The organism is Acinetobacter sp. BZX-2 (assembly GCF_055179795.1).
The window spans coordinates 3,401,422-3,516,764 of the sequence record NZ_CM143686.1; the positions used below are offsets into that span (position 1 = coordinate 3,401,422).

The 115,343-nt window shown below is 38.1% G+C and carries 102 protein-coding genes and 11 tRNA genes (2 of these 113 only partly in view); 26 read left to right on the top strand and 87 right to left on the bottom strand.

Annotation, left to right across the window (positions count from 1 at the left end; genetic code table 11):
- The 6 genes from ACY45D_RS15970 to ispH form a co-directional block, all read right to left on the bottom strand.
- Positions 1–2,528, bottom strand: partial view of a PilC/PilY family type IV pilus protein gene (locus ACY45D_RS15970; protein WP_463109501.1) — the 5' portion only. 1,246 nt of this gene lie to the left of the window's left edge; the window shows 2,528 of its 3,774 coding nt (coding positions 1–2,528); the start codon lies at positions 2,526–2,528; the stop codon falls past the left edge of the window.
- Positions 2,529–2,562: 34 nt separating this feature from the next.
- Positions 2,563–3,342, bottom strand: a complete 780-nt coding sequence (locus ACY45D_RS15975) for a pilus assembly PilX family protein (RefSeq protein WP_463107600.1) — start codon at positions 3,340–3,342, stop codon at positions 2,563–2,565.
- Positions 3,326–4,246: a PilW family protein gene (locus ACY45D_RS15980; RefSeq protein WP_463107601.1), complete on the bottom strand. Its 921-nt coding sequence runs from the start codon at positions 4,244–4,246 to the stop codon at positions 3,326–3,328. Before ACY45D_RS15980 ends, ACY45D_RS15975 begins: the two co-directional genes overlap by 17 nt.
- Complete coding sequence (gene pilV, locus ACY45D_RS15985; RefSeq protein WP_463107602.1) at positions 4,247–4,768, bottom strand: type IV pilus modification protein PilV; 522 nt, start codon at positions 4,766–4,768, stop codon at positions 4,247–4,249.
- Positions 4,765–5,271 carry a pilus assembly FimT family protein gene (locus ACY45D_RS15990; protein WP_463107603.1) on the bottom strand — a complete coding sequence of 169 codons (507 nt, stop codon included), beginning with the start codon at positions 5,269–5,271 and terminating at the stop codon, positions 4,765–4,767. The genes pilV and ACY45D_RS15990 overlap by 4 nt, the downstream gene beginning before the upstream one ends.
- A 140-nt stretch (positions 5,272–5,411) precedes the next feature.
- Positions 5,412–6,362 carry a 4-hydroxy-3-methylbut-2-enyl diphosphate reductase gene (gene ispH, locus ACY45D_RS15995; protein WP_463107604.1) on the bottom strand — a complete coding sequence of 317 codons (951 nt, stop codon included), beginning with the start codon at positions 6,360–6,362 and terminating at the stop codon, positions 5,412–5,414.
- 144 nt (positions 6,363–6,506) lie between these two features.
- Here ispH and gmk point away from each other — a divergent pair, with 144 nt between their 5' ends.
- The 6 genes from gmk to bfr all read left to right on the top strand — a co-directional run bounded on the left by gmk (position 6,507) and on the right by bfr (position 11,404).
- Positions 6,507–7,127: a guanylate kinase gene (gene gmk / locus ACY45D_RS16000; RefSeq protein ID WP_463107605.1), complete on the top strand. Its 621-nt coding sequence runs from the start codon at positions 6,507–6,509 to the stop codon at positions 7,125–7,127.
- A 90-nt stretch (positions 7,128–7,217) separates the two neighbouring features.
- Positions 7,218–7,499, top strand: a complete 282-nt coding sequence (gene rpoZ, locus ACY45D_RS16005; RefSeq protein WP_004718302.1) for a DNA-directed RNA polymerase subunit omega — start codon at positions 7,218–7,220, stop codon at positions 7,497–7,499.
- Positions 7,500–7,711: 212 nt separating this feature from the next.
- The gene (locus ACY45D_RS16010; RefSeq protein WP_463107606.1) at positions 7,712–9,823 is read left to right on the top strand and encodes a RelA/SpoT family protein; all 2,112 of its coding nucleotides are present in this window, start codon (positions 7,712–7,714) and stop codon (positions 9,821–9,823) included.
- Positions 9,824–9,912: 89 nt separating this feature from the next.
- Positions 9,913–10,296, top strand: coding sequence for a RidA family protein (locus ACY45D_RS16015; protein WP_120383964.1), 384 nt, complete (start codon positions 9,913–9,915; stop codon positions 10,294–10,296).
- A 195-nt stretch (positions 10,297–10,491) separates the two neighbouring features.
- A complete protein-coding gene (locus ACY45D_RS16020; RefSeq protein WP_089605897.1) occupies positions 10,492–10,686 on the top strand; it encodes a bacterioferritin-associated ferredoxin in 195 nt (64 codons plus the stop codon).
- Positions 10,687–10,939: 253 nt separating this feature from the next.
- Positions 10,940–11,404 carry a heteropolymeric bacterioferritin subunit Bfr gene (gene bfr / locus ACY45D_RS16025; protein ID WP_010113450.1) on the top strand — a complete coding sequence of 155 codons (465 nt, stop codon included), beginning with the start codon at positions 10,940–10,942 and terminating at the stop codon, positions 11,402–11,404.
- Positions 11,405–11,531: 127 nt separating this feature from the next.
- On the opposite strand, the gene ACY45D_RS16030 is transcribed toward bfr, so the two are convergent.
- The 17 genes from ACY45D_RS16030 to tpiA form a co-directional block, all read right to left on the bottom strand.
- Positions 11,532–13,178, bottom strand: a complete 1,647-nt coding sequence (locus ACY45D_RS16030) for a PglL family O-oligosaccharyltransferase (RefSeq protein ID WP_463107607.1) — start codon at positions 13,176–13,178, stop codon at positions 11,532–11,534.
- A 56-nt stretch (positions 13,179–13,234) separates the two neighbouring features.
- Positions 13,235–13,591: a pilin gene (locus ACY45D_RS16035; RefSeq protein WP_463107608.1), complete on the bottom strand. Its 357-nt coding sequence runs from the start codon at positions 13,589–13,591 to the stop codon at positions 13,235–13,237.
- A gap of 71 nt (positions 13,592–13,662) precedes the next feature.
- Positions 13,663–14,004, bottom strand: coding sequence for a prepilin-type N-terminal cleavage/methylation domain-containing protein (locus tag ACY45D_RS16040; protein WP_463107609.1), 342 nt, complete (start codon positions 14,002–14,004; stop codon positions 13,663–13,665).
- A gap of 202 nt (positions 14,005–14,206) precedes the next feature.
- Positions 14,207–14,779, bottom strand: a complete 573-nt coding sequence (locus ACY45D_RS16045; RefSeq protein WP_463107610.1) for a TPM domain-containing protein — start codon at positions 14,777–14,779, stop codon at positions 14,207–14,209.
- On the bottom strand, positions 14,773–15,891 hold the full coding sequence (locus ACY45D_RS16050; RefSeq protein WP_463107611.1) for a TPM domain-containing protein: 1,119 nt from the start codon (positions 15,889–15,891) through the stop codon (positions 14,773–14,775). The genes ACY45D_RS16045 and ACY45D_RS16050 overlap by 7 nt, the downstream gene beginning before the upstream one ends.
- A 78-nt stretch (positions 15,892–15,969) precedes the next feature.
- A complete protein-coding gene (locus tag ACY45D_RS16055) occupies positions 15,970–16,551 on the bottom strand; it encodes a LemA family protein (protein WP_463109502.1) in 582 nt (193 codons plus the stop codon).
- Positions 16,552–16,941: 390 nt separating this feature from the next.
- Positions 16,942–17,349, bottom strand: a complete 408-nt coding sequence (locus ACY45D_RS16060) for a ribosome-binding factor A (protein ID WP_463107612.1) — start codon at positions 17,347–17,349, stop codon at positions 16,942–16,944.
- Positions 17,349–20,060: a translation initiation factor IF-2 gene (gene infB, locus ACY45D_RS16065; RefSeq protein WP_463107613.1), complete on the bottom strand. Its 2,712-nt coding sequence runs from the start codon at positions 20,058–20,060 to the stop codon at positions 17,349–17,351. The genes ACY45D_RS16060 and infB overlap by 1 nt, the downstream gene beginning before the upstream one ends.
- Positions 20,061–20,070: 10 nt before the next feature.
- The gene (gene nusA, locus ACY45D_RS16070) at positions 20,071–21,555 is read right to left on the bottom strand and encodes a transcription termination factor NusA (protein WP_463107614.1); all 1,485 of its coding nucleotides are present in this window, start codon (positions 21,553–21,555) and stop codon (positions 20,071–20,073) included.
- Positions 21,556–21,589: 34 nt separating this feature from the next.
- Positions 21,590–22,111, bottom strand: coding sequence for a ribosome maturation factor RimP (rimP, locus tag ACY45D_RS16075; protein ID WP_463107615.1), 522 nt, complete (start codon positions 22,109–22,111; stop codon positions 21,590–21,592).
- 203 nt (positions 22,112–22,314) lie between these two features.
- Positions 22,315–22,391: transfer RNA gene (locus tag ACY45D_RS16080), tRNA-Met, on the bottom strand.
- Between the two features lie 101 nt (positions 22,392–22,492).
- Positions 22,493–22,569 (bottom strand) — tRNA-Met (locus ACY45D_RS16085).
- Between the two features lie 72 nt (positions 22,570–22,641).
- Positions 22,642–22,718 (bottom strand) — tRNA-Met (locus tag ACY45D_RS16090).
- Positions 22,719–22,793: 75 nt separating this feature from the next.
- Positions 22,794–22,870, bottom strand: a tRNA-Met gene (locus ACY45D_RS16095).
- Between the two features lie 42 nt (positions 22,871–22,912).
- Positions 22,913–22,997, bottom strand: a tRNA-Leu gene (locus ACY45D_RS16100).
- A 61-nt stretch (positions 22,998–23,058) separates the two neighbouring features.
- Positions 23,059–23,391: a preprotein translocase subunit SecG gene (gene secG, locus ACY45D_RS16105; RefSeq protein WP_010114136.1), complete on the bottom strand. Its 333-nt coding sequence runs from the start codon at positions 23,389–23,391 to the stop codon at positions 23,059–23,061.
- Between the two features lie 12 nt (positions 23,392–23,403).
- Entirely contained in the window at positions 23,404–24,192 is a 789-nt protein-coding gene (tpiA, locus tag ACY45D_RS16110; RefSeq protein WP_463107616.1) for a triose-phosphate isomerase, read from the bottom strand.
- A gap of 276 nt (positions 24,193–24,468) precedes the next feature.
- Between tpiA and pilB the strand changes: the two genes are divergently transcribed.
- Genes pilB through coaE form a run of 4 tightly spaced genes read left to right on the top strand, consistent with a single transcriptional unit; the run spans position 24,469 to position 28,986 of the window.
- Entirely contained in the window at positions 24,469–26,187 is a 1,719-nt protein-coding gene (pilB, locus tag ACY45D_RS16115) for a type IV-A pilus assembly ATPase PilB (RefSeq protein WP_463107617.1), read from the top strand.
- 27 nt (positions 26,188–26,214) lie between these two features.
- Positions 26,215–27,447, top strand: coding sequence for a type II secretion system F family protein (locus ACY45D_RS16120; RefSeq protein ID WP_463107618.1), 1,233 nt, complete (start codon positions 26,215–26,217; stop codon positions 27,445–27,447).
- Positions 27,448–27,475: 28 nt separating this feature from the next.
- The gene (locus ACY45D_RS16125) at positions 27,476–28,339 is read left to right on the top strand and encodes a prepilin peptidase (RefSeq protein WP_463107619.1); all 864 of its coding nucleotides are present in this window, start codon (positions 27,476–27,478) and stop codon (positions 28,337–28,339) included.
- Positions 28,340–28,386: 47 nt separating this feature from the next.
- On the top strand, positions 28,387–28,986 hold the full coding sequence (gene coaE, locus ACY45D_RS16130) for a dephospho-CoA kinase (RefSeq protein WP_463107620.1): 600 nt from the start codon (positions 28,387–28,389) through the stop codon (positions 28,984–28,986).
- Positions 28,987–29,005: 19 nt separating this feature from the next.
- On the opposite strand, the gene ACY45D_RS16135 is transcribed toward coaE, so the two are convergent.
- From ACY45D_RS16135 to ACY45D_RS16150, 4 genes are all read right to left on the bottom strand, one after another.
- Entirely contained in the window at positions 29,006–29,926 is a 921-nt protein-coding gene (locus tag ACY45D_RS16135; protein WP_463107621.1) for a DMT family transporter, read from the bottom strand.
- Positions 29,927–30,012: 86 nt separating this feature from the next.
- Positions 30,013–30,765 (bottom strand): 23S rRNA (guanosine(2251)-2'-O)-methyltransferase RlmB, encoded by a 753-nt coding sequence (rlmB, locus tag ACY45D_RS16140; protein ID WP_463107622.1) that lies wholly within the window; start codon positions 30,763–30,765, stop codon positions 30,013–30,015.
- Between the two features lie 200 nt (positions 30,766–30,965).
- Positions 30,966–31,289 (bottom strand): pyrimidine/purine nucleoside phosphorylase, encoded by a 324-nt coding sequence (ppnP, locus tag ACY45D_RS16145; protein ID WP_010114126.1) that lies wholly within the window; start codon positions 31,287–31,289, stop codon positions 30,966–30,968.
- A gap of 71 nt (positions 31,290–31,360) precedes the next feature.
- Positions 31,361–32,665: a tetratricopeptide repeat protein gene (locus tag ACY45D_RS16150; protein ID WP_463107623.1), complete on the bottom strand. Its 1,305-nt coding sequence runs from the start codon at positions 32,663–32,665 to the stop codon at positions 31,361–31,363.
- Between the two features lie 114 nt (positions 32,666–32,779).
- Here ACY45D_RS16150 and recN point away from each other — a divergent pair, with 114 nt between their 5' ends.
- The 3 genes from recN to ruvX all read left to right on the top strand — a co-directional run bounded on the left by recN (position 32,780) and on the right by ruvX (position 35,580).
- On the top strand, positions 32,780–34,435 hold the full coding sequence (gene recN / locus ACY45D_RS16155; RefSeq protein WP_463107624.1) for a DNA repair protein RecN: 1,656 nt from the start codon (positions 32,780–32,782) through the stop codon (positions 34,433–34,435).
- 154 nt (positions 34,436–34,589) lie between these two features.
- Positions 34,590–35,144 carry a YqgE/AlgH family protein gene (locus ACY45D_RS16160; protein WP_463107625.1) on the top strand — a complete coding sequence of 185 codons (555 nt, stop codon included), beginning with the start codon at positions 34,590–34,592 and terminating at the stop codon, positions 35,142–35,144.
- Entirely contained in the window at positions 35,137–35,580 is a 444-nt protein-coding gene (ruvX, locus tag ACY45D_RS16165) for a Holliday junction resolvase RuvX (protein WP_463107626.1), read from the top strand. The genes ACY45D_RS16160 and ruvX overlap by 8 nt, the downstream gene beginning before the upstream one ends.
- A gap of 125 nt (positions 35,581–35,705) precedes the next feature.
- Here the strand turns inward: ruvX and ACY45D_RS16170 are convergent, their stop codons facing one another.
- From ACY45D_RS16170 to ACY45D_RS16180, 3 genes are read right to left on the bottom strand one after another with little or no spacing between them, the layout of a single operon-like run.
- A complete protein-coding gene (locus tag ACY45D_RS16170; protein WP_463107627.1) occupies positions 35,706–36,716 on the bottom strand; it encodes an HlyD family secretion protein in 1,011 nt (336 codons plus the stop codon).
- A gap of 37 nt (positions 36,717–36,753) precedes the next feature.
- The gene (locus ACY45D_RS16175) at positions 36,754–36,960 is read right to left on the bottom strand and encodes a DUF1656 domain-containing protein (RefSeq protein ID WP_463107628.1); all 207 of its coding nucleotides are present in this window, start codon (positions 36,958–36,960) and stop codon (positions 36,754–36,756) included.
- Between the two features lies 1 nt (position 36,961).
- On the bottom strand, positions 36,962–39,040 hold the full coding sequence (locus ACY45D_RS16180) for an FUSC family protein (RefSeq protein ID WP_463107629.1): 2,079 nt from the start codon (positions 39,038–39,040) through the stop codon (positions 36,962–36,964).
- Between the two features lie 561 nt (positions 39,041–39,601).
- Here ACY45D_RS16180 and ACY45D_RS16185 point away from each other — a divergent pair.
- Positions 39,602–40,405 carry an IclR family transcriptional regulator gene (locus ACY45D_RS16185; protein WP_463107630.1) on the top strand — a complete coding sequence of 268 codons (804 nt, stop codon included), beginning with the start codon at positions 39,602–39,604 and terminating at the stop codon, positions 40,403–40,405.
- A gap of 243 nt (positions 40,406–40,648) precedes the next feature.
- Here the strand turns inward: ACY45D_RS16185 and ACY45D_RS16190 are convergent, their stop codons facing one another.
- The 9 genes from ACY45D_RS16190 to lpxO all read right to left on the bottom strand — a co-directional run bounded on the left by ACY45D_RS16190 (position 40,649) and on the right by lpxO (position 49,017).
- A complete protein-coding gene (locus ACY45D_RS16190; protein ID WP_463107631.1) occupies positions 40,649–41,269 on the bottom strand; it encodes an alpha-ketoglutarate-dependent dioxygenase AlkB family protein in 621 nt (206 codons plus the stop codon).
- Between the two features lie 153 nt (positions 41,270–41,422).
- On the bottom strand, positions 41,423–42,583 hold the full coding sequence (locus tag ACY45D_RS16195; RefSeq protein WP_463107632.1) for a hypothetical protein: 1,161 nt from the start codon (positions 42,581–42,583) through the stop codon (positions 41,423–41,425).
- Positions 42,584–42,791: 208 nt separating this feature from the next.
- Complete coding sequence (pgsA, locus tag ACY45D_RS16200) at positions 42,792–43,379, bottom strand: CDP-diacylglycerol--glycerol-3-phosphate 3-phosphatidyltransferase (protein WP_463107633.1); 588 nt, start codon at positions 43,377–43,379, stop codon at positions 42,792–42,794.
- 104 nt (positions 43,380–43,483) lie between these two features.
- Positions 43,484–44,278, bottom strand: coding sequence for a thioesterase family protein (locus ACY45D_RS16205; RefSeq protein ID WP_463107634.1), 795 nt, complete (start codon positions 44,276–44,278; stop codon positions 43,484–43,486).
- Positions 44,279–44,393: 115 nt separating this feature from the next.
- Positions 44,394–44,714, bottom strand: coding sequence for a DOPA 4,5-dioxygenase family protein (locus tag ACY45D_RS16210; protein WP_463107635.1), 321 nt, complete (start codon positions 44,712–44,714; stop codon positions 44,394–44,396).
- Between the two features lie 112 nt (positions 44,715–44,826).
- The gene (gene uvrC, locus ACY45D_RS16215; protein ID WP_463107636.1) at positions 44,827–46,626 is read right to left on the bottom strand and encodes an excinuclease ABC subunit UvrC; all 1,800 of its coding nucleotides are present in this window, start codon (positions 46,624–46,626) and stop codon (positions 44,827–44,829) included.
- A 158-nt stretch (positions 46,627–46,784) separates the two neighbouring features.
- The gene (locus tag ACY45D_RS16220) at positions 46,785–47,204 is read right to left on the bottom strand and encodes a PH domain-containing protein (RefSeq protein ID WP_463107637.1); all 420 of its coding nucleotides are present in this window, start codon (positions 47,202–47,204) and stop codon (positions 46,785–46,787) included.
- Between the two features lie 126 nt (positions 47,205–47,330).
- On the bottom strand, positions 47,331–47,954 hold the full coding sequence (locus ACY45D_RS16225) for a PH domain-containing protein (RefSeq protein ID WP_463107638.1): 624 nt from the start codon (positions 47,952–47,954) through the stop codon (positions 47,331–47,333).
- A 118-nt stretch (positions 47,955–48,072) separates the two neighbouring features.
- Positions 48,073–49,017 (bottom strand): lipid A hydroxylase LpxO, encoded by a 945-nt coding sequence (gene lpxO / locus ACY45D_RS16230; protein ID WP_463107639.1) that lies wholly within the window; start codon positions 49,015–49,017, stop codon positions 48,073–48,075.
- A 529-nt stretch (positions 49,018–49,546) separates the two neighbouring features.
- Between lpxO and fadB the strand changes: the two genes are divergently transcribed.
- Together fadB and fadA are read left to right on the top strand one after the other, a co-directional pair.
- Positions 49,547–51,700, top strand: a complete 2,154-nt coding sequence (gene fadB / locus ACY45D_RS16235) for a fatty acid oxidation complex subunit alpha FadB (protein WP_463107640.1) — start codon at positions 49,547–49,549, stop codon at positions 51,698–51,700.
- Between the two features lie 12 nt (positions 51,701–51,712).
- The gene (gene fadA, locus ACY45D_RS16240; protein WP_463107641.1) at positions 51,713–52,885 is read left to right on the top strand and encodes an acetyl-CoA C-acyltransferase FadA; all 1,173 of its coding nucleotides are present in this window, start codon (positions 51,713–51,715) and stop codon (positions 52,883–52,885) included.
- 190 nt (positions 52,886–53,075) lie between these two features.
- Here the strand turns inward: fadA and ACY45D_RS16245 are convergent, their stop codons facing one another.
- From ACY45D_RS16245 to ACY45D_RS16255, 3 genes are all read right to left on the bottom strand, one after another.
- The gene (locus ACY45D_RS16245; RefSeq protein ID WP_463107642.1) at positions 53,076–53,669 is read right to left on the bottom strand and encodes a DsbA family protein; all 594 of its coding nucleotides are present in this window, start codon (positions 53,667–53,669) and stop codon (positions 53,076–53,078) included.
- Between the two features lie 348 nt (positions 53,670–54,017).
- Positions 54,018–54,509, bottom strand: a complete 492-nt coding sequence (locus ACY45D_RS16250; protein WP_463107643.1) for a hypothetical protein — start codon at positions 54,507–54,509, stop codon at positions 54,018–54,020.
- Positions 54,510–54,696: 187 nt separating this feature from the next.
- Positions 54,697–55,446 carry a hypothetical protein gene (locus ACY45D_RS16255; protein WP_463107644.1) on the bottom strand — a complete coding sequence of 250 codons (750 nt, stop codon included), beginning with the start codon at positions 55,444–55,446 and terminating at the stop codon, positions 54,697–54,699.
- Positions 55,447–55,645: 199 nt separating this feature from the next.
- On the opposite strand from ACY45D_RS16255, the gene ACY45D_RS16260 reads away from it, so the two are divergent.
- The gene (locus tag ACY45D_RS16260) at positions 55,646–56,365 is read left to right on the top strand and encodes a DsbA family oxidoreductase (RefSeq protein WP_463107645.1); all 720 of its coding nucleotides are present in this window, start codon (positions 55,646–55,648) and stop codon (positions 56,363–56,365) included.
- Positions 56,366–56,458: 93 nt separating this feature from the next.
- On the opposite strand, the gene ACY45D_RS16265 is transcribed toward ACY45D_RS16260, so the two are convergent.
- Both ACY45D_RS16265 and ACY45D_RS16270 read right to left on the bottom strand, forming a co-directional pair.
- Entirely contained in the window at positions 56,459–56,659 is a 201-nt protein-coding gene (locus ACY45D_RS16265; RefSeq protein ID WP_010114083.1) for a dodecin family protein, read from the bottom strand.
- A 180-nt stretch (positions 56,660–56,839) separates the two neighbouring features.
- On the bottom strand, positions 56,840–57,745 hold the full coding sequence (locus ACY45D_RS16270) for a hypothetical protein (protein WP_463107646.1): 906 nt from the start codon (positions 57,743–57,745) through the stop codon (positions 56,840–56,842).
- Positions 57,746–58,094: 349 nt separating this feature from the next.
- On the opposite strand from ACY45D_RS16270, the gene ACY45D_RS16275 reads away from it, so the two are divergent.
- Positions 58,095–59,243, top strand: a complete 1,149-nt coding sequence (locus ACY45D_RS16275; protein WP_463107647.1) for a hypothetical protein — start codon at positions 58,095–58,097, stop codon at positions 59,241–59,243.
- Positions 59,244–59,371: 128 nt separating this feature from the next.
- Here ACY45D_RS16275 and htpG read toward each other — a convergent pair whose 3' ends face one another.
- The 5 genes from htpG to ACY45D_RS16300 all read right to left on the bottom strand — a co-directional run bounded on the left by htpG (position 59,372) and on the right by ACY45D_RS16300 (position 65,569).
- Positions 59,372–61,315 carry a molecular chaperone HtpG gene (htpG, locus tag ACY45D_RS16280; RefSeq protein WP_463107648.1) on the bottom strand — a complete coding sequence of 648 codons (1,944 nt, stop codon included), beginning with the start codon at positions 61,313–61,315 and terminating at the stop codon, positions 59,372–59,374.
- 172 nt (positions 61,316–61,487) lie between these two features.
- Entirely contained in the window at positions 61,488–61,829 is a 342-nt protein-coding gene (locus ACY45D_RS16285) for a lysozyme inhibitor LprI family protein (RefSeq protein ID WP_463107649.1), read from the bottom strand.
- 225 nt (positions 61,830–62,054) lie between these two features.
- A complete protein-coding gene (locus ACY45D_RS16290) occupies positions 62,055–62,657 on the bottom strand; it encodes an OmpW/AlkL family protein (RefSeq protein ID WP_463107650.1) in 603 nt (200 codons plus the stop codon).
- Positions 62,658–63,121: 464 nt separating this feature from the next.
- Positions 63,122–64,537, bottom strand: a complete 1,416-nt coding sequence (locus ACY45D_RS16295) for a Na+/H+ antiporter family protein (RefSeq protein ID WP_463107651.1) — start codon at positions 64,535–64,537, stop codon at positions 63,122–63,124.
- 162 nt (positions 64,538–64,699) lie between these two features.
- A complete protein-coding gene (locus tag ACY45D_RS16300; protein WP_463107652.1) occupies positions 64,700–65,569 on the bottom strand; it encodes an alpha/beta fold hydrolase in 870 nt (289 codons plus the stop codon).
- Between the two features lie 120 nt (positions 65,570–65,689).
- Between ACY45D_RS16300 and ACY45D_RS16305 the strand changes: the two genes are divergently transcribed.
- On the top strand, positions 65,690–66,178 hold the full coding sequence (locus tag ACY45D_RS16305) for a DUF4442 domain-containing protein (protein WP_463107653.1): 489 nt from the start codon (positions 65,690–65,692) through the stop codon (positions 66,176–66,178).
- A 113-nt stretch (positions 66,179–66,291) separates the two neighbouring features.
- Here the strand turns inward: ACY45D_RS16305 and ACY45D_RS16310 are convergent, their stop codons facing one another.
- The 29 genes from ACY45D_RS16310 to ACY45D_RS16450 all read right to left on the bottom strand — a co-directional run bounded on the left by ACY45D_RS16310 (position 66,292) and on the right by ACY45D_RS16450 (position 95,263).
- Positions 66,292–66,648 (bottom strand): DNA transfer protein p32, encoded by a 357-nt coding sequence (locus ACY45D_RS16310; RefSeq protein WP_463107654.1) that lies wholly within the window; start codon positions 66,646–66,648, stop codon positions 66,292–66,294.
- Between the two features lie 333 nt (positions 66,649–66,981).
- Positions 66,982–71,175 carry a DNA-directed RNA polymerase subunit beta' gene (gene rpoC / locus ACY45D_RS16315; RefSeq protein ID WP_463107655.1) on the bottom strand — a complete coding sequence of 1,398 codons (4,194 nt, stop codon included), beginning with the start codon at positions 71,173–71,175 and terminating at the stop codon, positions 66,982–66,984.
- Between the two features lie 158 nt (positions 71,176–71,333).
- The gene (gene rpoB, locus ACY45D_RS16320) at positions 71,334–75,422 is read right to left on the bottom strand and encodes a DNA-directed RNA polymerase subunit beta (RefSeq protein ID WP_463107656.1); all 4,089 of its coding nucleotides are present in this window, start codon (positions 75,420–75,422) and stop codon (positions 71,334–71,336) included.
- Between the two features lie 304 nt (positions 75,423–75,726).
- Positions 75,727–76,092, bottom strand: coding sequence for a 50S ribosomal protein L7/L12 (gene rplL, locus ACY45D_RS16325; RefSeq protein ID WP_010114065.1), 366 nt, complete (start codon positions 76,090–76,092; stop codon positions 75,727–75,729).
- A gap of 48 nt (positions 76,093–76,140) precedes the next feature.
- Entirely contained in the window at positions 76,141–76,647 is a 507-nt protein-coding gene (gene rplJ / locus ACY45D_RS16330; RefSeq protein ID WP_010114063.1) for a 50S ribosomal protein L10, read from the bottom strand.
- 278 nt (positions 76,648–76,925) lie between these two features.
- Positions 76,926–77,621 carry a 50S ribosomal protein L1 gene (gene rplA, locus ACY45D_RS16335; RefSeq protein WP_120384905.1) on the bottom strand — a complete coding sequence of 232 codons (696 nt, stop codon included), beginning with the start codon at positions 77,619–77,621 and terminating at the stop codon, positions 76,926–76,928.
- Between the two features lie 3 nt (positions 77,622–77,624).
- Complete coding sequence (rplK, locus tag ACY45D_RS16340) at positions 77,625–78,053, bottom strand: 50S ribosomal protein L11 (RefSeq protein ID WP_120384906.1); 429 nt, start codon at positions 78,051–78,053, stop codon at positions 77,625–77,627.
- Positions 78,054–78,171: 118 nt separating this feature from the next.
- Entirely contained in the window at positions 78,172–78,705 is a 534-nt protein-coding gene (gene nusG, locus ACY45D_RS16345) for a transcription termination/antitermination protein NusG (protein ID WP_120384907.1), read from the bottom strand.
- A 7-nt stretch (positions 78,706–78,712) separates the two neighbouring features.
- Positions 78,713–79,153 (bottom strand): preprotein translocase subunit SecE, encoded by a 441-nt coding sequence (secE, locus tag ACY45D_RS16350; protein WP_463107657.1) that lies wholly within the window; start codon positions 79,151–79,153, stop codon positions 78,713–78,715.
- A 75-nt stretch (positions 79,154–79,228) separates the two neighbouring features.
- Positions 79,229–79,304: transfer RNA gene (locus ACY45D_RS16355), tRNA-Trp, on the bottom strand.
- Positions 79,305–79,355: 51 nt separating this feature from the next.
- Positions 79,356–80,546: an elongation factor Tu gene (tuf, locus tag ACY45D_RS16360; RefSeq protein WP_004723653.1), complete on the bottom strand. Its 1,191-nt coding sequence runs from the start codon at positions 80,544–80,546 to the stop codon at positions 79,356–79,358.
- A gap of 144 nt (positions 80,547–80,690) precedes the next feature.
- Positions 80,691–80,765, bottom strand: a tRNA-Thr gene (locus ACY45D_RS16365).
- A 12-nt stretch (positions 80,766–80,777) separates the two neighbouring features.
- A tRNA-Gly gene (locus ACY45D_RS16370) sits at positions 80,778–80,853 on the bottom strand.
- 34 nt (positions 80,854–80,887) lie between these two features.
- Positions 80,888–80,971: transfer RNA gene (locus ACY45D_RS16375), tRNA-Tyr, on the bottom strand.
- 54 nt (positions 80,972–81,025) lie between these two features.
- Positions 81,026–81,101: transfer RNA gene (locus ACY45D_RS16380), tRNA-Thr, on the bottom strand.
- Between the two features lie 98 nt (positions 81,102–81,199).
- The gene (gene trpE, locus ACY45D_RS16385) at positions 81,200–82,693 is read right to left on the bottom strand and encodes an anthranilate synthase component I (RefSeq protein WP_463107658.1); all 1,494 of its coding nucleotides are present in this window, start codon (positions 82,691–82,693) and stop codon (positions 81,200–81,202) included.
- Between the two features lie 133 nt (positions 82,694–82,826).
- Positions 82,827–83,495, bottom strand: coding sequence for an HAD-IA family hydrolase (locus ACY45D_RS16390; protein ID WP_463107659.1), 669 nt, complete (start codon positions 83,493–83,495; stop codon positions 82,827–82,829).
- A 90-nt stretch (positions 83,496–83,585) separates the two neighbouring features.
- The gene (locus ACY45D_RS16395) at positions 83,586–84,305 is read right to left on the bottom strand and encodes an FHA domain-containing protein (protein ID WP_463107660.1); all 720 of its coding nucleotides are present in this window, start codon (positions 84,303–84,305) and stop codon (positions 83,586–83,588) included.
- A 156-nt stretch (positions 84,306–84,461) separates the two neighbouring features.
- Positions 84,462–86,678, bottom strand: coding sequence for a type II secretion system secretin GspD (gene gspD / locus ACY45D_RS16400; RefSeq protein WP_463107661.1), 2,217 nt, complete (start codon positions 86,676–86,678; stop codon positions 84,462–84,464).
- 41 nt (positions 86,679–86,719) lie between these two features.
- The gene (locus tag ACY45D_RS16405; protein ID WP_463109503.1) at positions 86,720–87,577 is read right to left on the bottom strand and encodes a type II secretion system protein N; all 858 of its coding nucleotides are present in this window, start codon (positions 87,575–87,577) and stop codon (positions 86,720–86,722) included.
- Positions 87,578–87,579: 2 nt separating this feature from the next.
- Complete coding sequence (gene gspN, locus ACY45D_RS16410) at positions 87,580–88,323, bottom strand: type II secretion system protein N (protein ID WP_463107662.1); 744 nt, start codon at positions 88,321–88,323, stop codon at positions 87,580–87,582.
- Between the two features lie 163 nt (positions 88,324–88,486).
- Positions 88,487–88,813 (bottom strand): H-NS histone family protein, encoded by a 327-nt coding sequence (locus tag ACY45D_RS16415; protein ID WP_029574557.1) that lies wholly within the window; start codon positions 88,811–88,813, stop codon positions 88,487–88,489.
- Between the two features lie 228 nt (positions 88,814–89,041).
- Positions 89,042–89,479 (bottom strand): acyl-CoA thioesterase, encoded by a 438-nt coding sequence (locus ACY45D_RS16420; protein ID WP_463107663.1) that lies wholly within the window; start codon positions 89,477–89,479, stop codon positions 89,042–89,044.
- A 9-nt stretch (positions 89,480–89,488) separates the two neighbouring features.
- Positions 89,489–90,682: a heme biosynthesis protein HemY gene (locus ACY45D_RS16425; protein WP_463107664.1), complete on the bottom strand. Its 1,194-nt coding sequence runs from the start codon at positions 90,680–90,682 to the stop codon at positions 89,489–89,491.
- Positions 90,683–90,686: 4 nt separating this feature from the next.
- Positions 90,687–91,517, bottom strand: a complete 831-nt coding sequence (locus tag ACY45D_RS16430; protein ID WP_463107665.1) for a hypothetical protein — start codon at positions 91,515–91,517, stop codon at positions 90,687–90,689.
- A complete protein-coding gene (locus ACY45D_RS16435) occupies positions 91,514–92,296 on the bottom strand; it encodes a uroporphyrinogen-III synthase (protein ID WP_463107666.1) in 783 nt (260 codons plus the stop codon). Before ACY45D_RS16435 ends, ACY45D_RS16430 begins: the two co-directional genes overlap by 4 nt.
- On the bottom strand, positions 92,297–93,223 hold the full coding sequence (gene hemC / locus ACY45D_RS16440; protein ID WP_463107667.1) for a hydroxymethylbilane synthase: 927 nt from the start codon (positions 93,221–93,223) through the stop codon (positions 92,297–92,299).
- 92 nt (positions 93,224–93,315) lie between these two features.
- A complete protein-coding gene (locus ACY45D_RS16445; protein ID WP_463107668.1) occupies positions 93,316–94,053 on the bottom strand; it encodes a LytR/AlgR family response regulator transcription factor in 738 nt (245 codons plus the stop codon).
- Between the two features lie 49 nt (positions 94,054–94,102).
- Positions 94,103–95,263, bottom strand: coding sequence for a sensor histidine kinase (locus ACY45D_RS16450; protein WP_463107669.1), 1,161 nt, complete (start codon positions 95,261–95,263; stop codon positions 94,103–94,105).
- Here ACY45D_RS16450 and argH point away from each other — a divergent pair.
- Complete coding sequence (argH, locus tag ACY45D_RS16455; RefSeq protein ID WP_463107670.1) at positions 95,254–96,684, top strand: argininosuccinate lyase; 1,431 nt, start codon at positions 95,254–95,256, stop codon at positions 96,682–96,684. The genes ACY45D_RS16450 and argH overlap by 10 nt on opposite strands.
- Before the next feature lie 11 nt (positions 96,685–96,695).
- Positions 96,696–96,965, top strand: coding sequence for an oxidative damage protection protein (locus tag ACY45D_RS16460; RefSeq protein WP_463107671.1), 270 nt, complete (start codon positions 96,696–96,698; stop codon positions 96,963–96,965).
- Positions 96,966–97,576: 611 nt separating this feature from the next.
- On the opposite strand, the gene ACY45D_RS16465 is transcribed toward ACY45D_RS16460, so the two are convergent.
- Complete coding sequence (locus ACY45D_RS16465) at positions 97,577–98,215, bottom strand: sterol desaturase family protein (RefSeq protein WP_463107672.1); 639 nt, start codon at positions 98,213–98,215, stop codon at positions 97,577–97,579.
- A gap of 220 nt (positions 98,216–98,435) precedes the next feature.
- On the opposite strand from ACY45D_RS16465, the gene ACY45D_RS16470 reads away from it, so the two are divergent.
- Together ACY45D_RS16470 and aqpZ are read left to right on the top strand one after the other, a co-directional pair.
- Positions 98,436–99,446 carry an AraC family transcriptional regulator gene (locus ACY45D_RS16470; protein WP_463107673.1) on the top strand — a complete coding sequence of 337 codons (1,011 nt, stop codon included), beginning with the start codon at positions 98,436–98,438 and terminating at the stop codon, positions 99,444–99,446.
- A gap of 290 nt (positions 99,447–99,736) precedes the next feature.
- A complete protein-coding gene (gene aqpZ / locus ACY45D_RS16475) occupies positions 99,737–100,429 on the top strand; it encodes an aquaporin Z (protein WP_463107674.1) in 693 nt (230 codons plus the stop codon).
- A gap of 70 nt (positions 100,430–100,499) precedes the next feature.
- Here the strand turns inward: aqpZ and ACY45D_RS16480 are convergent, their stop codons facing one another.
- The 3 genes from ACY45D_RS16480 to ACY45D_RS16490 form a co-directional block, all read right to left on the bottom strand.
- Positions 100,500–100,745, bottom strand: a complete 246-nt coding sequence (locus ACY45D_RS16480) for a hypothetical protein (protein ID WP_463107675.1) — start codon at positions 100,743–100,745, stop codon at positions 100,500–100,502.
- A gap of 73 nt (positions 100,746–100,818) precedes the next feature.
- Entirely contained in the window at positions 100,819–101,838 is a 1,020-nt protein-coding gene (locus tag ACY45D_RS16485) for a DNA/RNA non-specific endonuclease (protein WP_463109504.1), read from the bottom strand.
- A 461-nt stretch (positions 101,839–102,299) separates the two neighbouring features.
- Entirely contained in the window at positions 102,300–104,180 is a 1,881-nt protein-coding gene (locus tag ACY45D_RS16490) for a potassium transporter Kup (protein WP_463107676.1), read from the bottom strand.
- Positions 104,181–104,302: 122 nt separating this feature from the next.
- Between ACY45D_RS16490 and ACY45D_RS16495 the strand changes: the two genes are divergently transcribed.
- Both ACY45D_RS16495 and ACY45D_RS16500 read left to right on the top strand, forming a co-directional pair.
- Positions 104,303–104,392 (top strand) — tRNA-Ser (locus tag ACY45D_RS16495).
- 182 nt (positions 104,393–104,574) lie between these two features.
- Positions 104,575–105,735 (top strand): tyrosine-type recombinase/integrase, encoded by a 1,161-nt coding sequence (locus ACY45D_RS16500; RefSeq protein ID WP_463107677.1) that lies wholly within the window; start codon positions 104,575–104,577, stop codon positions 105,733–105,735.
- Positions 105,736–105,828: 93 nt separating this feature from the next.
- Here ACY45D_RS16500 and ACY45D_RS16505 read toward each other — a convergent pair whose 3' ends face one another.
- The 3 genes from ACY45D_RS16505 to ACY45D_RS16515 are packed head-to-tail and all read right to left on the bottom strand — an operon-like array spanning position 105,829 to position 111,027.
- The gene (locus tag ACY45D_RS16505) at positions 105,829–108,384 is read right to left on the bottom strand and encodes a DEAD/DEAH box helicase (RefSeq protein WP_463107678.1); all 2,556 of its coding nucleotides are present in this window, start codon (positions 108,382–108,384) and stop codon (positions 105,829–105,831) included.
- Positions 108,381–109,952, bottom strand: coding sequence for a Hachiman antiphage defense system protein HamA (locus ACY45D_RS16510; RefSeq protein WP_463107679.1), 1,572 nt, complete (start codon positions 109,950–109,952; stop codon positions 108,381–108,383). The genes ACY45D_RS16505 and ACY45D_RS16510 overlap by 4 nt, the downstream gene beginning before the upstream one ends.
- Positions 109,930–111,027, bottom strand: coding sequence for a ComEC/Rec2 family competence protein (locus tag ACY45D_RS16515; protein WP_463107680.1), 1,098 nt, complete (start codon positions 111,025–111,027; stop codon positions 109,930–109,932). The genes ACY45D_RS16510 and ACY45D_RS16515 overlap by 23 nt, the downstream gene beginning before the upstream one ends.
- Positions 111,028–111,302: 275 nt before the next feature.
- On the opposite strand from ACY45D_RS16515, the gene ACY45D_RS16520 reads away from it, so the two are divergent.
- Positions 111,303–112,511, top strand: coding sequence for an IS256-like element ISAba26 family transposase (locus ACY45D_RS16520; RefSeq protein WP_005202188.1), 1,209 nt, complete (start codon positions 111,303–111,305; stop codon positions 112,509–112,511).
- A 69-nt stretch (positions 112,512–112,580) separates the two neighbouring features.
- Here ACY45D_RS16520 and ACY45D_RS16525 read toward each other — a convergent pair whose 3' ends face one another.
- Together ACY45D_RS16525 and ACY45D_RS16530 are read right to left on the bottom strand one after the other, a co-directional pair.
- Entirely contained in the window at positions 112,581–113,759 is a 1,179-nt protein-coding gene (locus ACY45D_RS16525; protein ID WP_463107681.1) for a DUF4268 domain-containing protein, read from the bottom strand.
- A 72-nt stretch (positions 113,760–113,831) separates the two neighbouring features.
- Positions 113,832–115,343 carry the 3' portion of a type I restriction endonuclease subunit R gene (locus tag ACY45D_RS16530; RefSeq protein WP_463107682.1) on the bottom strand. 1,398 nt of this gene lie beyond the right edge of the window, so the window shows 1,512 of its 2,910 coding nt (coding positions 1,399–2,910); the start codon falls outside the window, past its right edge; its stop codon occupies positions 113,832–113,834.

Here is a 115,343-nt window from a genome sequence, read left to right on the forward strand (position 1 = left end):
TGATCATAACCACCACCAACAATCATGACTCTGGTAATTTTATTATCATAACGAATATTCGCTAATACTGGTTTAGACCATGTCTGCCCCATATTTGCATAATCACCTTGTCCCCCAATTACCCTAAATAGTAATTTCGGCGAGGTTGGGTTAAGTACATCTAAACCATAATAGCTTTTCCCTCCCATACGCATACCACCATAAACATTCATTTTGTTAGCTTTCACAGAGGTTTCTGTATCACTCTCGCTTACCACAGTATAATCAGAGTCTGATACCCAAGGACCATTAATACCTTGTGCAACCCCCTTCGTACTTGATTCCCCTTTCCTAAGTGCTTTTGATGCTTCTCCATCTTGTAAAATTTCCGTCGGAACAAATGTCATTTGTTCTTCGCCAGTCGTTGTATCCACAATACGTAATGCGCCTTCCATACTGCCATAGAGTACTGATTGATCACGCGTAGGCTTCAAATTCCCATCAGCATCTAGTGTTCCCTTATAAGTCATTTGTACAGGGAAAGAATGAATACTCGCGCCCATTGAAGTAAATAATTCTTTAGGAGCACTTAAACTATCTGGAAGTTTTATTGCACTTAAACTTAAGTCATATCCCAAATAATTCAATAATTTTAATTGGATATTCAAAGGTAAATTTTTCAGTCTATCGTCCGTTTTAAATTTATCTAATAGCTGATCGCCAGTCGTTGCAGATTGGGTAATTGAAAATAAATCTGAATTTTTATCTGTAGTCGTAATTGCTCCATCCGATGCTACAGTTTTAATATCTGAAAATAATGATCTAAATCCATTTGGACTTGTAATAGTTGGCAACTTAAGTTTGGAATATACTCCTCCAACTGTAATTCCTTCACCATCATTAAGAGATGTTTTATTCCAAAGGTCTTGAGAAACAGGATTAAGCTTACCATCTGTTTGGAAAACAAAATTATTGCCAGATTTTAATGCACCACCTAAAATGTCATATTTTTTTAAGTTTCCAGTCCACGTAATATTCTGCGTACCAGGTTTTGGCTCCAATGCCCTTAAATAACCATATGACTGAAATGTTTGTGGACTTAATGCATCAACTGGAACAGAAATAGCCCCCGTCGATAGCGGACTAATCGGATTTTTCGCTAAATTATCAATAAATTGTATTACACTACTGGTAATTTCTGTTGATTCTTTCGCAATAAAGAAGCCACCATTACCATATCCTGGTTTCGGCGTTTTATAGCTTGGGGCTGTCGGTGAACATTGGTCATCTGAAGTTCGATCATCTTGTGTACGAGAACTTAATCTACAAGCATTCTCAACATATCCATTCTTTAGATCATTCATTTCATTACCAAAACCAACAAAAGCAGTTTGGATAGACACACCTGTTGGATTCTTTGTTTTATCAAATAATTTTTTAGCAAATTCTCCCATACACCGCCAACCGCCAGGACTACCATTATCATTGGCTTCATCAAGACCACTGCTACTACAACTAAAACCACTACCGTATGCCCCTAGTGCGACTGACATTAAATCTCCGGCCTTAGTCTCAGTTGTAGAATTCGCAGCACCATCCGAAAGAACATAAACACCTTGCCCATCACAACTCTGTCTATCTTCGACGGCAGGTAAAGGTGATTCATATCTAGTCTTATCACTGATTTTAGTAGTATCAGCGGATTTACTAAATCCACTATCAGCATTTGAAAACAATATTGTGCCTGTTTTTTTATAGCATGTACCACTTATTCCATCTATTGTGCACGCTTGGGATGTTAAACCACTTATATCTGGACTTCTTACCTCTTTCCAAGAAACACAATCAGTTGCAGCTCCATTCCATTGATTACACTGATAATAGTAAGTGGATGGCCTCCAACCACCCGTTGTATATGTAAAAATCATTGGCGCATTATTTAAATACAAAGAAGATAATGTTCGCGTACCCATGAGATATGCTGCCGCCTCAGCATAAGCATGTGCAGTAGGTGTGCCAGCGTCTGCTGTCAAACCTTTAATAGCATTCTTTAAAGCTTTTCTTTGGTCAGAATCGACTACCCCTAATTCTTTTGCTGGTACTAAAATTTGACCACTTCGACCATCCCCACCAGCAGAATAATTTCCTAAACCAACACGAACTAATCTTAATGAAGCATCCTCACTGTTTAAAAATGCAAACATCCCATCTTTTAATCGAGTCAACCGATCATATGCAGCAATTTTTTTCCCTAACAAATTTTGACAATATCTTCTTTTATATGGAATATCGGAAGTAACACTCTCTTGTCCAGAACCATTAAGATATCCATACTGGTCATAACATCTGCTATCATCAAAATATGCCATAGACCCCGAAGTGTCCAACATCATTACAATCGTTTTTTTCCCAGCTGTAGGCGCAGCATAAATCTGCAAATCTGTCGCCTGCGCTATTGAAGAGACGACCATCCATGTGCTCAAGAAAGCTGTGAGTCCAATTAGATTTTTATTAGGATATTTGAGTTTGCCGTCATAATTTGAGGCCATTAACTTTTTAGATTTCATTTAACATTCCTCTTAATCATGTTGGCGCTATAACCATTTTTAAAAACGTTTGTAGGTTAAACTCTTGTACTTGGCTATTTACAGGAATACCAAGATTCACTAAACATTGCGCGGTAGTTTGTTTCGCACTAACTTCAGTATCAGCATTATCATTGAGATTGTTTTTAAGACAAGCCTGTGCTGCCGTTAGACTTTTAGCATATATTGGCATCACAGCCACCGTTGTCATTCGAATACGTTTTTGTTCGGTTACTCCTTGAGGAATATTCTGCCCACCACTGACATTAATATTCCTTGCCAATAACGCCAAAGGAGGCAAATCAGAACTATCTGTCGGAATTTTAATAGCAACTTGTGTAACTACGCCTTTCCTTGCACTCCCAAAATCACTGGTTAAGTTACAAAAATTATCTGTACTTCCCTCAACCAACTCCACGCTACCACCTGTACTTCTCAGTACCGCTACTGATGTTATTGAACCAAAACGAGTGCTTCCTTTAGGCTTATAACAAAAGACATATTCCTTACCTGGTTCTGTATCTACGTCTTTTAATGCTTTTCCAACCACACTTGAAAGGTTCACTTGTTTATTCAAGTCCTCTAAAAAGATTTGATTAATTGGTGTATCTGCTGTTTGACTGGCAAGCTGACTCACCTGTGCATTTGTGGCTATATTCAATGTTGTCATAGAAGTACGAATCGCCATGACTCCTACAACTGTTAATAGTAACAACATCATCATCACAACGATGATCGTCGAACCTTTTTGTTGGCTTAAGTTAATTTGATGTTTCATAAATCTTTTCTCCCAAACCATTTCGCAAAGCTATATTTGTAGTATATAAACGACGTAAATATTTGGTGTCCTTATCTTTTAACGTCACCTTGCCATCTGGGAAGTTAAAACTTTCTTTCGATGGATCAATATTTTTATTTGTAATCGGATCTTTAGAACGAACTAAAACCATCATTCGAATAGACACCACTCTTGGAATGTCCGGAGAAGTGGCGCTATTTACAGCTGTTTTAAACTGCTCAATTGTGTAATAACTAAAGTTATTACCAACCTTTGCTCCTACATAAAATTTCAATAAATCAACTCTTGGCATAATAACTTCGCCATTATTAGAGTCGCTTAAACCAATAATTGTAGGATCAGCACTTCCTGGCGTATTCGCATCACAAGCTAATGCTAATTCACCACTATTTCCTCTAAGAAAATATCGTTGAATAACATATTCATTTGCCTGTACTTCTTTACCCTCACAATTCATCATTTTATTTGGTGCTTGAAACTGAATCGTCAATTGATCACTACTTAAATTCGTATCAGACACATCACCTGATTTTGTCAGCAAACCTGAACTCACATCTTTTAACTGCAAATTTGCTTTACCTGCAGCAGCTTCACCACTTGTAAATACTATCCCTCCTTTAGGGGTAGTAGTATCTAATACGGGATTATTAATATTTCCAAAATTAGCCAACCGAATATCTCGTGCAACATATTCAACACCAAAAACACCACTATCTTGTAGTTCAGCACTCGCTTCTTGCATTTTTGTAGTAATTAGACCACCCGTAAACAATTGCAAAGCAGCAGCACTCACAATAAGACCAATAGTAAGAGCAACTATTAGTTCTATTAAGGTAAAACCCTTCTGATAATCCATTCTTTCATTACTTAATTGGCATTTCATTTAATATGCCTCCATCATTAAGCATTTAGCAGCAAACTCGTATATCCCATTGTTTTTCATACAAGCACTATAATCATTCTCTTTTAATTTTGCTGCTGTATCATCCCAAGCAGCAAACAAACATTGTCTTTTTATTGTATTACCTACTCCTGGGCAATCAGCCATTGTTATACTGATACCAAGCTTGGAGGCTGCATCAGCAGCCAAATATGCATCATATGCAGCCATTTCTGCAGGAGTACACACTGAATTAAAACATTTTTTTGAAGGAGTCTTATCTCCTACCCCTATATAGCTTTTTACAGCAGCAGGGTAACTTGACTGCCCACTTGAGTTTGCACGAATACTCTCTGTTAACCCTCTTAAAATTAGCGTCGCTTGAGACTTTGTTAGAGCCTCACCAGTAGCATCAACAGCTTTTAGCTGTAAAGCAGTAAAACCTAGCACGCCTATTGCAAGTAAAACCAAAGCAACCAAAACTTCCACTAGGCCTATGCCTAATTGATTATTCTTATTATTCATGAGCATGTTCCCTTTTTTTCAGAAGTTACTACTCCTAAAATAGATATTGTTATTTCAGATAACTCTTTATTTCCACATAATGCTATTTTTTTAGCTTTTGGACTTATACTAGTTGCGCTATCCAATGATGAACCTATCGCACTAAAAACAACATTCATATCACCACTAACACCTACCACTTTATCTATAGTTGCCAAAACAACCCGATTATCACCATACTTTGAAACATCTGAGCTACTAACACCTGATTTTGTCAAACAAATGGTTTTGGTAATCGGCTGATTAGCTCCATCCTTATTAGGACAAACCATAACTGAAGCTTTAAGTGCAGCTGCACGACTCCGCCCTTCCTTTAAAGCTTTCATCATTTGCTCTTTACTTTGATTGGATCTATAAGTTTGTATCGAATCCGAAAAAGAAGGTATAGCAATTGAAACTATAATCGCCAAAATGGCTATCGTCACCATCAACTCAATTAAGGTGAATCCTCGATTATTTCGCATCGCAACTCCATAGCAACAAAACTTTACCCTATTTAAAATCATAGACCAATTCATTACAAAACCAATACAAGTTGGATAAGTGGCATAAAAAAGCAGATAACTGAAAAATTCAGCTATCTGCCTAAAAAATTAGATTAAATTTAAGCTTGCGTGACTTGTATGCGTAACTCTTTTGGCAAGCTAAATGTAATGTTTTCTTCACGCCCATTGAGTTCATGCGGCGCTGTTGCACCCCAGTCTTGTAAGCGTTGAATGACTTGTTTAATCAAAATCTCAGGCGCAGATGCGCCCGCTGTAACACCGATTTTATCTGTCGTTTTAAACCACACTTGTTGAAGCTCATCAGCATTATCTACAAGGTATGCATGTTTCCCCATACGCTCAGCGAGTTCACGCAAACGATTTGAGTTAGATGAGTTTGGAGAACCCACAACTAAAACCACATCACACTGTTCAGCCAAATCTCGAACTGCATCTTGACGATTTTGTGTTGCATAACAAATATCATCTTTACGTGGCCCTTGGATTTGTGGAAATTTTGCACGTAAAGCATCAATAACTTTTGCTGTATCATCTATAGACAGTGTCGTCTGTGTTACAAAAGCCACTTTTTCTGGGTGATTCACAGTTAAAGAAGCCACATCTTCTTCATCTTCAACTAAATAAATTTCACCACCACTTTTTTTATCATATTGACCCATTGTCCCTTCGACTTCTGGGTGTCCTTCATGACCGATCAGAATTGCTTCCGTTCCCTCTCGCGCATATTTAGTCACTTCGATATGAACTTTAGTGACCAAAGGACATGTTGCATCAAAAACTTTTAAGCCACGGCGTTCTGCTTCTTGTTGTACCGCTTTTGAAACACCATGTGCGCTAAAAATAACAATATTATCGTCAGGCACTTCATCAAGTTCATCGACAAAAATCGCACCACGTTGACGTAAGTCATCCACCACAAATTTGTTATGTACCACTTCATGGCGGACATAAATAGGCGGATTAAAACATTCAAGTGCACGATTGACGATGGCAATTGCACGATCTACACCTGCACAAAATCCACGTGGATTGGCCAATACAATTTCCATAGAACCCTCAATACTCACTTAAATGCTTGGATAATTTTAATCGATAAGACACAAACAAATCATAAAAACCGTTAAAAACTGTTTTGTTTGTGTGCCGTCTACTCTAAAATAGAGAAGATATTTTATCATATCAGGAAAAATATCATGTCGGGTCTATTGTTTGTCGTTTCTGCGGCATCGGGAACAGGCAAAACATCTCTCGTTAAAGCGCTACTTGAACGTGTTAGTAATTTGCATGTTTCAGTTTCTCATACGACTCGTGGTCAACGACCTGGCGAACTCGACGGCGTTCATTATCATTTTACCTCAAAAGAAAACTTTCTTGATCAAGTGAATCAAGGCGGTTTTATTGAATATGCTGAAGTATTTGGTAATTATTACGGTACTGCTCAAGCCACAGTAAAAGATCAGTTAGCAAAAGGCCATGACGTACTTTTAGAAATTGATTGGCAAGGGGCTGAACAAGTTCGTAAGATTTTTCCTGAATCCAAACAAATCTTTATTCTCCCTCCGACACAGTTTGACTTACGACAGCGTTTGTCTAATCGTGGTACAGATTCTGTTGAAGTAATTGAACATCGCTTAAGCTGTGCGGTTGCTGATATGCAACAATATGTTAATTTTGAATACATTATTATCAATGATGATTTTAATAAAGCTTTGCACGATTTAGAGTCTGTAATTAATGCGAATCGTTTGAAAATTCAGCAACAGACAAATCGTCATCAAGCATTGATTGAAAAGTTAATCACGCCACAATCTTGAGTTAGCTGTCGATTAAAACTTGAGTCTATCGTGAAAGCATTTTATACTTCACAGTCTATTTAAAAAATTTGTATTCAAACGAGAATTCTTATGGCACGCGTAACCGTTGAAGATTGTTTAGACCATGTAGACAACCGCTTTGAGCTTGTACTAGTGGCAAGCAAACGCGCGCGTCAATTGGCACGTCAAGGTATCGAACCTACTGTTGAGTGGGACAATGACAAGCCAACTGTTGTTGCATTACGTGAAATTGCGATTGGTCATGTGACTAAAGATATCTTGAAACAGCGTGATCAAGATTATCAAACGTCTAGTCTTGATCTTGCTCTTTCTGCAAACAATCTCAATCTTGAAGGTTTTTCTTTCCAATAAGTTAAATTTTCTTAAAAAGCCTAGTTTTTATACTAGGCTTTTTTATTGCAAATTTATCGCAAATAATTTTGCCAACACATCGACAAAATCCTAAATATTTGTTAAAAAAAATAGATATTTTTTATTTCTAGAAATTGACAAGTGACTCAATATGCTTTTCATTAAAGAATTGGGAAAAATCGTTCAAATTCGCAATTAATGATAGGTGTTTTATGCCAGGCCAAGAGGTCAGCCAAGCCAAGCAGCAGCTCAATGTAATTATCGACGCTTACTTAAAACCAAGCGATGTCGAGCGGGTTCTTGCAGCTTGTGATTATGCTGATATTGCGCATGATGGCATTACCCGTAAAAGTGGTGAGCCTTATATTCTCCATCCAATCGCGGTGAGTTGTATTTTAGCCCATATGCGTATGGACCCTGAAACGCTGATGGCCGCCCTATTACATGATGTAATTGAAGATACTGATTTCACCAAAGAAGATATTGTTGAAAAATTTGGGCGAACCGTCGCTGAGTTAGTGGATGGTGTCACTAAACTCAGCCATTCAAGCGATAAAGAATATAATAAAGCAGCATCATTTCGTAAAATCTTACAAGCAACACTTCAAGACCCGCGCGTAATCATTATCAAACTCGCCGATCGTTATCATAATATGACGACTCTTGGTGCGTTACGTCCAGATAAACGTGCTCGCATTGCTCAAGAAACTTTTGATATTTTCGTTCCAATGGCCCGCTTGGTCGGTATGAACGAAATGGCGGATAATCTAGAACATCTTTGCTATCAAAATCTTGATCTCGATATGTATAACGATGTTCAAGAATCTTTACTTAAAACAAAACCTGAACGATGCAAATATCAGTCGATATGGGAACAGAATCTCGTTGATTTATTGAATAATTATAATATCTTGGGTCGTATTAAGAAAAAAAATAACAATATTGAGTTACTACGTCACTTTGTCAAAAATGAAATTGATCTGCAAGAGCTCACACATAGTCATGCTTTTGAAATTATTTTACAAAGTATTGCCGATTGTGATCGTTTTGTAGATGCTTTACGCGAAAATTTCCAAGTATTGTCTTATGAAGATCATATTCGTCGCCCACTACCTGGTGGCAATCAATCGTTAATGATTAAGCTTAAAGGTGAGCGCACAACGTTATCGTTAACCATTCAAACCGAGCTGATGCGCAAAGCTGCTCGCTTTGGTGTGGTTTTAGGTGAAAATGCACCTCAAGCTTGTCGTTCTGCAATTCAAGCATCCATGAAGAATTTAGATATTCTAGTTGGTGGTGAATGTGCAAAAACCACATTTAATGATTTGCTTGATTATTTACATCAAGAAAAGATTTGGGTTTATACCCCGCATGGTCAACTACATGAACTTCCTCAAGGTGCAACAGCTGTTGATTTTGCCTATTCAGCCAGTTTATTTCTAGGTAACCATGCTGTAGGGGCTAAGATTAATAATGAAATTAAACCGCTTTCCACACCATTAGCCAGCGGTCAAGTGATTGAAATTATTACCGATGTATTAGCAACACCAAATCCTGATTGGTTAAGTTTTATTAATACTCAAAAAGCTCGTCGTGCAATTCAAAATATTCTGAGAGAACAAGATTTAGAGGAACAACGTTTAGTTGGACAACAAGCTTTAAATCGTGCGCTCAAACTTTTTAATCGCTCTGTCAAAGATTTATCAGAAGCAGATTGGATTGATTTATTGCAATGGCGACATATTCAAGACAAAAATGCTTTATTTGAACAAATTGCTGTTGGTGACTTATTACCTCAACTGGTCGCCAATCATTTATTTGCGCAATCACAACCTAGCGACCACACCGTTTCTGAACGCTTAATTCAAGGCACTGAAGGGGTTGATGTTAAGTATGCGCATTGTTGTAATCCTGTGTTTGGTGATCAAATTCAAGGGCATTTATCGCGTCGAGGCTTAATTGTGCATCGCGCACGTTGCCACAACCTGATCCACGAACAACACTTACATCCTGAAAATATCATGTCTTTACAATGGACATCAGAACAAGAAGAAGATGTGAACTTTAATGCGTATTTAAGCATTGACCTCGTGTTGAACGATGAACAAATCTCAGAACTGATTTATTTATGTCGTAAAGCGAAAACAGGGGTTGAGTCTGTACGCTCCCATGAAGATAAAACCTATGTCAATGTTGTGGTGAATAACCGTAAACAGATTGCTCAGATCATTCGTGAGTTGCGCATGCAATTTGGCTTCCCTCGCATTGAGCGCTTATCTATGCCGATTGTCATCAATGACAACATTAAAGCCAAAGCGTGTTAATTAAACAAACTCATCAGTTTAATCAATGTCGCTTTCAAGTATCCCCTTCATCCATTATGATGAAATGAGTTGAAATCAAGGAGAAATCAATGTCCCGTCAAGTGATCCACACTGAGAATGCCCCTGCTGCTATTGGCACTTATTCACAAGCTATTTTAGTAGATAACACTTTATATCTTTCAGGGCAAATTGGCTTAGATCCTTATAGCATGGAACTTGTAGAAGGCATTGAAGCACAAATCCGTCGTGTTTTTGACAATATCAAAGCAGTTTGTGAAGCTGCTGGTGGCTCATTGGCAGATATTGCGAAATTGAATATTTTCCTTACAGACCTTTCACACTTCCAACTTGTTAATCAAATTATGGGTGAATATTTCGCACAGCCTTATCCAGCTCGCGCAGCTTTGGGTGTTGCAGCCTTACCTAAAAATGCACTGGTTGAAATGGACGGTATTGTCATCATTAGCCAATAATGCTTTTGAGCAAAATAAAGTAAGTTAATGATTTTTAATATGTTTAAAAATTAATCAAAAATACTACCGATCAGGTAGTATTTTTTTATTCAAAAACCCAATCAAGATAAATCCTTTTTTAAATGAATTTTATTGACAAATGGTAATAATTATCAATAATACTAGTTATCGCATTTAACTTTGTGGTTTACTCTCATGTACGTTTGTTTGTGTCGTGGTATTACAGATCAAGATATTAAAGATGCTGTGGCTAATGGTGCAGAAAGCTATCGTGAAATTCGTGACCTTTTAGATTTAGGTACTTGCTGTGGGCGTTGTGCACCAGAGGCAAAAAGTATTATCAATGAAGAATTGGCAGAAATTGCTGCACGCATTTCCATTGCCGCTTAACCTTTATCAATTCCCCTAAATAATCATAATAAGTTTTACATGATCTTCGGATCATATTCCTCCCCCGCTTCGACTCAAAGCGGGTTTATTTTTAGTTATAATTGAGCATTATTAAAAATATACCGATTGTTTTTGATTGCGATTTTCATTTGCTGTTCCATAAATCACTCGAAACTATTGATAAAGTTGATTAAGATAACAACATGGATTGCCTTAAGCTTTTTAAGGCACACAACTGAATGGAGCTTTGACCATGAAAGGCAATCGAGACGTTATTAACCAACTCAATCAAGTGCTTTATCATCACTTGACTGCAATCAATCAATATTTCCTTCATTCACGCATGTTTAATGATTGGGGAATTGAACAGCTCGGTTCAGCTGAATATAAAGAATCAATCCGTCAAATGAAGCATGCCGATAAAATTATCGAACGTATTCTGTTCTTAGAAGGCTTACCCAACCTACAACATTTAGGCAAACTCTACATCGGTCAACATACCGTTGAAGTTTTAAACTGTGATGTACGTAAAGTGAAAGAGAATATTGAAGCACTCAAAGCTGCTGTTGATTTGGCTGAAAAAAGTTTAGATTACGTCACTCGCGATTTAGTTCAAGAAATTCTTGAAAAAGAAGAAGAATATTGGGATTGGACAACCACTCAACTTGACCTAACTGAAAGTGTTGGGATTGAAAATTACATTCAAAGCCAATTGTAATTTTAGACTCCTTGCGCAGCAGTGCTGCTCATCCCTCCTTTATCAAAGGAGGGTTGGGGAGGATTTAAAAAGGCTTAACTAATCAGCATTATCCATAAATTAGGGGATTTTTATGACCAATTTGCAATTATTTTACTGCTGGTACAGCCAATAAATCCTGATAAGAACTTTCTTGACCATGTAATGTTTTAAGAATCCACAACTGATGTTCAGCTTCTGCTTTTTTACCGTTAAATGCTAAAACTTGAGCATACTTGTAAATATCATATTTAGACGCGAGATTTGCCACCATTCGCCCGATATGTTCAAGCTGCTGATCAGATACTTTGCTATGTGGATTAAAACCAATCCACCACACGCGCTCTTTAAACTGTGTGAGCAAGAAAATATCCTGATTCATCACTTGTTGTTGCGCTTCAGTTAACGGTGTTTTCTTATTGATAAAGACACTTTGTTGGCGATATAAGACATAATCACGATAAATAACCCCAATCAAAACAAAGCCGATTACCACAATACTGACTGTCACTGCTGGCTTAAGTTTAATTGCTGGTAAATATGAATATTGCGCTTGAACAATACCGAGAATAAAGCCAAGTGGGAGCAAGAAATAAGCATAATGAATTGGGTATTCCAATAAAGCGTGAATCAGGATGGCACACACCATCAGACTTGCAGCAATTGAAACAGGTTCTTTAACACCACGATTCAGCCAAAACAACCAACACACCACATAAAGAATGATCATGGTACCGATTGGAATACCGTTCCAAATCAGTAAATCTAGAACGACATTGTGTGCTGTCTTATACCACTCATGTGAAGGATATAAATCAAATGCAGCGATTTGCGCCATTCCTGTTTGATTCCACCCATAACCGAACCACGGCTGCTGTGTAATTGCGACAAGCGCTTGATTCCACATATCTAAACGCAGATAACCCGATGAAGCCCTTTGCACCACTGTCGCCGTTTGTGTAATGTCCTGTGCAGTGAATGATGCAAGCCACTGGTTAAACATAGGTAGGCAGGCAATTAATGCAATAAACACACCCACCCAAGCCAATAACTTCGCAAAGCCAAAGCGTTTGTTTTGTCCAAATTGTTTAATCGTTAAATAAACAAGCGTAAATATACATACCACCCAAGCTGTACGTGATTGGGTCAATGCGATCGTCAATAGAAAGATAAATGCTGCAGGGACTAAAACAATATTGGGTAATATTTTCTTTTCATAGAAATATAAGCAAGCAAACAGTCCCATACAGATAAAGGTGGCTAGATTATTCGGCTGTCCAAAATTTGCATATACACGATTTTCACGCAAACGATTCATGAATAAACTAAAATAATCACTAAATCCTAACCACTGACAAAGTGCTATAGCACTTGAAAGGCTCGCCCCAAAAAACACCACAAGGCAAAATATTTTAAAGACTTGCTCTCTTTGCCCTTTCTCACCAATTGCTAAGTTATAGCCCACCATGACCATTAACCAAAACATGGTGATATAAGCTGTACACAGCAATGCATTACTAAAATACAAAATCTCGCCAAATCCCCATTGAATCAAGGGAATGGCTAAAATGGGCATAGCTAACAATTGTGGTTTTGGTATTCTAATATCTTTATTGATAAACGTTGAAAGTAATACCAAAGCTGAAAGAAAAGTCAGTACTTCACTACCAAAAGTTGTCCATGGCATTTTATGGATCGGGAGAAGCCATGCGAGTAATAAAAGTAAGGCTGAAAGGATGTATGGGATGGCTTTCATAAAAAAGAAAGAATTAGAGAATTTGCGATATTATACCGCTTTCATTTTTTTATTACTCAAGGAATAACTGTACAATTTGCGCCTTTGCTTAAGTCACACTGAATATTTGCAGTAGGCGAATTTTTACTTTTTGCTTCAATCACAATATCTGTTGTCGCCTCATCCCATGCTGAAGCATCAGTTAAAGTTTGGCATGAGGAAAATTTAGGCGCTGATGGGTGAGTATTACTATCTACATCATTTAACATATAATAAGTTATATTTGCATAAGCTTTAGCTTCTGAAAGACATGACTTTACATAAGCATTTTGAGTATAAGCACTATAAATAGGAACACTAATAGCCACCAATATTCCAATAATAGCTACAGTTATCATTAATTCAATTAAAGTAAACCCATTTATTATTTTCATATTTTGATCTCATCAATTATTAATTATGTTAAAAAAGGAGGCCGAAGCCCCCATTTTATAGATCGTTTAGATTAATTTAATGTACAAGTTGCAGAATCATCACAAGTAACATCTTTATCACCAGGTGACTTTTTAACCGCAGTCACACCAGTAAATGTAGCTAAAGTAGGGTTAGCTGGTGCAGCAGTAATAGATGTACAAGCCTTAGCTGTTGCAGCACCTGGTGTTTTACCCAAGTTTAAATCTGCAAGTACTTTATTCGCATAAGCTTTTGCTTCACCTAAACACGCATTATTTGCAGATTGAATTGTATAATCACGATACTGTGGGATCGCAATCGCAGCAAGAATACCGATAATCGCAACAACGATCATTAATTCAATAAGTGTAAAACCTTTTTGAACTGATTTCATAACATTTCTCCAATGTTTTAAAAATTTTTATAGCTTTAACAAGCAAATTTATTTGACTGCATCGTGTGGAAAAAACAAGCAATCGTTTGGTAACAATTTCATTCTAATTGGAATGTAACGCTTTACAAGATTTTTTTTAATTCTTATTTTTTTACGTAATTTCTCGTAAAAAAGTGACATTTCTTGTCACTTTTTTAGTGATCTAGTTCAAAATTATTGGAGTATTTGTCAATTCATTCATTGTATCAGCTTTATTTTGCCCTTGCTGATGATTATAAAATAAATTCAACACTTTACCGATTTCTATCACCCCATTTTCGAGTGCAGATCGGTATTGTTTACTTTTAAGCTCAATAATGATTTGATCGCAAATCTGCTGCCATATCTGCTGTGTCGTTGCTTGATTAATCCCACGATCTATCACAATTTCAACAGTTTGCTCACATAAGTTTAGATATAACAACACCCCACTATTATATTCGGTATCCCACACACCCAATTCTGCAAAAAGCTGTTGCGCTCTTAAACGTGTATTTTGTCGGTAGGCTTGGTGACTCGGAATATGCCCTTCAATGACTACCTGTATCTCACCAACATGCCCCTGCTCAGCTTGTTTAACTGCTTGAGCAATGGCTTGCTGGTCTTGTTTCGAAAAATAGCGTTTAGACGCCGGCATATAAAGAAAGTGCTTTAACCAGCGTTGAAAACTTGGTTGCATCTGCTCCTGTAATTTAGGTTCAGTCAAAATTTCTGTTGTTTCAGTTTTCGTTACCATGAGCCTGATGCACCTCCACCGCCAAAACCTCCGCCACCACCACTATAGCCACCACCGCCTCCAAAACCACCACCACTGCTTCCACCTCCACGCCCACCACCAGATAAAAACATTTGAAAAATCAGTTGTGCAAATGAGGTGATGAGTAAGAAGAATATTCCAAAACCTAAAACCAAGCTCATTCCAATACCAGAACCATAGATGAGTCCTGCTGAAAAAGCCGTCACACCCGCCACAGAAGCACTTAAACGATTTCCAATGATAAATGACGCAAATGTTCCAATAATCAGAATAATCATCGCTGTGGTTAATGTTCGGTCTTTGGCTTCTTGCTCATGAATCGCTTGAGCTTGTCGTTCTTTTAGCTCATCTGCTACTTGTTTAGCAATCTCAGGATCTAGATTGAGAATACGCTCAATCTCATTCACCCCTGCCTGCAACCCTTGTGTATATTGACCTTGTTTAAAATATGGTGTGATTTGATTACGGATAATCCGACTAACAACAATATCGGGTAATACCCCTTCTAATCCATAGCCTGTTGCAATATGAATTTTATGATCATTTATCGCAACTGCGATTAATAAACCATTGTCTTGTTTGGCAGAACCCAATTTCCATTGCTCAGCAACACGCATGGCAAAATCAAAAATATCTTCTTGTCCAGTCGTTGGTACAATGATAATGCCGACTTGCGCTTTACCTTGACGGTAAATATCTCGAATTTGCTGATCTAAATTTTGTTTTTCTGCTGCCGAAAGTATATTGGCTTGATCTACAACAGGTTGATTTAAAGTTGGAATATTTCGAGTTGTTTGCCCATCTGCCATGTCATTACTGACTTGAGGTAGATTCTGAACATTTGTTGATTGATTACTATGATTTGCAGTCTGTTGTGATGTTGGATTAACTGCATTCGGGGTAAGTACATTGGGTAAGTTTGTATTTGGAGCAACTTTCCCCAAGACCACAACATCTTGTGCATCTTGATCATCTGTTGCCGTTGCTGTTTCAGCCCAAGCAATCGATTGAACAGAAAAAATCAGTCCAAAGAGTACAAATAAGGATGTACCAAGCTTTTTAAGTCCTGATTTTTTTTGCCATTCAATCATACTTTATCCTTATTTTAATGATTCACAATCATTAACGTTCTACCTATACAGCAGAACGTCATAAAAGTTTAAGCACTATTAATTAAAATTAACTGTTGGTGCTTTTGATGCACCTGCCTCTGCACTAAAGTTTGGTTTTGCTTTCATACCAATCACTTTAGCGGTCATTACCTGAGGGAACTGACGTACATAAGTATTATAATCTTGCACGGATTCTACATAACGCGTACGCGCAGTACTAATACGGTTTTCTGTCCCTTCCAATTGCACTTGTAAATCACGGAACTGTTCATTGGCTTTTAAATCAGGGTAATTTTCGGTAACAGCTAATAAGCGAGACAAGGCTCCTGTCATTTGTGACTGAGCTTCTTGGTATTTTTTAAATAATTCAGGATCATTTAATACTTCTTTATCGACTTTTAAGCCCGCAACATTAGCACGTGCTTCAGTCACTTCTGTTAATACTTTTTCTTCATGGGTTGCATAACCTTTGACTACATTAACAAGATTAGGTACCAAGTCAGCACGACGTTGATATTGGTTTTCAACTTCTGACCATGCAGCAGTCACAGATTCATCTTTGGCTTGCAGTGTATTGTATCCACAACCTGAAAATACCAAAGTACTTGCCAATGTAAGTGCCAGTAAGCCTTTTTTCATTGAATTGATCATTTATTTATTCCTTCAAAGATATTTATTTGTATTTGTTGATTTATCAGCATTCTATACAGTTTTATTCAAAGTTTTGTTTAATTTCTGCTATTTCAGTCACAAATTTGTCTTTAAAATCCAATCATCAATATAAAAGTATGTGTCAAATCTGCATTTTACTTAATGACTATCATTAGCCATTAAGGAATATATTTTATAAATCAATAGACTAAATCTTTATTTAAATATCTATTCCAAATTAATTTAAGCGCTAGTCGTTATTCGATGCAGCCTTTAGTTTTATTGCTGTTTTAATAAAAATTAAGCTTAAAGATTGAAAAAATGAAATTTTAGATACAAAAAAGCCACCCTCAGGTGGCTCATTTTTAGATCAAGAGATCATTCTTCATCTTTTTTTGCTTCATCAGCTTCGGGTAAATCCTTCACTGCTTCTGCAATAAGACCAAACATATAGTTACCGTATGCATTGGTTTTATCATAATGGAAACGCAAACGTGGCGTTACACGTGTTTTAATGCGACGACCAAGTTCATGGCGCAAGAATCCTGATGCTTTATTCAAAACATCTAAAGTTTCTTTATTCGCAGCCTCACTTTGTTCATCACCTAATTCACGCCCCATGACAGTGACATAAACTTCAGCATAACCTAAGTCTGGACTAACTTTTACCGCAGAGATGGTCACTAGACCACCTAAGCGTGGATCTTTCAGCTCTTGACGAATCAACTCAGACAACTCACGTTGTACTGTATCCGCCATACGCTTAAGACGTTGACTACCCGCCATTAAAGACTCCGTTTAATCAACTGAACATCATAAACTTCGATTTTATCAAGTGCTTTGATGTCTTTGTAGCCTTTAACCGCAAGACCACATTCCATACCTGCACGAACTTCTTCAACCACTTCTTTGTAGCGACGAAGAGATTCAAGCTCGCCTTGGAATACAACCACATCATCACGAAGTACACGAATTGGTTTGTTACGATGTAATACACCTTCAAGTACCATACAACCTGCAGCTGCACCAAATTTACTTGAATGGAATACTTCACGTACTTGTGCAACACCCAGAATCGTTTCACGGTGTTCAGGTGCAAGTTTACCGCTCATCGCTGCTTTAACATCATCAATCAATTGATAAATAATGCTGTAGTAACGAATGTCGATACCATCTGCATCTGCTTTTTGACGCGCAGCACTATCAGCACGTACGTTAAAGCCTAGAAGTACAGCTTCAGAAGATTCTGCAAGTGTCACGTCAGATTCAGTGATTGCGCCTACACCTGAACCAATCACACGTACTTTAACTTCATCAGTTGCAAGTTCAGCAAGTGCCACATGTAATGCTTCTAGAGTACCGCGTACATCTGTCTTCAATACAACATTTACGATAGGCACATCTTTCTTGCCCATAGACGCCATAATATTTTCAAGACGCATTGCACTTTGACGCTCAAGACGCTTTTGACGTTCACGATCCATACGCGCATCGGCAACTTCACGTGCTTTTTTCTCATCATTGACAACAAGAACTTCGTCACCTGCCATTGGCGCTTCTGGAAGACCTAAAATTTCCACTGGAATTGAAGGACCTGCAGATTTAATACGATTACCATTTTCATCAACCATCGCACGTACGCGACCGTAAGATGCACCAGCAAGGACTAAATCACCAACATTTAATGTACCGTTTTGTACAAGAATAGAAGTTACCGCACCACGGCTGTTATCTACACGTGCTTCAATAACAACACCTTGCGCAGCACCTTCTTCAGACGCTTTCAATTCTAACAATTCAGCTTGAATTGAAATAAGGTCAAGAAGTTCATCAATACCTTGACCAGAGTGTGCTGAAACCATTGCAACTGGTACATCACCGCCCCATTGTTCAGGTACGATTTCTTTGGTTGTTAATTCATTCAATACACGATCTGGATCAGCAGATTCTTTATCCATCTTGTTAATAGCAACAATGATTGGCGTACCTGCAGCACGCGCATGATCAATTGCTTCAGCAGTTTGTGGCATTACACCATCATCTGCTGCAACAACAAGGACAACGATATCGGTTGCTTTAGCACCACGAGAACGCATAGCAGTAAATGCCGCATGTCCTGGCGTATCTAAGAAAGTAATAATACCTTTCTCAGTCTCAACGTGATAAGCACCAATATGCTGAGTAATACCACCCGCTTCGCCTTGCGCCACTTTAGCACGACGAATACGATCAAGAAGTGAAGTTTTACCATGGTCAACGTGACCCATGATTGTAACCACTGGAGCACGTGTTGTTTGTGCACCACGCGCTTCTTCAGCTGCTTCAAGTAAGTTATCTTCAGCTTGAGTATCAGATACACGAACTGGATTATGCCCCATTTCTTCAACAACAAGCGCTGCAATATCTTGCTCAATTGCTTGGTTTTGAGTAACCAACTCACCCATTTTCATGAGTGATTTAATCACTTCACGAACTTTAACCGCCATTTTCGCAGCGAGATCAGCAACAACAATGGTCTCACCAATTTCAACATCATAAACTTGTTTCTTAACTGGTTTTTCAAAGCCATGCTTGTTCGCTTGGCTGGTTTTTAAACCACGTTTATGATGATTTGAGCTAAAGCTTTGCTCTTCTTGACCGCGACGACCGCCTTTCTTCACTGGACGTGTATTGGCAGTATTGGTACCACGTTTGATTTCACGGTCTTCTTTGGCAAATGAGTCTTCATAAGCTTGACCAACAAGACCAGCAGCCAATGGAGAGTCATCTACTACACGAATCGTCGTCGTTGAATCATCAGAAGAATACTTAGACGCCATTTGACGCATTTGCTCAAGTGTACGTTGCTGAGCTTCTTCTGCCGATTTACGACGTGCTGCTTCTTCAGTTGCCTTCAATTGAGCAGCTTGAGCTTCACGCGCACGCTTCTGTTCAGGCGTTTCAACAGCTTTCACTGTTGCTTTGGTAATTGGCTTATTTGTCGATTTGCGTTTTACCACAACCGCTGCTTTTGGTGTTTCTTTTGCAGCGGTTTGTTGTTTCGCAGCCGCACGCATTTTCTCTAAATTCGCTTTTGCTGAGCTTTCAGCTTTTTCGCTATCTTTAGAGCTAGTTTCTGCGACTGGTGCTTTTTGTGTTGCTTTTACTTGAGCATCTGCTTGTGCTTTTGCTAAAGCTTCAGCTTTAATTTGCTCAGGATCAGGCTTAGTAAACGTATGCTTCTTACGAACTTCCACGTTAATTGTTTTAGCCTTACCCGAAGTACTGGCTACTTTAGCAGTACTGGTTGTTTTACGTTTCAACGTGATTTGTCCTGCATGCCCTGTGTCTTGACCATGTGATTTTTTCAAATGGTTGACCAGAACACCTTGCTGTTCAGTAGAAATTTTATCTTCAGCCTTTTTTTGCGGCAATCCAGCTTCACGCACCTGATCAAGGAGCTTTGAAACAGGAAGTCCTACGCTGACCGCTAACTCTTGAATTGACTTATCCGTCATGTATTACCTCCTAGTTAAACCATGATTCACGTGCTTTCATAATCAATTGACCTGCTTTTTCAGCACCTAAGCCTTCGATATCTGCAATATCATCAGTTGCTTGGTCAGCTAAGTCATCGATTGTGACCACACCACGAGCCGCTAAAGCATGAGCAATTTCAGAAGTCATTCCTTCCATTGCAACAAGTTCTGGACTTGGGTCCTGAATATCTTCTTGCTCTTTTAATGCATCAGCTAAAGCTGCTTCTTTTGCACGACTTTGTAGTAATTCAACAATATCTGCATCCAACTCGATTTCATCGAAAGTTTCTGCAGGTACATAAGCAATCTCTTCAAGTGAAGTGAAGCCCATTTCTACCAAAGCCATTGCAAGATCTTCTTCAATATCAAGACGTGTTACAAACATATCTAAATATTGTTGAGCTTCATTTTGTTGACGAGCACGATACTCATCTTCAAGCATCATATCTAACTTATAACCTGTTAGTTCTGACGCTAAACGAACATTTTGACCTTGTGAACCAATTGCACGTGCAAGCTGATCACTGGTTGCGAAAATAATATCTGCGGTATGTGCATCTTCATCAATCACAATACCCGATACATCCGCAGGCTCTAAAGCACTTGCGATATACTGAGCAGGATCATCAGACCATACAACCACATCAATACGTTCGCCATTTAACTCTGATTGTACCGCTTGGATACGTGTACCACGCATACCAATACAAGCACCCACAGGATCAATACGATGGTCATTGGTTTTTACAGCAATTTTTGCACGAACACCTGGTTGACGCGCAGCTGCTTTAATTTCAATGATTTCTTCAGAAATTTCTGGAATTTCCTTCTTCATTAAAGCAATCAGCATTTCAGGTTTTGCACGTGACAATAATAATTGTGCACCACGACCTTCACGATTTACATTGTAAAGGATTGCATTCATACGCTGTTTTGGGCGAAGAATTTCCTTTGGAATCATCTCTTCACGTGCTAAATACGCTTCAGCATTGTCACCTAAGTCGATAATAAAGCCATCTTTGGTTTGTTTTTTCACTTCACCGTAGATTAACTCACCCACTTTAGACTCATAAGCATCTGCAACCAAAGCACGCTCTGCTTCACGGATCTTTTGCACAATTACTTGTTTTGCAATTTGAGCCGCAATACGACCGAAATCAATTGAAGGCACTTCGAGTTCACGAATATCACCAATTGACCATTTTGCAGGATCAACATCAGAAATCGCATCTTGACATGCAGGCATTTCATGATCTTCATCAGCAACCACTTCCCATTGACGGAAAGTACTGTAATCGCCTGTTTTACGATCAATTTCTACACGTAACTGAGCTTCTTCCGAATTCGTTCCTTCGTAGAATTTCTTTTTAGTCGCCGCAACCAAAGCCTGTTCTAGCGCTTCAAAAATTGCTTCACGACTCACACCTTTCTCATTACTAACCGTTTCAACGACGGTGAGAATTTCACGTGCCATAAGTCACCTATATATTCAGATTTCTATTTCTGGATTAATCCTGAAAGACCAAATTTGCCTTATCTATATTATTACTATCAATCTCAAGTACTTGTTGTTCAACTTCGACTTGGATGAATTCATTTTCTAAATCTACAGCAACCAATTTTGCTTGGAACTTACGACGATTCTCAACCGCAGCGATCAAACGGAATGCAACTTGTTGACCGATATAATTCTGTAATTGAGCCAATTGGAAAAATGGACGATCCCAACCAGGTGATGAAACTTCTAAAGCATATTCACCTGAAATTGGATCATGTACATCCAAAATTGCACCAACTTGTTGAGTCACACGTACACAATCCTGTACACCAATACCACGACCCAACTCAACCTCACCATCTTCATTCATGACAGGTTCAGCATTTTCTGGAACGTCTTTATCAATATAAATACGCAATAAAGACTTTTTACCTTGAGGAATAAATTCAATTCCCCAAAGTTCCACATCACAAGCTTGCACTGCAGGAGTAATTAAATCTTGGAGTGCTTGAGTTTTATTTGATAGCTTCATTTACTCTCGTCATATTTGTGCGATTCAATCGCTCATCGGACCAATTCAAACTTACTATAGTGAAGCATGTCTTTTTGACCAATTGATGTCCACACTACACGATAAGCCAATAAAAAAGGGCGTAATCGCCCCTATTATCGCACAGAAAACCATAGGCTCACTATGCAAAAAGACCCACCTATATGTGAGCCCTTTAAGAAACTTGGTAGCGGGAGCTGGATTTGAACCAACGACCTTCGGGTTATGAGCCCGACGAGCTACCAGACTGCTCCATCCCGCATCAACGTTGCAAAATTATACACAAGAATTTAAAAAAATTCAATCAAACTTAATGTATTGAAAATCAGTTTCTTGCTTGATTAAGTTGCACCTTAATCAAAATGGTAGCGGGAGCTGGATTTGAACCAACGACCTTCGGGTTATGAGCCCGACGAGCTACCAGACTGCTCCATCCCGCACCGACACTGCATTTTGTATACAAATAAATCCTTCAATCTAAATGTTTTAATTAAGTTGCATCTTAATTAAATTGGTAGCGGGAGCTGGATTTGAACCAACGACCTTCGGGTTATGAGCCCGACGAGCTACCAGACTGCTCCATCCCGCACCGATACTGCAAATTCACACACAAAATAAACTTTTCAATTTAAATGTCTTTAATTAAGTTGCATCTTAATTAAATTGGTAGCGGGAGCTGGATTTGAACCAACGACCTTCGGGTTATGAGCCCGACGAGCTACCAGACTGCTCCATCCCGCATCAATGTTTTTTAGCTGTACCACCAACAATCTGGTTCATTGTTGGTGCGGAAGGGGGGACTTGAACCCCCACGCCCGAAAGCACTACCACCTCAAGGTAGCGTGTCTACCAATTCCACCACCACCGCAGCTGTGACGCATTCTAGTAGCTTGTGCGCCAAATTGAAAGGTTTAATTTCAAAAAGCTATTTATTTTGGTGCATTTGGCGAAGTTTCGTTCGTATTTGGTTGAACTGGTGTCGCCGGCTGAGTCGTCGTTTGTACAGTTTTTAAACCATAAGCATCCGAAGTTAGCTTTTTTGCAAACACAGCTAAAGTTAAACTCGTTACAAAAAACAAAGCCGTTAAAATGGCAGTTAATCGCGTCAAGAAACTTGCTGATCCTGATGCACCAAATACAGTTGCAGCACCACCGCCACCAAAAGATGCACCTGCATCAGCACCTTTACCATGCTGTACAAGGATAAGTACAATCATTAATACAGCCAAGATGATGTGTACAACCAGCACAAAACTATGCATGCTGAACTCCTATTATTTTGTTTTAGCAAATGCTTGAGCAATTTTATAAAATGACTCAGCATTAAGTGATGCACCACCAACAAGTGCACCGTTGATATCTGGACAAGCGGCTAACTCTACTGCATTTTCAGGTTTAACACTACCGCCATATAAAATAGCTGTACGTTGACCTTCAGTTGTAATTTGAGTTAAACCCTCTCGAATTTTAGCATGCATTGCTTGAGCATCCTGTGGAGAAGCCGTTTTACCTGTTCCTATCGCCCATATCGGCTCATAAGCAATCACAATATTGTGCCATTGTTCAGGTTTTACAACTGCAGCTAAATCACAAATTTGTTGCAATACGATCTGCTCAGCTTGTCCCGCTTCGCGTTGTTCTAAGCTTTCACCAACACAATAGATGATGTGAAGATTAGCATTTAAAGCATTACCGATTTTTGCTTTAATTTTAGCAACATCATCACCAAAGATTTCACGGCGCTCTGAATGACCAATCAACACATAGTCAATCTGGCTATCTTTGAGTAGTTCTGCACTCACCTCGCCCGTATATGCACCTGTGCCAGCCATTTGCGAAACATCTTGTGCAACGACTTTTACAGTCGATACATTTTGAAGTGATTGTTTTATTGACAATAAAGCAAGAGAAATAGGTGCGACACCAATATGACATTGTTGTTCTGTAATTGGTGCATCTTGTAAAAGCTGTTTTAAATCTTGAATAAGTTGCTGTGAATCAGCCTGCATTGGGTTCATTTTCCAATTGCCGACAACCCAAGGAATAATGTTCGAACCCGACATACATCTAACCTTTTATCGAAAATGTGCACATTCTACACGGAATTTTCAATTTTAAAGCATTTTTTCTTTATCAATTTAAGCTTCTCATTTAAAGTCGTGGTGTGGAAAATTATAGGAAATATAAATCATTTCATGGATAATGATTAAAATTCTAATTGGCTCAAGTTATCATGCAAATATCTTTGTAGAATAATGCGTTTAATTCTAGATATTTTTGCCGATAATCGTATAATTTTCGTATTCCAATTATAAAATGAAATTTAAGGTGTTTTGGGGATGTCTATACAGAATGGTTCACTTAGGTTTTCAGGATATATCCGCCGCATAGTCGATGAAGGTTTTTTATCTGCACAGCAAATGAAAGATGCGCTGGAGAGTGCTCAAAAAATTAAAATGAGCACTGTTGAGTACCTGATTGAAAAATCAAACCTTAAACCCTTACTCATTGCAGAAATGATTTCTTCTGAGTTTGGGGAACCTATTTTTGATTTGGACAGTTTTAATCCAGATATGTTTCCAAAAGAGGTTGCTGATAACAATTTATTCGCTAAACATCAGCTTGTACCGCTTGTCCAACGTGGCAAGATTCTGTATGTCGCAACCAGTGATCCTACCAATATAGAAGCACTTGATGCCATCCGCTTTAACTGTGGTTTGAGTATTGAGCCTATTATTGTGGAATACGATAAATTAGAAAAAGTTTTAGCCAAACATTTTACTATAGAAGAAAATTTTAACTTCGGTGATGAAGATTTCGATGTTGATATTATTGCAACGAGTGATCAAGAACCCTCAGAAGATGAAGATCATGAAGAAACATCAGAAGATGAAGCACCAATTGTAAAGTATGTGAATAAGTTATTGGTCGATGCCATTCGTATGGGCGCATCTGATTTACATTTTGAACCTTATGAAAAATCATATCGTGTACGTTATCGAGTGGATGGTGTACTCCGAACGATTACCAACCCACCCTTACAACTTGCAACACGCCTTGCTTCTCGTTTGAAAGTGATGTCAAAAATGGACATTTCCGAGAAACGCATACCACAAGATGGTCGTATAAAACTCAAACTCTCAAAAACTAAGGCAATTGATTTCCGTGTCAACTCACTGCCAACTTTATTTGGGGAAAAGCTAGTATTACGTATTCTAGATCCTTCAAGCGCTATGTTAGGTATCGATGCTTTAGGATACGAGGAAGCTCAAAAAGCCTTATTTATGGAGGCTTTGGAAAAACCGCAAGGGATGTTATTGATTACAGGTCCAACAGGTTCTGGTAAAACAGTGTCTTTATATACTGGCTTAAACATCCTCAATACCGAAACATCCAACATTTCAACAGCCGAAGATCCTGTTGAAATCAACCTAGAAGGCATTAATCAGGTCAATGTCAATCTAAAAGCTGGACTAACCTTCTCTGTTGCACTGAAATCATTTCTTCGTCAAGACCCAGACATTATCATGGTCGGCGAGATTCGTGATTTAGAAACGGCTGAAATTGCAATTAAGGCAGCACAAACAGGTCACATGGTCATGTCAACATTACATACCAACAGCGCGCCAGAAACGCTCACCCGTTTACGCAATATGGGAGTCCCTTCATTTAATATTGCCACATCAGTAAACTTAGTGATCGCACAACGACTTGCAAGACGTTTATGTAGCCATTGTAAAGCACCTATAGAAATACCAAAACAGAGTCTGTTGGAACTGGGGTTCACAGAACAAGATTTAAGCAATCCTGATTTACAAATTTTTCAGCCTATTGGCTGCTCAGAATGTCGTGAGGGTTATAAAGGCCGAGTAGGGATTTATGAGGTAATGAAAGTAACACCTGAAATCTCAAAGATTATCATGGAAGATGGCAATGCACTGCAAATTGCAGCTGCATCAGCCAAATTGGGGTTTGATAATCTCAGACGCTCAGGATTAGTAAAGGTCATGAATGGACTAACTTCTTTACAAGAAATTAACCGCGTGACAAGTGAATAAATATAATCAATATTCAAGGAAAATCTTATGGCAGCGAAAAAAGCTCAAATGATGCCTACATTTGCTTATGACGGGGTAGATCGTAAAGGGGTCAAAATCAAAGGGGAACTTCCTGCTCGAAATATGGCACTTGCAAAAGTGACTTTGAGAAAGCAAGGCATCACCATCAAGACCATTCGAGAGAAAAAGAAAAACTTTCTCGAAGGCTTAATGAAAAAAGGAATTTCAACACTCGATATCACCATTTTTACTCGTCAGTTGGCAACCATGATGAAAGCTGGTGTGCCTTTAGTACAAAGCTTTGAAATCGTCGCTGAAGGTTTAGAGAATCCTTCCATGCGAGAAGTAGTACTGGGTATTAAAGGTGAAGTTGAAGGGGGCAATACTTTTGCTGGTGCGTTAAGAAAATACCCGCGCTATTTTGATAATCTATTTTGTTCACTGGTTGAATCTGGTGAACAATCTGGCGCCTTAGAAACCATGCTGGATCGCGTTGCAATTTATAAAGAAAAAAGCGAACTTCTCAAACAAAAAATTAAAAAAGCCATGAAATACCCAATTGCGGTTATTGTAGTCGCAGTCATTGTCACCATTATTCTCATGGTCAAAGTTGTTCCTGTATTTCAAGATTTATTTAGCTCTTTTGGTGCGGACCTACCAGCATTTACTCAAATGGTGGTCAATATGTCAAACTGGATGCAAAAATATTGGTTTATCTTCTTACTTATCGTTGGCATTATAATCGCTTCTTTTCTAGAAACTAAAAAACGCAGTAAAAAATTTCGAGATTTCCTTGATAAAACTGCATTAAAATTGCCTATTTTTGGAGATTTAGTTTATAAGGCGATTATTGCACGCTATAGTCGTACACTAGCAACGACCTTTGCTGCAGGTGTGCCTTTGATTGAAGCACTAGAATCGACAGCTGGTGCAACCAATAATGTGGTTTATGAACAAGCCGTCATGAAAATTCGTGAAGATGTTGCAACAGGCCAACAACTCAACTTTGCAATGCGTGTCACTAATCGATTTCCATCTATGGCGGTACAAATGGTTGCAATCGGCGAAGAATCAGGCGCACTGGATGCGATGCTCGATAAAGTCGCAACACATTTTGAAAATGAAGTAGATAATGCTGTCGATGGCCTAACCTCGATGATGGAACCATTGATTATGGCAGTATTGGGGGTGCTCGTAGGAGGACTTGTAATCGCAATGTATCTACCTATTTTCAAAATGGGTGCAGTTGTCGGTGGATAAACCACAGCTTAAATGAATGGTTCTAAATATGCTTAATGATCTTTTGAGTTTACTTATCCAATCCCCAACAGTACTCTATTTAACTGTTGGGATTTTAAGTCTGTGCATTGGCAGTTTTCTAAATGTTGTGATTTTTAGAACACCAAAAATGATGGAGCAAGAATGGCAACAAGAATGCCAAATGTTACTGCATCCTGAACAAGCGATTATTGATGAATCAAAGCTCAGCTTAAGTCAACCGGCATCAACTTGTCCTAAATGTAAAACCCCGATTCGCTGGTATCAAAACATACCCGTCATCAGTTGGTTGGTTTTAAGAGGAAAATGCGGTTCTTGCCAAAACCCGATTAGTTTCCGCTATCCATTCATTGAAATACTGACAGTGATTTGCTCTTTAATCGTTGTAGCCGTGTATGGGCCAACCTTACAAATGATCTTTGGTATCTTGCTGACATGGGTTCTCATCACCTTAACCTTTATCGATTTTGATACGCAATTATTGCCTGATCGTTTCACATTAACTTTGGCAGGAATTGGTCTAGCTGCAAATGCATTTCACCTTTACACCTCTCCTACGTCAGCAATTTGGGGCTATATCATTGGTTTCTTGTGTTTATGGGTGGTTTACTATGTATTTAAAATAGTCACAGGTAAAGAAGGAATGGGCTATGGTGACTTTAAGTTACTCGCTGCACTAGGTGCCTGGATGGGACCACTTATGCTACCCTTGATCATTTTACTTTCTTCTTTAGTCGGCTCTATTATCGGTATTATTTTGCTCAAGACACGTAAAGAGAATCAACCCTTTGCTTTTGGGCCTTATATTGCAATTGCAGGCTGGATTGCATTCTTATGGGGCGAACAGATTATGAAAGTGTATTTAGGTCAATAATTTAACAATCTAAATGACGCATCAAATCGTGCTTTAAAGGATCTAATATGACATTTATCTTGGGTTTAACAGGTGGAATTGGGAGCGGAAAGTCTGCTGCAAGCCAATGGTTTGAAACCCAAGGTATTCAAGTGGTAGATGCGGATATCGTAGCACGAGAAATTGTCGAAAAAGGTCAACCTGCTTTAACACAAATTAAAGATACTTTTGGTGATTGGGTTTTACTTGAAAATGGAGAACTCAATCGTCGTGCATTACGTGAATATATTTTTAAAGTACCTGAAGCTCGCCAGCAACTTGAGCAAATCACCCACCCTGCGATTCGTAGTGCGATTATTCAGCAATTAGCAGATGCAACGAGCCCATATGTGGTCTTGGTTTCGCCCCTGTTGTTTGAAACCAATCAGCATCAATTAACTGACCATACTTTATTGATTGATGCCGGTGAGGATTTACAAATTTTACGTGCATCGCAACGTGATGATCAAACGATTGATCAAATTCAAAAAATCATTGCCGCTCAAATGCCTCGTGCAGAAAAGCAAAAAATAGCCAATGATATCGTGCTCAATGATGGTCATATTGAGCATTTATATGCCAAGCTTGCAGTATTACATCAACAATATCTAACCCATTCAAAGCAATAACTTATTTGTTCGGCTTATTTTATTGTCGTTGTTTTTGTTGATCTAAACCCTGTTGTAAACTGTCTTGATGAGTAAACCATCGCCAAGGCTGTAATGCCCCTATTCCCATACCAATCAAACCACAAATAATCGCAGCACTTAATGGTTCATTGAGTAAAGGAACAGCAATAATTGCGGCGATAAAAGGTGCCAATGTAACAATACTTCCCGTCTTAAATGCGCCTAAACGCTTAATTGCTTCAACATAAGCCAAGGTTGCAATGATGACAACAAATATGCCATGAAACAGCGTTTGCATAATCAAATGTGGCATTGCAACTTGATCAAGTTGTTTTGGTAAAAATAATAAATAGATGGGTACGTAAACAATTGCTGACCAAATTGCCACACCCGCCATAGAGTGCCAAGCCGATAATTTCCATTGACGGAGTAAAACAGTAAAAATACCCCACCAAATCGCACTGATAAAAAACAGTAAATCTCCAAAACCAAATGCAACGCCAGTTTCTTGATACATCAAAAAACTCATCCCTGAAATTGCAGCCAACATAATCACTAAACTAAGCCATGTGTGCTTATCAAAAGGTTGTTTAAACAATAGAAATGCTGCAATTGCGGTGCATAAAGGGATACAACCATTTAAAAAGATCGCCGCATGTGCTGCAGGAACATAATGAAAGGCGCTATAAGAGGTTAAACAATAAACAACACCACCAATCATAGCCAAAATAAATGGCTGTTTTTTAAATAAAAAAGCTGTGTCTTTCTTATAAATTAAAATAGGCATAAGAATACAAAATGCCAATGAAAAGCGTAATGCTGCAATATCCCAAGCGCTGATATGCCAAAGTGCATTGAGTCGTGATGTGATGGTAAATCCTCCCCAAATACACATCGTGATTGCGACATATATATAGCCTTGCGTACGGGAGGTCATCATGATTTTCTCGAATTAAAGAAAGGTCGATTGGTCATTCACAATAAATGAATAATCAATCCACCATTACAACATATTGATGATAAGAATTAATATGATTGACGTTGACGACAAGCTTCATAAAGCGCCATACCCGTTGCCACACTGACATTTAAACTTTGCAAATTACCTGACATTGGGATAAATACCGTTTGATCACATTGTGACTGGGTAATTGGTCGAAGTCCTGTATCTTCTGCCCCCATGACCACACAGATCGGTGTGCCTGTAAAATCAAATTGTTGAATAGGTAAAGCCTTTTCATCCAACATCGTTCCAACCACACGTACATTAAAATTGTCTTTGATATGCCCCAGTGTTCTTGCCAAATTTGTCACTTGAATAAATTTAACCTTTTCCGCCCCGCCTGCAGCAACTTTGCGTGCTGTTGGTGTTAAGGTCGCTGCTCGATCACGTGGAACAATCACAGCTTCAATACCCATCGCTGCTGCAGTACGAATACATGCACCCAGATTATGCGGATCGGTAATATGATCCAAAGCCAACAATAAAGGATGATCTGTCGATTCTAAAATTTGATCTAGATCTTTTTCATTTAATGTCGGAAGTGCTCTCACAGCAGCAACCACGCCCTGATGAAAAGGTTGACCTGCCAATTTTTCCAAACTGTCACGACTGGCTTTTTGCACACTGATACCAAACGGTTCAGCCAACTGTAAAATACGTTGTAAACGTTGGTCATCACGACCTTTTAGGGTAAACAAAGTTAAAACTCGTTCTGGTTCCAACTCCAATAATGACTCCACAGAATGAACGCCATAATAATATTCGGGCTTCGCCATGAACGACCTCTATTCGTAATACAATGATAGAAATGAAAAATCCTGCAAAGCCAACTTTACAGGATTTTATTTGATGCTCTAGTTTAACCGATTTGCACTAAAATTTGTTTGTCTTATTTCTAAACGTGCTAATTTCAAAATACGTTAATTTCAAGACACTTTGTTTCACACCAAAGATAACAATATTTTAAATAAAACCATTAACCTTCTAAATGACAGACATAGTCCAATACATCATCTGTTTCAATTTTAAAGCGGCTATTGCCTGGTACATAAAAGGATTGACCCGCACGGAACAACTCGCTTTCCTCACTGTCAGCAATTTTCACACGACATTCACCTGAAATAATTTCCATACGTTCAGGCACGTGCGTTTCAAACGTCAATGCTTCTTCAGTTGGAAGAATAACCCCTAAAGTCTTTTTAGTTCCGTCTTCAAATTGCACTGTATGACTAATGCACAAGCCACCAAAATATACATTTGATTTTTTTACCACTGATACATGATCGTACTGAGTTGACATGCGTATTCTCCAGATAATGCGCATTTATATAAATTATGATCAAGCTAGTTTAATGTTGCGATTCAAACTAATCAATCTATGTTTTCAACTGGATGTACTTCTACTTTCCAATTCTGTTTTTCAATCTGTTTGGCATAAAATCTTGGCATATCTAATTCTAATTTACCAGCAGATGCTTGGGCCAAATAGCGACAAATCTGCTGTTTCTCTTGATTATAAATCGCCCAGCAAAGCTGCTCATCCTTAAGATCATGGATCACAACTTTAGACGAACCTTCATTCATTCCAACATGAAACTGCGCTTCTGCTTCATAGTCTTTAAACTGCTGAGCATGTGGAAAATCCACACTGTTTTCATCAAAATGATAACGATCGTGATTCATTACACTCTGCTTGACGATTGGCCAAATACAAAACCGCAGAAAATGCTGGTCTGCCACACGACTATTTAAATAATTTCCAGTATTCAAAAATTGTAGAATGTGTCTTTCCAAATCACGCACACCACCCTGACATCCACCCCACATACCCGCTAAAATCAATTCTGTATGTGAATAATAGTCATGCATAATATGAAACCACCGATCGCTTTTTAACCACTCATTGACAGCCGCTTGCTCACGATAAGACACCAATGAGTCTGCATCACGGATTAAGAAACGTTTTACGGTTGGATCATCCATCACAAAAAAGCGCCAAAACAACCCTGAAATTTGTCGCTGTTGTTCATTAACAACAATGACTTGCGCACCTTTTGCAAGCAAGCGCTGTACAACATCTTGAGGGACACTATTGTCTATATAAAAGCGACAAACCCAATCGGGATAAATTTCTTTAGCTAAGTCCACATTCATTACAGAAGTTTCACAATAACGTGGATTTGAGCCAAATAGAGAAAATGCAATAATATTTTCAGATGGGTTTTCAGTATTAAACGGCGGTGGCGACGCAGCGAACAATGCTATAGCTGCCTGATCTTTGACTTGTTTTTTCTTACTGTCGATTGCTAATCGGCCATATTTGGTTAACTCTTCTGATTTATTTAAAAAATAACAAACTTCAGCCAAGCCATCATAAATATTGGTGTCTATTGTATTTGGACTGAGTTTTATCGCTTGTTGATAATGCACATGTGCATCTTCATAACGCTTTAAACGTAATTCAGTAAAAGCTAAATCCATCATGATGACCACATGATCTGGCATTCGTTGTGCGACCTCAGAAACCGCTTTATAGGCTTCTAAATAGTTTCCTTGTGCAGTTGCACGTTTAAACTGTGCTGACAATTGATCCAGCTTTTGGTTTAACTGTGCAATATTATTTTTATTGATGTGCTGTTTAATCGGCGCCTTGGGCAAAGGGAGTTTCATTTTCATATTAAAATTATTTAGAATACTTAGAATTGCTTTATATTAGAATATTTTCTGACTTGTGACAAAAACAAAACTTCACTATCTTAGAACCTCATCGTTCGCAGCTTGGATGCGTTTATGCTGACACACTTAAATTTAATGAATTTTGCCTTGGCTGATAATCTTGCAATCGATATAGAGCACGGTTTTAACGTCCTGACTGGGGAAACAGGCGCTGGTAAATCATTACTCTTAGATGCTTTATCGGCATGCTTAGGCGAGCGTACAGATACCAATTATGTCCGCTATAATGCCGAAAAAGCAGATGTGACTGCTGTTTTTAGCTATCAGGTCAATAGTCCTGAAGCCGAATGGCTCAAAACCCATGAGTTGGATGATGAATCAGGTGAAATTCATTTACGACGTGTCATTTTTGCCACTGGTCGTAGTAAAGCTTGGATCAATGGTCGACCAAGCAGCCTTGCTGAATTAAAAGAAATTGGACGTTTACTGGTTCAACTCTATAGCCAGCATAGCCAACAACAATTACTCGAACCACCCTACCCAAAGCATTGGTTAGATCGTTATAGTAATTTCTATCAACCTGCGCAAGAAGTGCGTGAAAGCTTTAATATTTGGCAAAAAAATATCCGAACTCATCAAGCCGCTATTGATGCTCAAGCCAATCGTTTACAACGTATTGCGACTTTAGAGTTACAACTTGAAGAACTCGAAGATGTGATTCGTATTGATTATAAAGAAATTGAACAAGAATTTGACCGCTTAAGCCACCATGAGCACATCATGCAGGATTGCGGATATAGTCTGAATGTATTAGATGAATCGGAACAAAACATCAGCCAAGAAATATCTTCGGTCATTCGTCGCTTAGAATCACATGCAGGACGTAGTGAACAACTCACTGAAATATATAATTCACTGATCAATGCACAAAGTGAAATTGAAGATGCTGCCGCAAATTTACGTCAATTTATTGATCGTCAAAGTTTTGACCCAGAACGTATGGATGAATTGAATACTCAATTAGAAATTTTCCATCGTTTAGCACGTAAATATCGTATTCAACCCGATGAACTCAAACAACAGTTTGAAACTTGGCAAGCTGAATTGGCTCAACTGCATCAATTGCAAGATCCTGAAACTTTGGCTGAGCAAGTTGAAATTTCACATCAAACCTTTTTAGAAAAAGCACAGTATCTCGATCAAATTCGTCGTGAAGCTGCGCTCCCTTTGGCCAAACACCTAACCGAGCAAGTCAAACAACTTGCACTTCCTGAAGCACATTTTGAATTTAGGTTTGAACCTTTAGAACAAGTCTCTGGTGAAGGACTCAGTTTTATTCAACTGCTCTTCACAGCAAACAAAGGGATTCCTGCACAGCCCTTAGCTCGTGTCGCTTCGGGTGGTGAACTATCTCGAATCGCCTTAGTCATGCAGGTGATGAATGCCGAAAAAACTGAAGCCGAAGTTTTAGTCTTTGATGAAATTGATGTGGGTATTAGTGGTGGTACAGCTGAAATCGTCGGTCGTTTATTGGCAGGCTTAGGGCAGCATGTTCAAATTCTGTGTATTACCCATCAAGCTCAAGTTGCAGCACAATCAGATCAACATCTTTTAGTCAAGAAACAACAAACAGATCCTGCAAGTAGTACCATTATTGAATTAGAAGAAGATGCACGCATTCAAGAATTAGCGAGAATGACCGGTGGTGTTGAAATTAGTGAGACTACCTTGCAACATGCAAAACAACTTCGCCAATTGAAATTTCAGTAAAAAACTTGATGATGACGATATTCACCTTGAAATATTTCCCTAAAAACCATTTGGTGAATATCGATTTGTCTAGTATGTTGAAATTTAAACAAGACAATCTACATAGCATTAGCACTCAAATACTAAATATATGAACAGCAGGAGCAGTCCATAGGTGACCAAACAATATCTTTCACATCGCTGCTTGATTGCCCCACCTGATTTAGCAGATGATTTTTTTGCAAATACCGTGATTTATATTGCTCGGCATGATGAAGACGGCGCTCAAGGCATTATTATTAATCGTCCTGCAGGAATTCAGGTCAAAGAATTACTCAATGATTTGGAAATAGCAGCAGATCATGTACGCCCACATGAAGTCTTACAGGGTGGGCCACTGCGCCCAGAAGCTGGTTTTGTACTACACACAGGACAGCCGACGTGGCATTCTTCAATTGCTGTCGGTGAGAACCTATGTATTACCACCAGTAAAGATATTTTAGATGCGATTGCACATAATGAAGGCGTAGATCGTTATCAAATCGCTTTAGGTTATGCGAGCTGGTCAAAGAACCAACTTGAAGAAGAAATTGCCAAAGGTGATTGGTTAATTTGTGATTCTGATATGGATCTAGTGTTTAATTTACCCTATACCGACCGTTGGGATGCTGCATATCGTAAAATAGGCATTGACCGTACTTGGTTATCTTCTGAGATTGGACATGCCTGATTTAACAATGCCACAACTGATTATGGCTTTTGATTTTGGAACACAAAAAATGGGGATGGCAGTAGGCTCATCCCTCATACACAGCGCAACACCGTTAGCACTTTTTCCAATGAAAGATGGAATCCCAAATTGGGACAACTTATTGAAAATTGTTAAACAACATCAACCCAGTTTATTTTTAGTGGGTTTGCCCCTGAATATGGATGATTCAGAATCTGAATTATCAACCCGAGCAAGAAAGTTTGCACGGCGCTTACGTCATCAAACCAATATTGAAACCTTGATGGTCGATGAACGTTTAACAACCCGTGAAGCACGTGATGAGCTAGAACATTATCAAACTCAAGGCCGTGCTAAAAACTTAGCAGCAGATAGTATTGCCGCAGCGTTATTCATTGAAAGTTGGTATCGAGATCCTGTAGGTATTACACCTTAGTGAATAAGTAATAAAACTGAAAAACTCAATCGTTAAGATTTTGATAAAAAACCCATCTTTGGATGGGTTAAAATTTGATGAACTCATTGGTCAAAAAACAATGATTGATACACAACCAATAAACTCTAATTATTTTTACGCTCTAAGATATGAACGGTTGCTGTACGTCCAGCGACAAAAGCCAACGAATGGTGTGGTACTTCATCCAAAACGATTTTAACAGGTACACGCTGCGCCAAACGTACCCAACTAAAGGTTGGATTTACATTTGCCAATAATCCTGAAGATGTCGTCCGCTCACGATCTTCAATCCCAGATGCAATTCCCTGAACATGACCTTGATATTGAAGTGAATCACCCATTAATTGAATGGTTGCAGGGTCATTTAAATGAATCTTATTCAGCTTGGTTTCCTCAAAATAACCAACCACATAAAGCTGCTTTCGATCTAATAATGCAGCAACAGCTTGCCCAACTTTGACATAGTTCCCTACGCGCATATCAAAATTTGAGAGTGTTCCATCGGCAGGTGCAACCACCTCTGCCCGATTTAAATTCAACTGTGCTAAATGCACATTACTGTTTGCTGCTTCGATTAAGGCTTTCTGCTGTTTAATATTGGCTTCTGACTGTTGGATTGCCGCTTCAAGTTGTTGATGCTCTGCATGTGATTGATCACGCTGAGCAAACACTTGATCTTGCTCTTGTTTTGAAATCGCACCATCCATCAAATCCGAATAGCGTTTTGCATTTTTATCTGCCAAATTTATATTGGCTTGTGACTTAATCACATTGGCTTTGGCCTGTGCCAAGCCTGCTTCGGCTTCAGCAAGACCTGATTTTGCTTTGGCTAAATCTGACTTTGCTTGCTCAACATCTAAAGCCTGACGTGCTAAATCAATTTTAAAAAGAACCTGCCCCTTTTTCACCGTTTGGTTATCCTGAACCAAAACTTCAGTTACTAAACCTGAAATATCAGAAGAAACTTGAATCACATCGCCACGGATCCGACCATCTCGTGTCCAAGGTTCAGCATTATAATAATTCCAAACATGAACAATACAGAGTATGGCGATCAATAGCACAACAACAAAACCAAATGGTCGTATTGCTTTCCGCATATCAAATGTTTTCATGATTTACCTATTCATTCATCAAATTTTAAAATCGAACTTACAGCCCTAAGCCAATAAATAACCCATGCATAGCACACAATAAAATCAAATACACACACAAATTAAAAATCGCAGGAAAAACAATCCAGTCTTTCTCAGCCAAGCGATCTAGACCAATCACAATGATTTTAAAGAGGATGTAGGCCAAAACTGCTTGAATTAAAAATGCAGGAACATAAACACCATAAATATTGAACTCACCCATTTTACGCTCCAACGACAGCTGCTGAATCAAATCCAACTTTTTGGTGGCAAATACTATTTCGAATATTATTGATTGAAATTTCTACACGCTGACGAATATCCTCATCGCCAAGCGATTGAACATCGGCAAGCACTTGATCAAACATATAACCCAGCGAAGCAGATAATTTTTCATTGCGCTGATTGAGTTCACATTGAACCAACCATTGATTTAATAATCTTTGTAATTCCACAAGAGTCTGTCTGACAGTGGAATCTGGAGAGAGTTTTTTAACAAGTTCTTGTAATCGGGTTAAATCAATCGCTGCACTCGATTCAATCAAGGCATTATTAATTTCAATCTTTAATAATTCCGATTGCACAGGCTTGGTATTGAGTACCCCGATACGATCTAACATACTACGTAAGTGAATTTTAAAACCGACACCATAGGGCATGTCTATGGTTTCTCGCATCGCTTTATAGTGCCTTGCCAAGATACGTTGTACCGTCATATCAGGAGACATAGAGCGAACCACATGTACGACAAAGACCGAAATGATTGGTCCAAAAATCGTACTGATAGAAAAATCGAAAAAAGCAACTTGATCTAAGACATAACGATTTTGTAGCCCCAAGCCCATCACGGTACTCATAATTAAAGGCAGTCCAAGCACGTTTAAAGGTGGATGTGAATACAACATGACGCAAAAGAAAACAAAAGGTGCTAAAACCACCATCAATTCCCAAAAAGAAGTGACATGCGGAAAGATGCCATATGCATAAATAAAGACTAAAACTGTCCCGTAAATACTGGCACGAATAAATATTTTAAGTGCAGGTACAGGATCATCGAGAAAAGTCAAAATACACACTGTGATTGCGGCCATTTCAGCCAGCATGAAACCTGTTTTCCAACCACTATAAATCCAAATCATACAAGCGATAATGATTGTTAAAAATGCCGATAATCCACCCCGTACGGCTACCCCATAATCACGGTGTAAACTTGGATAAGTTGTGGTTAAGGGTGCAATCATGCTCGGTAAAGTATTGTCTCCAGCTTGTATTCGTTGCCAAATCAACTTCACAGCACGGGTATTTTGAATAAAATGGCGGATATCCATTTTCAAACTACCTAAAATCACTTGCTGCTCAGAAGTTGCATGCTGAGTGATGACATGAAAGTTCTGATCAAATTGTTCAGGCAAATGCCTAAGCTCACTTTCATCTATTACATTTTTATCGTCTAGAAAATCATCTACGTCACCATGCAATTGCTGAAGGTACTGTCGATAATTCAAATCAATTTGATCTAGTTGTTTAATTCTTTCTGACATGGCAACCAAGTTCGCCACCAACATGGTCACTTGATGCAGTAACTCCTGAAGCGGTTTGGTCATGCCTTTAAATTTAGACTTTTCATAACTCAAATGCACAGCCATGGTGTGAATATCAGAAGTATCTCGGGTAATACCTGCCAACAATTGAGTGTAATTTTCCAAATGCTGGGGATCAGATAAAATTGAATCAAAAACCTGTTTGGTATCTTGCAATGTTTTGGTCACCCGTACTTGCACGACAGGCCCTAAATGCATTGGAAAAATAGTTGCTGTGACTACAGCACTACAAACAACGCCTATGGAAATTTCTAGAAAACGTCCTAAGGCCATGTCAAAAATAGAAATGGTATCTATATAATAAATTGAATTAAAACAAATAATAACAGCAGTATAGCCCGCCAGCATGACTACATAACTTCGTGGTGAACGATCAATTAAGGAAAGATAGAGACATACACCAACCCATGATGCCAATACAAAAGTAAATAATAATGGGGTATTGATTAAAAAAGGCATGATTGCGACCGCAAAAACCGCACCAAATAAGGTTCCCAACAAACGATAAATACTTTTTGAAGCTGTCATCCCCGAATAAGGATTGGCAATCACAAAAACCGTGCCTATCGCCCAAATGGGATAGCTCAAATTCAGTTCAAATGCCACATATAGCGCCAACATGCCTGCGATAAAAGTTTTCGTCGCAAAAATCCAATCCAATTTATTGGGTCTAAAAGCCAATAGTGGTTTGATTAATAACATGAATACGACTCGCTATAACCTGAATGATGTGTGTCTCTTCCGCTTATGTACCTGTTCGGCTTAAAACAATTCTGATGTTCGCAGCATGCTTTACCGTGAATAGCCCACCAAATGCCACAAACCTATGCTTTCCACACGACCAAAAAAACCGCACCATTTAACATATAAACAGTGAAGTTAATCTTCAAAAACAATGAAGTATGAATTTGAGAAAACGATAAAACTGAGTTCTGAGTACAACTTTGAGAAGAGAATAAATCCAATTTATCGTGAAATTTAAAATTACTTATAAGTAGAAATTTCACTATTGAATATTCTTGATAGTAATTCTGGCAATAAAAACAATATCAGTCAACATAAATATCTTAATTTGATAATTTATTAATTTCCATATCAGCAATATAGCTTAATTTATATGAATTTCTCGAACATTGAGTTAAGTTGCTCATTTTCAAACTATCTGTAATTAGAATACAAATTACGCTGATTTTTCTTGAACAATTTGTTATAACGTAACATTAGCTTTTATTTTTTGATTCTCACTTATTGAGTAGGTCATTCATGGCTCTTTCTAGTTTTGGCAAAATTCTCACTGTACTAGATTTATTTTCAGTATCTCGCCCTGTCATCAATGTTGATGTTATTTGTGAAGAGTTAGGGTTATCTAAACCCACCAGTTATCGCTATTTAAAAGAATTGGTCTCAGCTGATATTTTACAACGCCTAAGTGGTACTTCAGGTGATTACACACTAGGCCCCAAAATTGCGGTGATGGATTATATTTCTAGAACCACAGATCCTTTGGTACAGATCAGCAAACCTTTCATGCAAGAAATTTCAGAACGGACTGAGCTTTGTTGTTTATTGACCCATCTAAATGATGATTATTGTATTGATATTCATCATGAAGTATATCGTGATGAAACATTGCTCAGTTATGGTCGTGGTTGTCCACGCCCTGTTTATATGGGCTCATCACCTAAAGCGATCATGGCACATTTGTCCAAACAGAATATTCATCATTATTACACTCGTTTTCAAACGCAATTGGCAGAAGTAGGTTTTGCTGAAGATGAAGAAACTTTTGTCAATAAAATGAAGAAAATCAAAAAACAAGGGTATTACTTTTCTCAAGGTGAACTTGACCCGAATGTTTCTGGTTTATCTATTCCTGTAAAATTTTCGAGTAAAGAAGCACCTCTGGCTCTGACAGTGGTCGCCTCTAAAAACCGCTTTGAATATGTTAATTTGCAAAAACTGATTGAAACATTAGAAGATTCAGCAGCGCAAATTGAAAAACGCTATCAAGCACTTTCTGAAAATCATCAGCTTGCCGAAATCAATACAAATGCCAAGATCTTTTGATCATGCCGATAATTTAAACAAAAGTTTACAATGAGTATTCTTGTATATTTCAATAAATTCTCATATTATGATTTTGTTCTTCAGTAGTACATGATATATCACTGTTATTTTTCCGAAAATAATAGCGACTCAGAGTAATGCCAATCAGCTTTATTGCTGACTGGCATTTTTTATGGCTTCTCGGTTCTGCAATTAGCCTGAATTGTGGATCAAGCATCCGAATGATTGACTGACATCAACCAATTAATCCGAATAAAAATGACGAAAGGTCAAATTCACTCGTGGTTGAACTACACGTAAGGACTTTGCCAGACAATGTTTCCAATAACGTTGGGTCTGCCCTTGCATGACAATCAATTGCCCACTTTGTAACAATAAATCGACTTTTTCAGCTTTCCATTTATGTTTAAAACTAAATTTGCGCGTTGCGCCTAAACTCAATGAGGCAATCACAACATCTTGATTGGGAGAAATCAGTGAAGGTTCATCATCACTATGCCAACCCACAGCTTGGGTACCATTTTCATATAAATTGGCAAGGCATGAGTTATAGGTTTGCCCTGTTAAATGCTCGATATGTTGTTTGAGTCGAAATAGCGCTGGATTCCAAACATGCGCTTGTTTGGCCATACCTGAATAATGATATTGATAATTTTCATCACCATACCAAACCACTTTACGTTCAGTTTTGTAGTATTGACCATGCAAGAAAACTTCATCTTGTTGCCATGCCAAATGTTGTAAGAAGTATTTTAGGTATAAGTCACTTTGCGCTGCATCTAAAATTAAGCCATAGTCCGTTACTCGCCCATCACAAGGCAGCAAGTTGTCTACGGCTTCGGGTTCAAATAATTCAAGATTCATCGCACAAAATTAAATAGAGATTTAGCAAAACAATGGATGAATTTTTTATGAGAAACAAGTGATTTTCTTTGTCAAATTTTATCTAAAAAAGCAAAAATAAATGTATAAGCTACAAACATATCTTTGCTTTAAAGACGATTGATAAAACATCACTCAGCAAATAATCTTAGAAATTAACTTTGCCTCAACCAAGAGCTTTTCATTCTGATCTGCTGTGATTTCAACTAAGTATTTACCATTAGAGTAGAAAATAGAGCCATCCTTTAAAGCAAAACTCATCACCCCCTTTTTTAAAGTGCTCATATCGCCTGAAGGGGTCATTTTGATCAACTCCCAAGAGTTTGGAATCATACCTGGATATTTTTCACCTGCATTTTTATTACGCTCTAAATTCTGTTGAGCCTTGATCAAATTTCCTTCGACGAATAGTTCTTCTTCAGATTTTTGTTGCGCCTTAGCAGGATTATTGCCCGAAGTGGTTTTTAATGATTCGCCAGTATAACGTTGCGTAAAGAAGTCCAACCAACCCACAATTGCTCGGATAATTTTAAATGGCGCAAAAATAATATCTTTCAAAGATGTAATCGGTGAATGACTCTGCCCATCTCGAGAATATGGACGCTTGAGGAAATATAAGTTTCCAAGCTGATCCATTTTGGGTTTAAAGAAATCAAATTTAGCATCTGCGGCCACAGTGATTAAATCTCCTGTCCCCATATCTAAATGACAAATTTCTCGAGGGCCATAAGCGATACGATGTTCACCATAAGCCAAACCGCAAGAATCATAATACAACTGCATAGAATCTCGAGGATCAAACATTGGATTGGAATCCTGACAATCACCTTCCGTCAAATACTGAGTTCGATTGGCATCCAAAGGTAAAATACAGATATGACGTTCCAAACCTTGGGTATTGACTGAAAGTGCTAAACGGCGTTTAGACTCATCATAGGCAATATCTTGAACCACAAAATCATTTTTACGCAGCACTAAACCTTCAACTTCTTGCAAATCGGTTAGTGACTTAATATTAATTGCCGTACCTTCTTGTAAGCAGGCGCTATAAATAATTTTTTGGTCTGAAGTTATCACTGCGTCGGTTGGAAAAATATAACGTAAATCTGCTTCATCCTGTTGTGCGTACGCCCCCATAAACTGAGCACCTGTGCCTTTAGACTTCCATTCTTTACGCTGTTGGATTTCGACCAAGTTCTTTTTATATTGCTCCACAGATTGGCATGGAACAGTAATATTTTTATTCCCTTCTAATAAGCATAAGTTTTCATTGGATAAATAAAGTAATGACGGCATGTATAATCCTTCTCTTAACGAACAACGGGTACTATTTCTAAATTTTCCCGCTTCAATTCATTTTTATGGTCTTCATTCAAGCGCAATATAGCACAGTCTATCCATGAAACATGAGTGCTATGCTCGAACACATTATTTAAGTTTTGAGCTTTCCAAAACCAACAAAGCCTTTCTCTAAGGAAAGGCTTTGTAAAAAAAATGATCAGCATCAAGGTTGTTTTAAATAAGGCCATGCTGCTTTTAAATAAATAAACATCGACCACAATGTTAAAATAACGGCTGTATACAACAAAGCATAAGCAAGTAATTCAAGTGGTTGCCAGTTCAATAAAAATACCGTAATTGCAATCATTTGAAATGCCGTTTTGTATTTTCCAACAGTAGACACTGCAACATTGGTACGCGCGCCTAATTCTGCCATCCATTCACGTAAGGCAGAAACGGTTATCTCTCGTGAAATAATCACAATTGCAGCAAATGCCATTGCGATACTCGGTTGCCATTGAACCAAGACGATTAAGGCAGCAGCAACCATGAGTTTATCTGCAACAGGGTCTAAAAAGCGCCCAAATGCAGAGCTTTGATTTAATGTCCGTGCAAGATAGCCATCAAACCAATCTGTGATTGCTGCAATAACAAAAATTGCTGTCAAAATAATATGACGTGTCATACTGCCCTCATGTCCACCTACACCAATCGCAGGTGGCCAATAAGCAATCACTAAAAAAACTGGAATTAACGCAATACGAGCCAGCGTCAAGATATTTGGAATATTCAGGATACGACCTGTAGTCATAGACACCGCCAGTGAGTCCCCTTCTACCTGAATTCAGGCAAAATATAATTTAGAGTAATGCTCTATTTCGTCAATACTTTATACGATTCACAAGAAACTGTCGACTAGGCAAACACAGTAACGGTCTGTCTTGCAATTGCAATCAGTCGATTTTGTGCATCCCACAAATAAGCATGCTCAGTTGCATAACCATGCGCAGCATGATCAGTCATCACTTTATACTTAAACCAATCATTTAAATCATTCTCTAAGGGATGAATAAATGTCATATGCCATGTCAAGGTACTGGCAGGCGCAGGTTTACGAAACATCGACAACACACCCGGTGGCCAAACATCCATCAAGGTTAATAGATCCGCTGTATTCATTTTTCGATGGGCATGTTCCGCTGGGTCAAAACGGCACCAGCCTGCAAAATCAGGTTGTTTACTGGCTGACATTGGATAATTGCCTTCTGTCCATGCCAATTGAAAGTTTTTAACGCACTCAGGAAAAGGCAAATATTTAGGAACAATATTGGCTTGCTCAATAGGTGGAAAATCAGGTGCTTGTGGTTCCAATGCCACCTGAATATTAGATTCACGCTGCTTACCAAAACTTGCAATAAGAATACTTTGTACAGCATCATTTTGCCAAAGACGTACTTCAATCGTTGTAACTGACTTACCTTGTCTAAGGATCTCAGCCGTCAAGCGAGCTTTGCTTTGTTCAACTGGTCCAGCAAGTGTCACACTACAGCTCAGTAGTTTTTTCTCTACATCCGCAATCGTGACAATCGCCTTTTGTATCAGCATACCTGCAACCAGACCGCCAAAGATTGTTCTGCCTTGTAGCCATCCTTGCGGTATATCGACCCATTCGCTGTGTTCAATTTGCTGAAATAATTGTTCTAATGACATCCTTTTGCTCTAAATTCCTATCCTTCGAGCTACTGTTTCATATTTTTAATGTGATGAAAATGATCTGTGACTCAAGCGTCAGTGAGCACTTCGGCTAATGACCTTCGTTAAGATATTATAAATGTTCAAGATTCAAAGTTAATGGTGTACCAGTCCACTCTGCATATTCTGTATGTGCAAGATATTCATTCTCAAGTAAAGGATGAATTAAAATCGAAAACCCATGAAAAATTTGAGTTAAAACTTGTTTTACTTGCGCTAATTCAGCCTGTTCAAACTCTATTTGAAACATGGGTTTGGGTAAAGGTCCTACAGCTTTATATAACAATCTGCCGACAGTAATTGAATCAGATAATACTTTCTGAAGTCTCAAGTGTAATTCCTGAACTTGAGCTGTCTGATCAAGTTCAAAAAATACATGTGCATGGTAGTTCATCTTTCAACGCTCCACTCCCGTCAGAAAAATTGGATCTCTATTCAGCATTTCAATTTAAAATTTTTAGAAATACGGCACATTACTGAATAAATATTTCAAAAAAGGATTCATCTTACTCATGCAATACTTTATAAATCATTCTTGCCATTACATCACCCAAACCCGGAACTAGCTTTAAATCATTTTCAGAAGCTTTTAACACGCCTTGAATGCCACCAAAATGTGTGAGTAAATCACGACGACGTTTTGGTCCTAATCCGGGAATGGCTTCTAATACAGACCCACCACGGCGTTTATCACGTTTGGCACGATGTTTGGTAATCGCAAACCGATGCGCTTCATCACGTACCTGTTGAATCAAATGTAAGGCTTTATGGTCTTCAGGTAGTTGAATCTTGATACCATCGGTAAAATGTAAAGTTTCAAGTCCGGGTTTACGCCCTTCACCTTTAGAAACACCGACCATAAATGCTTCAAGCTCCAGCTCTTGCATGACTTCCATTGCCATGTGTAATTGACCTTTACCACCATCAATCAGCAGTAAATCTGGGAGCATGGCTTTTTTATAACGGCGAGTCAGCGCTTGGCGCATAGCCGCATAATCATCCCCGGGAGTGATTCCATCAATTGCAAATTGGCGATAATCTCGCTTACGTGCACCACCTGCATCAAAAACCACACACGACGCAATCGTCGCTTCACCCATGGTATGCGAAATATCAAAACATTCTATACTGTCAATTGGACGACCCGTGACTTGCTCAAGTTGATGAAAACGTTCATTTAACTCCAAATGATTAGCGAGCTTTCCTTTAATGGCATGCTGTACATTCATCTCAGCCAATTCAAGCCATTCTGCACGAGTCTCCCGCACACTGTGTTTAACTTGAATTTTCTTTTCAAATTGCTGATGTAGCGCTTCTTCTAATTGTTTTTTATCTTGAATTTCAACATTCACAATCAACTCTGTGGGTACTTCATCGGCGACTTGGAAATAGAAGTTCGCCATAAAGTCTGACAGCATTTGCCCTAAATCATCACCCAACATGTCAGGAAAATAACTCTTTCCACCCAGCATTTTGCCATTGCGCACATGCATAATCTGTACGCAAGTTACGCCTGCTTGATATGCAATGGCCAGAATATCGGCTTCACCTTTAACTTTATAAATCGCTTGCTGTGCTTGCACATCGCGTAAAAGTGCCATTCGATCACGATAAAACACTGCTTTTTCAAATTCTAAATTTTCCGCAGCCTGCTCCATTTTTTGAATCAATTCCTGATTCAACTCTTTGGTATCACCATTTAAAAAACGAATCGAGTTTTGCACATCTTCATTATAGGCTTCTGGGCTAATCAAACCGACGCAAGGTGCGGTACAGCGTTTAATTTGGTATTGCAAACACGGACGTTTACGTTGTGAGAAATAACTATTTTCACATTGGCGTACATTAAACAATTTTTGTAAAACCAATAAAGTATCTCGTGCATTATATGCACTCGGGTAAGGGCCAAAGAATTTACCGACTTGGTGTTTACCCTTTCCGCGCCCCGAAGCAATTCGTGGATAAGGTTTATCCGCAGAAACAAAGATATAGATATAAGATTTATCATCCCGCAACATAATATTATACGGCGGGCGATGTAATTTAATCAGGTTTTGTTCAAGTAACAAAGCTTCCGTTTCTGAACGAACCACTAAGCTTTCTATATTATAAATACGTGCAACCAAAGCCTGTGTTTTTGGATGCTCAATGGTTTTGACAAAGTAGCTCGATACACGATTTTTAAGATTTTTGGCTTTGCCGACATAAAGTAACTCGCCCTCTTTCCCCAGCATTTTATAGACACCGGGAAGTGTGGTCATATTGGCTAAAATCTTTTCAATATTTTCTCGTGCGTTTTCGTTCACAACTGACTCATGATTTATCGTTAGCATACATGATGTAATGCTTTAACCTTGTTTTTCAAGTTCTCATTCAAAATATCAAGGCGCGCTTTCCAATATTAGCCCGCTTCAGGCAAATACATCGAATACTGCAAATATCACCTAAAATATATTTTTGCGGGTTAAACTTGAGCATTCTGGCCTTGCACCGCCTGACAAAATAGTTGAGGATTGCGTGGAGAAACTAGAATTTGTTTGGCTTTACCATCTTGAATATACTCAATCTTTAAACGATCTAATGATAAAGCAGGAGAAGAAATGGAGTTATTGGTTTTCGAGATTTGTTGAATCGCACTGAATGGAATCACCCATTTTAAAAACATACAGCGAATCGTCAAAGTATCATTTTGAATTGCATAACGTGTATTGAAAACTGGCCACCAAATCACCGCAATGGTGAGCAGATACACTGTGGTATGCTCAGGATATTCAACCATTGTCCCTTTGGCATACATCGTCAGTAATAATTGGACCAGTAAACCTGTCATCGCAATTAAAAAGCCCAATACCCACCAATCTATTTTAGAATGAAATTTCTGCATATTTTTCCCCAATCTGCTTTCATTCTAACTGAAATTACAATCAGAACCCTCACGATAAAAACCAATTTTTGCAATAAAAAAAAACGCCCTTAGGGACGCTTTTCTCTTCAAAGTCATTTAAAGCCATTAGTTCTTTAAATAACGCTCAAAAGTTTCAGAGAAATCATAGTGATCAATCTCTCGAATACGCTGATTGGTATACTCTTCAACTTGATGTGCAGTTTGGTTAATAATTTCAGGTAAATTTAAAATCGCCTGCTCACTTAATTCACGCAAATTAAACATTTTTTGAACGTTTTCATTGCTTTGCAACAAGATATTACGCTTACGATTGATTTCCTTACAGGTTTCACCGATGCTAAACAATGCTTTATACAAATCACGAATTTTCTCAATTTGCTTTTTATCAATATCAATAGAGAAATGCTGTTCACCTAACTGAAACTTAATTTCGACATCTAAATCAACAGTGCCTGCTGTTTCCAACAACACATTTTTAATCGGATTATGTTTATATAAATAACGGTATAAAGTACGCTTTTTACTCATTGCGCTTTTACCATCTAAATGCATAAAAGCAACATTGGTAAAGCAATACTCATCTGTTTTACTTTTAATCACAAAGAAGATTTTTTCATTGTCTTCATGGAAAATATAATCATCGATATCGGTTTTATTAAAATCTTGTGGTTCAATAATTGTCCCAATATCACTGGTACCCATCATTTCAGAAGCTAAATTTTTAAACATGTGTTTTTCCTAGTGCTTTTATCCATTATCAGTTTAAATTAAGAAAATAAAGACACAAACGCAAGTCATAATTTGTTATAAAAAAACGCCCCTAAAGGCGTTTACTGATGTTCACTGGTTAAAATTGCTTTTGAAAAAAAGCAATGATTTGTGACATATAAGGTCGTATAAAAATCAGGAAGAAAATCCCGAGCATCAAGAACCATTTTAAGAAGTAATACAACTGACGATTGGTTTTCTTCAATGCCTTGGCTTTAATACGAATTTGATAAACATAACCAAAGACTTTATTTAAGCCACCTGTTTGATCACCCGCCTCATTTGGAGAGCTTGCAGCTGTCATCACTTTTTTACCAAACCAATGATTAAAACGTTCCATTAATTTTGTTTTTAATGGACGTTCAACATCAGCAAAGAAAATGATACGGTTTTGATCCGTTTTATTTTCTGCATAATGAATGTAAGTTTCATCAAAAACTACACTTTCACCGTCACGCCATGAATAACGCTGACCATCGACATCGATAAAACAACGGTCATCATTTGGAGTTAAAAGTCCTAAATGATAACGCAGTGAACCTGCGTAAGGGTCACGGTGGCGCACTAAACGACTATCAGGTGCCAGCTCAGTGAACATTGCTGCTTTAATGGTCGGTAAAGTTTTGAGTAATGCGGTGGTTTTTGGACATAACTCAGCCGCTGAAGGATGTGCAGAGTCATACCATTTTAAATAAAAACGCTTCCAACCTGTTTTAAAGAATGAATTAAAACCGAGATCATCATAAGTGCTTGATGCTTTGATACCACCTTGAGCATATAAAGCCTTGGCTTCATCACGAATCATTTCCCAGTTTTCATCCAAGACTTTTAAATCTTTGAAATGTTGTGTGTCGATATAAGGTTGATTTGGCACTTTTGAAAACATATACATCAGGAAATTGATGGGTGCGAGTATCGTAGAATGGTCAAAAAATTGACGATAAAACGAATGACGCACTTTTCCGCGATTTTGGATATACAAAGCTGAAATCACAAAAATCGCCAATATGATCCATTTAATCATATAGCACTCTTTATTTTGATATAGGAGAATTCAGGTTAATCATTTGACTGAACACCGTTATCCATGCCCAGTTTTCTCAAATTCTAGCAAAACTCACGATAAGAATGTCAATTTATCAGATAAAAATTCCGTGTTTTATATCACGAATAATCTGAAATAAAACAAAGCGCTCTTCCATAAAATTATACCTATTATCTTTTCATATTGACCAAAATGACAAAAAGTACTTTTCACACAGCCACTTGAAATAAGCAAAAGGCGCCGCATATGAATCAAGATCATTATTTTAAAATATCAAATTAAACATAGACTTCATCTGTTTTTTAAAGTGAAGAATGAATAAGAGCTACGACACAATTGGTGCTTGCAACATAAAAATTGATGACCCTTGCGTCACGGCTTGATACAACTTGTTATGTTCTTTTTAGATATAGTTATCGTAAGATTAGTGAAGTCGAAATGTGTGCGGGAATTGCATACACACTTCAAAACATCAACTTAGAAGTCCTCCACAAAAGGAGATCAGGGCATGATCCACGCTGGCAATGCCATTACCGTCCAAATGCTTTCGGACGGAATTGCAGAATTCCGCTTTGACTTACAAGGTGAGTCGGTTAACAAATTCAACCGTGCAACGATTGAAGACTTTAAAGCTGCCATTGAAGCTGTAAAAAATAACAGCGAAGTAAAAGGCTTAATCGTTACTTCTGGTAAATCTACATTTATCGTCGGCGCGGATATCACTGAATTCGGTGAGAACTTCAAACAAGGCGAAAGCGCAATTGTGGAATGGGCGATGCCTGTCCATGATATTTTCAATGCGTTTGAAGACTTGGACGTTCCTAAAGTTGCTGCGATCAATGGTGTTGCATTGGGCGGCGGTTTTGAAATGTGCTTAGTATGTGACTACCGTGTCATGTCTACGACAGCAACTGTAGGTTTACCTGAAATCAAACTTGGGATCATCCCTGGTTTCGGTGGTACAGTTCGTTTAAGCCGTGTGATCGGTATCGACAACGCTGTTGAGTGGATTGCGACTTCTGCAAACAAACGTCCTGATGCTGCGCTTAAAGACGGCGCTGTAGATGCTGTTGTTGCTCCTGAGCAATTACAAGCAGCTGCAATTGATCTTGTTAAACAAGCAATTGCTGGTCGTTTAGACTGGAAAGCAAAACGTCAAGAAAAATTAGAGCCTGTTAAATTAGACATGCTTGAACAAATGATGGCGTTCAACTCTTCTAAAGGTGTCGTTCTTGCGAAAGCAAATCCTGCACAATACCCTGCACCAAAGCTTCTACTTGATTCACTTCAAGCAGGCGTAAGCTTAAACCGTGATGGCGCATTAAAAGCTGAAGCTGAAGCTTTTGCTAAAGCGGCAATCACACCACAAGCAGGTGCTTTGATCGGATTATTCATCAACGATCAAGTTGTGAAAAAAGCATCTAAAAAGCATGAAAAAGGTGCGCATCCTGTAAACCAAGCTGCTGTACTTGGCGCGGGTATCATGGGTGGTGGTATTGCTTACCAAGCTGCAAGCAAAGGTACGCCAATCATCATGAAAGATATTGGTAATCCACAACTTGCTTTGGGTATGAAAGAAGCAAATGGTTTACTGACCAAACAAGTTGAACGTAAGAAAATGAAACCTGCTCAAATGGGTGAAACACTTGCGCGCATCCGTCCTACTTTAAGCTATGACGAGTTTAAAGAAGTGGACATCGTGATTGAAGCAGTGACAGAAAACCCTAAAGTTAAGGGTATCGTACTTGCTGAAACCGAGAAAAATGTTCGTGACAACACGATCATCGCATCGAACACATCTACAATTTCAATCACACGTTTAGCTGAAAACCTACAACGTCCTGAAAACTTCGTAGGTATGCACTTCTTCAACCCAGTTCACATGATGCCATTGGTTGAAGTGATCCGTGGTGAGAAAACCTCTGAAGAAGCGATTGCAACAACTGTAGTTCTTGCTCAGAAAATGGGTAAAACACCAATCGTTGTCAACGACTGCCCGGGCTTCCTTGTAAACCGTGTATTGTTCCCTTACTTTGGTGCGTTTGACCTTCTTCTTAAAGATGGTGCTGACTTCCAACAAGTTGACAAAGTGATGGAAAAATTCGGCTGGCCTATGGGTCCTGCATACTTGATCGACGTTGTTGGTATCGATACAGGTGTTCATGGCGCAGAAGTGATGGCTGAAGGTTTCCCAGATCGTATGAAGCCAGACTTCAAAGGTGCGATCGAAATCATGTATGAAAACAAACGTCTTGGTCAAAAGAACGACGTTGGTTTCTACAAATACGAGCTTGATCGTAAAGGCAAGAAAGCGAAAACTGTTGATCCAACTGCGTATGAACTTGTTGCAACAATGGCGACAACTGAAAAGCACGAGTTTGATGCACAAGAAATCATTGATCGTATGATGCTTGCTTTCTGTAACGAAACAGTTCGTTGCTTAGAAGACAACATCGTTGCTACTGCTTCTGAAGCAGATATGGCGATGATCATGGGTGTTGGTTTCCCTCCATTCCGTGGTGGTCCATGCCGTTACATCGACCAAACAGGTGTAGCTGAGTATGTTGCGCTTTGCGACAAATACGCACACTTAGGTAAGGCTTATGAAGCGCCACAAATGTTGCGTGACATGGCTGCTAACAACAAAAAATTCTACGGTTAAGGAGCAACGTGAATGGCTACTTTAAATCCACGTGACGTTGTCATCGTTGATGGCGTACGTTCAGCAATGGGTAAAACCAAAAACGGTATGTTCCGCAATGTACGTGCTGACAGCTTATCTGCTGAATTGGTTCGTGCTTTAGTTGCTCGTAACCAGTTTGATACAAACGAAGTTGAAGACGTAATCTGGGGCTGTGTAAACCAGACACTTGAACAAGGTATGAACATTGGCCGTAACATTGTGTTATTGGCTGATTTACCGAAGACTGTTGGTGGTCAAACGGTTAACCGTCTTTGTGGTTCTTCTATGCAGTCGATCCACACTGCTGCGGCTCAAATTGCAACCAACCAAGGTGATGTTTTCATCGTTGGTGGTGTTGAACACATGGGCCACGTTGGGATGATGCACGGTATCGACTTGAACCCTGAAGCGTCTAAACACTATGCAAAAGCGTCTAACATGATGGGCTTAACGGCTGAAATGTTAGGTCGTATGAATGGCATTAGCCGTGAAGAGCAAGATGCATTTGGTGTTGAATCTCACCGTCGTGCATGGGCTGCAACACAAGAAGGTCGTTTCAAAAACGAAATCGTTGGTGTTGAAGGTCATGATGCAAATGGTTTCAAAATCCTTTGCGACGTTGACGAAGTAATTCGCCCAGATGCTAACCTTGAAGCATTTAAAGCATTACGTCCTGTATTTGACCCTAAAGGCGGTACAGTAACAGCTGCAACTTCTTCTGCATTGTCTGATGGTGCATCTGCAATGTTGTTGATGTCTGCTGAACGTGCTCAAGCATTTGGTCTTAAGCCTCGTGCTGTGATTCGCTCTATGGCGATTGCAGGTTGTGATGCTGCGATCATGGGTTATGGCCCAGTTCCTGCAACTCAAAAAGCGCTTAAACGTGCTGGCTTGACAATGAATGATATTCAAACGATCGAGTTAAACGAAGCGTTTGCTGCTCAAGGTCTATCTGTAATGAAAGGCTTAGGCATCTACGAGAAACAAGACATCATTAACTTGAATGGTGGTGCGATTGCGCTTGGTCATCCATTGGGTTGTTCAGGTGCGCGTATCACAACAACATTGTTGAACGTAATGGAACAACAAGATACTCAAATCGGTCTTGCGACCATGTGTATCGGTCTTGGTCAAGGTATCGCGACAATTATCGAACGTGTTTAATATTTAATTAAATACTGAGATGAAAGAAAAATCCTCGCTTTATGCGGGGATTTTTTTGACCAAAATAAATAAGGAATAAATCTACTACTTAAATGATAGTTTGTATTATGTTTTCATTTGATTTAGTAAAACTGAAATAAATACCACTCAGCCTAACTGACTGGTATTAGTATATGAGAAGGGTTTTAGATTATTTATTCAATTTTTTTGCCCAGTTTAATACATATTCTAAACGATCATGTCCCCAAAAAAGCTCTCCATCAACAATAAAAGATGGTGCGCCAAAAATTCCAAGTTGCTCTGCTTGTATTCCATTTAATTTCAAAACATTTTTATTTTCATCAGTATTGGCTGCATCATAAATAGCATCTGCATCTAAATTTAAAGCCTGTAAAATATTTATAATGACATCTTTTTGTCCTATATCTAAATCTTCTACAAAATTTGCTTGATAAACTGTAAGAATAAAATCCCAAATCCATTCTTCTTTGGCGAAACGCTGTGTAATACGTGCCGCAAATAGCCCATTTCTTGGGAATTGACTGGGTTGCTGAAAAGAAAGATTCTCTTGTTGGCAAATTCTTGCCATATCCCGCCACATATATTGACCTTTGGCAGGATAAAGATTAAAAGGGGAATCATTCCACCCCTGTTTTTGAAAAATACCCCCAAGCAAGAAGGGATGAATTGTAAGATGAAAATGTTGTCGTTGTTGATACATTTGTACTAAGGCCGGATAGGAGTAAGTACTAGCAAAGTCGAACCAAATCTGAATTGTTGTCATAACATCATCCCCATACCAGAATAGTTGATTTTAAATTTTTTTGTATTCGAAAATATATTCTAAGTTTTTGGCAAAAGATCCAAACTATCTAATATCTTAATTTTTATTCAAAAAATGACTGAGATTCTTCAGAAATTTTGCCACGTTCTTATGTAAAACTCAAAGAAGATTTGCATAAAAGATCCCAATTTTTTTATCAAAAATGAAGCTCGAAAATACTCTCGCCCTCAAATGAGAACGTATGCAGACACAACTTTTCTATTTTAATAGTAAGCTTACTAGAGCAGTTTACTCTACCCTTGGCGTATTTCATCAGTCAAATTTTCACAAACTTACCATTTAGGTAAATTACTTCCTCCACTTATCTCCAAACATGATGTTTAAACGATTGGTATCAAAATTAAATTTAATCGGTTCATTGTTACTGACTGCATCAAGTGCTTTACCACGGTCAACACCTAAGGGTTGAAGCATGATAAATAAGCCCTTCGTCGGATCGGAAGACTGTAAACCTTCAGCAACAGCAAGCACATATTCTTGCTGTAAAGGAGAAAGCTGGGTCATATCCACTTGCGACATATTTGGTTGAATGTCGATCAATGCGAAATTATCACCGATCGCAAAATTCTGGATTTCATTTTCATCTTTCTGAATTTGGTGCTGCAATGATTTACGTGCAGTTTTATCATCCTGAAAAGGAACGATACCCACTTCTTCACGTAGTTCAGCATCTGCCATTACTTTAATCGTAGGCAATGTATTCACTTCTTCAGCCTGAGCAGATGTTAGCCCAACAGAGCCAAGTGCAGTTACAAGTGTTAAAACTTTGATAAAGTTCATACCCTTCACCCATAAAATTAGCCATTCGATAAAAGACTAAATGATTCGGCAAAATTAAAATCTATATGAATAGCCTATACCAAAGTGTCTATTGATTCACCAAAGCTCGGATAAACGGCTGATCAAAAAAGTGATTCAGCTTTTCCAAAAATAAAATCTGCGTTCCTACTTTATCTCATTAAATAGATTATAAAGCCTCTTCTAAAACTTCTGCATTCTGCTCCTTTTGATCATTTATTTTTGCATTCAGTTTTAAAACATCTTGGAATAATTGATTAAACTGTTTCACTTGAGCATCATTTTTAAACAATATTTGATTCTTTTGAGCTTCCCACTCATATTTTTTTAGCATTTCAAACATGGCTTCAGCTTTGGCCAATATTTTTAATTCATTTAAAATTAAAGAATTTTCAGGGTCTAAATCCGAATTATCTTCTAACTTGGCTTGAAGTGGTTTTTTTAAATCTTGCTTTAAATCTAACGTTTTTAACTGTGCCAAAGCATCATTTTTATTTGCAGTATTTTGCTTTTGATAATTCAACATAGCCTGCCGCACTGTCGTCATCATCTGTTCTGTTTCTTGGTAATTCTGTTTACGGTCTGCATCTAAACGTTTTACATCTAAAAAATGGTTCCATTTCGCCGTTGCAAGTTGGTTTAAATAAGCATTACGCGTATCAATATTTTTAATCCAATATTTCAATAAAAACTCAGATAAGGTTTTATAGTCACCTGTTAAGCGTGAATCATGGATGTCGATATTGACAGGTTTAGTACGATCCTGCGCTTGTTCATAAAGCTGGCGCATTTTATCGCTCATCACTAAATCAAAATTTTGACGGCTTGTTTCATCACGCTTAGTCGTAATATGGTCATAGTAGAAAAAACCAACGATAGCAAAAATGACCATTGCCAAAATAATGATGATCCGACGCATACATTGAGTCCAAAAATATTTTTCTCTTAGCTTAGAATAGCTGAAGTATTGTGAATTTGCATATTAATTATACAATTAGGCGATAAATCTATTCGATCATGTCTTTTTGAGGCATTCACATTTAGGAACTCTCTTTAAATTTACATGCATGAACCCCATCATATAGAGCATGACTTTTTTAAGAATTTAGAGATTTCCCATGCGCGTAGATATTTGGTCAGATGTAGTTTGCCCATTTTGTTATATCGGTAAAAAACGTTTAGAAGCTGCTGCCAAAGAAACAGGTATTGAACTTGAAGTTCATTGGCACAGTTTTGAGCTTGACCCTGACGCACCTACACGTCAGGAAGTTTCAAACTCTGAACGCCTTGCACAAAAATATGGACGCACTATTGCTGAAGTAGAAGAAATGCAACGCAATATTGCGGCTATGGCGAAAGAAGAAGGTATTGAATTTAATTGGGAAAATGCAAATTCAGGCAATACTTTCAATGCGCATCGTATTATCCACCTTGCACAAAGCAAAGGTTTGGGTTCAGAAGCTGAAGAAGCATTTTTCTATAGTTATATGACCCAAGGCTTACCAATTGGTGAACGTGAAACTATTGAAGATGTTGCCGCACGTATTGGACTAAATCCTGTTGAAGTTGAAGATGTACTAAACTCGGATGAATATGCAGATTTTGTAAAATTTGATGAAGAAGTGGCACATGATCAACTTAAAGTTACAGGTGTTCCATTCTTTGTTTTTGACCAGCGTGTAGCTTTAGCAGGTGCACAACCACGTGATGTTTTTGTTCAAGTTTTACAACAAGCCTTAGCAACTGCTGAACAAACTGAAAATACCGAAAATAGTGAAGTTCAGCAACAAGATGCTGCTGTGTGTAATGATGAATCATGCGATGTTCCAAATAAATAATTTGTGATCGTCATGACCTAAAAATAAAACCCCTACATGATGTCAATGTAGGGGTTTTATGATTTTGATTATTCAAAAGATTTATAAAAAAACTTATTCAACCAAGAAACTAATTTTAAGATTCACGCGATACTCCGTAATTTTATTTTCTTTGATAATGACTTTTTGTTCGTTAATCCATGCCCCTTGTACATTTTTGATTGTTTCAGTGACTTTGGCGATTCCTGTTTGAATCGCGTCTTCAAAACTTTTAGTACTGCTCGAATTTACCTCTACAACTTTTGCAATTGCCATGTGACGCACTCGATTTTTTATAAAAGGAAACTGCATCCTATTACAAATATAAGACTTTTTAAGCTTGGTTAAAATTTAAACAAGATAATCATACATAACGCTACATGAAATTTTAGATGAACCCTGAAAATTCAATACATCAGCAAAAAAAAGAAGAAGGACAATTAAAATCTTCAATCTTCAATCTTCAAAATCAGCATTACATTTGCCCTTTTCATTGATATAACAATTTTTCTTTTCATTAAATTTAAGGGTAGATGTGCTTCCATTTTTCGGGAAATCATGACGCCAGTTCATTTTTCCAAAACTTGAATAATGGACTTGAATGGGGTACAAACTCGTTGCTGTCGGATCAACTTTGAGCTGATATTCCTTTGAAAAACCAGCCAATTTTGGATCACCACTTTCATACGCCCCCGAATTATCTTCAGAAACACCAAATGGATATTCCTCAATCCAGCCTCGTTCATTCAACACAATTAATGATGAAAACTCAGAATGAGAACCTGTTGAAGTATATCCACCTGAATAAGTTAGCCCCATTTGATCTTTGCCCACACGGCGAATGTTTTTAAAGTCTTCTGCCGTTAGATGTGAATCCCCCCAACTGCCTGAAATATCGAGATCAGGGCGAGATCTGCTCAATAATTGATATTGTCCATTGCTCAGTTGTTTGAATAAATAAAGTTCTACTTTTGGTCGTGAAGGATGCCCTGTAATGATCAATCCATCATCCTGTTCAAAAATTTCTAAGTGAACAATAAAGCGTTTCTCACCCTGTACATTTTGATAAGTTTGTACTGGATTAAACACTGCATAATCAATGTTACCGTCTTTCCCTTTTAGCCCAACAGCCTGATCCATCAACACGTCATTCATTTTTAAATGGCGAATATCTTTTTGATGGAACTGCATAAAAATCGTCTTGTAATTTAGATTTTTGACAATAACAGCCACATTCGACTGAGCTTTCGTACTTTGAGATAAATCACGCTGCTCAGCCTGTGCAAGCGGTAGAAATAAAACACTCAACGTGAGAACGATACATTTTTTTAAGAAATTATGAATAACAATACCCTGCTTCATCTCATGCTCCGTAAATATTTTATCGCTTCAACTATCCGATAAGGATATAAGCAGGCCAATACAAATCTAATTTGACAATATCACCAAAAAAATAGCATATACGAAAAGAAAAGCGATCAAAGATGAACTGCCCTACTCCCCGTTAGAGGATGCTTCATGACAAGAGAAATCGACTTAAAGCTATACCTGATATAGACACATTTATAAATGCTATTTTCGTGTCAATTTTAATCTTTTTGAATCCATTTTATATTTATCACAATGAATAGATTGAAATTTACTGTTTTTTTAGGGCATAGTGATGTTGAAGACTGAAAATTCAGAAACTTAAAGAGATAGAAGAGCAAAAATGAAAAAAAACTTAAATGTGATCCTTTCGACAGCGTCTTATCTTTTTTTCCTCGGAAGTTTTTGTGGAAGCACAGTCTTTGCCGAAACTGTCAGTAGTACAAGTAGTATTGCCAATTCTCAGACACAAAAATCTGAATCACTCTATACTGTTGAAGAAGGCGAAAAAGGCTGGCTGAATTATATTCCGCGTGCAGTCGATGCGACACCAACTATTTTCCCCAATGAGTCTAATCAAAATATCGTTCCACCAACGGCAATGACCGAGGATCAAACGTGGACTGATAAAAAACAAAAAGGGGTCCGCGATTGGGTCGATCAAACAGCTCATAAAATAGATGGCTGGTTTGGAGAAACTGATCCTACGAAACCAGCAACAGCGAGTCTAAGGGTTTTAATCGATAACCGTTGGGATAAACATGATGGTTATGAAATTAACCCACGTGTCCGAGGCAGAATTAAATTACCAACACTAGAGAATCGTTTAAGCGTGGTTTTTGGTGATGACTCTTTAGATGATGAAATTGAAAATAATATTGCCATTAGCAACCTAAACCCAGAAAATGAATCTGATAAAAAATTTGATGGTAAACGTACTCGAGATGACAATAGCTCAATCGCATTACGTTGGTCACAAGCCGCTAGAAGACTCCCCTTTGACGTCGATGCTGACTTAGGTATCCGCTCAGGAAGCGATATTTATGCACGGTTAAAAGCTGAAAAAGATTGGGATTTAGGCGATGATTTCTATTTCCATGCTGAACAAATTTACCGCTATGGCATCGACAGTGAAAATTATCTCAGAACAAATCTAGAACTGACACATGCACGCCCTGATCAACCTTTTCTTTCCAACCAATTTAATGTCACCTATGCCGATGAGCAAGATGATGATTTGACGTGGAATAATAGAACTTACCGCCAACATCAATTTTTTAAAGGCAATTGTTTTAACTACGGTATCTATACAGGTGGTTATTATAATGATAGCGATCTCAGACTGAACAGTTGGGGGCCTTTCGTTTCTTGGCGGCAACCTGTATGGCGTGAGTGGTTCTATGTACAAGGTGATTTAAACTATTTTAATGATCATCGTGAAGATCGTAGTCATTATCCAAGGGCTCTGGTACGCTTTGAAGCGTTATTTTAAAAATTTGAATAAAATATTGTACCAACTGTGGATAAGTTCCGACTTATCCACTGCTTCTTCATCTGATAATTTTATGTATAAAAAAAAGCCTATCTTGAAGATAGGCTTTTTAACAATGACAAACTTATTTAAGCTTTAAGCAATAAGTTATTAATACGTTTTACATATTCAGCAGGATCTTCAGGTAAGCCTCCTTCTGCTATCACTGCTTGATCAAAGATCACATTGGCTAAATCGTCAAACTGTGCTGAACCTTCAAGCTTTTTCACCAAAGGATGTTCAGGGTTAATCTCTAAAATAGGTTTAGACTCAGGAACGGCCTGACCAGCTTGTTTCAACATACGGATCAATTGTGGCGAAAGGTCACCGTCACTGGTCACTAAACATGCAGGAGAATCAACCAAACGTGTCGTTACACGGACTTCTTTGGTTTTTGCTTTCAATGAATCAGAGAGTTTTTCAACCACTGGCTTAAACTGTTCAGCTGCAGCTTCTAAAGCCTTCTTCTCTTCCGCATCTTGCAAATCACCTAGATCAACAGCACCTTTGGCAACGTTTTGCATCGGTGTACCATCAAACTCATTCACAAACTCCATTGCCCATTCGTCAACACGATCAGCCATGAGTAAAACTTCAATGCCTTTCTTACGGAACAATTCGAGTTGAGGTGAATTTTTTGCAGCAGTTAAACTATCCGCAGTCACATAATAGATTGCTTTCTGCCCTTCCTTCATGCGCGCTTTATAAGCGTCAAGTGAAGTCGAAATATCATCATTATTTGAAGTAGAAAAACGTAATAGTTTGAGAATACGTTCACGATTCCCAAAGTCTTCACCTAAACCTTCTTTAATTACCGAACCAAATTCAGCATAGAACGTTTTGAATTTTTCCTGATCTGCTTCATCTTCAGACTTCGCCAAGCTGTCTAAAGTTGTTAATACACGACGTGTATTACCTTCACGAATGGTTTTTACATCACGGCTTTCTTGTAGTAATTCACGGCTCACATTTAGAGGAAGATCAGCACTATCGACGACACCTTGCACAAAACGTAGATAATTTGGAATCAGATTGTCTGCATCATCCATAATAAACACACGTTTTACATAAAGCTTAATTCCTGCTTTTGCTTCACGAGTAAAAATATTACTCGGTGCTTTGCTTGGAATATAAAGTAATTGCGTATATTCAGTACTTCCTTCCACACGATTATGCGCCCATGCCAATGGTGCATCAAAATCATGCGTTAGGTTTTTATAGAACTCAACATATTGCTCTTCTGTAATTTCACTCTTACTGCGTGTCCAAAGGGCGCTGGCTGAGTTAATTGCTTCCCACTCATCAGTTTTAACGTATTGACCACCACTTGCCGTATCAGCTTCTTCGCCTTCAGCAACCGCTTCTTCTTGCCAAACTTCTTTTTGCATTTCAATTGGCAAGCTGATGTGATCAGAATATTTATTGATAATTTGTTTAACTTTATAACTGTCTAAATACGCTAAAGCATCATCACGTAAATGTAGAATAATATCTGTTCCACGTGAAGCTTTATCAATCTGCTCTACTTCAAAATCACCTGTTCCACCGCTGATCCAACGAACGCCTTCGCTTGCTTCTAAACCTGCACGACGTGATTCAACAGTAATTTTATCGGCAACGATGAAACCTGAATAAAAACCAACACCAAACTGACCAATTAACTGTGCATCAGACTTCTGATCACCTGACAATTTAGACATAAAGTCTTTGGTACCAGACTTGGCAATCGTTCCTAAATTTTCAATTGCTTCTTGTTGACTTAAACCAATGCCATTATCTGAAATAGTCATCGTTTTAGCGTCTTTATCTAAACTCACACGAACATGTAAGTTCGGGTCATTTTCATAATATTCAGGATGATTAATCCCTTCAAAACGTAATTTATCGCATGCATCAGATGCATTGGAGATCAATTCACGTAGGAAAATTTCAGGGTTTGAGTAGAGAGAATGCGTCACTAAATGTAAAAGTTGGGCTACTTCAGCTTGAAAGCTATGCTTTTGTGAACCTTGTTGTGCGCTTTGTTCGCTCATAAATCACTCCGTTAAATTCATATCAATTTTGTTATTAAAATTCTTCCACCCACCCTTTATTTTCTTAACTTAGCGAAAAGATCAATGTGTTCTAAGTGTAGATAAAAGAATTTTTGAATGCTTTAGAAATGGAGTGAGTTCACGATATTTCAATGGGAAATCTTAATTTTTTTTAAAATGGACCTTGTTGATAAACACGATTCATATAAATATCCAGTTTTTGCTGACGCATTTTATAGACATCCGCCAAGCAACTGGCATTGTCCTGACACTGATCCCGAAGTTGCAACCATTTTACTTGTTGATCTTGAATCACACCACGTGTGCCCATCGGTACAAGTTTACGAATAATATTATAGGTGGTTGCCATTTTCACATCGGCATCATTTAAGTTTCGATGTTCACACACCGCAGACTCAGTTTTCGTTTGAGCTTTATCACAGTTAAAACTCGCAGCATGTGTGATCGAAGTTATGCAAGTGAATACGCAAAAAATATAAAGATAGAATTTCATATGAATTTAAAATTATTAAAATATTGTGATTAGATTAGTTGGATTTGAAAAGAACGGATATAGTGAAAAGTAGCTATTTTGTTCTTTTTCTATATCTTTTGTTTGTTCATTCTTGAACCAAATTTGGCCCACCCAATTGAATATTTTTAACGCTCACTTTTATTTAAATCATTCAAACTAAAATAAAAACTCGGCGTATTTGCCGAGTTTTTAATAGGCTAAAACTTAGAATTTATAGCTATAACCAATCGTATAAATCATAGGATCAATGTCTAAGTCAAAGGTTGTTACCCCTTTCACTTCAACTTCTGGGCTCAACTGAGCATAACGTGCATCAAAGAATACGCCCCAGTTTTTCGCATCTGCAGGTTGGTAGTTAAACCCGATTTGACCTGCAAAACCAAAGTCTTCTTTCACTTTTACTTTAGCGCCTTCAAGCCCACCTGATGTTTCTTCATCCCATGCAATAAATGCAGTTCCACCTACACCAATATATGGTGTGAAACCTGTGGAATTTTTAAAGTTATATTTAAACGTTACTGTTGGTGGTAAGTGTTTAAGCTTAACTGCTTTTTCACCATCCAATAGCACATCATGGCTAATCGGTGTTGCTAAAAGAACTTCAGCAGAAAAAGGTGTTTGCCCAAAAATATATTCTACAGATGGTGTAAATGCATACTCATCATCTGCCTTAACTACCGCTGCACCACCGAGAATTGCAGTATCTTGCGTTGGCGCAATTGCAGAAGCACCAACCTTAACTTGCCACTGTGCAAACGATGTAGATGAAATCCCCATTAATGTAATAAGTATAGCTTTCTTAAACATTATAAAACCTCTGCGTTGTTATTAATTGCATTAAACACATTCATTATAAATATTGCAATACACATTTATTTCAAATTTTTAATATTATTTTTAACTAATTGTATTTAAATGAAATTTACTTAAACATATCAAAATAGTTGGTTTATTAAAACCAACTAAACCAATATAGTTTATTTTTTAAACAATCAATTCAAGATATTCATGTATGGTTTAATATTATTATTAAAGCTTTATAAAATATATTTAAAATATATCTTTTTTATTTGTAATGATATTCTGATTTTAAATAAAATGATTATTCAATATTTTATACATTTAATTAACATCGACGAAACTTGATTAACTTTATTTTTATTTTCTAATAAAAACTGCTTTGATCGTGGTATTAAAACCGCCTTAAACGCTAGTGTATGGCGCTTATTTTAAGGTTTGATCAAAGCAGTTTTGGGGAAGGGTATGCTCGATTAAAGCACCATTGCCGCAATCCAACCAAAGATTAATAACGGAATATTAAAGTGGATAAATGTCGGAACAACCGTGTCCCAAATATGATCATGTTGACCATCTACACCCAAACCTGCCGTAGGGCCAAGTGTAGAATCTGAAGCTGGCGAACCTGCATCACCCAATGCCGCAGCAGTACCAATCAATGCCACAGTCGCTAAAGGTGAAAAACCAAATTGGACACACAAAGGAACGTAAATCACAGCAAGTACTGGCACACTTGAGAATGATGAACCAATTCCGATGGTTACAAATAAACCAATGAATAACATCAAGAATGCAGCAAGTGCTTTGTTGTCACCAATCAAATGAACAACACCATTCACCAACTGATTAATGTCTCCTGTATGCGTCATCACAGATGCAAACCCTGCGGCTGAAATCATAATAAAACCAACCAGCGCCATCATTCGCATGCCTTGTACAAAGACATCATCTGCTTCTTGCCATTTGAAAATACCCGCAGCAGAAAGCACCGAGAAACCAACCAAGCCACCAAGAATCATAGAACCCGAATAAAGCTGAGCAACCAGTGTCAAAACGATTGCCAATAGCGCCATCAAAATCGTTTTCTTTGCAATTTTCGGGGCTTGCTGTGCTTCTTTTTCTAACTCAATCCCATCTGCTTTAATCACCTCGGGATCTATTGCACGAAGAGGTTTATCTAAATCAATCGTCGCCACAGGTGTAACATCGCGATCGATATAAATACGAGGTTTACGATAACTGACAAATACCGCAAATATAGTCCCGATAACCATACCCAATACTGGAATCGCCATACCAATTGGCATCATGCCACGATCGACATGTAAGTTATAAGCGGCACCAATTTTGTTGATATTACCCATCAAAATCTGTTCAAGGAAAATCGCACCAAAACCCACAGGTAAGAAAATATAGGTTCCCACTAAACCAAGTGTCAGCACACAAGCTGCCGCACGACGATCCAGTTTCAAGTGATTCATCACTTTCAATAAAGGTGGAACAAGTACAGGAATAAAAGCAATATGTACTGGAATGACGTTCTGTGAACAAATTGCAGCAATCAATAAAATGAACAATAGCAAGAACTTAACTTTTTTAGCCTGCTTTTGAGTTGCTTCTAAACCCAACAAACCAATCAACTTATGTGCCAATAAATCGGGTAAACCTGATTTTGACAATGCAAGTGCAAATGCACCTAAAACAGCATAAGCCAAAGCAACTTCAGCACCATCGCCTAAACCTGCATTAAAGGCTGCCACAGTGTCAGATAGACTTAAACCCGCAACCAAACCACCAATAATTGCTGAAATGACGAGCGTCAAGACAACAGAAACACGTGCCAGTGATAATATAAACATCACAGCAATCGCAATAACGACAGCATTCATGGAAAAAATTTCAGAATTTGGAAAGCCGATATTTTATCAGATTCACTACTATGCTGCTGTAATTTAGTCAGCTAGGTCATGATATTTACATTTAACCCTAGCTGACTGAATACTTTGAGCTACTTAAAAATTAAAAGCCAAAGTCATCTTTGATTTGATTTTTTAATTATTTTTCAAAGCAAACTTTTGAATATATTGTGCAATTTCTTGTGGACGGCTTAATACAGCCCAGTGATTTGCATCTACCTCAACACGTTCAAATTCTGCGACCCACTTCGGCATTTCATCAATCAACTCAGGGCTTACAAAATTATCCTGTTTTAAAACCACAGCTTGTACAGGACAAATAGCATAGCGTTGACGAGGCATAGTCAAACGAGGAATGAAATTCGCACGATATAAATTGACGCCAAACTCACCATCTTTTGAAATATTTTGATTGAGCGGTAAGTCTTTGGTTTTTTCAAGTTGGCTTAATACTTTCCCCCAGCCTTGCGGGCTAAAAAAATGCCAGACTGTCGGTGCGATAATCGGAAGCTGAAAAGCAACAATGTACCAAGACTTAAATAACTGTTTAAAAAATTTTGGTTTTTCATGCATAAACTGATCACGCATCCAAAACGCTGCATGGTCTAAACATGGCCCAGAAATGGTTGTATACGACAAAATACGTTGTTTAAACTTTGTTTCAGTCACCGATTCCCACGATTGAATTGAACCCCAGTCATGCGCTGCTAAATGAAATTTACGATTGGGTAAAAGTTCATTAACAACACATTCCAAATCCAAAGATAATCTTGGCAAAGCATAATCACGAATACGTTTTGGAATAGAGGATTGCCCTGCGCCTCTTACATCATAAGTAATAATGTAAAAATCATGGATCAGTTGTTCAATAATAGGCTCCCACACCTCTTGATTATCTGGATAACCATGTACCAATACTAATGCGGGTTTTTCAACATTACCCCATGTTTTTGCACAGAGTTTTTGATTATCTTGTGTTGAAATCCAAGTCATCTGCGTTTGCATTGAGTCACCTTTTATTGTTTTAACCATTGACTATGATTTAATCATCTCAGGCATTTCGATCAATGCCACGTTCCATTCTGTTGTTTATTATGGTTGAAAAGTAGATAACTAGAATTGACCATGAATACACTAATCAAAAAACTACAGACAATTCCTTTTGTGTCTAAATTTATGTTGAATCACTATGCGCCGTATAAAGGTGCAGGTATTGCAATCGATAAAATTGATTTAAAAAATTACCACATTCGTATCAAGATGCCACTCACACATCGCAATCAAAATATTGTGGGTGTGCATTTTGGAGGAAGCTTATATTCAATGGTTGATCCATTCTATATGCTGCTTCTTATGCATCATCTTGGGCCTAAGTACGTGGTTTGGGATAAAGCTGCAACGATTACCTTTCTTTCACCAGGTCGCAGTACAGTCTATGCAGATATTCGTTTAGATTTTGCGGAAATAGAGCAGATTAAACAGGCGACTGAAAATTATCAGCCTGTCTACCGAAACTATACCTTAAATATTTTTGATGATTCTGGGCTGAGAATCGCAGAAGTACAAAAAACGCTATACATCAGAAGGAAAAATCCTCAGCCATTGAGAAGATAAATATGCTAAGCGGTGAATGGATGGATTACAATCAAAAATTCATATACAAAAAAATAAGCGCTCAGTGCGCTTATTTTTCATTAGATTTCATTAAAACCTATTGTTCAATGAAATCATTTTTTACTTTCAATAGCAGCGCCTGTACCACCACCGATTGCGCCACCAATAGCAGCACCAGTATCACCACCAATTAATTCTTTACCAATCACAGAACCAATTCCTGCACCTACACCACTGTAAGTTGCATTACGATTAGAACCATTACTGGTTTTACTACCCACGGCTGCTCCGCCACCAGCACCTACAGCAGCACCAACGCTACCACCGATATGATTACCCGCAGCACCACCCACGGCACCACCTAAAGCAGCACTACCAATTCGTTTATCATTGGCAGACATGTTTTCACATCCTGTTAACATTACCACTGGCAATGCTGCACATATTGCGACCATTACTGTCTTTTTCATGTCCTTCATCCTTTTCTATACGAACGATGTATGTTTCGATACTACTATCTACTGAGTCTATGAAAGCACTCATTTATGGAAGAAATCGTAATTTCATGCTGTCATTTGTAACGACTTATTATCAAATATTAAGCTACTGAATAAAATAATATTCATGTTAATGCTGTGTAGTTCCTTCGTCACTTAAATATATGCACATCTTCGTTTTATGGTCTTCGCTCTATAGAAAATGTGAACTCGGTTTATGCATCGGTTTTTAATTCGCATTATTCAAAAAAACCAATACATAAAAAAAGACGCCCTAAGGCGCCTTCTTGACTTCAAATTTTAAACTTAGAAAGAATCTTCATTTAAAGCTTGAGAGAATGCTTGGTCAACTTCAGAGAAGTCATTTACAAGTTCGTGTTCAGCAGCTTCTGCTTCTTGACGACGACGTTCTAAATGGTAAGCCAAACCTGTACCCGCTGGGATCAAGCGACCTACAACAACGTTTTCTTTCAAGCCACGTAAATCATCTTCTTTACCTGTTACAGCAGCTTCAGTTAACACACGTGTTGTTTCCTGGAACGATGCAGCAGAGATGAACGAGTCTGTAGAAAGCGATGCTTTAGTAATACCCATCAATTGACGTTCAAACTTCGCAGGGAACTTGTTCTGTGCAAGAACGGCTTGGTTCTCGCCCACAACGCGGATGTAATCCACTTGTTCGCCTTTGATGAAGCTTGTATCACCACCATCAGTGATATCAACTTTACGCAACATTTGACGTACGATGACTTCAATGTGCTTATCGTTGATTTTTACACCTTGTAAGCGGTAAACGTCTTGAACTTCGTTCACGATGTAGTTTGTAAGCGCAACTTCACCTTTCAAACGCAAGATGTCATGTGGGTTTTGTGGACCATCAGAAACAGTTTCACCACGGTTTACATGTTCGCCTTCAAACACGTTCATGGTACGCCATTTCGGAATAAGCTCTTCATAAATCTCAGAGCCATCATCCGGAGTGATCACAAGACGATTCTTACCTTTGGTCTCTTTACCGAAGCTTACAACACCTGAAATTTCAGCAAGAATTGCGTGTTCTTTCGGCTTACGTGCTTCGAACAAGTCAGCTACACGCGGTAGACCACCGGTAATATCACGTGTACGTGAAGTCTCTTGTGGTACACGACCAATAACGTCACCCACACCAATTGTTTCGCCATCACGGACAGTTACAATCGTGTTTTGTGGCAAGAAGTAGAATTGTTCGCCGCCATCGGTTGTATCCAACACGATTGCAGGACGCATATCTTTACCAGAAGCAGGACGTGCTGTTACAGGCAAGATTTCAACAGTTGTCATACCCGTTGCATCATCAGTTTTAGATGTTGCAGTTACGCCATCAGCGATTTGGCTGAAACGTGCTTTACCAGCAACTTCTGTTACCAATGGATGTGTATGTGGATCCCAAGTCGCTACGATACCACCTGCTTCTACAGATTCACCATCTTTCAACAAGATGCTTGCACCGTAAGGCAGTTTATAACGCTCACGCTCACGACCTAAATCATCCGCAATACCGATTTCACCTGAACGTGAAACAGATACCAAGTGACCTTTGGCATGTTGCACAGTTTTCACATTGTGGAAACGTACAGTACCTTTGTTACGCACCTGAACACTGTTTGCAGCAGATGTTCTGCTCGCAGCACCACCCACGTGGAATGTACGCATGGTTAACTGTGTGCCAGGTTCACCAATTGATTGTGCAGCCATTACACCTACAGACTCACCTGGATTGACCAAGTGACCGCGTGCAAGGTCACGACCATAACATTTCGCACATACACCGAAAGTAGAAGCACAGTTTACAACTGAACGTACTTTGATTTCGTCGACACCTGCATTTTCAATAAACGCAGCAAGTTTTTCGTCAATTAAAGTATTACGTGGAAGAAGAACTTCATCCGTACCTACTTTCTTCACATCTTCAGCAACAACACGACCTAGTACACGAGCACCAAGGGTTTCGATTACATCGCCACCTTGAATGAACGGAGTCATTACAAGACCTTCGTAAGTACCACAATCTGGCTCAGTAATCACCAAATCTTGTGCTACGTCTACAAGACGACGTGTTAAATAACCTGAGTTTGCTGTTTTCAATGCAGTATCGGCCAAACCTTTACGTGCACCATGTGTTGAAATGAAGTACTGAAGTACTGTCAAACCTTCACGGAAGTTTGCTTTAATTGGTGTTTCAATGATCGAACCATCTGGTTTCGCCATCAAACCACGCATCCCCGCAAGCTGACGAATCTGAGCTGCCGAACCACGGGCACCAGAGTCAGACATCATGTAGATACTGTTAAATGATTTTTGCTTCTCATCTTCACCCTGTTTGTTTTTAACAGTGGTAAATGACAAGTTATCCATCATCGCTTTCGCGACTTGGTCGTTCGTACGTGCCCAAATATCGACAACTTTGTTATAACGCTCACCAGCAGTTACGAAACCTTGCTCGAATTGTTGTTCAATTTCACGAACTTCAACTTCTGCTTTTTCGATAATTGCGTGCTTTTGTGGTGGAATCAACATGTCTTCCATACCCACAGAAACACCTGAACGTGTTGCTTGACGGAAGCCCAAGTACATCAATTGGTCAGCAAAGATAACCGTATCTTTAAGACCTAATTTACGGTAGCAAGAGTTAATCAATTTAGAGATGTTCTTCTTCGTCATCTCAAGGTTGATTTGTTGGAAATCCATACCTTCAGGAACAACTTCCCAAAGTAAACAACGACCAGGTGTCGTGTCTACAACAATCGTTTGCTGTTCGCGGTTACCATTTTCATCAATCACAGTTTGATGTACACGCGCTTTAACACGCGCATGTAAATCAACTTGACCTGTAGCAAGTGCACGGTTTACTTCATGAGTATCCGCAAACACCATGCCTTCACCTTTGGCATTGATCGCATCACGTGTGATGTAATACAAGCCCAAGACAACGTCCTGAGAAGGTACGATGATTGGCTCACCGTTTGCAGGTGACAAGATGTTGTTGGTCGACATCATTAACGCACGAGCTTCTAACTGAGCTTCAAGTGTTAATGGAACGTGTACCGCCATTTGGTCACCATCGAAGTCGGCGTTAAACGCAGCACAAACGAGTGGGTGTAAACGGATCGCTTTACCTTCAATAAGAATAGGTTCAAATGCTTGAAGACCTAAACGGTGAAGTGTTGGCGCACGGTTCAGCATCACTGGATGTTGACGAATCACAGATGCAAGAACGTCCCAAACCTCTGGTGTCTCACGCTCAACCATTTTCTTCGCAGCTTTAATGGTTGTTGCTTGGCCAGATGCTTGTAGTTTAGCGAAAATGAATGGCTTGAATAGTTCAAGAGCCATTTTCTTCGGAAGACCACATTGGTGCAAACGTAAAGATGGACCTACAGTAATAACTGAACGACCCGAGTAGTCAACACGCTTACCAAGTAAGTTTTGACGGAAACGACCTTGTTTACCTTTGATCATATCTGCCAAAGATTTAAGAGGACGTTTATTCGAACCTGTAATTGCACGACCACGACGACCATTATCTAACAATGCATCTACAGACTCTTGTAACATACGTTTTTCGTTACGTACGATAATGTCTGGCGCTGCAAGGTCAAGAAGACGCTTCAAACGGTTGTTACGGTTAATCACACGACGGTAAAGATCGTTCAAGTCAGAAGTCGCGAAACGACCACCTTCAAGAGGAACCAACGGACGAAGATCAGGTGGAAGTACAGGAAGTACATTCATCACCATCCATTCAGGCTTGTTGTTTGACTCTTTAAACGCTTCCATCAACTTCAAACGTTTAGACGCTTTTTTCAGCTTTGTTTCTGAAGTTGTATTTGGAATTTCTTCACGTAAACGAGAAATTTCAGCTTCAAGATCGATGTCTTTCAACAAATCCTGAACAGCTTCCGCACCCATTTTCGCACTAAATTCATCACCGTGTTCTTCTAACGCTGTGAAATATTCTTCATCGTTAAGAAGTTGATATTTCTCCATAGGAGTCATACCAGGATCTGTAACAACGTAAGATTCGAAATACAATACACGCTCGATATCGCGTAAAGTCATATCAAGAAGTAAACCAATACGGCTCGGTAATGATTTCAAGAACCAAATATGTGCAACTGGAGAAGCCAATTCGATGTGACCCATACGCTCACGACGAACTTTCGCAGTTGTTACTTCAACGCCACATTTTTCACAAATGACGCCTTTATACTTCATACGCTTATACTTACCGCATAAGCATTCATAATCTTTTACTGGACCAAAAATTTTGGCACAGAATAAACCATCACGTTCAGGTTTGAACGTACGGTAGTTAATAGTTTCAGGCTTTTTAACTTCACCATGAGACCATGACTTAATCATTTCTGGTGACGCAAGACCAATACGGATGCGATCAAACTCTACAGGAGCATGACCGTCTGAGTCCGTCTTTTTGCGCATGATATCGAGCAAGTCTTTCAATTTTTTTCTCCGTGTGTCAGAGAGATTTTCACTCACCGACTGGGTCACAAATATTGTTTTTTACTGAAATTTGGGAATCTCGAAAAATCCCCCTAAATCCCCCTTTGTAAAGGGGGACTTTCTCCCCTCTTTCTCAAAGAGGGGTTGGGGGAGATTTCTTAGTCACCATTTTTCAGTTCAATGTTGATACCTAAAGAACGGATCTCTTTGGTCAATACGTTGAACGATTCAGGCATGCCTGGATCCATATAATGGTTACCATCTACAATGTTCTTATAGATGCGAGTACGACCTTCAACGTCATCCGACTTAACAGTAAGCATTTCTTGAAGTGTATAAGCAGCACCATAAGCCTCAAGTGCCCAAACTTCCATCTCACCGAAACGCTGACCACCGAATTGTGCTTTACCACCAAGCGGTTGTTGAGTGACTAATGAATAAGAACCCGTAGAACGCGCATGCATCTTGTCATCAACCAAGTGGTTCAATTTCAACATGTACATATAACCAACAGTTACTGGACGGTCGAAACGTTCACCTGTACGTCCATCATACAATACTGTTTGACCTGTACGTGAAATACCACCAAGCTCAAGTAACTCTTTGATTTGGCTCTCTTCAGCACCATCAAATACTGGTGTTGCTAAAGGTACACCTTGGCGAAGGTTACCTGACAATACTAAAATCTCATCATCAGTTAAGCTATCAAGATCTTCTTGCTCACCACCAACTTTGTTATAGATCTTGTCTAAGAATTCACGAAGTTCAAGAACAGTACGCTGCTCTTTCATCATCTTGTCAATCTTATCACCAAGACCTTTAGCAGCCATACCCAAGTGAGTTTCAAGAATCTGTCCAACGTTCATACGTGATGGTACACCCAGTGGGTTAAGTACCACATCAACAGGAACACCGTGGATATCATGCGGCATGTCTTCTACTGGTAAGATGTTAGATACAACACCCTTGTTACCATGACGACCCGCCATTTTATCACCCGGTTGGATACGACGTTTTACAGCCAAGTAAACTTTAACAACTTTCAATACGCCAGTTGTAAGTTCATCACCTGTAGAAAGTTTGCGTTTTTTCTCAGCAAATTTCTCGTCAATCTCTTGGCTCTTCTCTTTCAAGAATACTTGAATTTGAGTTAAGCGCTCTGCAATACCTTCATCTGTAGGTTGCACTTCTAACAAGTCAACAAGTTCTAAATTAGACAATACGTCTTCAGTTAACTTGTCGCCACGTTTAGTTGTACCACCACCGTTAGATTCTTGACCTTTCAACAAACGTACAATACGTTCACGAGCAGCCTCTTCGAAGATTTTGAATTCTTCTTTCAAATCTTTACGGTAAGCATCTAACTGAGCTTTTTCAATTGCTTGAGCACGTTCATCTTTCTCGATGCCATCACGTGTAAACACTTGAACATCAATAACCGTACCTTTAACACCCGAAGAAACACGTAAAGAAGAATCTTTTACGTCAGCCGCTTTTTCACCAAAGATTGCACGAAGTAATTTTTCTTCTGGTGTTAACTGTGTTTCACCTTTAGGCGTTACTTTACCGACAAGAATGTCACCAGCAGCGACTTCAGCACCGATATAAACAATACCTGACTCATCAAGTTTAGACAGTGCAGCTTCACCGACGTTAGGAATATCCGCAGTAATTTCTTCTGCACCTAACTTAGTATCACGAGCAACACATGACAATTCTTGAATATGAATCGAAGTCAAACGGTCTTCTTGAAGTACACGCTCAGATAACAAGATCGAGTCTTCGTAGTTATAACCATTCCAAGTCATGAATGCGACACGCATGTTTTGACCAAGTGCTAATTCACCACCATCCGTTGATGGACCATCAGCAAGTACGTCACCACGACCGACTTTGTCGCCCAACTTCACAAGTACTTTTTGGTTAATACAGGTGTTTTGGTTAGAACGTGTATATTTGATCAAGTTGTAGATATCTACACCCGCTTCACCCGCGATCATTTCGTCTTCATTTACACGAATAACCACACGAGAAGCATCAACAAACTCAATACGTCCACCACGACCAGCGATTACACACACACCAGAGTCATGCGCTACGTTCGCTTCCATACCTGTACCAACAAGTGGCTTGTCAGCAAGCAATGTAGGAACAGCCTGACGTTGCATGTTTGAACCCATCAATGCACGGTTCGCATCATCGTGTTCAAGGAATGGAATCAATGATGCAGCAACAGATACAACCTGCTGAGCAGATACATCCATATGCGTCACTTTTTCAGGAGGCATACGAACAAATTCACCTTGATGACGCACAGAAACAAATTCTTCTGTTAAGTTGCCATCTTTATCTACACCAGAATCGGCCTGTGCAATCACAGTACCTACTTCTTCAATTGCAGATAAATATTCCACATCTTCAGTTACGCGACCATCTACAACTTTACGATACGGCGTTTCTAAGAAACCAAAGTTGTTGGCTTTTGCATAAACAGAAAGCGAGTTGATCAAACCAATGTTTGGACCTTCAGGCGTTTCAATTGGACATACGCGACCATAGTGAGTTTGATGTACGTCACGTACTTCAAAGCCCGCGCGCTCACGTGTCAAACCACCAGGCCCAAGCGCAGATACACGACGTTTATGTGTAATTTCTGACAATGGGTTGTTTTGATCCATGAATTGAGACAATTGGCTTGAACCAAAAAATTCTTTGATTGCAGCAGCAACTGGTTTCGCATTGATCAAATCTTGTGGAGACAAGTTATCTGTTTCAGCTTGGTTTAAACGCTCTTTAACAGCACGTTCAACACGAACTAAACCAACACGGAATTGGTTTTCAGTCATTTCACCAACTGAACGAACACGACGGTTACCCAAGTGATCGATATCGTCAACTTCGCCTTTACCGTTACGAATTTCAACCAATGTCTTAAGCACATCAATAATATCATCGTTAGAAAGAATACCTTCTACTTCACGAGACTTTTGATCTGTACCAACTTCGTAAGGACGACCTAAACGACGGTTAAACTTCATACGACCCACTGGCGATAAATCATAACGCTCAGTAGAGAAGAATAAGTTATTAAATAAGTTTTCAGCTGCTTCTTTCGTCGGTGGCTCACCTGGACGCATCACTTTGTAGATTTCTACAAGTGCTTCTTCACGGCCAGATGTGGTATCTGCACGTAAAGTATCGGCAACGAAAGAACCACGATCGATGTCATTGGTGAACAAGATGTTAAATTGTTTAACACCACCTTCAGCAATTTTCACCATAATTTCATGGCTAAGCACAGTATTTGCTGCAATCACTTCACCATCACGTAAAGTAATATCTTCTGCAGTAATACGTTCATATAAGTATTCATCAGGTACTGAAAGTTTAGTTAAACCAGCAGCTTCCATTTGACGTACATGACGTGCATTAATACGCTTACCTTGTTCAACAATGTTCTTACCATCATTGTCAGCAATATCAAACTGCGCCATTTCACCACGAAGACGTTCTGGCACTAGATCGATTTGATAGCTACCCATATCAAGATATACAGGTACTTTCTCATAGAACATATTTAGAATTTGTTCATTGCTATAGTTCAATGCGCGTAATACCACAGTCGCAAGTAATTTACGACGACGGTCAATACGAACAAAGACTAAATCTTTCGCATCAAATTCAAAATCTAACCATGAACCACGGTAAGGAATGATACGTGCTGAATAAAGCACTTTACCACTTGAATGCGTCTTACCTTTATCATGGTCAAAGAATACGCCTGGAGAGCGGTGTAACTGAGATACGATTACACGCTCAGTACCGTTAATAACAAAGGTACCATTCTCAGTCATGAGTGGCATTTCACCCATGTACACTTCTTGCTCACGAACGTCTTTGATAGATTTCGTTTCACGATCTTTGATGATCAAACGAATTTTAACGCGCATTGGTGCCGCATAAGTCGAACCACGTAAAATACATTCACGTACGTCAAACTCTGGTTTACCAAGACTATACTCAACGAATTCTAAAGCAGCATTGCCAGAATAACTTTCAATTGGAAAAACTGAACGAAACGCGGCTTGCAGACCGATATCTTCGCGGTTTTTTGGTGTTTTGCCATCTTGCAAGAATGTTCTGTACGAGTCGACTTGAATCGAGAGCAGGTACGGAGCATGCATGACTTGGGGCAATTTACCAAAATTCTTACGGATCCGTTTCTTTTCGGTATATGAGTATGCCATCTGGAGTCCTCGGAAAGTAAACTAAGTCCGCCTGCAGAACGAACTTAGAAGGAATTACGCAGGTCGATATGACCACCACTTTTATACAAATGCTGCAAATTTCAGTGGTACAAAACGCTTAACAATATTTTTAAATTTGAAAAATATTGGTAAGCGTTTGATTTAGTTTATTTATTTTAAAAATTGATGATTTTTATATCAATCAATCTAAAATCGAGCCGATTATTGTAACGCAAAAAGGCTGATGACCCAAGAGCCATCAGCCACTTTTTGGGGTCAAATTAAAATTCGACCCCTAGCGAAATTACTTAACAGTAACTGTAGCACCAGTTTCTTCAAGTTTTTTCTTAAGTTCCTCAGCTTCTTCTTTAGAAACGCCTTCTTTAAGGTTAGAAGGAGCGCCTTCAACTAAATCTTTAGCTTCTTTCAAGCCAAGACCAGTTACTTCACGAACTGCTTTAATTACAGCAACTTTGTTCGCGCCGAAAGAAGTCAATTCAACATTGAATTCTGATTGCTCTTCAACAGCAGCAGCAGCTGGACCAGCAGCAACAGCTACAGCAGCAGCAGATACATTGAATTTTTCTTCGAAAGCAGAAATAAGTTCAACAAGTTCAAGAACAGTTTTTTCAGCAACTGCGTTTAAGATTTCTTCGTTAGTTAAAGCCATGAGAATAACTCCAAATGGAAATTGAATGGTGTGTAAATAGATTTAAGCTTATGCAGCTTCTGACTCGTTTTTCTCTTTGAGCGCTGTAATAAGGCGACCCAATTTCGAAATAGGAGCTTGAAGAACATTGGCAAGCATAGTAAGTGCTTTTTCTTGGTTTGGAAGATTCGCAATAACGCTAACTTCAGCACCTTGATAAACTTTGCCGTCAAATGCAGCAGCTTTTAATTCAAATGCTTTGTTAGTTTTAGCAAATTCTTCAAACAAACGAGCAGCTGCGCCCATGTCATCTTCAGAAGTCGAGAAAGCCAAGATTGTTGGACCGACAAGGTTGTCATTCAAGATAGTAAATTGAGTATCTTGAAGAGCACGTTTAGCCAAAGTATTACGCACAACACGTGTGTAAACACCAAGCTTACGAGCTTCAACACGAAGAGCAGTTAATTGCTCAACAGTTAAACCTTGATAGTCAGCAACAACGGCAGCAAACGCTGTAGAAGCAACTTCAGCAACTTCAGCAACGATCTGTTTTTTGCCTTCGATAAGAAGAGCCATTGTAAAACCTCCTAACGGTGATTTATGCACCCGAATACACAGGTACACTCCCAATTCGTAAGCCCATCATTGAACTTACACGCGGAGGATGAACAAATCACACCACCGCGTCTACTCAGGCTGTTAGATTAAGAAGCAAGTCCGAAAACCCGCCTCGCCTGAGGTCTTTGACGCTGATAAATTTACATCTATCAATTCAAAGCCCGCCTGAAAAACTCCTTCTCCCTCTGGGAGAAGGAGATTCACAGGACTTTAAAATTCTTTAATTAAGTCGAAACTTATTTAGAAACGTTTTGCACATCAACAACAAGACCAGGACCCATAGTAGAGCTCAAAGTGATCTTTTGGATGTAAATACCTTTAGAAGTAGCAGGTTTTGCTTTCTTAAGGTCAGCGATAAGCGCTTCAACGTTTGAACGAACAGCTTCAGCAGTAAAACCTACTTGACCGATCGCAGCGTGAATGATACCCGCTTTGTCTACACGGTAACGTGCTTGACCAGCTTTTGCATTTTTAACTGCAGTTGCTACGTCAGGAGTTACAGTACCCACTTTAGGGTTTGGCATTAAGCCACGTGGACCAAGGATTGTACCAAGTTTACCTACAACACGCATTGCATCTGGAGCAGCAATAACAACGTCAAAGTCAAGATTACCTGCTTGAATGCTTTCAGCAAGATCATCAAAACCAACAACGTCCGCACCTTCAGCTTTAGCAGCTTCAGCAGCAGCACCTTGAGCAAACACAGCTACACGTACAGTTTTACCAGTACCTGCAGGAAGTGTAGTCGCGCCACGAACAACTTGGTCAGATTTACGAGGATCAACACCTAGGTTTACCGCAACATCCAAAGATTCTTTGAATTTTGCAGCAGGAAGGCTGCTAAGAACTTGTACTGCTTCTTCCAAAGTGTAAACTTTGTTCGCTTCAATAGCAGCAGCAATGGCCTTTTGACGTTTAGTTAATTTAGCCATGTCTTATAGCTCCACTTCCAAGCCCATAGAACGCGCAGAACCAGCGATGGTACGTACACGTGCGTCTAAATCAGCACCAGTTAAATCTGGTTCTTTAGTAGTCGCGATTTCTTCCAATTGAGCACGAGTCAACTTACCAACTTTAGTTTTGTTAGGAATAGCTGAACCCTTTTGGATACCAGCAGCTTTCTTAAGAAGAATAGATGCAGGTGGAGTTTTCATGATGAAAGTGAACGACTTATCGTTGTACACAGTGATCACGACTGGTATTGGTAGACCCACTTCAACTTTTTGTGTAGCAGCATTGAATTCTTTACAGAATGCCATGATGTTAACACCACGTTGACCTAGTGCAGGACCAATCGGTGGAGATGGATTCGCTTTACCAGCTGGAACTTGCAGCTTGATATAGCCGTCAATCTTCTTAGCCATTTCAAATTACCTCTGGGTACAAACGCCTTTTAGAGCTCCCCAAGTTTCTTAAGTAACGATACCGTTACAACAACAATGCCCGATCCATAACAAATCGGGCGCTTTAAAACTGTTTAGATTAAATCGACTTTTCGACTTGGCGAAATTCCAATTCAACCTGAGTTGGTCGATTAAATACATTAATCGTCAACGTTAAACGCGATTTTTCGTATTGAACTTCCTCTACCACACCTTTAAAGTCTGTGAATGGGCCGTCAATAACAAGTAATTCTTCACCAGGTTCAAACATCGTCTTAGGACGAGGAGCTTCACCCTTATTGTGTACACGTGCAAGAATCGCATCAGCTTCTTTTTGCGTAATAGGTGCAGGCTTTTCTGCCGTACCACCGATGAAACCTAATACTTTTGGACATTCTTTAACAATGTGCCAAGTTTCATCATTCATTTCCATTTCAACTAAAACATAGCCTGGAAAGAATTTACGCTCTGATTTGCGTTTCTTACCATCCTTCATCTCTACCACTTCTTCGGTAGGAACAAGGACTTCACCAAAACTATCAGCAACAGCGCTACGCTGGATTCGATCATTAAGCGAACGCATCACTTGTTTTTCATAGCCTGAATAGGCATGAATAATGTACCAACGTTTCATAGCTCTCTTACCCGATAATAAACTTCATAAACCAACCAATAACGTAGTCAAAACACCACAGAATGATTGCAGCAACAATGATAACAAGCAGAACCTGCCATGAAGTAGTCACTGTTTCTTGTTTCGTTGGCCATGTCACTCGACGCAATTCGATACGCGAGTCTTTTAGCAAACGAACAAAGCCTTTGCCTTGATGGGTGGCGTATAATAAACCTAAAGCCACTACGATACAAGCTATAATTACCCCAACACGCACCCAAATACCATTGGCTGGTGCCCAATATGCTGGAAGATATTGATTTGTCATCAAAGCACAGCCAAATAAAGCCAGTGCGATAATCCACAAAAGATAATCTAATGGAGAACTTGACTTCACCACTTCAGCAGAATTGTTTCTTTGAGGAATTGCCGCGTCGCTCATTGCGTCACGTGATTTATCATTCGACATTTTTGTACTCGTCGTAGGTTTCGCGACTTATTATATGACCAGTTTAGCCGACATCAAGTTTTTATTTCAAAAATATGGCAGGCCAGGAGGGACTCGAACCCCCAACATTCGGTTTTGGAGACCGACGCTCTACCAATTGAACTACTGACCTTTAGACACAAACCGAGAGTCGAAACTCTCGGTTAGAATCATTTTTAAGTGATTATGCAGTTACTTTCGCAACAACACCAGCACCTACTGTACGACCACCTTCACGGATCGCAAAACGTAGACCTGGGTCCATTGCGATTGGGTGAATCAATTCTACTGACATTTCAACGTTGTCACCTGGCATAACCATTTCAACGCCGTCTTGTAATTGGATTGCACCAGTTACGTCAGTTGTACGGAAATAGAACTGCGGACGGTAACCGTTAAGGAATGGAGTATGACGACCACCTTCTTCTTTTGAAAGTACATATACTTCCGCATCGAATTTAGTGTGTGGCTTGATTGTACCTGGTTTAGCAAGTACTTGACCACGTTGTACGTCTTCACGCTTAGTACCACGTAAAAGTACACCACAGTTCTCGCCTGCACGACCTTCGTCAAGCAATTTACGGAACATTTCTACGCCAGTTACAGTTGTTTTAACTGTATCTTTAATACCAACGATTTCTACTTCTTCGCCTACTTTAACAATACCAGACTCTACACGACCTGTTACTACTGTACCACGACCTGAAATAGAGAATACGTCTTCGATTGGCATTAAGAATGCTTTGTCGATCGCACGTTCTGGTTCTGGAATATAAGAATCAAGTGCTTCAACAAGTGAAAGTACTGCAGATTCGCCATATTGACCAGCATCACCATTAAGTGCAGCAAGTGCTGAACCACGGATGATAGGTGTGTCATCACCTGGGAAGTCATAAGTAGAAAGAAGTTCACGAACTTCCATTTCTACTAATTCTAGTAATTCTTCATCATCAACAAGGTCACACTTGTTCAGGAATACTAGGATGTAAGGTACACCTACTTGGCGAGAAAGAAGGATGTGTTCACGTGTTTGTGGCATTGGACCATCAGTCGCAGCACATACAAGGATCGCACCGTCCATCTGAGCAGCACCAGTGATCATGTTTTTAACATAATCGGCGTGTCCTGGGCAGTCTACGTGCGCGTAGTGACGAATTGGAGAATCGTATTCTACGTGTGAAGTATTAATTGTAATACCACGTGCTTTTTCTTCTGGTGCAGAGTCGATTGCTGCGTAGTCTTTCGCTTCACCGCCGTAAGTTTTTGCACAGATTGTTGCAATTGCAGCAGTTAAAGTTGTTTTACCATGGTCAACGTGACCAATTGTACCCACGTTTACGTGTGGCTTATTACGTTCAAACTTAGCCTTAGCCATTTGTTCTTCCTCGTTTATGTCGAACACGAGTTAAACAACTCAGCATCGACAATCGTCTAAAAAACTAGACACCTAATACTTGAAAAGCAGACTAATAAGCCTGCTTTTGAATAACTGGTGTAGATTAATCTACTAAACTGTATCTGGAGCTCTTATCGAGATTTGAACTCGAGACCTCTCCCTTACCAAGGGAGTGCTCTACCACTGAGCTATAAGAGCAATCATCTTCGATGGAGCGGGAGACGAGGGTCGAACTCGCGACATGTAGCTTGGAAGGCTACCGCTCTACCAACTGAGCTACTCCCGCTTAATGTTGGTAATTAACCACTTATCGAAGTTAATGGTGGTGAGAGAAGGATTCGAACCTTCGAAACTTTCGTGGCAGAGTTACAGTCTGCTCCCTTTGACCGCTCGGGAATCTCACCATTTACACTTACTTTCAGTGTTATCCTTTACTACTATATCACAAAACCTTAAGATGGTGCCGGCACACGGATTCGAACTGTGGACCTACTGATTACAAGTCAGTTGCTCTACCAACTGAGCTATGCCGGCGTTTCTTAGTGTTTCGTACGTTTCGTATCGGAACGGTGTGCAGTTTAGCAAAACTCAGAATCCTTGCAAGTGTTTTTTGCAAAAAAACTGTCAAAAACTCATAAAATCAATCCGTTTGATGATAATTCAACCGCTTTGATCACTGCGCGAGCTTTTATTTGGGTTTCATTCCATTCAGATTCAGGATTTGAGTCCGCAACCAACCCTGCTCCAGCCTGAACATAGACCTTATTTTCACGAATAACACAGGTTCGAATCGCAATCGACATGTCCATTTCACCATGCCAGCCTAAATAACCAACAGCTCCACCAAAAATTCCACGTTTTACTGGTTCAACTTCGTCAATAATTTCCATTGCGCGAATTTTTGGCGCACCCGAAAGCGTTCCTGCAGGGAAAGTTGCTTTAAAAACATCCAAAGCATCAACATCATCCAATACTTCGCCCTGTACATTTGAGACAATATGCATCACATGTGAATATCGTTCGATCACCATTTGATCAGTCACTTGTACTTTTCCGATTTTAGAGACACGTCCGACATCATTTCGCCCCAAATCAATCAACATCAGATGTTCTGCAATTTCTTTTTCATCTGAAAGCAAATCTTTTTCGAGTGCTAAATCTTCTTCTTTGGTTTTACCACGTGGTCGAGTTCCTGCCAGTGGACGCACTGTAGCGATACCATTTTCAAGACGAGAAAGAATTTCAGGCGAAGAACCAACAATATGAAATGGTTTTTGGTCGGTTAATGTCTGACCCTGCACCAAGAATAAATAAGGTGAAGGATTGAGGTGTCGCAGTGCACGATACACCTGTAATGGCTCACCATCAAAATCCGAAACCATACGATGTCCCGGAACAACCTGCATAACATCCCCTGCTCGAATGTATTCTTTCACCTTTTCAATTGATTCAAGGAACTTGTCATGGCCAGTCAATGATTCAAAATGTGGTGGCGTATGTTTTTTTGCAACCAAACTGATTGGGGTTGCCAATAACGCCTCTAACTGATCAAGTTGCTGTTGTGCTTTGGCATAAGCATCTTCGTCATTGACATCGGCATGCACAATGACAAATAAAGTATCTTTTAAATTATCAAAAACAATCACTGTTTTAGACAGCATCATCCACAAATCAGGTACGCCAACAGGATCAGCTTCAGGAACATTCTTTAACCGTGGCTCAATATAACGAACCGAGTCATAGCCAAAATACCCCACTAAACCGCCTGTAAAGCTTGGCAATGCAGGCAAATCTTCTTGGGCAGGGACTTTAAATTGTGCTTGAAAATCTCGAATGTATTGAAAAGGATCAGCACATGCCTCTGTCTGAATCAATCCATCAGGTGTTTGAATCGTCAATTGACCTGCATTGCATGAAAATACGGTCGACTCACCCAAACCAATGATTGAGTAGCGCGCCCAGTTTTCACCACCTTCAACCGATTCAAATAAATAAGCTTGTTGATGATCTTTTAAACGTGCAAATACGGATAACGGCGTATCTGTATCTGCTAAACGTTGACGATATACAGGGATCAGGTTGTAACCCGCTGATTTTAATTGTTCAAATTGCACTAAAGTTGTCATGAGGAATTCTCTCTACTTTCGATATTACTAAGTGTTTAGGTCTGTAAATTTCACTTAATGACGCCATCGAAAAATACGTTTATTGTTCATTCCTCTTCCTTTTCTCACAACGATATTACAAAGGTGTAATCAATTAAACCAAAAGTACTGTCAGATCATCCACAACCTGTTGCGGTTGACAAAGTTGGATATCTTCACCGTGATTATAGCCATAGCTGACTACAATACAATCAACCTCTGCACGGCGTGCAGCTTCTACATCATTACTTGAATCACCAATCATCAAGGTTTTATCATTTGAAGTTTGATAGGTTTCTACACAATATAGCAATGGTTTTGGATGCGGCTTACGCACTTCAAAACGATCACCACCAATCACATCAACAAAATAGTGATCCATTTTAAGTTCTTGCAAAATTTTTCGTGCAGGCTGCTCAGGCTTATTCGTCACACAGATCAGTTTTTTATTATTTTGAATACCCCATTCTAAAAATTCTAAAATTCCCACGAATGGTTTTGTGTCTACACAGGGTTCAGCATTATAAATTTCTAAGAATGTATCTAAAAGTTGCTGATGCAATACAGGGTCAACCTCACCTTTTAAATACTTCAAAGTACTTTCACAAAATAATGAAGTCCCTTTACCAATCCAAACACGCACCTGAGCTTCTGTGACTAAAGGTAAATTTAAACTCGCTAAGCTCAAATTCATGGCACGATACAAATCAAATGCTGAATCCACCAAAGTTCCATCCAAATCAAATAAAATGAGTTCTCGTTGGTCTAATTTTGCAACATTCATGACTTACACCTGAAATTGAATAGATAAAACACTTTTGATATAGAACAAAGGCATGCGATTGCATGCCTTTGAGTCTATCGCATTTAAAAATTATTTAAAGAATAGCCATGCAATAATCGCCAAAATAACCAAAGTCACAATGGTGATTAAGCCCACAGAGGTATTTTTCTTTTCTTCAAGCTGTTGGTCTGCTACAGATGGTATCTCAGGTATTGCAACAGGTGCTTGCTCAACGTGAGCTTGAAGGTCAACACCTTGTGGAATCGGCGCAGGCTTAGGTACGCCCATACCTGTTGGCATGCCATCACGTGACAATTGAACATTGTTATCTCGTGCAGCAAGCTCAGGCATACCTTGCTCATTCATCTGTTGCGCAACTGTTTTCTCGGCAATGACTGGTGTTTCAATTTCAGCTGTTGCAATCGCTTCTGAAGGCTGTTGAATCGGTTGCTCAATGGCTTGAGTCACTGGCTCGATTTCAATCTCTGGGACAGACTGCTCAATCACTGGTTCAGTTTTAGCAGGCGCCAATACATTAAATTTAATACTCGCGAATTGCACAATATCGCCCTCTTTAAGCATTTTGTCATGCTCAATACGGATATCATTGACAAAAGTACCATTTGACGATTTTAAGTCTTGCACCCAAAGCGCATCATCTTTCAATAAAAATGCTGCATGACGGCGAGAAATTTCCGCAGATTGTAAAACCAAATCGGCATCTTGGTGGCGACCGATCAACATATCTCGTTCGATTGCAACTTCTTGCCCTTCAAACTCGCCCGTAATAGCCTGTAATTTCCAAGTCATAATGATTTTCTCATTCCAATTCATAATATTTTAGCACGACATTTCCAAAGCCCTAAATTACGGCTTAAGAAGCAGATTTAAATACTAAAAAACTGCATAAAAGATCGATTTAACATTCAACTTAAACGCTAAAAATTTCACCACATAATCAACATTTTATTCAATAGCCAATGGTGTCGTCACCGCATTACCCTTTGCTGGAATAGTAGTCGCCCCGCCTGAAGGCACTTGCTTATATTGACTTGGCTGTTGTTTAACTTGTGGTTGAACAATGGTTGGTTGCGTACTTTTCGAAGATGTAATTGGTAACCGTTGCTGAAAAACATCCTCAACATGTGCAGGCAATTTGGCAAAGTTTCCATCTTTATCCATTGCCAATTGCAAGCTATACAACTGATCATAACGTTGTTGCGCCATCTTACGTATATCAGCACTATCCCCAACAATGGTTGGATGGATAAACACTAAAAGGTTGCGTTTATTATTTGACTTGCCATCTGATCTAAATAAACGCCCCAAACCTGGGATATCACCCAATAACGGTACCGACTGACGACTATGAATCGTATCATCAGAAATCAAGCCACCTAACACCACAGTTTGACCGTGGTCTGCAAGTACTGATGTTTTAATTGATCTTTTACTTGTGACTAGGTCAGATGCTTGCCCTTTATTTTCAGCAACAGCGGAAACCTCTTGCTCTACTTCTAAACGAATCGAACCACCCTCACCGATATGCGGAATCACTTTTAAAGTTACACCGACATCTTTACGTTCGATAGATGTATAAGGATTCACCGTTCCACCTGTACCCGTGCTTACAGAACCCGTCACAAAAGGTACATTCTGCCCCACAACAATATAAGCTTCTTCATTGTCCATGGTTAAAATAGATGGCGTAGAAAGTAAATTAGATTTTGTATTTTGCTTCAGAGCTTGAATCAAAGCCCCATATAGCTTACGCGAACCATCTGCACCTTCTTTATAATCACCTAAAATCAGTGATGTACCAGAACCTACAGCAGAACCAAGCCCTGCTGCACCTCCTGTTAAATAACCTGCCGCCAATTTCGATAGACTTGTACCCACATTAGAGAAGTTAATTAAACCCACACCACTACTTAAATCACCCATTGCCCATTGCACACCAAGTTGATCTGCATCATTCCCTTCAACTTCAATAATGGTGGCTTCAATAAGCACTTGTTGACGACGTACATCAAGCTGTTGAATTGCCGCTTCAATTTCACGCATGAGTTGTGGTTCAGCTTTAACCACTAAAGCATTTTGCGCACCATCTGCAATAATACTGACACCATTGGCATTAAAGCTTGTCACACTATTTTGGTTATTATTATTTGAATTGCTGTTTAAATTAATAGAAGGAGTAGAAACGCCACCGCTATTTGAGTTTGTATTAGACGAAGAATTATTATTACTCAAACTGCTACTACTGTTTGAGCCACTATTTGAAGAATTATTTGAGCTTGAATTAACCGCTTGACCAGTCACTAAGCCTTGTAAAATCTCAGACAGGTTTTTAGCACTGGCGTATTTCAATTTAAAAACTTTTAAACCGCCCAAACGATCCGCCGAAGGAACATCCAGCATTTCAATCATATTACGTAAGCGCTTACGTGTATTGGGATCACCCTTGATTAAAATACGATTGGTTCGAGCATCCGCGACAATTCGAACGCGTGAGCCTGCAAAATCTTTCGCTGCACCTGTTGCACTCATCGCTTCTAATTGCTTAATGATTTCTTCAGCCTGACTACTTTGTAAAGTAATTGCTTCTATATCATTTTGCCCCGTTCCATCCAAATTACGGACAATGGTTTCAATCTGATAAATATTACTTGCACGGTCAGAAACAATCAGCGCATTGGTACCTTGTATCGCAGCCAAGTGTGCAAATTGCGGCATGAGTGGACGTAATGCAGGAATCAAGTCATTCGGATTGGTATTTTCCAACCAAATCACACGTGTTACGACTTGATCACCACGGGCGTTATTGCGTGGGTCATACGGTATGCCTGAATTTTTGATATTGCTGTCAGGTACCAAGCGAATCGTATTGCCTGAAGGTATCGCAACAACACCATTGACATTTAAAACACCAAGAAATAAGTCATAAACTTCATTTTTATTGAGTGGTTTGTTTGAAATAACCGTCACATTGCCACGTACACGTGGATCAACAGCAAAGTTTTTACCTGTAATATCGGCTACTTCGTTAATAAAAGCAGTGAGATCAGCATCACGTAAATTAATTTTCCACGTTTGTGCATGCGCTGCTGTACTGATTGCAGCCATCATTGGCGCTGCAGCAACTAAAGCCCAAAGTGGTCGATTGTGATTCAAAAAAGACATAACTTATTATCTATCCTAATTTTATTTGTAGTCCTAGCCACTTACAAACTTTGCTGAATGGTCATCACCTGATCACCACGCTTAATTTCAATTTTCACTTTTCCGTCACGCTTTGCCTGTTCTAACAGTTGAACGTCATTTTGTCCTTGACCAACTGACTGCCCATTGAGTGAAAGAATACGATCCCCAGATCTCAATCCTAATTTATTTCGAAGTGCTGCGGGGGTTTGATCTGTAACCTCATAGCCTTGACCGCTATTGGTGTTCACCCCCATGTTCTTTAGGTATTGTTCTCGGTTTTCATTCATTCGATCTATCGCTTGACCTAACGCATTTTGAGTTGGGTTAGTTGGCGATGGCATCTGTGACGTTTGTTCAGGGTTAGCCGATGGTGTGCTTACATTCTGCCCTGACGCATTATTTGGCAGTGGTTGATATAAACTATCTAACCCAGTAAAGCGCAACTCCTTAGTATTACTTCCATTTTGACTCAGGACAATGTGATCCCAATATACTTCAGATACGCTATAACTCGTACCCTCAATTATATCTCCGACTTGATATCGTTCTGCTGTTTCTTTTACTTTAATCACGGCCGACGAGAAACGAGCAGGATAACTGACCACTACACCTTGCAAAACCATTGCAACACTATCATCTGCAGCAGAATTTGTACCCACCTCATTAAAGAGTGAGAAACTGGAGATATTAGGAACTTGAACTTGTTGAGAACCCAAGCTCACCTGTTCAGGCTGCATGACTTGAGGTGGGGCAATAACCCACCAAAAAATAGAGGCTAATTTCCAACACAATGCCAGAATCAAAAGAAATAATACAATTGGAGCAATATGTTCAGTTTTCTTCCACGAAATATGTTCAAGTTTTTCTTTTAAATTCATCATCAAAAACCACCTTGTATCAGTGGCTGTCTTGAACTAATCACATAGGTGTCTAAGCCCGCTTTACCGTTATATGAAGGGACATTCAACAACATCCGTTGAGTCAGTTGCACATCAAGCATTAAGCTTTGATCTAGGCTAATATTCGCCATTTTCTGACTTCGTTGATCTTGAATATCAAAAATAAGTTTACCTGCTTCATCTTTAAGTTGAGCATTTAATGAAGGGATATTCATTTGATCTTGACGCTGCCCAAAGGTATACCTTAATTCACCACCACCCCATTGTAACTTACCATCAGCATTGCTAAATCCTGCATCTTTTTTGAAATGCATACTGATATCGGTTAGCTGAATTGAATTGGATGGCCATTGCCAATTGGCAATATTTTTTAAAGTCTCAGGTGCAATTTGACCATTGATCTCTTTAATAATAATCTTTTTCCCAAGACCGTAGCCAACAATGCCGTTGAGTTCGGTTTGACCACTATGGATTTCCACATTGGCACCCACGCGCAATAAAATCAAATCCCATGGACGTGTACGCCATGTCACTGAACCACGTAAATTACCTTTACGCCAATCTGCCTGACCTTGCCAAATATTCCCACTAACATTTTGAAGCATCTGATTATTTTGATAAAATTTAGAAATTATCCAAGTTGCAGGAACCTGCAAAAGCACAAAAAATAAAAATGCAATAACCCCAATCATCCACCATGTGATTTGTTTAGATTTTTTATTCATCCAGCTTTACCATATTCATTTTTTCTTCCGTGCGAGATGATGCCCTCATTATCTATACATTATGCATAATTTTTTCACATCGCCAATTCACTCGTATAAAAAAACCAAGCTGTTTTGCTTGGTTCTCTTACTTTATAAGCGTTGAATGACACTTAGATGAAGATTAGATCAAGAAATCTTCTAATTTTGCGCCTTTTTCAATTTCTGCAACTAACCAACGTGGTTGTTTACCACGCCCAGTCCAAGTTTCAGAAGCATCTTTTTTATTACGGTAACGTGGTTCAACTGCTTTACGTGTTGTCTTTTTACGCTTTTGAGCACCGTATTCAATAAACTGTTCTAAACTTAAACCTGCAGACTCTGCAATTTCAATAATTTTATTATAAGCATCTTCAACAGCTTGATCTTTTTTAGTTTCAATTAAAGCTTCCGCTTCCGCTGTTAACTTTCTTAACTCTTCAACCGATAGATTACTAATATCAGGCATTATTAACACTCCACTTAATCCATAATATTTATTTAAAATAATTTCCCAGCAATAATATTTTCATTTATTCAAATTAGCAATACATTTAAATATAGATAAACTAGATTAAATACATAAAAAAACAAAAAATAATCTAATGAAATATGGGGAATGAATGCTACATTTTGAAATAAGCTTTAAATTATGTGTGACATGACACAATTTAAAGCTTATTTACCACTTAAATATAGACTAAAGTGACATTAAATGATTCTGAACTGAACTTTCTAAATCAAAAATTGATTGACGCAACAGTTCAGGAATTAATGTTTTCTTCATTTCTTTTTTATCAACAAAAACGATAACAGCCTCACCATCTGCAACAACAGCCTGTTGTTGAGTGCTATATAAAATATAATGCATTCTCATCGCACTATTTCGAACTTCTTCAACTCGTGCACCAATATGTAACACGTCAGGATAAAATACAGGTTTTAAATATTTACATTGGCTGGAAGCCACAACAGTCAGAACATTTTGTTCAAATATATTTAAAAGATCAAAATAAGCGATTCGCGCACTTTCTATATAGCGATAATACATGACATTATTCACATGACCGAAAGCATCCATATCTCCCCATGCGACTTTCTGTTCATAAATAATCGGAAATTGTGCTAACTGATTCATACTCGGCTCTCAAATTTTAAATTGAATATATTTGGTGTCTTTTTCAAAAATTAAATTTAATTGTTGAATTAATTCATCATTACCATTTAATGTTGCTTTAATTCTTAGATAATTCATTAGAATATTATTCGGATATAACGCTAAAAGTTGCTCTGCTTCAGATTCTCTTTGCGTAGCTGTATATATATGCCATTTGACAAAACTAAACATTGGAATATCAATATATTTATTCTCTAAATTTAAAATCTGTTGCTCTAAATAAATGTAATCTGGGTTTTGTCTTAATAATTGTTGTTGGAACCACAAGTAAAATACATCTTCATCAAACTTTTCATCTAACAATTGAATGGCCAATTGCTGCTGTTGTACCGACAATTCAGCTAAGCGCGTAATTACTTTCAACCACAATACTTTGTTTTCAAAAGGCATTTGATCAAGCTGAGATTCTATTTCCAAAAACTTCTGTTGCAATAATTCAATATCATCAAAAGTTGCCTGATCATAATCATTTAATAACTGTATTAACCATTGCTGTTTGGTAATGGTTTCAAGTTGCCCAAATTGTGTCGAATGCAAATATACCCATGGAAACTCTACTGCAAACTGTCCCCATAACTTTTTCATACACAGTTTATAACTTTCAGCTAATGGATTTAACCATGGCGATAAATCATGCCCATTTAAAAATTCTAAATGTGTTAAAGCTTGCTGTGCATCTTGCTGTGCTAAATAAATTTCTATTCTTAAAATTTCAGCCAGTTCAAATGCAGAAGGAGGACTGGTTTCTAATCTTGTTAAGGCGTCTGAATAGTTGTTTTGTTTAAATAATAAACGTGCTTGAATAATTTGTTTTAATAATCCTGATTGATCAAAAATTTGCTGAATAACATCTGACTGTTCTTCATCACCTTCCATCAACCAAAGCACCCCCAACTTTTCATAAGGATGCAGATGATTAAAATTCAATACATGCTCTAGTTTTCTTTTTTCTAAAGCCAAATAACGCTTAAAGGCGGTCCAAGCCAGTTGCATCAACAGACTCATCAAAACACAAAGAAAAACAACAACCCACAAGTTGCTTTGTATTTGAATTTTATTCCAAAGCACATAAACATATCCCGCACCTGCGGCATAACTCATTACACTTAAAATCGCAACAAGAACTAAGCTGATCAGTGCATAAATCTGAAAGATATGTTTCATCGACTTACCCCAATACAGCCAAACTACCCAGTTTTGGCACTGGCAGCATCGGTATTTGTTTAAGTTGAATCAATTGTTGTTTTAATTTTTGACTCGATTGATCAGGTAATTGATCCAGTTGTAGGATCGCTTGATTTAACATCGTTTGAAACTCTGAATTTTGTCCTTTAGCAAGCAATTGTTGTGCAAGTAAAAGTCTAAATTGAGCTTCTTTTAAAATAAATTTACGATTCACCAATTCTGGTGCAGTGGTTTCAACCACATCTATTTGCAACCATTTTTGCCAAAAATACTCAGGCTGATTTTTTGCAGGACTCAATCGATTATTTTTCAACTCGACCATTAGATTTTGATCAATCTGTTTCATCATACTGTCCAACTGCGCTTGTTGTGCATTTTTGGCAATCACAAACTGTTGAATACTTTGTATATCTTGATCAATGGTCTGATGCAAACTTTGCTTTACCGTATCCGCTAATGTGTAACGATCTAAAGACTGATTCAGTTGTGTTAAATGCTCAAGTGCGTAAACAAACTGTTGTTGTTGTAAAGCAAATTGTACCAATTCAAGCTGCTGTTTAATCACAATACTGGGACTGATTCCTTCTATTTGCGTATCAACTGTTGTGGTTTTTTTTAATTCTTTTGAAGCAGGTTCATCTGCTTGCCTTTGTACTGCAACCAATTGATCATTCAAACTGGCATTTTTTTGTTCACTTTTATGTAAAACCTGTTGAATATCATTAAGCTGTTGTGAAACATGATAGAAGTCATAACTCAGTTTAATGAGCCATCCTAAAGCGACGAACAATAAGAAATAAATAAACTTCTTCATAGTTTCCTTTGTAACTGCAATATCATGTGTAGAATTGTATTGGGTTCTAAATCCAAAACCTGAGTGATATTAAAACACTTTTGCTGATTATTTCTCTCACCAAGCAATAATTGATACAAACGCTCACCTAAAACCAAATAATGACAGTGATCAAAAACCTCTGGGTGATCTTTGGTTAATACAACCCAATTATTCCAACTGGCTTCACTGGTAATACAATTCCAATATGGTTTTTCCGCTTGTATGATTTGCGGAAGCGCTTCAGAAAATTTGGTAAAAGTCGTTTGTGGACAATCTCGCTCATACAAAACAAAGTTTAAAACCTTTATATGACGTTCTGTACATTGCTGCATCATAAATTGACGTCCACCTTCTCCACGCCAGAATGCAATTTGAGAGATGCCCTGTAAATCCTTGAAAATTGGCAGACTCAACATCCCTTCCGAACTTTCTACGTCAGGTACATGACTCTGTATGTGGTATTTTGCCAAGGTTTCAGCTGTTTTTTTACCTACAGCGATCCATTGAATATGCTCGATTTGCTCAATTAAAACACCTGCTTGTTGCAAATATTGCATTCCAATTTGCACAGCTGTCGGACTCACCACAACAATACATTGCGTATCCAACAACTGTGAATACAGCTGTTTTAATTGTTGCGTAAACGGTCGTGGTTTTAGTGCTAACAAAGGTAGATCAAGTACCTGAAAACCCGATTGATGGAGACATTGAGTCAATGCCTGAGCACGATCAATCGGTCGAGTATTGATAAAAAGCATTTAGTCTTGATAAAGTGCTTTGAGTAATTCTCCAGCACCTTGTTGAAGTAGATTTTGAGCAAGCTGCACACCGAGTTTTTCAGCATCTTCAGGTGCGCCTTGAACATTGCTACGCAACAAAGTTTGACCATCTGCGCTACCAACACGCCCTTCTAAAGACAATGTTTGGTTATCCAAAGTAGCAAAACCTGCAATAGGAACCTGACAACCACCTTCCAAATACGCATTAAAAGCACGCTCAGCACGTACACATGCATTGGTTTCTGCATGCATCAGAGGCATGATCAAATCTAAAATTTCTTGATCATTCGAACGACATTCTAGCCCTAATGCACCCTGCCCAACTGCAGGCAAACTCACTTCAGCTGTTAAGCTATGGCGAATACGCTCACTCAATCCAAGGCGTTTTAGCCCTGCACTCGCAAGAATAATCGCATCATACTGTCCCGCATCTAACTTCGATAAACGTGTTCCAACATTGCCACGCAAATCGATGACCTCTAAATCCGGGCGCTGTTTTAATATCTGACTTTTGCGACGTAAACTCGATGTGCCTAGTTTTGCACCTTGCGGTAAATCTTCAAATTTTTCATAGTTGTTTGATACAAAAGCATCAAAAGGATCTTCACGTTCGCAAATAACTGCCAACTCTAAACCTTCCGGTAATTGCATCGGTACATCTTTCATCGAATGAACGGCTAAATCTGCACGACCATCCATCAATGCTGCTTCTAATTCCTTAACAAATAAGCCTTTACCACCTATTTTAGCCAATGGGGTATCTAAAATTTTATCACCTTGAGTAACGAAAGTGACTAACTCAACTTGAAGCTGAGGATGTAACTGTTCTAATCGATCACGAATATACTCCGCCTGCCATAAAGCAAGAGGACTCTGACGCGTAGCTATTTTCAAGGTTTTCTTCATTTCAGCGTTGCCAAACTTTAAACAATGTAAACTTACCCTGCTATCTCAAAAATGCAAGTAAATTATCAAAATGATTTAACTTTCATACAAAACTATAGGTTTTGCATTCGCTCTCTAAGCAAAGGCAAATGACGACGACTCACCGCCAGTCGTTCCTCTAATTCTCTACACCTTGCCTGATATTGCCCAGATGCCACCATTTCCAAACCATCCAAATAATCTAAAGAAATTAAAGCATTACGGTGAATTCGAATAAATCGATCTGCAAACTCAGTTTCCAAATCCTTTAAAGTTTCATCAATCAGTACACTACCGTTTTTATGACGCACGGTGACATACTTCTGATCTGCTAGAAAATAATAAATATTTTCAACAGGAATTAATTCTAAACCTCGATACGTTTTTGCAGCGATCTGCTGTCTTTGCACTTTTTCTTCCATGAGTTCTTTTTTTTCTAAATGAGTGAGTTGAGCTTGATTCAGTTTGGTCACATTCCCCAAAACTGCTTCCAATTCATCCTTTGCTATTGGTTTTAACAAATATCCTTTTGCTTGAGACTGAATCGCTTGTAAAGCGTGTTCATCATATGCCGTACAAAATACAATTGCTGGCATTGGGTTAAAATGTGCTAAATGTTGCGCACAAGTCAGCCCATCCATTTCAGGCATTTGAATATCAAGTAGCACAACATCTGGTTCAAACTGTTGAACCATGTCCAAAGCTTGCTGACCATGCTGCGCTGTTGCAATAACGTGATGTCCTAATTGAGACACTAATCGCGACAAACGTTCCACTGCCAATGGTTCATCATCACAAACCAGGATGTCCATTTTCCCTCCTTGCCCCGATACCTAATATTTATTTTAATGTTTATCCAAATCATCTCTTTTTATACTGATATTGAATTACTGTGGTAAATAATCCATTTCCCGCATAATTTCGAAAATAAACAGAATCGCCAAAATGTGCTTTCAAACGCTGTTTTACATTTTCTAAAGCAATTCCATGCCCTTCTCTAACTTTTATTCTATCTTGTAAAAATGGGTTGGTAATGACTATATTGACTTGATTTTCTAATATTTCAACCAATATGGCGATTTTAGCATTAGATATTTTGCCTTCTACGCCATGAAAGATACTATTTTCAATTAATGGTTGTAAGGTCAGTAGCGGGATTTGTATCCTGCCCAATAACAGGGGTTGCGGTATATTCCATTCAACAAGGAGCCGATCTCCTAATCGAATTTGCTCGATGGCAATATACTGCCGACACAATTCAATTTCTTCTTTTAAACTGACCAATTTTAATTCTTGAAAACTGGCTCTAAATAATTTTGATAAATCGATCAGCATTTGTTCTGCTTTATCAGGGTCAATCGCAATCAAACTGACCACACTATTTAAACTATTGAATAAAAAGTGAGGGTGAATACGGGCTTGCATCGCTTGAATACGGGCATTGAGCTCGCTATTTTGCTGTAAAACAGTCTGCTCTCGAATATACATATAACGCAAACAAAATGCGCCCAATAAAATGCCATAACTGAGATGTAAAACCAGATTATGGTTAATATCCTGCGCCGAAATATGTTGTAAAGAAAAATTCTGGCCCCAATAATGCACAATGTTTAAAACCACCGTTGTACATAGCACAATTATTTGTAACAACAAAAAGCTAAACATGGTGGCTGTTAAATATCCCATTTGAGCTATTTTCTTTTGGAATACATCTTGAAATGCCGCAAATGCTAACAATATCCAATTAATATAGAAAATATACTCTAACACGTGACCAAAATTTAAACTCTCCCAACCCTTTGCTTCAGATAATGCCAATAAAAGAGCAAGTACATTACTGGCAATAAAAAGCTCCCATAAATACCGTCGATGTCCCATTTTCCTAAAAAAATAAGACTGTCGAAAATACTGATTCGATTTTATTGATGAATGATTGTGCTTTACTTCGGCAAGTGAGGCTGAATTTGTTATACTGTTGCGAGTTCTACTGCTTTTTTTCCTACTGAGCCGATATGACCACATCTTCTAATTCCTCTAATCCGTCACAAGCCCAAACTTCAGGCATGTGGGGCGGTCGTTTCTCCGAAGCTACTGATGCTTTTGTTGCTGAATTTACTGCATCTGTTCAATTTGACCAACGCTTTTATAAACAAGATATTGCAGGTTCTATTGCACATGCAACCATGTTAGCAAAAGTTGGCGTCTTAACTGAACAAGAACGTGACGACATTATCAATGGTTTAAACACGATTAAAGCTGAAATTGAAGCGGGTCATTTCGAATGGCGCATCGATTTAGAAGATGTGCACATGAATATTGAATCACGCTTAACGCAGCGTATCGGTATCACAGGTAAAAAACTTCACACTGGACGTAGCCGTAATGACCAAGTCGCGACAGACATTCGTTTATACGTGCGTGATGAAATTGACGCTATTTTACAATTACTTGAAAAACTACAAAAAGGCATTTTAGGCTTAGCTGCTCAAAATACCAATACGATCATGCCAGGTTTCACCCATTTACAAACAGCGCAACCAGTGACTTTTGGTCATCACTTAATGGCTTGGTTTGAAATGCTTGTACGTGACTCTGAGCGTTTAATTGACTGTCGTAAACGTGTTAATCGCCTACCTTTGGGTTCAGCCGCGCTTGCTGGAACGACTTATCCGATCGAGCGTGAATACACTGCTGAGCTTTTAGGATTTGAAGCTGTGTGTGAAAACTCACTGGATGCGGTATCTGATCGTGACTTTGGCATCGAATTCAATGCTGCTGCTTCTCTGATCATGATGCACTTATCACGTATGTCTGAAGAACTGATTCTTTGGACATCTGCACAGTTTAAATTTGTGAACATTCCTGATCGTTTCTGCACAGGTTCATCGATCATGCCGCAGAAAAAAAATCCTGATGTTCCTGAGCTTATTCGTGGCAAAACAGGTCGTGTATACGGCGACTTGATGAGCCTGTTGACACTGATGAAAGGTCAACCATTGGCATATAACAAAGACAACCAAGAAGATAAAGAACCGTTGTTTGATGCGATTGATACTGTTCGTGGTTCTTTGATGGCATTTGCTGACATGATTCCTGCATTGGTACCAAACATTGAGATCATGCGTGAAGCAGCGCTTCGAGGTTTCTCAACAGCAACTGATCTTGCTGATTATCTGGTAAAAAATGGCGTTGCCTTCCGTGATGCACATGAAATCGTAGGTAAAGCAGTGGCTTTGGGTGTTCAAGAGTCTAAAGACTTATCCGAGCTAACACTTGAACAACTTCAGCAATTCTCAGATCTGATTCAAGCAGATGTATTTGAAAAAGCACTGACACTTGAAGCGTCTGTCAATGCACGTAATCACATTGGTGGTACTGCGCCTGCTCAAGTTGCTGCCGCAATTGAACGTGCTTACACCCGTTTAGAAAAACTTTATGCATAAGGAGTTTTGATATGACTCGACAAGTCTTTTGCCGTAAATATCAAAAAGAGTTAGAAGGTTTAGACTTTGCACCGTTCCCTGGTACAAAGGGTCAAGAACTCTTTGACAGTGTGTCAAAACAGGCTTGGCAAGAATGGTTAAAACATCAAACCACTTTGATCAATGAAAAACGATTGAATGTGTTTGAAGCTGATGCGAAAAAGTTTTTGGAAGAACAACGTGAGAAATTCTTCAACAATGATGAATCATTGGAAAAAGCTGAAGGTCTAAAGCCTGAGTGAGGGTAAGTGGAGCATTGCTCCACCCGAACGCAAGGCGCAGGCTATGCCTGAACAAAAGCATACGATAGAACAATCCATTTGAGACGAAACAATCGCTGCAAGCGTGCGTAGGCTTTCATTCAAAAGAATCTCCATATTTGTTATGGGGATTTTTTTATTGTTTAATGAACGCAAGGCGCAGGCTATGCCTGAACAAAAGCATACGATAGAACAATCCATTTGAGACGAAACAATCGCTGCAAGCGTGCGTAGGCTTTCATTTAAAAGAATCTCCATATTTTTTATGGGGATTTTTTTATGTATTAGTTTTTTATGTTTAGCTCTTATTACGGAGAATAGCTATAAGTTTTTCCTAGCCATAAAAAAAGGAGTCTTGGAGACTCCTATAAACTTCAGAAACTACAGCGTTTGCATTCTGAATAAGCACAAAAGTACTTATAGCGCTTAGTTTACTTGAATCACATACTTAAATATTGACAATATGTGCACATTTTTTTGACAATTTGCGACTTATTTAAATGACAAAATAAGTTTAAAATTGACATACAAATATGATTTTAATATTGAACACTAAATGATATTTTCATAAAAATAAAATACTTAGTATCAATTTAAGCAACTGACTCTATGTTTTCTTCAGCTTCTTTCTGAACCAATTTAGGTGTCTTTTCTACCCACTTTGCAGGAAAATATTTTTCTACCGTTGAAGATAATAAACGCGCAACAGGTTCAGGTAATTTCACACCCAACGGATTTTGTTCTTTTAAATCCGCAGAAGAAACCACACGCGTACCCATTAAATAATCAAACCAAGGCTTTGTAACACACCAGTTGGCATCTTGATTTGAATTCATATGATGATCATAGTGCCAAGGGATTTTTTTCATCGCCCAATCTGGCTCAAGATGTGCACGGCGATGAATATAATAATAATTACAAGCGCTATATAACGACGCTGCAACCATACCTTTTGAAATTGGATAGAAAATTAAACTCGCAGCTCCCGCAGCAACAGCCAATGAAACAATTTCATTTTTAGTTCGCCAGTTTGAAATCCCTTCCACATAACCATCATCATTGAAATCTTGCTTACGTACTTCACGATGATGCTCCCAATGTGATTTCATACTTCTAGGCACAGGACTATAACGTGGCTGACCCGAACGATGCGTACCATGCAAAATGAATTTATGTGCCATCCATTCAAAACCATTTGCAAAGACCAAACCAACGACAAAACCTTTTAACATGGGATATCTCCTTTTCTTATATTCAATATAGAAGAGCTTTTAAAAAAGATATTGACATGAAAAAACATTTACATTGACAAATTGCGACATTAATTTACTATTCTTTATTGAGCTAAACGTGTCCTGAAATGCGCTTGTTTATCAGAAACAAACTTGATTAAAATATTCAGGTAAAATCGTTTTATTCGCAATTTTGATCAACAATAAAAAGATTATAGAGATGCAACAATTTAAGGATTACGCTGGCTCCGTCTATGGAGGACTTGGACAATTACTATTTGCTTTTAGTGAAGCAAATGGATTGAAAATTTCTGAGAAATTACAACAAGTTCAGAACCTAGAACGTTTTGATTTCAATATATGGCGTGAGCTTTTAGATGATATCCAAGCTCAAACCCAAAGCCCAGCTTTAGGGCTTGAAATCGCAGCTCATGTACAACCAAAACATCTTGGAATCATTGCTTATATTGCCCAATCTTGCGATACCATGGGAGAGGCGCTCACTCGCTATTTTGACTATCATCGTTTGATTTTTGATGGAAGCCCTTTAAAAATAGAGTCTTTTAGTGATGGCTATCTAGGTATTCATTGGGCAACGCTACCGTTCCATCTCACAACACAAATCACAGATGAAATTGCTATTGCACTGATGGTGCAGTTTCTAAGACATTTTCTTTCTGCAAAAGATATTCAGTTGCATCAAATCAATTTTACGCATTCAAGACCTCAAAATTTAAAGATTTATGAGAATTTCTTTCAATGTGCTGTCAAATTTAATCAACCGCAAGCAGAGCTCATCTTTCCGCTACAAGTCATGACTGTCCCTCTCAGCCATGGTGATCAAACTTTGCAAAAACTGTTGATGCAACAAGCCCAAGCGCTACTCAATGATTTACCTCATTCCAGTCAAATTGATGAACGTTTACAACAAAATATTCTTTTAGGGCTACAACGAAACCTGTACCAAATTGGAGAGGTTGCAAAGCAATTGAATATCTCAATTAGACAGCTTCAAAGGCATTTGCAAAACCAAGGGACAACCTATCAACAACGCGTCCAAGAAGTTCGAAAATTATTGGCTGTTCAGTATTTACAAGACCCTTATTTAGGGCTACATGAGATTGCTTTATTACTTAGTTATTCTGAACAAAGTGCTTTCCAACGTGCGTTCAAACAATGGACAGGACTCACTCCTCAACAGTGGCGAATTCAAAATAAACAGCCGAAATAGCACATGAGCACCTGCCTGAAAATAAAATGATTTAAATTCCTCTCATCTTTTTTATGATAAATTTATTCATTTATTTTAAGCCAAGTTATTGTTAAATATATTTATTAAATATTCTACATAAACTAATTATAAAAAAATTTACGTTAAAAATGTATTTTGTGATTTTATTTTCATATTTTTAGATTATTATTCACTCAGCAAAATAAAGTTTTACATAATCAACTGGCTATCCTTCACTGATTACAACATTGGATAACCAACCCTTTCCATAAAAAGAAATAGGAATAAACATGCATAAATATCTCGCAGAATTTATCGGAACCTTTTGGCTCGTATTTGGTGGATGTGGTAGTGCGGTACTGGCTGCGGCTTTCCCTGAGCTAGGTATTGGATTTATGGGCGTTGCTCTAGCCTTTGGTTTAACTGTACTCACAGGTGCGTTTGCACTGGGTCATATTTCAGGTGGTCACTTCAATCCAGCAGTCAGTGTAGGCTTATGGGTTGGTGGTCGTTTTGATGCAAAAGACCTCCTTCCATATATTATTGCTCAAGTGGTCGGTGGTATTTTTGCAGCCTTTATCCTCTACATCATTGTACAAGGTCAAGCTGGATTTACCGGTGTTGGCGGTTTTGCAACCAATGGATTTGGTGATTTATCACCAGGTAAATACTCAATGGTATCTGCACTCATCATCGAAATCGTACTCACCGCAATCTTTCTTATTGTGATCCTAGGCTCTACGGACAAACGTGCTCCTGCTGGCTTTGCACCTATTGCAATTGGTCTAGCTTTAACACTAATTCACTTAATCAGTATCCCTGTAACCAATACTTCGGTAAACCCTGCACGTAGTACAGCTGTGGCATTATTTGCTGAAACTGCTGCATTAAGTCAATTGTGGTTATTCTGGATTGCACCGATTGTTGGTGCGATCATAGGCGCAGTGATTTATAAAGTTGTGGGTAATGAACCACAAAACTAATTGATTCCAACAATAATGAACCTGCTGCGGCAGGTTTTTTATTGTCTCAAAAATATGAATAAATAAAAAATTAAAGAAAAGGGTTCTCAATCTCCCCTTCCGTGCGGCGGGTAATGTGCTGTGGGAGATCCGTTTGTTTCTCTAAATTTGCCACAATATCATTTAAATAACGCTGTAAAACTAAAGCAACCTGTAAACCCGCTTGGTCTTTGGTGATCTGTAAATTGCCATAAATACTGACACAATCATCTTGATTTTCTAAAGTTAAATCATGAATTGAATGTGATTCCGTTCCATTTTCAAATGGTTTAAACATTGAATATTCTCATTCTTTTGATATTACCCAGTATACGGTGATTTTAAAATCTGACCAAAATACAACCATAAAATTACTTTAAAATTTGTAATATATATTGCAATAAAGCCTCAACCAATTGTTTAACCAAGGCATCCTTGGTTTCTTCATCGACCTTAGGCAATTGAATCTCTGAAGTATTTACTGCACTTTTCGGTTGAAATTGTTTTTGCAACACTTGTATTTGATCTTTAGAAACATCCTCTGCACATTGACTTTCAGCATCCCAATGCGAATATTCAATTTCTTTATTGGCTTTAACCTGATTTGCAGTCAAAGGCAATTTATATGTATTCCGCTTTTGTTCTTCAGTCAATTGTGGAAATAAATTGATTCCCAATTGTTCCTCTAAATAACAAACACTCACGATTCTCACCTGTTGCGAATCATTATTTGGTGAATAATATGCGCCAATAATGCCATGCTTAGGAATATAAATAGCTTTGTACAATGCGGTAGGAACAATTACCCCACTACCAATCGTTTTCAGCCTTTTACCTGAGAATATAGGCCCCGTCACCACATAAACATCTTTCTTTTGCTTAGTGACGATTGCACGTGTTGCTTCTTCAAGCTCACGCCATACCTGCTGATTATTTTTAGGTACTTGCGGTACGATATTGGCCAATGAAAAACTGTCAAATTGTGAAGCTTTATCAGACATATCACCATTGGGCGACATATGCCCACGATCATAACCAGAACTACGATAATCCGACAATAACGCACGATGTGCTGAACTCAAACGTTGCTCTTCATGAAAATTATCTTCACGTTTAATTTTCTGACTCAAACGTTGTGGTGATAAATATTCCGCGGTCCATAAAGGTGTTTTCGACACCCCTGAATACATAACATTGAAACCATTAAAACATAAAGGATAACTATTTTTCTTTAAACTTTCTTTTGCTAAAACAGGTGGCTCATCTCTATAAAACTGAGCCAAACAATCTGAATTCAAACGTTTTTCTTGAGTAAATGGAATAAACTGAGTAATTCTTTCCTGCCCAAAAGCAATGGCAAAACTTCCAGTAGCAACTACACCTAACACCATTTTTACAACTGAATTTTTCAACCAAAATTTCCCAAATACCTTAAATCACTTTATGAATAAATCCAAAAACAACTTTTGAACTTCAGTAGCCTAACAAGCCAATCACAACAAAGATATTATGTGAATATTCAAATGAATAAACCTTCAACACCTTCTGCTTAGTAAAGCAGCATTGCATGTAACAATTCATTGCTTTTTCAATAAACTTCCCTAAAAGCCTTTTCATTCAATCGTTTCAGCTGAATTTATACCATTGAGTATGCCACTTTAAAATCAGATCGGCGAGGCTAAAGCGACATCACTTGTCGTTTTAATTACCACTAAATGATCGCAAAAAGAAATAGAGGCATTGATACAACCAAAATGACAAAAACATTAAAATCTAATCTATTTTTAGCGCGCATAAAAAAGCCAAGAATGATCTTGGCTCTCCACAAATTTTAACTGAATAGATATGATCATCAAATTTCGATTTGGCTGCCCATTTCAACCACACGATTGGGTGGAATTTGATAGAAATCACTTACAGGGCTGGTATTTCTTTGCATTGAAATAAACAACTTTTCACGCCATGGCGCCATACCATCACCCACTGTGTGAATTAAACGATCACGTGAAATGAAGAAACTAATGTGCATCATGTCAAAAGCGATCTCCATTTGAGAGTAAGCAAGCGCTAAGGCATTTGGAATATCAGGTTGATCTTTAAATCCATAATAAACAAACACACGCTGAAACTTATCATCCAAAACTTCTACTCGGATTCGTTCCTGATCTGGAACATACGGCACATCACGAGTAATCACAGTGACCAAAATATTTCGCTCATGTAAGACTTTATTGTGTTTAATATTATGCAACATTGCATGCGGCACAATATTTGGATTCCCTGTTAAAAACACCGCTTGCCCAGGTACACACATAGCTCCATCATTCAAACTAACACTTTTAATAAACAAGTCTAACGGTAAAGCATCTTTCTCCAAGCGATTGAAAACAATCTCTCGCCCTGTTTTCCATGTCATCAGAATCGTGAATACGATTGCACCAATAAAAATAGGCACCCAACCACCAGAGATAATTTTTAATGAGGTTGAACCAATAAAAGCCACATCAATAATTAAAAAGGGAATGGCAAACAAAGCCACTTTCCATTTTGGCCAACGCCAAAATCCATATGCTAAAAAAGAAATTAAGATTGTGTCGCAGAACATGGTCATGGTGACTGCAACACCATAAGCATTAGCTAAATTGGCACTGTTCTGGAAAATCACAATGAGTAAGATAATAGATACAAATAATACCCAGTTAATAAAGGGTAAATAGATCTGACCTTGTTCGACATCTGATGTGTGATGTACGGTTAAGCGAGGTAAATAACGCAGTTGTATTGCCTGATTTGCCATCGAAAACACACCTGTAATCACAGCTTGCGAAGCAATGACTGCGGCAGCTGTAGCCAAGGCAATCATCGGATACAGGCCCCATTCTGGAACCAGTAAATAGAATGGGTTTTCAATTGCATTTGGATCACGCAGCAATAATGCACCTTGCCCTGCATAGTTTAGAATTAAGCAAGGTAAAACAATGATAAACCACCCCAAACGAATTGGGAGTCGCCCGAAATGCCCCATATCTGCATAAAGTGCTTCACCACCAGTTACGGTAAGAATCACAGCACCCATGGTTAAAAAGGCCACGTACGGCTGATGAAAAATAAAGTTCAATGCCCAATGCGGACTCAGCATACTCAATACGTATGGAGTCTGACTGATACTGTAAATCCCCACCAAACCAATCGAGATAAACCAAGTCAGCGTAATTGGGCCAAAGAACTTGCCCATGGTTCCTGTGCCATGCCTTTGCACAAGAAATAATGCTGTCAAGATGCCTATTGCCAAAGGCATCAGCCATTTATTAAACATAGGGGTAGCAATACTTAAACCTTCAATCGCTGAAAGTACTGAAATTGCGGGCGTAATAATCCCATCGCCAAAGAATAAAGATGCCCCAATAAATCCTAGTGCAATCAAATAGATTTTTCTATTTTCTGCAATTCGATTCGTTCTTAAATTCAGCGCAAGCAAAGACATAATACCGCCTTCACCGTTGTTATCTGCACACATGATAATGGTGACATACTTGAAACTGATGGTCAGCATCATGCACCAGAAAATCAACGACAGAATTCCGAGCACTGTCGCCTCAGTGATGGCGATGTGTGCAGTGAGAAAACATTGACGTAGCGCATATAAGGGGCTGGTTCCAATGTCACCAAAGACCACACCTAAAGCCGCTAGCGTAATTGCAGGCAATGCTGCCTTTTTTGCAGTACTTCGCATAAAACGTCTTCTAAAAGTAGACACTATTTTTTCGCAATAATATCACTGTGTAAAAACTTTTGCTCTAAATCAATTGTTTCAGCTTGGCAGACCTCTTTTTTTTGGTTATTATCGCTCGCCTTGGTGAGGTGTCCGAGTGGCTTAAGGAGCACGCCTGGAAAGTGTGTATACGTTTGCGCGTATCGAGGGTTCGAATCCCTCTCTCACCGCCATTTTCTATTCTTACAATATCTCATGATGTACTCAAAAGCTTAAATCTAAAGGATTTAGGCTTTTTTTATGTCTAATACAATCTACTTTATCTGTTGCAATCTCGATATGGCTGGGGGTATAACTGGGGGTATAATAATTTACCCCTAAAATTATACCCCCAGATCTTAAGGAAACCGTTGTAATGCTTACAGATGCTTTTGTCAGAAAAATTAAACCTTCAGAAAAGAAAACCAAATATCCTGATGAAAAAAGCATGTACTTGGAAGTTACACCTTCAGGCGGTATGCATTGGCGGATGAAGTTTCGTCTTAATGGTAAAGAGAATATTTTCAGTATCGGTTCATATCCCGAAACAACACTTGCTCAAGCAAGACGAATTCGAGACGAAGCACGATTAGGGCTAAAAGATGGGATTAGCCCCAATGAAGCCAAAAAAAGAAAGAAACAGCAAATCGATGAAAGTACGCTTTTCAAAGTCCTTGCTATGGAATGGCTAGAAGACCGTAGAGCTGTCATTAAAGAAGCAACTTATTTACGTGATCTATCTGTTTTTGAAAAAGATCTATTCCCTGCTTTGGGCAATATACCCATTGATCAAATCAAAGGAAAAGATGTGCTTGCCTGCGCTAAAAAAATTGAAGCACGTGGCGCCCAAGAAATGGCGAAACGCTCTATTCCTTTAGCTGGACGTATTTTCCGTTTTGCAATTCGTAAGGGAATCATTGAGAGTGATCCAACACCATACCTTCAGGAAGCCTTAAAGCCTCGTAAGGTCAAACATATGGCACGTTTGGATATTTCTGAGTTTCCCCCCTTTCTTGAGCGTATGGATCGCTACCATGGTAATCCAATGATCAAGACAGCTATTCAGCTCATGACTTTAACTTTTGTCCGAACTGCTGAGCTGAGAATGATGGAATGGAATGAGATTGATTTTGATAATCATTTATGGCGCATACCTGCTGAAAAAATGAAAATGGCTCAACCTCACATCGTTCCATTATCTACACAAGCTCTTGAACTGATTGAAGGCTTACGCCCTCTTACTGGCAATAAACAATATGTTTTTTATAATCACAGTACAGCTAAGCCAATGAGTAGTAATGCTCTACTCTGTGTGATCCGCACTATGGGTTATAACGGCAAAATGACTGGTCATGGATTCAGAGGGCTTGCATCAACGACGCTACATGAGCAAGGTTATATGCATGATGCGATTGAAATTCAGTTGGCGCATAGGGTTGGTAATGCTGTTTCACAAGCTTATAACCATGCACAGCATTTAGAGTACCGAATCAAAATGATGCAGGACTGGTCTGATTTTATTGATAGTTTACGATAAACATTGTGTAATTCCCTAAACAAAAAGTTAAGTGATCACTCACAGAATTTCTATGCAATTTACACTGAAATCTAATGTTTAATTAAAGCTCAATTATAAAAACATTGAAACTTCATCATACTCTAATGAGTTAGATTCAATGTTTTCAAGTAATGCTAACTTATTAATACTCACAATTTCATTTTTTAATTCATTAAAGGAAATAAAATTTAATAGAGTTTTATTTTCTACAATATTATGGGCAGTAAGCCTTGAAAGACCTAAATTTTGCAATCCAATTTCTACTGGATTTTTCGTACCATATTCCAAATATGTAGACCAGTTATGCCCAGCATTGTCTTCACCCAAAATATTTGTTAAACATTTATAATAGTGGTTAAAATACTTCTCAAATACAAATGTTAATATATTTTCAATATCGAAAAGTAGCTTATCAATAACATGATTCACATGAACTAAATTTCCTCTATCAAAATCAACAGGTGGCATATTTCTATCTAAGTATATAATCTCTTTTCTTTTCAATTCATCATTAATCATTATATTTAAAGAAATTCCAGAAACCCACTTTGACATAATTACTGCATAGTAATCTAATTGTAAAAAAGATTTTATATTATCACTTTCAACAACCTCCCAATTATAAAGATTATAAAATTTAGCAAGAGTATTTTTAATATTATCATAATCCAATTTAGGAAATTTACGACTATCAGGGTCCTCAAGAATATAGTTGTAAACCTTATTTTGAATACCAAAATTCAAAGATTTGAAAGAATCAACTATTTCAAATGGTATATCAACAATGCTTTTAGAGTTTTCTTCTGCCAAATGAATTACTTCATCCCTATTAAAATCTATCATTTTTCTCAAAAGGAAGCTTTCATTATAATCATCCTTAAATCTAACAACATCAATAGACATTAAGTTTGCAAAATAATCATATATTTTATTAGAACTTTCTTTGTTTGGGTCACTTAATTGAAGTGAATCTTTAAGATGATTCAAGCCATTTTTATTATTTATCTTATCAATTGACGTTAGTATTTCATTATCACTTTTATCAAATATGCTAAGATCCTCCCATCTTTCAGAGCTATCATTTTGGATACAAAAAATATTACCAGACAATTCCTTGCAATATCGTCCCGCTCGACCAGCTAAATTCCAAAAGGCTATTGTTTTATTAGGATTATTAAGAGTATTTCCTTTATTTAGTCTTATCTTTCTATCGCAGTTTATAAAAATATTTTTGGTAGGCATATTTACACCCTCTACCAAAGTTGGCGTACAGAAAATAAAATCAATTTCTCCTTCTCTAAAAAGTTTTTCTACAATATTCCTAATAATTTGTGGTAATTGGCCATGATGATAAGCTATTCTTTTTTCTAAAAACTTACATAAATAATATTCTTGATGTACCAAAGATGAAATCTTATCAATAGCCTCTTTCATGTTTTCTGAGATCTTTATAGAATTATCAAATTTATCATAAAATTCCAATGCGTGATTTATTGCTTTTGCTTTTGACGAGCAATAAACCATATTAGCACTATTTCCCTTGCCGACATTAAAAATGAAATCATTTGGATTTCTTACTGTTTCTAAGATGTCAATTTTCAACTTTATTTTTTCCCCTTCAGATATACAAAACACATTATTAAATTTAAAATCAATTAAATAAAGATTTTGTGCCACAGGTGCTTCATCAACTTTAATAGAGTTAGTTACATCCTTACCAAACAACTCTAAAAATACCTCTGGATTTGCAATATTAGGCGAAGAAAATACCATTTTCACATTAGAACATTTTTCAATAACCTTATCAATCGCGCTATAAGCAGTTAAACTCCTCGTATCATCTATGGCTGAAAAAGAAAGTTTATGAGCTTCATCCACGAATAAAAAATCTATTTTAATATTATTATTTTTTGCAAAAAGACTAAGAAGTCGTTCTGGTGTTAATATAAAAATAAAGTTAAACTTTCCCTCGTAATTTGTAATACTACCATGTGTTTGAACCACATAGTTTTTTTCTTTTATAAGGTTTTCTAACTCACTCTTAATATCACTTGAAAACTGATTTATTAAAGCTTTAGAAGGAACCAAAACAACAATATTGCCATTACCTCTTTCTATTATTCGCTCTATATATCTGCGCATTAAAAAAGATTTTCCTAATGAAGTAGGACCGCTAAAACTAAAATGAGGTGCTTTTACCATCCTTGTAAAAATTTCATATTGAGTATCGGTTAAAATATATTTTTCATCAATTTTTTGATTTTTTTTCTTTGCTACAATTTCAAACCTCCTATCGAATGGCAATAGAGATTCCTCAATGTTTAATGCATATAAACCTAATTTTGAATAAACTGATGATGAATAAAATTTAAACCTTTCAGTTTTACTCAAAAATGGCTCACACAAACTTATCAAGTGATAAGCTTTCATACGAGCTTTTTGGCTATCAGTAGAGGCTAGTAAATCTATAAATCTAAATAGATTTTCTTCCTCAATTTCATCAAAACAATAATCATCAATATCATCTATTATTTTTGATGCATAAATTCTTAAAATCCGTTCATTCATAGATTTAAAGTAATCATTTTTCTGTATTTCTTCAAAAATATATTGACCTAAATTTTTCACTTTAAGCTCTCAAAAAAATCTTGATTGAATTTATTGGTGTCCTCAAAAGGCACAAAAAAACAGTCTATACTTGCCTTTAAGACTTTTATCTTTTCCAATTCTTTTTTTAAGTCATTAATAGAAGCTTTCAAATCCTCAACAATAATTTCCTCTAAAGCTAATTGGAAATCACCCTGTTGTAAAAATTTTAAACTCGTTTCAATTTTTCTATCATAGCCAATAAATATTGCCAACCTATCAGTATAATTATTAAGGATATTTTCTTGACTAGGTATTATTAATTTAGCTAAAATTTTACTTTCTTCCTCTGAATAAGTTTCATCTAAAAAACTATTATCAATTAGTCCACCATAAGGTTTAACTTCTGGATATTTATCTATTATAGATTGTATTGCATGACCAAATGAATTTTTCAAAATAGGTGAGAATAATGCAATACAATGTATAATCTCTATTTTTTTATCAGAAATGTTAGAAAATTTAATATGTGCTCCTTGAAATGCTGAGCTTTCATTATGATGAGATGAATATAATCTAGGCGCTTCACAATAGGTTTCTAAAAAACCTTGAAGAAGAATCTCTGGAATCTTATCCTTTGACTCCAGCTTCAAAAAGTCTTTAACACCTTGAATAACTGCAGCATTAAACTCATCATTTACTATACTTTGATTTATTTGTTTCCTAGAAAGGGAAAAATAAGGTATACAATGCGTTATTCTTTTATTAATAAATTCATAATTATAACTCTTTCCCTTAAGATTTAACCTATATAAATTTAACTCTCTATTATCTTCTAAATTTATATCATGTTCAATTTTAGAAAAACATTCTTTAAATTTGTTTTTTATTAAAGTCTCAAAACCTTTAGCTTTATTTTTAAGCTCAAGCTTTGGATAGCCTTTTGCAATCAGAACATCATTTAATTTTTCATCAATAATTTCACCAAAGCCTGTACCAATTCCTGTAGTATCAGTATATATACCAAGTAATAATGCTTTATTTCCTTTGATTTGAAGAATTCCTGCACCAGAATTACCAGATAAATTAACTTTAGAACTTTCTAAATTCCCGATACTTTCATTTAAGATCCTTAAACTAAATCTTTTTCTAAAAGGAACATAATTGGTATAGGAAATCGGTAGAGTTTCTTCATGATCCGATATATTAGGATAACCACAACTTAGAAACTCATCAGTACTTTTAAGATCTAATGTGGAAACAATTTCAATTTTAGGTAAATTTAGTAATTTTTTATGAGATTCATCTTTAACAACCAATATTGCAACATCCTTATCCTCACAAAATAAAACTTCCTGAACTTTTAGCTGTTCATAATTAGCTATATCAGGCCGATCAATTATAATTTTTGTTTTCGTAAATTTTGCTAATGCACATTTCTCGCACCTCAAATTCTTTCTAACTCTGCAATCTTGAGCACTTTTCGTACAAACAGCATGCTTTGCTGTAAAAATATACGTATGAGTAGTATTAGCATAAATAAAGCCGCTGCTTTTTTTCCCCTCGTGAAGAACTCTTACCGTAAGCTCATCTGCTAATTGAGTGCTCATATTCAAAGCAAACTCCTATTTCGTGTTTTGTTGGGAAAAACATATTTACGCTTGGTAAATCGTTAAATATTCTTTTTAAGTCAATATTTGAATAAGTAAAATAAAATTCCGTATTACTTATCCCTTTATTAATCAATATTCTACATAATGTTTCTTTATTCGGATGATAGTGTTTTTTATTTGCATTTGCAGAAATGATAAAATTCTTGCAGTCAACCATATTAAGTAATTTATCACTTGTATTTTTAGCACTTCCATGATGTGAAACTTTGAATACATCAACTTCTAATGGCAAGTTATCTTGATATTTCTCTTCCAAACTACTTACTACTACTGTTGGATGTGCATCTGACAACAATAGAAATTTCTTATCTTCCCATTTTAGTAGTAATGCAATACTTGCCCCATTTACTGGAGAACTATCCTCTTTAAACTTAGGCATGTTTTTTTCAAATTGCTTAAATGTAATATTATAATCAAATTCTTTAGTCGCACTTGACTTTACTGTCCGTTTTTTTTGGGTTGGCCAATATAAATTTAATTTTTTTAAATTATCAATAGATGGAGATAAAACTGTAATTTCTAAGTTGTCTATAATTTCTGATTTTCCTGCTAAAATTATCTCTTTGTACCATCTATCATCCTTATCAAGTATTTTGTACAAATCATTATCTTGAATTCTAGATGATTTAACTGTTCTATTATTATTACTAGTAACTGTATAACGCTGTGTATTTTTACATTTTTTCTTTAAAAAGTCACTTATGGTTCTTTCTGAATTAAACCATATTTTTTTCACTTTTTGATTTAACTCATTATCACCTAATATTTTTAAAATACCAGAAATATGATCATCATCGCTATGTGTAACAACAACTAAGTCAATTTGCCCATTCCCCCCATTTTTTAAAATTTCAAGAATAGTATTTTTTAAATTATTAAAATCTAACTGTGTTCGATTTCCCCCATCAATCAAAATATGGCGATACTCGCCCTTATGATTCTGGAACTGAAATAGTAAACAATCACCTTCTCTTGCTGGTAATGCATAAAGTTTGCTGTTAAACCGTTCCAAGCAAATCTCCCACTCATAGATTCATCTTAATAAAATATACATCAAATACTTGATTTATCGAAAAGTAAAATATAGGAATAAAGTATAAATAAGCAAATGGAATGAAATCAAAATTTAATCTGGCAGACGTACAAAGAAATGGGGAACTATCAGATCAAGTCGGAACTAATACAATGTAAGTTACTAAAAGCAGCCCTGCAGGGACTGTTCTAAATTTTGTGTAAGTACTTAATTTTCATTTATCCTTCAGAGGATAATTACAAAAGGTACTTCACATGGATGAAGCAACAATCAAAAGTATGGCTGCCGAATTGGCTAAAGGTCTAAAAACACCAGAAGACTTAAACCAAATGACAGCAGTCTTTAAAAAATTCATGATTGAAACTGCACTCAATACTGAACTTTCAGACCATCTCGGTTATGAAAAGCATCAGTCCAGGAAAGGCTCAAATAGCCGTAATGGGTTTAGTTCTAAAACCATTACAACTCAAGATGGACAACTGGCTTTAGATATTCCCCGTGATCGAGAAGGTTCATTTGAGCCACAAATTATCAAAAAGCACCAAACACGCATCACCAGTATGGATGACCAAATCCTCTCACTGTATGCAAAAGGAATGACTAATAGGGAAATTGTAGCCTTCTTCAAAGAAATGTACGATGCCGATGTCTCAGCATCTCTCATCAGCAAAGTTACCGATGCTGTGATTGAGCAAGTGACTGAGTGGCAAAATAGAGCCTTAGATAGCCTTTATCCTGTTGTCTATCTTGACTGTATTGTTGTCAAAGTCCGTCAGCACTCCAATGTGATTAACAAGTCCGTATACCTTGCTTTAGGCATCAATATGGATGGACAAAAAGAATTACTGGGTATGTGGATTGCTCAGACAGAAGGTGCCAAATTCTGGCTGTCAGTCATGACAGAGCTAAAAAATCGAGGAGTACAGGACATTCTTGTTGCCTGTGTAGATGGATTAAAAGGCTTTCCTGACGCGATAGCCTCCGTTTACCCTCATACTGATATTCAACTGTGTATCGTGCATGTTGTACGCAATAGCCTGAGATTTGTAAGCTGGAAAGACTACAAGGCTGTTACCTCGGGTCTGAAAGCGATTTATCAGGCAAGTACAGAGGAAAATGCTTTAAAGTCCCTAGACATCTTCTGTGATCAATGGAATCACCAGTATCCCAAAATTGGAGAATCCTGGCGGGCCAATTGGGAAAATATCCGAACGATCTTTAGCTATCCAGCCGAAATACGTCATGCAATTTATACAACAAATGCGATTGAGTCGTTGAATAGCGTAATACGCCATTCAACGAAGAAGAGGAAAATCTTTTCATCTGATGACTCAGTAAAGAAGGTCATTTACTTAGCAACATCAAATGCTGCGAAGAAATGGACGATGCCAATTCAAAATTGGCGTTTAGCAATGAATTGGTTTACGATTCAGTTCGATGATCGATTAAAAGATCATTTATAAAAAATGGAACTTACACAAAATAATTTACAGGCTCGCCCTGCATTGTTTTACCTCAAATTATAAGCATTTCTACTTAATAATTTGATAAGCCTCAATCATATAAGGTCTAAATGCATATTCAAGTTTTTGAATATGCTCCAAATGCCACACTGTATGTGTTTGCCAAAGCTCTTGACTGTACCCATCCACTTCGATGCAAAATTCTATTCTCGAAGATTTCTTATCCTCTAATTTTAACCAATTTAAAGCATGACCAAATTTCCGTTCAATTTCGTCTTTTCTATCATAAAAGAAATCAAATAACTTTTTATTTTCGATTGCATCCTTACGTGCAAATTCAATGTCTACTCGTAATGCTTTTTGCAGAAAAATAAGATGATACGTACATTGCGACACCCCTGTTGCAGCACTTAACCAATGGTCAGTTTTAGGGCTAATATTGTTATACAAAGTATTATTCTGCTGAAGGAAATAACCCAATAATTGTTCCCAATATTGATAACGAACATCTGTACTATCAGTCCGCTTTATTTTAGCAGTAGTTTCCTCTGCATCTTTGCGAGTTAACCGCACCATATATTCAGATGCTTCAGGCACAGGAATGATTTGCTGAATGTCTACCAATAATTGACCACTTAGCATATACGGTGACACCTTTACACATTTCACATCAATCTCACGGTCGATCAACCATAAAGCCGTATTCGTAACTTCCTTACGAAACTCACCTGCAACTAAAATGATACGCTGAGAATTACGTGGATTTAATGTAACAACTTGAGTATCTGTTTCTTGATTCTCATCTAAAAATCGTTGGATTAAAAGTTTCGCCGTGTTATGAACTTGGTCACCATCAAAAGCATTATCATCTAAATCAGGTAGTTGTGGTTTATTCTTGAGCAAGTATTTAACATATACATCTTCAATATCGTCTGATGTAAATGGAGCTACATAGGATGCATATTTAATTGCTTGCCAGACAGCATCACGCCCACTGTCATCACGTTTATTTTCAATCAGTACTAATCGACCTTGGGTATCCAGTGCTAACAAATCTAATCGCTCACCAGTGCCATCAAAGCCATTATATTCCTTTTGAATAATTAATAACTCTTCACCTAATGCTTCTGGATGGCTAACAAGCCACTCTTGTAAGTCATAACGTTCTGTGAGTTGCTGTTCACTGAGTTTAGTACCATCTAATGGTTTTAATTTTTTGTTTGTTGTATCTACGGTATATAAACTCATATTTCCCCACAATATTTAAAAGTATGCAAACAAGCTTTCTGAAAGACCTTTCCAAGAAAGGTCACTAATATTTTATATTTTTAAATTATAACGACTTAACAAATCAGACATTTTTGTATGAAGCTCTGAGAAGTAACGATTACGCTTTAACAAAGGTGGCTTTTGTATCGGTAGCTCTTTAATTTCATGAAGAAGCGGTAATCGCTCAGTAAACTTAAAGTTATCGGCAACCTTATGAAATTCATTTTTTTTCAACTGTTCATCACGACAAAATAGATCATAAGCTTGCTGTTTTTCTGTATCCCAGAAAGTAGCAAAAGCTTCTCGTACGGTTTGCCCTGTAACCATTTTCGGGATTTGTTCATTGATAAATTTTTCAATCAAATCTCGTTTATCGTATAAGGAAATATCATTGTTTAATATTTCTTTGAGCTGTTTGATTCTCTTCTCTCGCTGAGCCTGATTCTTCTCTTTAGCGATTAGACCAAGTAGATCCATGATGTAATCAACATTGATGCGATCACTAAACAATAAATCGAGTTGAAAATCGACTTCATCCAATACAGAAGATTTTTCTACTGCGTTATCAGCCCGCTGATACATAAAGGCTAAATCTTTGTATTTAGAAGAGTAGTCTTCAAAATTTTGTTTGGTTAATGACGTCGTATCTTGGTCATATTCCGAATACATGCGTAAACGGTTGTTCAGCTTCATCACTTCACGGAAGGCATGAACAAAAGAGAGTTTTTCACTTTCCCGATATAAATCATCCACAGACTGACACGTGGGTACGATACTGAATAATGTCCTTACAGCTGACTCATATTGTTGTATGACTTGTTCATAAGGCTTCACAATCACGGTGTCTTGTGCATCCTTATTCGAAAACATAATCAATGCTTCATCTGTCGCCTGTTTAAGGTTTCGAAAACAGACAATATTTCCAAAAGGCTTCGCCTCGGTATAGACCCGATTGGTACGTGAAAATGCTTGAATGAGACCGTGATGTTTTAAGTTCTTATCGACATAAAGGGTATTCAATAATTTTGAATCAAAGCCTGTAAGGAACATATTTACCACAAGCAAAATATCAATCTCTTTGCCTTTATTTTTGTCTGTACCATAAGCTTTAAATCGACTGCTTATATTTTGATAATAATCATAAAACCCTGTGCCTAAGCTATAGTTGGTATGATAAAGCTGATTATAGTTGCCAATGTATTGGGTTAATTTTTGCTCTGCAGCAGTATCTACGTGTTTAGGTGTTTCAACTTCCTCTTCAGCAATAAAATCCCCATCGTTATCAGTCTCTTGCTGAGTTGAAACCTGTGCATAAGAAAAGATTGTAGCGATATTTAATGGTTGATACAGTTCATTATTTTGCTGTGCTTGTTGCAATAACTCAGCTTGTACTTGTTCAAACTTATCGTAATACTGAATCAGGTTCGGAACAGAGGATACACAAAACATCGCATTAAATTGGCGTTGTTTAGTCTTACTTGGATGAGCTTCTATAATTTTACGCACAATTTTTTCAATGCGATCTTCACTTTCAAAAAGTTCTTTTTTATTAATATCTTCGAC

What these genes read in the sequence shown, in the direction of transcription:
- ACY45D_RS15975 (WP_463107600.1), bottom strand. Translation starts at nt 3,342, where the DNA reads ATGAAACATCAAATTAACTTAAGCCAACAAAAAGGTTCGACGATCATC.
- ACY45D_RS15980 (WP_463107601.1), bottom strand. Translation starts at nt 4,246, where the DNA reads ATGAAATGCCAATTAAGTAATGAAAGAATGGATTATCAGAAGGGTTTT.
- pilV (WP_463107602.1), bottom strand. Translation starts at nt 4,768, where the DNA reads ATGAATAATAAGAATAATCAATTAGGCATAGGCCTAGTGGAAGTTTTG.
- ACY45D_RS15990 (WP_463107603.1), bottom strand. Translation starts at nt 5,271, where the DNA reads ATGCGAAATAATCGAGGATTCACCTTAATTGAGTTGATGGTGACGATA.
- ispH (WP_463107604.1), bottom strand. Translation starts at nt 6,362, where the DNA reads ATGGAAATTGTATTGGCCAATCCACGTGGATTTTGTGCAGGTGTAGAT.
- gmk (WP_463107605.1), top strand. Translation starts at nt 6,507, where the DNA reads ATGTCGGGTCTATTGTTTGTCGTTTCTGCGGCATCGGGAACAGGCAAA.
- rpoZ (WP_004718302.1), top strand. Translation starts at nt 7,218, where the DNA reads ATGGCACGCGTAACCGTTGAAGATTGTTTAGACCATGTAGACAACCGC.
- ACY45D_RS16010 (WP_463107606.1), top strand. Translation starts at nt 7,712, where the DNA reads ATGCCAGGCCAAGAGGTCAGCCAAGCCAAGCAGCAGCTCAATGTAATT.
- ACY45D_RS16015 (WP_120383964.1), top strand. Translation starts at nt 9,913, where the DNA reads ATGTCCCGTCAAGTGATCCACACTGAGAATGCCCCTGCTGCTATTGGC.
- ACY45D_RS16020 (WP_089605897.1), top strand. Translation starts at nt 10,492, where the DNA reads ATGTACGTTTGTTTGTGTCGTGGTATTACAGATCAAGATATTAAAGAT.
- bfr (WP_010113450.1), top strand. Translation starts at nt 10,940, where the DNA reads ATGAAAGGCAATCGAGACGTTATTAACCAACTCAATCAAGTGCTTTAT.
- ACY45D_RS16030 (WP_463107607.1), bottom strand. Translation starts at nt 13,178, where the DNA reads ATGAAAGCCATCCCATACATCCTTTCAGCCTTACTTTTATTACTCGCA.
- ACY45D_RS16035 (WP_463107608.1), bottom strand. Translation starts at nt 13,591, where the DNA reads ATGAAAATAATAAATGGGTTTACTTTAATTGAATTAATGATAACTGTA.
- ACY45D_RS16040 (WP_463107609.1), bottom strand. Translation starts at nt 14,004, where the DNA reads ATGAAATCAGTTCAAAAAGGTTTTACACTTATTGAATTAATGATCGTT.
- ACY45D_RS16045 (WP_463107610.1), bottom strand. Translation starts at nt 14,779, where the DNA reads ATGGTAACGAAAACTGAAACAACAGAAATTTTGACTGAACCTAAATTA.
- ACY45D_RS16050 (WP_463107611.1), bottom strand. Translation starts at nt 15,891, where the DNA reads ATGATTGAATGGCAAAAAAAATCAGGACTTAAAAAGCTTGGTACATCC.
- ACY45D_RS16055 (WP_463109502.1), bottom strand. Translation starts at nt 16,551, where the DNA reads ATGAAAAAAGGCTTACTGGCACTTACATTGGCAAGTACTTTGGTATTT.
- ACY45D_RS16060 (WP_463107612.1), bottom strand. Translation starts at nt 17,349, where the DNA reads ATGGCGGGTAGTCAACGTCTTAAGCGTATGGCGGATACAGTACAACGT.
- infB (WP_463107613.1), bottom strand. Translation starts at nt 20,060, where the DNA reads ATGACGGATAAGTCAATTCAAGAGTTAGCGGTCAGCGTAGGACTTCCT.
- nusA (WP_463107614.1), bottom strand. Translation starts at nt 21,555, where the DNA reads ATGGCACGTGAAATTCTCACCGTCGTTGAAACGGTTAGTAATGAGAAA.
- rimP (WP_463107615.1), bottom strand. Translation starts at nt 22,111, where the DNA reads ATGAAGCTATCAAATAAAACTCAAGCACTCCAAGATTTAATTACTCCT.
- secG (WP_010114136.1), bottom strand. Translation starts at nt 23,391, where the DNA reads ATGCATAGTTTTGTGCTGGTTGTACACATCATCTTGGCTGTATTAATG.
- tpiA (WP_463107616.1), bottom strand. Translation starts at nt 24,192, where the DNA reads ATGTCGGGTTCGAACATTATTCCTTGGGTTGTCGGCAATTGGAAAATG.
- pilB (WP_463107617.1), top strand. Translation starts at nt 24,469, where the DNA reads ATGTCTATACAGAATGGTTCACTTAGGTTTTCAGGATATATCCGCCGC.
- ACY45D_RS16120 (WP_463107618.1), top strand. Translation starts at nt 26,215, where the DNA reads ATGGCAGCGAAAAAAGCTCAAATGATGCCTACATTTGCTTATGACGGG.
- ACY45D_RS16125 (WP_463107619.1), top strand. Translation starts at nt 27,476, where the DNA reads ATGCTTAATGATCTTTTGAGTTTACTTATCCAATCCCCAACAGTACTC.
- coaE (WP_463107620.1), top strand. Translation starts at nt 28,387, where the DNA reads ATGACATTTATCTTGGGTTTAACAGGTGGAATTGGGAGCGGAAAGTCT.
- ACY45D_RS16135 (WP_463107621.1), bottom strand. Translation starts at nt 29,926, where the DNA reads ATGATGACCTCCCGTACGCAAGGCTATATATATGTCGCAATCACGATG.
- rlmB (WP_463107622.1), bottom strand. Translation starts at nt 30,765, where the DNA reads ATGGCGAAGCCCGAATATTATTATGGCGTTCATTCTGTGGAGTCATTA.
- ppnP (WP_010114126.1), bottom strand. Translation starts at nt 31,289, where the DNA reads ATGTCAACTCAGTACGATCATGTATCAGTGGTAAAAAAATCAAATGTA.
- ACY45D_RS16150 (WP_463107623.1), bottom strand. Translation starts at nt 32,665, where the DNA reads ATGAAAATGAAACTCCCTTTGCCCAAGGCGCCGATTAAACAGCACATC.
- recN (WP_463107624.1), top strand. Translation starts at nt 32,780, where the DNA reads ATGCTGACACACTTAAATTTAATGAATTTTGCCTTGGCTGATAATCTT.
- ruvX (WP_463107626.1), top strand. Translation starts at nt 35,137, where the DNA reads ATGCCTGATTTAACAATGCCACAACTGATTATGGCTTTTGATTTTGGA.
- ACY45D_RS16170 (WP_463107627.1), bottom strand. Translation starts at nt 36,716, where the DNA reads ATGAAAACATTTGATATGCGGAAAGCAATACGACCATTTGGTTTTGTT.
- ACY45D_RS16175 (WP_463107628.1), bottom strand. Translation starts at nt 36,960, where the DNA reads ATGGGTGAGTTCAATATTTATGGTGTTTATGTTCCTGCATTTTTAATT.
- ACY45D_RS16180 (WP_463107629.1), bottom strand. Translation starts at nt 39,040, where the DNA reads ATGTTATTAATCAAACCACTATTGGCTTTTAGACCCAATAAATTGGAT.
- ACY45D_RS16185 (WP_463107630.1), top strand. Translation starts at nt 39,602, where the DNA reads ATGGCTCTTTCTAGTTTTGGCAAAATTCTCACTGTACTAGATTTATTT.
- ACY45D_RS16190 (WP_463107631.1), bottom strand. Translation starts at nt 41,269, where the DNA reads ATGAATCTTGAATTATTTGAACCCGAAGCCGTAGACAACTTGCTGCCT.
- ACY45D_RS16195 (WP_463107632.1), bottom strand. Translation starts at nt 42,583, where the DNA reads ATGCCGTCATTACTTTATTTATCCAATGAAAACTTATGCTTATTAGAA.
- pgsA (WP_463107633.1), bottom strand. Translation starts at nt 43,379, where the DNA reads ATGACTACAGGTCGTATCCTGAATATTCCAAATATCTTGACGCTGGCT.
- ACY45D_RS16205 (WP_463107634.1), bottom strand. Translation starts at nt 44,278, where the DNA reads ATGTCATTAGAACAATTATTTCAGCAAATTGAACACAGCGAATGGGTC.
- ACY45D_RS16210 (WP_463107635.1), bottom strand. Translation starts at nt 44,714, where the DNA reads ATGAACTACCATGCACATGTATTTTTTGAACTTGATCAGACAGCTCAA.
- ACY45D_RS16220 (WP_463107637.1), bottom strand. Translation starts at nt 47,204, where the DNA reads ATGCAGAAATTTCATTCTAAAATAGATTGGTGGGTATTGGGCTTTTTA.
- ACY45D_RS16225 (WP_463107638.1), bottom strand. Translation starts at nt 47,954, where the DNA reads ATGTTTAAAAATTTAGCTTCTGAAATGATGGGTACCAGTGATATTGGG.
- lpxO (WP_463107639.1), bottom strand. Translation starts at nt 49,017, where the DNA reads ATGATTAAATGGATCATATTGGCGATTTTTGTGATTTCAGCTTTGTAT.
- fadB (WP_463107640.1), top strand. Translation starts at nt 49,547, where the DNA reads ATGATCCACGCTGGCAATGCCATTACCGTCCAAATGCTTTCGGACGGA.
- fadA (WP_463107641.1), top strand. Translation starts at nt 51,713, where the DNA reads ATGGCTACTTTAAATCCACGTGACGTTGTCATCGTTGATGGCGTACGT.
- ACY45D_RS16245 (WP_463107642.1), bottom strand. Translation starts at nt 53,669, where the DNA reads ATGACAACAATTCAGATTTGGTTCGACTTTGCTAGTACTTACTCCTAT.
- ACY45D_RS16250 (WP_463107643.1), bottom strand. Translation starts at nt 54,509, where the DNA reads ATGAACTTTATCAAAGTTTTAACACTTGTAACTGCACTTGGCTCTGTT.
- ACY45D_RS16255 (WP_463107644.1), bottom strand. Translation starts at nt 55,446, where the DNA reads ATGCGTCGGATCATCATTATTTTGGCAATGGTCATTTTTGCTATCGTT.
- ACY45D_RS16260 (WP_463107645.1), top strand. Translation starts at nt 55,646, where the DNA reads ATGCGCGTAGATATTTGGTCAGATGTAGTTTGCCCATTTTGTTATATC.
- ACY45D_RS16265 (WP_010114083.1), bottom strand. Translation starts at nt 56,659, where the DNA reads ATGGCAATTGCAAAAGTTGTAGAGGTAAATTCGAGCAGTACTAAAAGT.
- ACY45D_RS16270 (WP_463107646.1), bottom strand. Translation starts at nt 57,745, where the DNA reads ATGAAGCAGGGTATTGTTATTCATAATTTCTTAAAAAAATGTATCGTT.
- ACY45D_RS16275 (WP_463107647.1), top strand. Translation starts at nt 58,095, where the DNA reads ATGAAAAAAAACTTAAATGTGATCCTTTCGACAGCGTCTTATCTTTTT.
- htpG (WP_463107648.1), bottom strand. Translation starts at nt 61,315, where the DNA reads ATGAGCGAACAAAGCGCACAACAAGGTTCACAAAAGCATAGCTTTCAA.
- ACY45D_RS16285 (WP_463107649.1), bottom strand. Translation starts at nt 61,829, where the DNA reads ATGAAATTCTATCTTTATATTTTTTGCGTATTCACTTGCATAACTTCG.
- ACY45D_RS16290 (WP_463107650.1), bottom strand. Translation starts at nt 62,657, where the DNA reads ATGTTTAAGAAAGCTATACTTATTACATTAATGGGGATTTCATCTACA.
- ACY45D_RS16295 (WP_463107651.1), bottom strand. Translation starts at nt 64,537, where the DNA reads ATGAATGCTGTCGTTATTGCGATTGCTGTGATGTTTATATTATCACTG.
- ACY45D_RS16300 (WP_463107652.1), bottom strand. Translation starts at nt 65,569, where the DNA reads ATGCAAACGCAGATGACTTGGATTTCAACACAAGATAATCAAAAACTC.
- ACY45D_RS16305 (WP_463107653.1), top strand. Translation starts at nt 65,690, where the DNA reads ATGAATACACTAATCAAAAAACTACAGACAATTCCTTTTGTGTCTAAA.
- ACY45D_RS16310 (WP_463107654.1), bottom strand. Translation starts at nt 66,648, where the DNA reads ATGAAAAAGACAGTAATGGTCGCAATATGTGCAGCATTGCCAGTGGTA.
- rpoB (WP_463107656.1), bottom strand. Translation starts at nt 75,422, where the DNA reads ATGGCATACTCATATACCGAAAAGAAACGGATCCGTAAGAATTTTGGT.
- rplL (WP_010114065.1), bottom strand. Translation starts at nt 76,092, where the DNA reads ATGGCTTTAACTAACGAAGAAATCTTAAACGCAGTTGCTGAAAAAACT.
- rplJ (WP_010114063.1), bottom strand. Translation starts at nt 76,647, where the DNA reads ATGGCTCTTCTTATCGAAGGCAAAAAACAGATCGTTGCTGAAGTTGCT.
- rplA (WP_120384905.1), bottom strand. Translation starts at nt 77,621, where the DNA reads ATGGCTAAATTAACTAAACGTCAAAAGGCCATTGCTGCTGCTATTGAA.
- rplK (WP_120384906.1), bottom strand. Translation starts at nt 78,053, where the DNA reads ATGGCTAAGAAGATTGACGGCTATATCAAGCTGCAAGTTCCAGCTGGT.
- nusG (WP_120384907.1), bottom strand. Translation starts at nt 78,705, where the DNA reads ATGAAACGTTGGTACATTATTCATGCCTATTCAGGCTATGAAAAACAA.
- secE (WP_463107657.1), bottom strand. Translation starts at nt 79,153, where the DNA reads ATGTCGAATGATAAATCACGTGACGCAATGAGCGACGCGGCAATTCCT.
- tuf (WP_004723653.1), bottom strand. Translation starts at nt 80,546, where the DNA reads ATGGCTAAGGCTAAGTTTGAACGTAATAAGCCACACGTAAACGTGGGT.
- trpE (WP_463107658.1), bottom strand. Translation starts at nt 82,693, where the DNA reads ATGACAACTTTAGTGCAATTTGAACAATTAAAATCAGCGGGTTACAAC.
- ACY45D_RS16390 (WP_463107659.1), bottom strand. Translation starts at nt 83,495, where the DNA reads ATGAATGTTGCAAAATTAGACCAACGAGAACTCATTTTATTTGATTTG.
- ACY45D_RS16395 (WP_463107660.1), bottom strand. Translation starts at nt 84,305, where the DNA reads ATGACTTGGAAATTACAGGCTATTACGGGCGAGTTTGAAGGGCAAGAA.
- gspD (WP_463107661.1), bottom strand. Translation starts at nt 86,678, where the DNA reads ATGTCTTTTTTGAATCACAATCGACCACTTTGGGCTTTAGTTGCTGCA.
- ACY45D_RS16405 (WP_463109503.1), bottom strand. Translation starts at nt 87,577, where the DNA reads ATGAATTTAAAAGAAAAACTTGAACATATTTCGTGGAAGAAAACTGAA.
- gspN (WP_463107662.1), bottom strand. Translation starts at nt 88,323, where the DNA reads ATGAATAAAAAATCTAAACAAATCACATGGTGGATGATTGGGGTTATT.
- ACY45D_RS16420 (WP_463107663.1), bottom strand. Translation starts at nt 89,479, where the DNA reads ATGAATCAGTTAGCACAATTTCCGATTATTTATGAACAGAAAGTCGCA.
- ACY45D_RS16425 (WP_463107664.1), bottom strand. Translation starts at nt 90,682, where the DNA reads ATGAAACATATCTTTCAGATTTATGCACTGATCAGCTTAGTTCTTGTT.
- ACY45D_RS16430 (WP_463107665.1), bottom strand. Translation starts at nt 91,517, where the DNA reads ATGAAGAAGTTTATTTATTTCTTATTGTTCGTCGCTTTAGGATGGCTC.
- ACY45D_RS16435 (WP_463107666.1), bottom strand. Translation starts at nt 92,296, where the DNA reads ATGCTTTTTATCAATACTCGACCGATTGATCGTGCTCAGGCATTGACT.
- hemC (WP_463107667.1), bottom strand. Translation starts at nt 93,223, where the DNA reads ATGAAGAAAACCTTGAAAATAGCTACGCGTCAGAGTCCTCTTGCTTTA.
- ACY45D_RS16445 (WP_463107668.1), bottom strand. Translation starts at nt 94,053, where the DNA reads ATGGACATCCTGGTTTGTGATGATGAACCATTGGCAGTGGAACGTTTG.
- argH (WP_463107670.1), top strand. Translation starts at nt 95,254, where the DNA reads ATGACCACATCTTCTAATTCCTCTAATCCGTCACAAGCCCAAACTTCA.
- ACY45D_RS16450 (WP_463107669.1), bottom strand. Translation starts at nt 95,263, where the DNA reads ATGTGGTCATATCGGCTCAGTAGGAAAAAAAGCAGTAGAACTCGCAAC.
- ACY45D_RS16460 (WP_463107671.1), top strand. Translation starts at nt 96,696, where the DNA reads ATGACTCGACAAGTCTTTTGCCGTAAATATCAAAAAGAGTTAGAAGGT.
- ACY45D_RS16465 (WP_463107672.1), bottom strand. Translation starts at nt 98,215, where the DNA reads ATGTTAAAAGGTTTTGTCGTTGGTTTGGTCTTTGCAAATGGTTTTGAA.
- ACY45D_RS16470 (WP_463107673.1), top strand. Translation starts at nt 98,436, where the DNA reads ATGCAACAATTTAAGGATTACGCTGGCTCCGTCTATGGAGGACTTGGA.
- aqpZ (WP_463107674.1), top strand. Translation starts at nt 99,737, where the DNA reads ATGCATAAATATCTCGCAGAATTTATCGGAACCTTTTGGCTCGTATTT.
- ACY45D_RS16480 (WP_463107675.1), bottom strand. Translation starts at nt 100,745, where the DNA reads ATGTTTAAACCATTTGAAAATGGAACGGAATCACATTCAATTCATGAT.
- ACY45D_RS16485 (WP_463109504.1), bottom strand. Translation starts at nt 101,838, where the DNA reads ATGGTGTTAGGTGTAGTTGCTACTGGAAGTTTTGCCATTGCTTTTGGG.
- ACY45D_RS16490 (WP_463107676.1), bottom strand. Translation starts at nt 104,180, where the DNA reads ATGCGAAGTACTGCAAAAAAGGCAGCATTGCCTGCAATTACGCTAGCG.
- ACY45D_RS16500 (WP_463107677.1), top strand. Translation starts at nt 104,575, where the DNA reads ATGCTTACAGATGCTTTTGTCAGAAAAATTAAACCTTCAGAAAAGAAA.
- ACY45D_RS16510 (WP_463107679.1), bottom strand. Translation starts at nt 109,952, where the DNA reads ATGAGCACTCAATTAGCAGATGAGCTTACGGTAAGAGTTCTTCACGAG.
- ACY45D_RS16520 (WP_005202188.1), top strand. Translation starts at nt 111,303, where the DNA reads ATGGATGAAGCAACAATCAAAAGTATGGCTGCCGAATTGGCTAAAGGT.
- ACY45D_RS16525 (WP_463107681.1), bottom strand. Translation starts at nt 113,759, where the DNA reads ATGAGTTTATATACCGTAGATACAACAAACAAAAAATTAAAACCATTA.